Here is a 90,364-nt window from a genome sequence, read left to right on the forward strand (position 1 = left end):
TCTCGTCTGGTGCGGCGAGTTGGGGCAGTGGTGGTCAGCCGGCGTATGCGGCGGTGAATGCGTTCCTGGACGGGTTGGCGCAGTACCGGCGTGGTCAGGGCCTGCCTGCCACCTCCTTCGCCTGGGGTGCCTGGGGCGACGCGGGCATGGCCACGCAGGAGGAAGGCGCCGCGCAGTTGCGCCGCCGCGGAGTGTTCCCCATGGAGCCGGAGTTGGCGTTGTGGGTGCTGGGCCAGGCGGTCGCCGAGGACCGGACGCTGCTGACGGTGACGAACACGGACTGGGAGCTGTTCGCGCCGAGTTTCACGGCGGAGCGTCCCAGCGCGTTGCTCTCGGAGATCCCCCAGGTCCAGCGCGCTCTGGCCGAACCGGACACCGACCCCGACGGTGGTGCGGGCGACGGCGGCGGCGAGTCGGGGCTGAAGGCGCGCCTGGCGGGGTTGCCGGAGGCGGAGCGTTCCCGGGAGCTGCTGGAGCTGGTCCGTACCCACGCCGCAGCGGCCCTGGGTTACAGCGATGCCGAGGCGCTGCCGGCCAATCGTGCTTTCCGCGATGTGGGTTTCGACTCCGTCATCGCCGTCGAGCTGCGCAACCGTCTCAAGCGCGCCACCGGCATCCCCCTGCCCGCCACCCTCGTCTTCGACCACCCCACACCCAACGCCCTCGCCAAGTACGTCCGCACGCAGCTGCTTCCGGACGTGCCCGCCGCCGAGCGGTCCGAGGACGATCCGGAGGCACAGGTGAAGGAGACCCTCGCGTCCATCCCCGTCAGCCGCCTCCGCAAGGCCGGTCTCCTCGACCTGGTCCTGCAACTCGCGGACGAGGACGGAGAGGCGGCGGAGGAACCGGCGTCCACGGAAGCGACCGCGACCTCGATCGAGGACATGGACGCCGAGAGCCTGCTGCGACTCGCCAGCGAGCACACGAACCCCCCGAACTGACGGCGATCTAAGGGAACCTGATGACCTCCTCCGATAACCAGTACGTCGAGGCTCTGCGGTCGTCCTTGAAGGAGATCGACCGGCTGCGCAAGCAGAATCAGCAGCTGATCGCGGCCGCCGTCGAACCGATCGCCGTCGTCGGCATGGGCTGCCGCTACCCCGGCGGCGTGAGCACCCCGGAGGAGCTGTGGCAGCTCGTCGCGGAAGGCCGCGAAGGGATCTCCGGCTTCCCCACTGACCGCGGATGGGACCTCGACGCCATCCAGAGCGCCGCCCGTGAAGGCGGGTTCCTGACCGACCCCGCCTCGTTCGACGCCGAGTTCTTCGGGATCTCGCCCCGCGAAGCCGTGGTGATGGACCCGCAGCAGCGGCTGCTGCTGGAGACGAGCTGGGAGGCGTTCGAGCGCGCCGGCATCGGCCAGGAGGCGCTGCGGGGCAGCCAGACGGGCGTCTTCATGGGCACCACCGCCCAGGACTACGCCGACCTCCTCGCCGGCTCCGCCGAGGACGTGGGCCTCTACGCCACCACCGCCTTCGCCGCGAGCGTCCTCTCCGGCCGCATCTCCTACCTGCTGGGGCTCGAAGGTCCGGCGGTGACGGTGGACACCGCGTGCTCGTCGTCGCTGGTGGCCATGCACCTGGCCTCGCAGGCCCTGCGGCAGGGCGAGTGCGATCTGGCACTGGCCGGCGGAGTGGCCGTCATGTCCACCCCCAGCGGCTTCGCCGCCTTCACCTCGCAGGGCGGCCTCGCACCCGACGGGCGCTGCAAGGCGTTCTCCGACGCCGCCGACGGCACCGGCTGGTCCGAGGGCGCGGGTGTCGTCCTGCTGGAGCGGCTCTCCGACGCCAAGCGCAAGAACCACGACATCCTCGCCGTACTGCGTGGTTCGGCCATCAACCAGGACGGCGCGTCGAACGGGCTGACCGCGCCCAACGGCCCGTCCCAACAGCGCGTCATCCGGCAGGCGTTGGCCAACGCGGGTCTCTCGCCGTCCGATGTGCACGCCGTCGAGGCGCACGGCACCGGCACCTCCCTCGGCGACCCCATCGAGGCACAGGCCCTGCTCGCGACGTACGGGCAGGAGCGTGAACACCCGCTGCTGCTCGGCTCCATCAAGTCCAACATCGGCCACCCGCAAGGAGCGGCGGGCGTGGCGGGCGTCATCAAGATGGTGATGTCCCTGAGGGAGGGCCTTCTTCCCAGGACGCTCCACGTGGACGAGCCGTCCGGCAACGTCGACTGGGACGCGGGCGCGGTCCGGCTCCTCACGGAGGCGGCCGACTGGCCCGAGGCGGACGGTCCACGCCGTGCCGGCGTTTCGGCCTTCGGCGTCAGCGGCACCAACGCGCACGTGATCCTGGAGCAGGCGCCCGAGGCCGAGACGACCTCCGAGGAGGACGAGGCAGCGGCAGCGGCGGGAAGCCGGGAGCTGGCCGTACCGTCCGTACTGCCGTGGGTGGTGTCGGGCCGGTCGGAGCGTGCGCTACAGGCCCAACTGGACTCGCTGGCCTCCTTCGTGGAGGGCCACCCCGAGTATTCCCGGGCCGACGTGGGCTTCTCGCTGGCGGCGTCCCGGTCGGTGTTCGAGCATCGTGCGGTGCTGCTGGCGTCGCAGGACGGTCGCACCGAGGTGGCGCGGGGCGCGGTCCCCGACGACGCAGGCGCCCTGCTGGCGGTGGTCTTCTCCGGTCAGGGGAGCCAACGCCTCGGTATGGGGCGGGAGTTGTATGGCCGGTTCCCGGTCTTCGCCGAGGCTTTCGATGCGGTGTTGTCGTATCTGGATCCGGGTCTGCGGGATGTGGTCTGGGGCGATGACGACGAGGACGAACAGGCGCTGAATCGTACGGGGTGGGCGCAGCCTGCCCTGTTCGCCCTTGAAGTGGCGCTGTTCCGCCTGGCGGAGTCCTGGGGCGTCCAGCCCGACTACCTCGCCGGGCACTCCATCGGTGAGATCACGGCCGCCCATGTTGCCGGGGTGTTCTCGCTTGAGGACGCGTGCACGCTGGTGTCGGCACGGGCCCGGTTGATGGAGGCGCTGCCCGAGGGCGGCGCGATGGCCGCCATCGAAACCACCGAAGAGGAAGTCACCCCGCTCCTCACTGAAGACGTGTCGCTGGGGGCGGTCAACGGCCCGTCCTCGGTGGTGGTTTCGGGCGAGGAGAGCGCGGTCACCGCCCTGGTTGAGCGGTTTGAGGAGCGGGGGGTGCGGACGCGGCGGTTGCGGGTTTCGCACGCGTTCCATTCGCCGTTGATGGACCCGATGCTGGACGACTTCCGTACGGCTGTGGCCGGTCTGTCGTTCAGCGAGCCCGAGATCCCGGTGGTCTCGAACCTCACGGGCCGGGTGGCCGACGCCGCGGAGATCGCCTCGCCGGACTATTGGGTGCGGCACGTCCGCGAGCCGGTGCGTTTCGGCGACAGCGTCGAGTGGCTGGCCGGGCAGGACGTCACCGGGTTCCTGGAGTTGGGCCCGGACGGTGTGCTCTCGGCGATGACCGCCCAACTCGCCCCCGAGACCACGGCCGTTCCCGTACTGCGCAAGGACCGTGGCGAAGAGATTGCCGCCCTGACGTCGATCGCTCAACTCCACGTCAACGGGCACGCAGTGGACTTCGCCCGGCTCTTCGAAGGCACCGGCGCCCGGCACGTCGACCTACCGACGTACGCCTTCCAGCACCAGCGCTTCTGGCCCACGGCGGCGGCTCGCACCGGTGACGCCTCGGGTCTGGGACTCAGCGCGGTGGAGCACCCGCTGCTGGGCGCGTCCGTCGAACTGGCAGGCGCCGAAGGGACGTTGTTCACCAGCCGCCTGTCGCTGACCACGCACCCGTGGCTGGCGGACCATGTCGTGCAGGGGAGGGTGCTCTTCCCCGGCACCGGGTTCGTCGAGCTGGCGGTGCGTGCCGGTGACGAGGTCGGCTGCGACCGTGTCGATGAACTGACCCTCGCGGCGCCGCTGGTGATCCCCGAGCAGGGGGCGGTCCAGCTCCAGGTCTCGGTCGGCGTCCCCGACGAGGCCGGGCGCCGCGGCGTCACGGTGCACGCCAGGCCCGACGGCAGCGAGGACGCGGCGTGGGTGGAGCACGCGGTCGGCGTCCTGTCCGTCGACGGCGCGACCGCCGGATTCGACGCCTCGGCCTGGCCGCCCGCGCACGCCGTACCGATGACGGTCGAGGGCTGCTACGAGCGCTTCCCCGAGCTCGGCTTCGACTACGGCCCCGTCTTCCAAGGCCTCCAGGCCGCCTGGCGGGGCGAGGACGGCGACCTCTTCGCCGAGGTCGCCCTGCCCGAGGACACCCCGATCGAGGGCTTCGGACTGCACCCCGCCCTCCTCGACGCCGGCATACACGCCGCAGGCCTCCCGGACGCCGGTGCCGTCGGCCAGGAGGGTCTGCCCTTCTCCTGGCAGGGCGTCTCGCTGCACGCAACCGGCGCCCGCTCGGTCCGCGTGCGGCTCTCCAGGGCGGCCGGGGACGCCATGAGCATCGAGGTGGCCGACGCCGCCGGTGCGCCCGTCGCCACCGTCGAGTCCCTGGTGACGCGTCCGGTTCCGGCGGCCGGTCAGCTGGAGGCGCACGGTCCGCGCGAGGCCCTGTACGTCCTGGACTGGGCACCCGTCACAGCCCCCGTCACCCCCGCATCGCCGACGGACCCGCCGGGACTCGCCGTCGTCGGTCCCGACACGCTGGGCATCGGCGAAAGCCTCGGCGTGGAAGGCACCCCTTGGGCTGACCTCGGCTCCACCGTGACCGTCGATGCCGCGGCATCCCCCAGGACCGTCCTCGTACCCGTGGCGGGCGAATCCGGCGCCGATGCGGCGGAATCCGCTCACGCGGCGGCGGCCCGCGCCCTCGAACTGCTCCAACAGCGGGCGGCGGGCGAGCAGTTCGCGGACAGCCGGCTGGTGTTCGTCACGCGTGGCGCGGTGACGGGTGAGGATCCGGCGGCCGCCGCGGTGTGGGGCCTGGTGCGCTCCGCGCAGTCCGAGCACCCGGGCCGGTTCGGCCTGCTCGACCTCGACGGCACCGACGCGTCCATCGGCGCACTGTCGCAGGCGCTCGACACCGGAGAGCCCCAACTCAGGCTCCACGACGGCCAGATGACGGCCCCACGCCTGGCCAAGGCCGCTGACCGGCAGGAGCCGCGGAGCCCCTGGGACGTCGAAGGCACGGTCGGCACGGTCCTGGTGACGGGCGGCACGGGCGGTCTGGGCGCGGTCGTCGCGCGGCATCTGGTCTCCGAGCACGGTGTACGTGACCTGCTGCTGGTCTCGCGTCGTGGCCAGGAGGCCGACGGGGCGGGGGAGTTGGTCGCCGAGCTGGACGAGCTTGGTGCGCGGGCGGAGGTCGCCGCGTGCGATGTGAGCGATCGCGAGGCGCTGTCGGCGTTGCTGGCCGAGCACCCGGTCGGTGCGGTGGTGCACGCGGCGGGTGTGCTGGACGACGGTGTCATCGAGTCGCTGACGCCCGAGCGCGTGGACTCCGTGTTCCGTCCGAAGGTGGACGCGGCGTGGAACCTGCACGAACTCACCCGCGACCTCGACCTGTCGGCCTTCGTGCTGTTCTCCTCGGCCGCCGGAGTTTTCGGAGGCGCGGGCCAGGGCAACTACGCGGCCGCGAACGCCTTCCTCGACGCGCTCGCCGCCCACCGCCGCCAACTCGGCCTGACCGCCGTCTCGTTGGCCTGGGGCGCCTGGGCACAGACCGCCGGAATGACCGGCGACCTCACCGAGAGCGACATGCGGCGCATCGCCCGCACGGGCATGGCCCCCCTGACCGTCGAGCAAGGGGTGGAACTCTTCGACGCCGCTCTCGCAGGCGGCGACGCGGCAGTGCTGCCGCTGCGGCTCGACCTGAAGGCGGCCCGAGCACAGGGCGAGACACCGCCGCTGCTACGTGGCCTGATACGGACACCGGCGCGAGCCCGCCGGACCGTGGCCGCCGAGACCGGCACGCAGAGCGGACTCATCGCGCACCTCGCCGGGCTCGGCCACTCCGAACGCACCGAGAAACTCACCGACTTGGTACGCGGCGAAGTCGCAGCGGTACTCGGACACGCCGACGCCGCATCGGTCGACGTCACCCGTCCCTTCCAGGGCCTCGGCTTCGACTCCCTCACCGCAGTCGAACTCCGCAACCGGCTGACGGCCTCCACCGGACTGCGGCTCCCGGCGACGCTCGTCTTCGACCACCCGACGGTGACGGTTCTCGCCGAACGCGTACGGGACGAACTCTTCGGCGCCGACGGCGAATCGGGCCTCCCGGCACTCGTCTCACGCGCCGCCGGTGCACTGCCGCCCGTCGCGGACGACCCGGTCGTGATCGTCGGAATGGCGTGCCGCTACCCCGGCGGCGTCGCCTCACCGGAGGACCTGTGGCGGCTCGTACGCGGAGGCGGCGACGCCATCTCCGGCTTCCCCACCAACCGGAACTGGGACCTGGAGAACCTGTACGACCCCGACCCGGACGAACCCGGGAAGACACACGTCGTCCGGGGTGGATTCCTGCACGACGCCGACGAGTTCGACCCCGGCTTCTTCGGAATGTCCCCGCGTGAAGCCCTCGCGACGGACGTCCAGCAGCGGCTCCTGCTGGAGACCTCCTGGCACGCGTTCGAACGCGCCGGCATCGACCCGGTGACGCTCCGCGGCAGTGGCACCGGCGTCTTCGCCGGCGTCATGTCCAACGACTACAGCACGCTGATCAGCGACGACAGCTTCGAGGGCTACCAGGGCACCGGCACCGCACAGAGCGTGCTCTCCGGACGCGTCGCCTACGCACTCGGACTCGAAGGCCCCGCGGTGACGGTGGACACCGCGTGCTCGTCCTCGCTCGTCTCCATGCATCTCGCCGCCCAGGCCCTCCGCGGCGGCGAATGCGAGCTGGCGCTCGCGGGCGGTGTGACGGTCATGTCCACACCGGGCTCCTTCGTCGCCTTCTCGCGGCAGCGGGGGCTGTCGGCGGACGGACGCTGCAAGTCCTTCGCGGATTCCGCCGATGGTGTGGGCTGGTCCGAGGGCGTCGGGCTGGTGGTGCTGGAGCGGCTGTCGGATGCGCGGCGTAACGGGCACCGGGTGCTGGCGGTGCTTCGCGGTTCGGCGGTGAATCAGGATGGTGCGTCGAATGGTTTGACGGCGCCGAACGGTCCGTCCCAACAGCGGGTGATCCGGCAGGCGTTGGCGAGCGCGGGGCTGTCGACCGGTGACGTGGACGTCGTCGAGGCGCATGGCACCGGTACGACGCTGGGCGATCCGATCGAGGCGCAGGCGCTCCTGGCGACATACGGCCGTGATCGTGATCATCCGCTGCTGCTGGGGTCGGTGAAGTCCAACATCGGTCACACGCAGGCGGCTGCGGGTGTCGCTGGTGTGATCAAGATGGTGAAGGCGATGCGGCACGGCAGTCTGCCGCGCACGCTCCACGCGGAGACCCCCTCCTCGCATGTCGACTGGGAAGCCGGTGCTGTCGAGCTGCTGGCGGAGGAGGCGGCGTGGCCGCAGGACGAGCGAGTGCGTCGCGCTGCGGTGTCGTCGTTCGGTGTCAGCGGGACCAACGCCCACCTGATTCTGGAGCAGCCCGCCGAGGTCGTTGAACCGGAGAAGCCGACTTCGGTGTCGGTCTCGCCTGGTGTGGTGCCGGTGTTGGCGTCGGCGAAGTCTGCGGGTGCGCTGGACGGGCAGGTGGAGCGGCTGCGGGAGCGGGTTGCTCAGGGGCCGCGGCTGGATGTGGGTTTCTCGTCGGTGGTGTCGCGGTCGGTGTTCGAGCATCGTGCGGTGCTGCTGGCCGATGAGGAGGGTCTGACCGAGGCGGCTCGCGGTGTGGCGGCTCAGGACCCGGGTCCGCTGGCTGTGGTCTTCTCGGGTCAGGGCAGTCAACGCCTCGGTATGGGGCGGGAGTTGTACGGCCGCTTCCCGGTCTTCGCCGAAGCCTTCGATGCCGTCTTGGCGCACTTGGATCCGGGTCTGCGGGATGTGGTCTGGGGCGAGGACGCGGAAGCGCTGAACCGTACGGGGTGGGCGCAGCCTGCTTTGTTCGGGTTGGAGGTGGCGCTGTTCCGCCTGGCTGAATCGTGGGGCGTCCAGCCGGACTATCTCGCGGGGCACTCCATTGGTGAGATCGCGGCCGCTCATGTTGCCGGGGTGTTCTCGCTTGAGGACGCGTGTGCGTTGGTGTCGGCGCGTGCGCGGTTGATGGAGGCGCTGCCCGAGGGCGGTGCGATGGCCGCCATCGAGACATCCGAGGAAGAGGTCACCCCGTTCCTGACTGAAGGCGTGTCGTTGGGGGCGGTCAACGGTCCGTCATCGGTGGTGGTTTCCGGTGAGGAGGGCGCGGTCACCGAACTCGTCTCGCACTTTGAGGAACAGGGGGTGCGGACGCGGCGGTTGCGGGTTTCGCATGCGTTCCATTCGCCGTTGATGGACCCGATGCTGGAGGACTTCCGCACCGCCATCGAGAACCTGTCCTTCGAGGCCCCGCAGGTGCCGGTGGCGGCATGGGGCGATGTGTCGAGCCCGGAGTACTGGGTGCGGCACGTCCGCGAGGCCGTACGCTTCGGCGACAGCATCGAATGGCTCGCCGAGCAGGACGTCACCACGTTCCTGGAGCTCGGCCCCGACGGCGTGCTCTCCGCGATGGCCGCGGCAATCGCCCCCGAAACCACGGCCGTTCCCGTACTGCGCAAGGACCGTGGCGAAGAAGCAGCCGCCCTGGCGGCGATCGCTCAACTCCACGTCACCGGCCACGAGATGGACTGGGCCCGGATCTTCGAAGGCACCGGCGCACAGCGGATCGACCTGCCCACCTACGCCTTCCAGCACCAGCGCTTCTGGCCCGCCGTGTCCACCCGTACCGGCGACGCATCCGGACTCGGACTCACCGCCGTCGAGCACCCGTTGCTGGGCGCGGCCGTGGAGGTGGCGGGGGCGGACACCCTTCTCTTCACCAGTCGCCTGTCGCTGGCCTCGCACCCGTGGCTGGCCGATCACGCCGTCTACGGACGGGTGTTGTTCCCGGGCACCGGGTTCGTGGAGCTGGCGCTGCGGGCCGGTGACGAGGTCGGCTGCGACCGCGTCGAGGAACTCACCCTCGCGGCACCGCTGGTGATCCCCGAGCAGGGCGCCGTACAGATACAGGTCTCCGTCGCAGCCCCCGACGAGGCCGGCCGCCGCCGACTCGCCGTCTATTCACGGCCCGAGACCGCAGAAGACCTTCCATGGGTGGAGCACGCCGTCGGCGTACTGGCCGAAGAGCAGCCGTCGACGGCCGAGTTCGACGCTTCCGTATGGCCGCCGGCTGGCGCGGCACCGATGGAAGTCGAGGGCTGCTACGAGCGGTTCGCCGACGTCGGCTTCGACTACGGCCCCGTCTTCCAAGGCCTCCAGGCCGCCTGGCGTGGCGAGGACGGCGAATTCTTCGCCGAGGTCACTCTGCCCGAGGACACCCCGATCGAGGGCTTCGGACTGCACCCCGCGCTCCTCGACGCAAGCCTGCACACCGGTGCCGTCGACGCTTCACAGGCGGGCAGCGGTGAAGTGCCCTTCTCCTGGCAGGGGTTGTCGCTGCACGCATCAGGCGCGAGGACGGTACGGGTGCGCCTGAAGTCGGCAGGTGACGGAGCCATGGCGCTCACAGCCGCGTCGCCGTCGGGCGAACTGGTCGCGTCCGTCGAGGCGTTGGTCACGCGCACGCTGTCGACCGACCAGCTTCGGGACGAGCGCCGCGCGCAAGACGCACTGTTCGGCGTGTCCTGGACGCCGGTCTCGGTGCAGGACGTCGCCCGGACTGCCGCCGTCGTCGGGCCGGATCCGCTGGGGCTTGCGCAAAGCCTCGCCGAGGCGGATGCCCATGCGGATCTGAGCGCTGTCGCTCCGGCGGTGGCGGACGTGGTTCTGGCGCCGGTCGTCGGCGCGACGGACGACGATGCGGCCGCTTCCGCGCACGCGACCTCCGCTCATGTCCTGGAGCTGATCCAGGAATGGCTGAGCGACCAGCGGTTCGCGGGTTCGCGGCTCGTCTTCGTCACCCGTGATGCGGTGTCGGGTGAGGATCCGGCGGCTGCGGTGGTGTGGGGTCTGGTGCGGTCGGCGCAGTCCGAGCACCCGGGCCGTTTCGGGCTGCTGGACGTCGACGACACGGAGGCGTCGCTGGACGTCCTGGCACACGCGCTGGGTGCGGACGAGCCGCAGCTGTCGGTGCGGGAGGGAGAGGTGCGGGCGGCGCGTCTGTCCCGCGCCACGTCCTCCGGTGAGGCTGTGGCGTGGGACGCTGCGGGCACGGTCCTGGTGACGGGCGGCACGGGTGGTCTGGGTGCGGTCGTGGCGCGGCATCTGGTCTCCGAGCACGGTGTACGCGATCTGCTGCTGGTGTCGCGTCGTGGCCAGGAGGCCGACGGCGCGGGGGAGTTGACCGCCGAGCTGGACGAGCTTGGTGCGCGAGTTGAGGTCGCTGCGTGTGACGTCGGCGATCGCGAGGCGCTGTCGGCGCTGCTGGCGGAGCACACGATCGGTGCCGTGGTCCACGCGGCCGGCGTGCTCGATGACGGTGTGATCGAGTCCCTGACACCGGAGCGTGTGGACTCCGTGCTACGTCCGAAGGTGGACGCGGCGTGGCATCTGCACGAGTTGACCCGTGACCGGGATCTGTCGGCGTTCGTACTGTTCTCCTCCGCCGCCGGCGTGCTGGGAAGCGCGGGCCAGGGCAACTACGCCGCAGGGAACGCCTTCTTGGACGCGCTCGCTGCCCACCGTCGTCAACTGGGCCTTCCCGCGGTGTCGTTGGCGTGGGGCGCGTGGGCCGAGACGGGCATGCTCGCCGAGACCGACGTGGAACGGATGGCGCGCGCCGGTATGCCGCCGCTGAGCACGGCCGAGGGGCTGGAGCTGTTCGATGCGGCCCTTGGCGCCGACGAGGCGGCGCTCGTACCCGTCAGGCTCGACCTGCCGGTACTGCGTGCGCGCGGCGAAGTTCTCCCACTCCTACGAGGACTGATCCGTGTCCGGTCTCGACGCTCCGTCGCCGGCTCGGAGACGGCGGCCTCGCTGGTGCAGCGGTTGGGTGGTCTGGAGGAGAGTGAGCGGTACGACGCGCTGCTGGATCTGGTGCGCGGCGAGGTCGCCGGGGTGCTGGGTCACGCTGACGCGGCAGCCGTGGAGGCGTCCCGTGCGTTCCAGGATCTGGGCTTCGATTCGCTGACGGCGGTGGAGCTGCGTAACCGTCTGACTTCCGTCACGGGCCTGCGGCTGCCGGCGACGCTCGTCTTCGACTATCCGACTGCTGCTGCTCTCGCGGCGCATCTGCGGGAGGAGCTGTTCGGTGCGGAGCTGGGCGAACTCGTCGTGCCTTCGCGGGTGTTGCCGTCGTTGGCGGATGATCCGGTTGTGATTGTGGGGATGTCGTGCCGTTATCCGGGCGGCGTTGCCTCGCCTGAGGATTTGTGGCGGCTGGTGTCGGAGGGCGCGGACGCGATCAGCGACTTCCCGGCCGACCGCGGCTGGGATCTGGAGTCGCTCTTCGACTCTGATCCGGATCACCCCGGTACCTCCTACACCCGCCGTGGTGGGTTCCTTCGCGACGCGGCGGAGTTCGACCCGGAGTTCTTCGGGATGTCGCCGCGTGAGGCGTTGGCGACGGATGCGCAGCAGCGGTTGTTGCTGGAGGCGACGTGGGAGGCGCTGGAGCGTACCGGCGCCGATCCGGCCGATCTGCGTGGCAGCCAGACGGGCGTCTTCGCGGGCGTGATGTACAACGACTACGCCTCGCTCCTGGACGGCGGAGAACTGGAAGGCCAACAAGGACAGGGCAGCTCCGGAAGCATCGCTTCGGGCCGAATCGCGTACACCTTCGGTTTCGAGGGTCCGGCGGTGACGGTGGACACGGCGTGCTCGTCGTCGCTGGTGGCGATGCACTGGGCGGCGCAGGCCCTGCGGTCGGGTGAGTGCGACCTGGCGCTGGCCGGTGGTGTGACGGTGATGTCGACGCCCAACCCCTTCGTGGAGTTCTCGCGGCAGCGGGGTCTGTCTGAGGACGGGCGCTGCAAGGCGTATGGGGATTCTGCTGATGGTGTGGGCTGGTCCGAGGGTGTCGGGCTTGTGGTGCTGGAGCGGTTGTCGGATGCGCGGCGTAACGGGCACCGGGTGCTGGCGGTGCTGCGCGGGAGCGCGGTGAATCAGGATGGTGCGTCGAATGGTTTGACGGCGCCGAACGGTCCGTCGCAGCAGCGGGTGATTCGGCAGGCGTTGGCGAGCGCCGGGTTGTCGACGTCTGATGTGGATGCCGTGGAGGGTCACGGGACGGGGACGTCGTTGGGTGACCCGATCGAGGCGCAGGCTTTGATGGCGACTTACGGGCAGGAGCGGGATGCCGAGCGGCCGCTGTTGTTGGGGTCGATCAAGTCCAATATCGGGCATACGCAGGCGGCTGCGGGTGTCGCGGGTGTGATCAAGATGGTGGAGGCGATGCGGCACGGCAACCTGCCGCGCACTCTCCACGCGGAGACCCCGTCTTCGCATGTGGATTGGGAGGCCGGTGCTGTCGAGCTGTTGGCCGAGGAGGCGGCGTGGCCGCAGGACGAGCGGGTGCGCCGTGCCGCGGTCTCGTCGTTCGGTGTCAGCGGGACCAACGCCCATCTGATTCTGGAGCAGCCCGCCGAGGTCGTTGAACCGGAGAAGCCGACTTCGGTGTCGGTCTCGCCTGGTGTGGTGCCGGTGTTGGCGTCGGCGAAGTCGGTGGTGGCGTTGGATGGGCAGGTGGAGGCGTTGGGTGCCTGTGCCCGGGAGCGTTCGCGGTTGGATGTGGGTTTCTCGTCGGTGGTCTCCCGGTCGGTGTTCGAGCATCGTGCGGTGCTGCTGGCCGACGAGGACGGGCTGGCGGAGGCTGCTCGCGGTGTGAGCATGTCCGATCCGGGTCCGTTGGCTGTGGTCTTCTCGGGTCAGGGGAGTCAACGGCTTGGTATGGGGCGGGAGTTGTATGGGCGGTTCCCGGTCTTCGCCGAGGCCTTCGATGCCGTCCTGGCGCACCTGGACCCGGGCTTGCGGGATGTGGTCTGGGGCGAGGACGAGGAGGCGCTGAATCGTACGGGGTGGGCTCAGCCTGCGCTCTTCGCCCTGGAAGTGGCCCTGTTCCGCCTGGCGGAGTCCTGGGGCGTCCAGCCGGACTATCTCGCCGGGCACTCCATTGGTGAGATCGCGGCCGCTCATGTCGCGGGGGTGTTGTCCCTTCCTGATGCGTGTGGGTTGGTGTCGGCGCGTGCGCGGTTGATGGAGGCGCTGCCCGAGGGCGGCGCGATGGCCGCCATCGAGACATCCGAGGAAGAGATCACCCCGTTCCTCACCGAAGACGTGTCGCTGGGGGCGGTCAACGGTCCGTCCTCGGTGGTGGTCTCCGGTGAGGAGAGCGCGGTCACCGCCCTGGTGGAGCGCTTTGACGAACAGGGGGTCCGCACCCGGCGGTTGCGGGTCTCGCATGCGTTCCATTCGCCGTTGATGGACCCGATGTTGGACGACTTCCGTACCGCCATCGAAGGCCTGGCCTTCGAGGCCCCGCAGGTGCCGGTTGCGGCGTGGGGTGATGTGTCGAGCCCGGAGTATTGGGTGCGGCACGTCCGGGAGGCCGTTCGCTTCGGCGACAGCGTCGAGTGGCTGGCCGAGCAGGACGTCACCACATTCCTGGAACTGGGCCCCGACGGCGTACTTTCCGCGATGGCCGCGGTAATCGTCCCCGAGACAGTGGCCGTTCCTGTACTGCGCAAGGACCGTGGCGAAGAGATTGCCGCCCTGGCGTCGATCGCTCAACTCCACGTCAACGGGCACGCAGTGGACTTCGCCCGGCTCTTCGACGGTACCGGCGCACAGCGGATCGACCTGCCCACCTACTCCTTCCAGCACCAGCGCTTCTGGCCCACGGCCACTCACCGCCGCGGTGATGTGCGGGCCGCGGGCATGGAGTCGGTGGACCATCCGCTGCTGGGCGCGTCCGTCGAACTGGCGGGTGCCGAAGGGACGTTGTTCACCAGTCGCCTGTCGCTGGCCACGCACCCGTGGCTGGCCGACCATGCTGTGTTCGGGCGGGTGTTGTTCCCGGGCACCGGGTTCGTGGAGCTGGCGCTGCGGGCCGGTGACGAGGTCGGCTGCGACCGCGTTGAGGAACTCACCCTCGCGGCACCGCTGGTGATCCCCGAGCAAGGGGCGATCCAGGTACAGGTCTCCGTCGGCGCCCCCGACGAGTCCGCCCGCCGGAGCGTCACGGTGCACGCCAGGCCGGACGGTGGCGAGGACGTTCCGTGGGTGGAGCACGCGGTCGGCGTACTGGCCGAAGAGCAGCCGGCGACGGCCGGGTTCGACGCTTCCGTGTGGCCGCCGGCGGGCGCCGCAGCTGTGGACGTCGAGGGCTGCTACGAGCGGTTCGCCGACGCGGGCTTCGACTACGGCCCCGTCTTCCAAGGCCTCCAGGCCGCCTGGCGGGGCGAGGACGGCGACCTCTTCGCCGAGGTCGCCCTGCCCGAGGACACCAGGACCAATGGCTTCGGCCTCCATCCCGCACTGCTCGATGCAGCGCTCCACGCCTCCGGTGCAAGCGACGGATCAGGGGCGGGAGTTGGGCTTCCGTTCGCCTGGGAAGGCGTGTCGCTGCACGCGACCGGGGCTTCGAGGATTCGTGTGCGCCTCACCCGCGACGGCGAAGGGGCGACTTCACTCGACGTGGCGGACACGTCGGGCCGCCCCGTAGCCTCCGTGGGGTCGCTGGTCACCCGGCCCGTCTCGGCGGATCAGCTCGGTGACGCCGGAGCCGCGCGGGACGGGCTCCTGGCCGTCCAGTGGACGCCCGTATCCGCCCAGCCCGTGCCGGACGGCCGGACACTCGCCTCCGTCGGCGAGGACGTCGCCGGAGCGGTCAGCGCACTGCGCAGCGCAGGTTTCGCCATCGAGGCGGTGGAGGACCTCGCGGAGTTCGACGGCCCCACGGCACCGGATGTGGTTCTGGTGCCGGTCAGCGGCGGGACGGGCGCGGAAGCCGATGTCGCGGACACCGCCCGTACCCTCACCTGCCGGGCTCTGGAACAGACGCAACTGTGGCTGCGTGAGGAGCAGTTCGCACGCTCGCGGCTGGTGTTCGTGACGCGTGGTGCGGTGTCGGGTGAGGATCCGGCGGCTGCGGTGGTGTGGGGTCTGGTGCGGTCGGCGCAGTCGGAGCATCCGGGCCGGTTCGGGCTGCTGGATGTGGATGGCGCGGAGGCGTCGCTGGACGTGCTGGCGCAGGCGCTGGGCGTGGACGAGCCGCAGGTGGCGGTTTGTGAAGGCCGGGTTCTGGCTGCGCGTTTGGGTCGGGTTGCTTCTTCTGGTGAGGCTGTGGCGTGGGGTTCTGCGGGACCGGTGTTGGTCACTGGTGGTACGGGTGGTCTGGGTGCGGTCGTGGCGCGGCATCTGGTGTCCGAGCACGGTGTATGTGATCTGCTGCTGGTGTCGCGTCGTGGCCAGGAGGCCGACGGTGCGGGGGAGTTGACCGCTGAACTGGCCGGGCAGGGCGCCCGAGTTGAGGTCGCTGCGTGTGACGTCGGCGATCGCGAGGCGCTGTCGGCGCTGCTGGCCGAGCACACGATCGGTGCGGTGGTCCATGCGGCCGGCGTGCTGGATGACGGTGTGATCGAGTCCCTGACGCCTGAGCGGGTGGACTCCGTGTTCCGTCCGAAGGTGGATGCCGCCTGGAACCTGCACGAACTCACCCGCGACCGGGACCTGTCGGCGTTCGTGCTGTTCTCCTCGGCCGCCGGGGTGTTCGGCAACGCGGGTCAGGGCAACTACGCCGCGGCCAATGCGTTCCTGGACGCGCTGGCCGCCCATCGTCGTGAACTCGGTCTGCCCGCGGTGTCGTTGGCGTGGGGTGCGTGGGCCGGGGAGGGCATGCTCGCCGAGGCGGACGCCGAGCGGATGTCCCGGGCCGGTATGCCGCCGTTGGGTACGGCCGAGGGTCTGGAGCTGTTCGATGCAGCCCTTGGCGCCGACGAGGCGGCGCTCGTTCCGGTGCGCCTCGACCTGCCGGTACTGAGGTCCCGGGGTGAAGTGGCGCCGCTGCTGCGCGGGTTGATACGTACGCGTGCACGTCGGGCCGTCGCCGGATCGGAGACGGCGGCCTCGCTGGTGCGGCGGCTGAACGGCCTCGGCGACAGCGAGCGGTTCGACGCGCTGCTGACGATGGTCCGTGCGGAGGTCGCGGGCGTACTGGGGCATGCCGGCGCGGCAGCGGTGGAAGCGACCCGGGCGTTCCAGGACCTGGGCTTCGACTCGCTGACGGCGGTGGAGCTGCGCAACCGTCTGACGACAACGACCGGTCTGCGACTGCCGGCCACACTCGTCTTCGACTACCCGACCGCGACGGGTCTCGCGCAGCACCTCGTCGACGAACTGTTCAACGCGGACACGCGCGCCGTCTCCGAAATGCCCACCCTCGCGACGACCGCGGATGACCCCGTCGTCATCGTGGGGATGTCGTGCCGCTATCCGGGCGGGGTCGGTTCTCCTGAGGATTTGTGGCGGCTCGTGTCGGAGGGCGCGGACGCGATCAGCGACTTCCCGGCCGACCGCGGCTGGGACTTGGAGCGGTTGTTCCATCCGGATCCGGACCACCCGGGCACCTCGTATACGCGTCGTGGTGGGTTCTTGGGTGAGGCGGCGCAGTTCGATCCGCAGTTCTTCGGGATGTCTCCGCGTGAGGCGTTGGCGACGGATGCGCAACAGCGGTTGTTGCTGGAGGCGACGTGGGAGGCGCTGGAGCGTACCGGCGCCGACCCGGTCGCGCTGCGGGGAAGCCGTACGGGCGTGTTCGCGGGCGTGATGTACAACGACTACGCCCAACTTCTCGACGCCGAAAGCGAAGGACACCAGGGATTCGGAAGCTCTCCGAGTGTGGTGTCGGGTCGGGTGTCGTACACCTTCGGTTTCGAGGGTCCGGCGGTGACGGTGGACACGGCGTGCTCGTCGTCGCTGGTGGCCATGCATCTCGCCGCCCAGGCCCTCCGCGGCGGCGAATGCGAGCTGGCGCTCGCGGGCGGTGTGACGGTGATGTCGACCCCCGCTGCGTTTGTGGGCTTCTCGCGGCAGCGGGGTCTGTCTGAGGACGGGCGCTGCAAGGCGTATGGGGATTCTGCTGATGGTGTGGGCTGGTCCGAGGGTGTCGGGCTTGTGGTGCTGGAGCGGTTGTCGGATGCGCGGCGTAACGGGCACCGGGTGCTGGCGGTGCTGCGCGGGAGCGCGGTGAATCAGGATGGTGCGTCGAATGGTTTGACGGCGCCGAACGGTCCGTCGCAGCAGCGGGTGATTCGGCAGGCGTTGGCCAGCGCCGGGTTGTCGACGTCTGATGTGGATGCCGTGGAGGGTCACGGGACGGGGACGTCGTTGGGTGACCCGATCGAGGCGCAGGCGTTGATGGCGACTTACGGGCAGGAGCGGGATGCTGAGCGGCCGCTGCTGTTGGGGTCGATCAAGTCCAATCTGGGTCATACGCAGGCGGCTGCGGGCGTTGCTGGTGTGATCAAGATGGTGGAGGCGATGCGGCACGGCAGCCTGCCGCGCACTCTCCACGCAGAAACTCCGTCTTCGCATGTCGACTGGGAAGCGGGAGCAGTTGAGCTGCTGGCCGAGGAGACGGAGTGGCCGCAGGACGAGCGGGTGCGCCGTGCCGCGGTGTCGTCGTTCGGGGTCAGCGGTACCAACGCCCACCTCATTCTCGAACAGCCCGACGAGCCCGCTGAGTTCACCCAGGGCGACGATCAAGAGAAGCGAGAAGCGGACCTCTCGCCTGGTGTGGTGCCGGTGTTGGCGTCGGCGAAGTCGGCGGGTGCGTTGGATGGGCAGGTGGAGGCGTTGGGTGCCTGTGCCCGGGAGCGTTCGCCGGTGGATGTGGGTTTCTCGTCGGTGGTGTCGCGGTCGGTGTTCGAGCATCGTGCGGTGCTGCTGGCCGACGAGGACGGACTGAGCGAGGCGGCTCGGGGTGTGGCGGCTCAGGGCCCGGGTCCGCTGGCAGTGGTCTTCTCGGGTCAGGGCAGTCAACGGCTTGGTATGGGGCGGGAGTTGTATGGCCGCTTCCCGGTCTTCGCCGAGGCTTTCGATGCCGTCCTGGCGCACCTGGACCCGGGTCTACGGGATGTGATCTGGGGCGAGGATGCGGAGGCGCTGAACCGGACCGGTTGGGCTCAGCCTGCGCTCTTCGCCCTGGAAGTGGCCCTCTTCCGCCTTGCCGAATCGTGGGGCGTCCAGCCCGACTACCTGGCCGGTCACTCCATCGGTGAGATCGCCGCCGCTCATGTCGCTGGCGTCCTCTCCCTACCTGACGCGTGTGCGTTGGTGTCGGCGCGTGCGCGGTTGATGGAGGCGCTGCCCGAGGGCGGTGCGATGGCCGCCATCGAAACCACCGAAGAGGAAGTCACCCCGTTCCTCACTGAAGACGTATCCCTGGGGGCGGTCAACGGTCCGTCCTCGGTGGTGGTCTCCGGTGAGGAGAGCGCGGTCACCGCCCTGATCGAGCGCTTTGAGGAGCAGGGGGTGCGCACCCGGCGGTTGCGGGTCTCGCACGCGTTCCATTCGCCGTTGATGGACCCGATGCTGGAGGACTTCCGTACCGCCATCGAAGGCCTGTCCTTCGAGGCGCCGCGGGTGCCGGTGGCGGCGTGGGGTGATGTGTCGAGCCCGGAGTATTGGGTGCGGCACGTCCGCGAGGCCGTACGCTTCGGCGACAGCATCGAATGGCTCGCCGAGCAAGACGTCACCACATTCCTGGAACTCGGCCCCGACGGCGTACTGTCCGCCATGACCGCGGCAATCGCCCCCGAAACCACGGCCGTTCCCGTCCTGCGCAAGGACCGCGGCGAAGAGGCCGCCGCACTCACCGCGTTGGGCCGTCTGCACGTCAACGGTGTGCCCGTCGAGTGGGCACGGCTCTTCGACCGTACCGGCGCCCGACGCATCGACCTGCCCACGTACGCCTTCCAGCACCAGCGCTTCTGGCCCACGGCCACCACTCGTCCCGGGGACGCATCCGGGTTCGGATTCGATGCCGCAGAGCACCCGTTGCTGGGCGCGGCGGTCGAACTGGCCGACGGCGACGGGGTGTTGTTCACCAGCCGCCTGTCGCTGGCCACGCACCCGTGGCTGGCCGATCACGTCGTCATGGGACAGATCCTGGTGCCCGGCGCGGCGCTGGTCGAACTGGCGCTGCGAGCCGGTGACGAGGTCGGCTGCGACCGCGTCGAAGACCTCACCATGGTCGCCCCCTTGGCGCTGGCCGAGCAGAGCGCGGTGCGGGTCCAGGTGTCCGTGGGCGCCCCGGACGGTGCCGAGCGCCGGCCGGTCGCCGTGTACTCCCGTCCCGAGGACGCAACCGACGTGCCGTGGACCCAGCACGCCGCCGGCACACTCGGAACGGGAGCACCGGGGATCGGCGCCTCGTGGCCGGACGCCCACGTCTGGCCGCCGGTCGACGCGGTACCGGCGGACGTCGAGGACTGCTACGAGCGGTTCGCCGACGCGGGCTTCGACTACGGCCCCGTCTTCCAAGGCCTCCAGGCCGCCTGGCGGGGCGAGGACGGCGACCTCTTCGCCGAGGTCGCCCTGCCCGAGGACACCAGGACCAGCGGCTTCGGCCTCCACCCCGCACTGCTCGACGCAGCGCTGCACGCGTCTTTGCTGGGCGGAGAGGACGAGAGCCAGGCCCAGCCTCCGGGGTTGCCCTTCTCCTGGGAGGGCATCACGCTGCATGCCACAGGGGCCTCGGCGGTCCGGGTGCGTCTGACGCGCGGCGCCGACCGTTCGATGGCCATCGCCGTTGCGGACCGGTCGGGCTCTCTGGTGGCGACCGTCGAGTCGCTGTCCATACGGGCGATCTCCAAGGAGCAGCTCGCGGATCTCCGTGGAGCACCCGATGCGCTGTTCGGCGTCGAGTGGACTGCCGTACCGGCAGGCGAGGCGCCCACGGATCAGGTGGCGCTCGTGGGCTCGGACACCCTGGGACTGGCCGACGTGCTCGATGCGGCCCGCGTTCCCGTCGACGTCCAGCCGGACCTGATGTCCATGGGCGGGCTGGTGCCGGACCTGGTCCTGGCCCCACTGACGGGCGAGACCACCGGGCCCACGACTGCCGAATCCGCGCACATGGCGGCGGGGCAGGCGCTGGAGTCGATCCAGGAGTGGCTGATCGACCCGCGGTTCGCGGGTTCGCGGCTCGTCTTCGTCACCCGTGGTGCGGTGTCGGGTGAGGATCCGGCGGCTGCGGTGGTGTGGGGTCTGGTGCGTTCGGCGCAGTCGGAGCATCCGGGCCGTTTCGGGCTGCTGGATCTGGATGGCGCGGAGGCGTCGCTGGACGTGCTGGCGCAGGCGCTGGGTGCGGATGAGCCGCAGGTGGCGGTTCGTGAAGGCCGGGTTCTGGCTGCGCGTTTGGGTCGTGTTGCTTCTTCCGGTGAGGCTGTGGCGTGGGACGCTGCGGGCACGGTGTTGGTCACCGGTGGTACGGGTGGTCTGGGTGCGGTCGTGGCGCGGCATCTGGTCTCCGAGCACGGTGTACGGGATCTGCTGCTGGTGTCGCGTCGTGGCCAGGAGGCCGACGGCGCGGGGGAGTTGACCGCTGAACTGGCCGGGCAGGGCGCGCAGGTGGAGGTCGCTGCGTGTGACGTCGGCGATCGCGAGGCGCTGTCCGCGCTGCTGGCCGAGCACCCGGTCGGTGCGGTGGTGCACGCGGCGGGCGTCCTGGACGACGGCGTGATCGAGTCGCAGTCCCCGGAGCGTCTGGAGAGTGTCTTCCGTCCGAAGGTGGATGCCGCCTGGAACCTGCATGAACTGACCCGTGGCCTAGATCTGTCGGCGTTCGTGCTGTTCTCCTCGGCCGCCGGGGTGTTCGGTAATGCGGGTCAGGGCAATTACGCGGCCGCCAATGCGTTCTTGGACGCGCTGGCCGCCCATCGTCGTGAACTCGGTCTGCCTGCGGTGTCGTTGGCGTGGGGCGCCTGGAGTGAGGCGGGCATGCTCGCCGAGGCGGACGCCGAGCGGATGGCCCGTTCGGGCATGCCGCCTCTGGGTACGGCCGAGGGTCTGGAGCTGTTCGACACGGCTCTCGCGACTGGCGAGCCCGTCTTGGTGCCGGTGCGCCTGGACCTGCCGGTACTGAGGTCCCGGGGTGAAGTGCCGCCGCTGCTGCGCGGGTTGATACGTACGCGTACGCGTCGCACCGCCGATAGTTCTGACGCCGCTGTCTCGCTGGTGCAGCGGTTGGGTGGTCTGGAGGAGAGCGAGCGGTACGACGCGCTGCTGGATCTGGTACGCGGCGAGGTCGCCGGAGTGCTCGGTTTTGGGGGCGGTGCGGAGATCGACGCGTCCCGTGCGTTCCAGGACCTGGGCTTCGATTCGCTGACGGCGGTCGAGCTGCGTAACCGGCTGACTTCCGTCACGGGCCTGCGGCTGCCGGCGACGCTCGTCTTCGACTATCCGACTGCTGCTGCTCTCGCGACGCATCTGCGGGAGGAGTTGTTCGGTGCGGAGCCGGGCGAACTCGTCGTGCCTTCGCGGGTGTTGCCGTCGTTGGTGGATGATCCGGTTGTGATTGTGGGGATGTCGTGCCGTTATCCGGGTGGGGTCGCCTCTCCTGAGGATTTGTGGCGGCTGGTGTCGGAGGGCGCGGACGCGATCAGTGACTTCCCCACCGACCGTGGTTGGGATCTGGAGCGGTTGTTCCATCCGGATCCGGATCACCCGGGCACCTCGTATACGCGTCGTGGTGGGTTCCTGAGTGAGGCGGCGGAGTTCGATCCGCAGTTCTTCGGGATGTCTCCGCGTGAGGCGTTGGCGACGGATGCGCAGCAGCGGTTGTTGCTGGAGGCGACGTGGGAGGCGCTGGAGCGTACCGGTGTCGATCCGGCGGACCTGCGGGGAAGCCAGACGGGCGTGTTCGCGGGTGTGATGTACAACGATTACGCGCAGTTGCTGGAGGGTGCGGAGACGGAGGGGCATCAGGGCACGGGGACGTCGCCGAGTGTGGTGTCGGGTCGGGTGTCGTACACCTTCGGTTTCGAGGGTCCGGCGGTGACGGTGGACACGGCGTGCTCGTCGTCGTTGGTGGCGATGCACTGGGCGGCGCAGGCGTTGCGGTCGGGTGAGTGCTCGCTGGCGCTGGCTGGTGGTGTGACGGTGATGTCGACGCCGGGGCCGTTTGTGGGCTTCTCGCGGCAGCGGGGGTTGTCTGAGGACGGGCGTTGCAAGGCGTATGGGGATTCTGCTGATGGTGTGGGCTGGTCCGAGGGTGTCGGGCTGGTGGTGCTGGAGCGGTTGTCGGATGCGCGGCGTAATGGGCACCGGGTGCTGGCGGTGCTGCGCGGCAGCGCGGTGAATCAGGATGGTGCGTCGAATGGTTTGACGGCGCCGAACGGTCCGTCGCAGCAGCGGGTGATTCGGCAGGCGTTGGCCAGCGCCGGTCTGTCGACGTCGGATGTGGACGCGGTCGAGGGTCACGGCACCGGCACCACGCTGGGTGACCCGATCGAGGCGCAGGCGTTGATGGCGACTTACGGGCAGGAACGTGATGCCGAGCGGCCGCTGCTGTTGGGGTCGATCAAGTCCAACATCGGGCATACGCAGGCCGCCGCGGGCGTCGCGGGCGTGATCAAGATGGTGGAGGCGATGCGGCACGGCAGCCTGCCGCGGACCCTCCACGCGGAGACCCCCTCCTCGCATGTCGACTGGGAGGCCGGTGCTGTCGAGCTGCTGGCCGAGGAGACGGCGTGGCCGCAGGACAAGCGCGTCCGCCGGGCAGCCGTCTCGTCGTTCGGCGTCAGCGGCACCAACGCCCATCTGATTCTGGAGCAGTTGGACGAGAGCGAGGAGCTGGAATCGGCGTCGCCGCCTGACCAGACGTCGGAAGGTGCGCCCTCGGTCTCGCCTGGTGTGGTGCCGGTGTTGGCGTCGGCGAAGTCTGCGGTGGCGCTGGATGGGCAGGTGGAGCGGCTGCGGGAGCGGGCTGCCCAGGGGCCACGGCTGGATGTGGGTTTCTCGTCGGTGGTCTCCCGGTCGGTGTTCGAGCATCGTGCGGTGCTGCTGGCCGACGAGGACGGGGTGGCCGAGGCGGCTCGCGGTGTGAGCATGTCCGATCCGGGTCCGCTGGCGGTGGTCTTCTCGGGTCAGGGCAGTCAACGCCTCGGTATGGGGCGGGAGTTGTATGCCCGCTTCCCGGTCTTCGCCGAAGCTTTCGATGCCGTCTTGGCGCACCTGGATCCGGGTCTGCGGGATGTGGTCTGGGGCGAGGACGAGGAGGCGCTGAATCGTACGGGGTGGGCGCAGCCTGCGCTGTTCGCGTTGGAGGTGGCGCTGTTCCGCCTGGCCGAATCGTGGGGCGTCCAGCCCGACTACCTCGCCGGGCACTCCATTGGTGAGATCGCGGCCGCGCATGTCGCCGGGGTGTTGTCCCTTTCCGACGCGTGTGCGTTGGTGTCGGCGCGGGCGCGGTTGATGGAGGCGTTGCCGGAGGGCGGCGCCATGGCCGCCATCGAAACCACCGAAGAGGAAGTCACCCCGTTCCTCACCGAAGACGTATCCCTGGGGGCGGTCAACGGTCCGTCGTCGGTGGTGGTCTCCGGTGAGGAGAGCGCGGTCGCCGCTCTGGTCTCGCGGTTTGAGGAGCAGGGGGTGCGCACGCGGCGGTTGCGGGTCTCGCATGCGTTCCATTCGCCGTTGATGGACCCGATGCTGGAGGACTTCCGTACCGCCATCGAGGATCTGGTGTTTGAGGCGCCGCGGGTGCCGGTGGCGGCGTGGGGTGATGTGTCGAGCCCGGAGTATTGGGTGCGGCACGTCCGGGAAGCGGTGCGCTTCGGCGAGAGCGTGGAGTGGCTGGCCGAGCAGGACGTCACCACGTTCCTGGAGCTCGGCCCCGACGGCGTACTTTCCGCGATGGCCGCGGCAATCGCCCCCGAAACCACGGCCGTTCCCGTACTACGCAAGGACCGTGGCGAAGAAGCAGCCGCCCTGGCGTCGATCGCTCAACTCCACGTCACCGGCCATGAGATGGACTGGGCCCGGCTCTTCGACGGTACCGGCGCACAGCACGTCGACCTGCCCACGTACGCCTTCCAGCACCAGCGCTTCTGGCCCGCCGTGTCCACCCGCGGCGGCGACGCATCCGGGCTGGGACTGAGCGCCGCGGAGCACCCGTTGCTGGGTGCAGCGGTCGAACTCGCCGACGGCGATGGGGTGTTGTTCACGGGCCGTCTGTCGTTGCGGACGCATCCGTGGCTGGCGGACCACGTCGTCATGGGGCAGATCCTGGTGCCCGGCGCGGCGCTGGTCGAACTGGCGGTGCGGGCCGGAGACGAGGTCGGCTGCGACCGCGTCGAAGACCTCACCATGGCCGCCCCCCTCGTCGTCGCCGAGCACGGCGGCATACAGGTGCAGCTTCGCGTCGGCGCCGCCGACGGTGACGGGCGGCGGGCGATATCCGTGCACGGACGGGCCGCCGACACGGATGATCTCCCGTGGACGGAGTACGCCGCCGGCACGCTCGCCGTCGGCCGGACGACACCGGAGTTCGACACGACCGCCTGGCCCCCGACCGGTGCGGAACCGGTCGAACTGGACCACTGCTACGAGCGGTTCGCCGACGCGGGCTTCGACTACGGCCCCGTCTTCCAAGGCCTGACGGCGGCCTGGCGTGGCGAGGACGGTGATCTCTTCGCCGAGGTCGCTCTGCCCGAGGACACCGGGACCAGCGGCTTCGGCCTCCACCCCGCACTGCTCGACGGAGCCCTGCACCCCGCACTGCTCGACGACGGGGACGAAGCGGCCGTGCCGTTCTCCTGGGAAGGCGTGTCGCTGTATGCGACCGGGGCCTCGACGGTTCGTGTGCGCCTGACGCGAGGCGCCGGCGGGAGCATGGCGTTGGCGCTGACCGACACCCTGGGCGCGCCGGTCGCCGCAGTCGAATCGCTCGCCACCCGGCCGGTTCAGACCGAGCAGTCGGCCGACGCCGGCTCTGCCATACGGGACGCCCTGTTCGGGGTCTCGTGGACGCCGGTCTCGGTGGAGAACGTCAGCCGGACTGTCGCCGTCGTCGGTTCGGATTCGCTGGGTCTCGCGCGTGGGCTTGCTGACGCGGACGCCTACGCGGATTTGGACGCTGTCGGTGAGGTGGTGCCGGAAGTGGTTCTGGTGCCGCTGTCCGGCGGGACGGACGAGGACGCGGGTGCGGCGGGTGCGGCTCATTCGCTCAGCGCCGCTGCTTTGGCCCTGGTCCAACTGTGGCTGAACGAGGAGAGGTTCGCGGGTTCGCGGCTCGTGTTTGTCACCCGTGGTGCGGTCTCCGGTGAGGATCCGGCGGCTGCGGTGGTGTGGGGTCTGGTGCGTTCGGCGCAGTCGGAGCATCCGGGCCGGTTCGGGCTGCTGGACCTCGACACGTCCGAGGCTTCGCTCGCGGCGATCCGGTCTGCCCTGGGTGCGGATGAGCCGCAGGTGGCGATTCGTGAAGGCCGGGTTCTGGCTGCGCGTTTGGGTCGGGTTGCTTCTTCTGGTGAGGCTGTGGCGTGGGGTTCTGCGGGACCGGTTCTGGTCACTGGTGGTACGGGTGGTCTGGGTGCGGTCGTGGCGCGGCATCTGGTCTCCGAGCACGGTGTACGGGATCTGCTGCTGGTGTCGCGTCGTGGCCAGGAGGCCGACGGTGCGGGGGAGTTGACCGCTGAACTGGCCGGGCAGGGCGCGAATGTCGAGGTCGCCGCGTGCGACGTGAGCGACAGGGACGCCCTCACCGCACTGCTCGCCCAGCACACGATCGATGCTGTGGTCCACGCGGCCGGCGTCCTCGATGACGGTGTGATCGAGTCGCTGACGCCCGAGCGTGTCGACTCCGTGCTGCGCCCGAAGGTGGACGCGGCGTGGCATCTGCACGAGTTGACCCGTGGCCTCGATCTGTCGGCGTTCGTGCTGTTCTCCTCGGCCGCCGGGGTGTTCGGTAATGCGGGTCAGGGCAATTACGCGGCGGCCAATGCGTTCTTGGACGCGCTGGCTGCACATCGTCGTGAACTGGGCCTGCCTGCGGTGTCGTTGGCGTGGGGTGCGTGGGCCGAGGCGGGCATGCTCGCCGAGGCGGACGCCGAGCGGATGTCCCGTTCGGGCATGCCGCCGTTGGGCACGGCCGAGGGGCTGGAGCTGTTCGATGCGGCCCTCGGCGCCGACGAGGCGGCGCTCGTACCGGTGCGCCTGGACCTGCCGGTACTGAGGTCCCGGGGTGAAGTGCCGCCGCTGCTGCGCGGGTTGATACGTACGCGTGCACGTCGGGCCGTCGCCGGATCGGAGACGGCGGCCTCGCTGGTGCAGCGGCTGAACGGCCTCGGCGACAGCGAGCGGTTCGACGCGCTGCTGGATCTGGTGCGCGGCGAGGTCGCCGGGGTGCTGGGTCACGCAGACGCGGCAGCCGTGGAGGCAACCCGCGCGTTCCAGGACCTGGGCTTCGATTCGCTGACGGCCGTCGAGCTGCGCAACCGGCTGACGTCGGCCACGGGGCTGCGCTTGCCGGCGACGCTCGTCTTCGACTATCCGACGGCCCAGGCGCTGACCCGTCATCTTCTCGGAGAGCTGATCGGTGCAGATGCGCCGTCCGCGGCTTTGATGCCGTCGCGGGTGTTGCCGTCGTTGGCGGATGATCCGGTTGTGATTGTGGGGATGTCGTGCCGTTATCCGGGCGGGGTCGCCTCTCCTGAGGATTTGTGGCGGTTGGTGTCGGAGGGTGCGGACGCGATCAGTGACTTCCCCACTGACCGTGGGTGGGATCTGGAGCGGTTGTTCCATCCGGATCCGGATCACCCGGGCACCTCGTATACGCGTCGTGGTGGGTTCTTGGGTGGGGCGGCGGAGTTCGATCCGCAGTTCTTTGGGATGTCTCCGCGTGAGGCGTTGGCGACGGATGCGCAGCAGCGGTTGTTGCTGGAGGCGACGTGGGAGGCGCTGGAGCGTACCGGTGTCGACCCGGCGGACCTGCGGGGAAGCCAGACGGGCGTGTTCGCGGGTGTGATGTACAACGATTACGCGCAGCTGCTGGAGGGCGCGGAGACGGAGGGGCATCAGGGCACGGGGACCTCGCCGAGTGTGGTGTCGGGTCGGGTGTCGTACACCTTCGGCTTCGAGGGTCCGGCGGTCACGGTGGACACTGCCTGCTCGTCGTCGCTGGTCGCGATGCACTGGGCCGCGCAGGCGTTGCGCTCGGGCGAGTGCTCGCTGGCGCTCGCTGGTGGTGTGACGGTGATGTCGACGCCGGGGCCGTTTGTGGGCTTCTCGCGGCAGCGGGGGTTGTCGGAGGACGGGCGCTGCAAGGCGTATGGGGATTCTGCTGATGGTGTGGGCTGGTCCGAGGGCGTCGGCCTCGTCGTACTGGAGCGGCTCTCGGACGCCCGCCGCAACGGACACCGCGTGCTGGCGGTGCTGCGCGGCAGCGCGGTGAACCAGGACGGCGCCTCCAACGGTCTGACGGCGCCGAACGGTCCGTCGCAGCAGCGGGTGATCCGGCAGGCGTTGGCCAGCGCCGGTCTGTCGACGTCGGATGTGGACGCGGTCGAGGGTCACGGCACCGGCACCACGCTGGGTGACCCGATCGAGGCGCAGGCGTTGATGGCGACTTACGGGCAGGAGCGGGATGCTGAGCGGCCGCTGCTGTTGGGGTCGATCAAGTCCAATATCGGGCACACGCAGGCCGCTGCGGGTGTCGCGGGTGTGATCAAGATGGTGGAGGCGATGCGGCACGGCAGTCTGCCGCGCACGCTCCACGCGGAGACCCCCTCCTCGCATGTCGACTGGGAGGCCGGTGCCGTTGAGCTGCTGGCCGAGGAGACGGCGTGGCCGCAGGACGAGCGCGTCCGCCGGGCAGCCGTCTCGTCGTTCGGCGTCAGCGGCACCAACGCCCACGTGATCCTCGAACAGCCCGACGAGCCCGCCGAGTTCACCCAGGGCGACGAGACGGAGCAGGCGGCCGGTGATGTGTCACCGATGGTGCCGTGGGTGGTCTCCGCGAAGTCTCCTGCCGCCCTGGATGGGCAGATCGGACGGCTGAAGACGCTGCTGGGCGAGTCCCGTCCCGCCGACGTCGGGCTTTCCCTGGTGGCCTCCCGGTCGGTGTTCGAGCATCGTGCGGTGCTGCTGGCCGACGAGGACGGGCTGACCGAGGCCGCTCGCGGTGCTGCGGCTCAGGACCCGGGTCCGCTGGCGGTGGTCTTCTCCGGCCAGGGCAGTCAACGCCTCGGTATGGGGCGGGAGTTGTATGGCCGCTTCCCGGTCTTCGCCGAGACCTTCGATGCCGCCTTGGCGCACCTGGATCCGGGTCTGCGGGATGTGATCTGGGGCGACGACGACGAGGCGCTGAACCGGACCGGGTGGGCGCAGCCTGCGCTGTTCGCCCTGGAGGTGGCCCTGTTCCGCCTGGCGGAGTCCTGGGGCGTCCAGCCGGACTATCTCGCCGGGCACTCCATTGGTGAGATCGCGGCCGCGCATGTCGCCGGAGTCCTCTCCCTGCCCGACGCGTGCACGTTGGTGTCGGCGCGTGCCCGGTTGATGGAGGCGCTGCCCGAGGGCGGTGCGATGGCCGCCATCGAGACATCCGAGGAAGAGGTCACCCCGTTCCTCACCGAAGACGTGTCGTTGGGGGCGGTCAACGGGCCCACCTCGGTGGTCGTTTCGGGCGAGGAGAACGCGGTCACCGCCCTGATCGAGCGCTTTGAGGAGCAGGGGGTGCGCACCCGGCGGTTGCGGGTCTCGCATGCGTTCCATTCGCCGTTGATGGACCCGATGCTGGAGGACTTCCGTACCGCCATCGAAGGCCTGGCCTTCGAGGCGCCGCGGGTGCCGGTGGCGGCGTGGGGCGATGTGTCGAGCCCGGAGTATTGGGTGCGGCACGTCCGCGAGGCCGTACGCTTCGGCGACAGCATCGAATGGCTCGCCGAGCAAGACGTCACCACATTCCTGGAGCTCGGCCCCGACGGCGTGCTGTCCGCCATGGCCGCGGCAATCGCCCCCGAAACCACGGCCGTTCCCGTCCTGCGCAAGGACCGCGCCGAAGAAGCAGCCGCACTCACCGCGTTGAGCCGTTTGCACGTCAACGGTGTGCATGTCGAGTGGGCGCGGCTCTTCGACCGTACCGGCGCCCGACGCATCGACCTGCCCACCTACGCCTTCCAGCACCAGCGCTTCTGGCCCGCCGTGTCCACACGGGCAGGCGACGTACGCGCCGCCGGCCTCGGCTCGGTGGAGCATCCGCTGCTGGGCGCGTCCGTCGAACTGGCGGGCGCTGAAGGGACGTTGTTCACGAGCAGGTTGTCGTTGCGGACGCATCCGTGGCTGGCGGACCACGTCGTCATGGGGCAGATCCTGGTGCCCGGCGCGGCGTTGGTGGAGTTGGCGGTGCGGGCCGGTGACGAGGTCGGCTGCGACCGCGTCGAAGACCTCACGATGGCCGCCCCCCTCGTCGTCCCCGCACAGGGCGGTGTCCAGGTGCAGGTCTCGGTGGGCGCGCCGGACGAGGCGGGCCGCCGTCAACTCGTCGTCTACGGGCGTCCCGAGGCCGGGGACGGTGTGCCGTGGACCGAGCACGCCAGCGGCATGCTGGCCGAAGGGGAGCCGACGAGCGTCGACTTGGGAGGCGCCGTGTGGCCTCCGGCCGCCGCGGAGCCGGTCGAACTGTCCGGCTGCTACGAGCGGTTCGCCGACGTGGGCTTCGACTACGGCCCCGTCTTCCAGGGCCTCACAGCGGCCTGGCGCGGTAAGGACGGTGACCTGTTCGCCGAGGTCGCCCTGCCCGAGGACACCAGGACCGACGACTTCGGCCTCCACCCCGCTCTGCTGGACGCCGCACTGCATGTGGCGCTGCTCGGCGGAGACGAGAGCGGTGAGGGCGAAGACGGCGGTGACGGCGAAGAGAACGGCAAGGGTGACGGCCGGAACGGGGCGGCAGGGCTGCCGTTCGCCTGGGAAGGCGTCACGCTGCACGCATCGGGAGCGACCGCGCTGCGGGTGCGGCTGTCCCGCAGCGGCGACGCCATGACCATCGCGCTGGCGGACCCATCCGGCTCTCCGGTGGCGTCCGTGGAGTCCCTGGTCGTGCGTCCCGTCTCCGCGGATCAGCTGGGCACGCAGGCGAGCACCAGCCGTGACGCGCTGTTCTCCCTGGAGTGGACGCCGGTCATCGCGCCGGGCACGGCCCCGGACGAGACCGTGGCCGTCGTCGGGCCCGACAAGCTGGACGTGGTCGAGGCGCTGCACGATGCGCGCGTTGCCGTGGAGGAGCGGCCCGACCTCGCCGCCGTGGCCGAGGACACGGTGCCCGGCGTGGTGCTCGTTCCCGGCCTCGACGTCGACCGTGGCGCGGAGGGTTCGGCGGACGAGGCCGCTCATGCGGTGACCCTTTGGGCGCTGGAGATGCTCCAGCAGTGGCTGGAGGACGAGCGGTTCGCGGACTCCCGGCTCGTCTTCGTCACCCGTGGTGCCGTGACGGGGGAGGACCCGGCGGCCGCGGCGCTTTGGGGTCTGGTGCGGTCGGCGCAGGCGGAGCACCCGGAGCGCTTCACGCTGCTGGACGTCGACGCCTCCAGCCCGTCGTCGATCATGGTGCCGCTCGCGCTCGGCGTCGACGAGCCGCAGATGGTGATCATCGGTGGCGAGGTCATGGCCGGACGGCTCAGCCGGGTCACTCCGGCCGAGGGGCACGTGGAGTGGGACTCCGCGGGACCGGTTCTGGTCACGGGCGGTACGGGTGGTCTGGGTGCCGTCGTGGCGCGGCATCTGGTCTCCGGGCACGGTGTACGGGATCTGCTGCTGGTGTCGCGTCGTGGCCAGGAGGCCGACGGCGTACAGGAGTTGACGGCTGAACTGGCGGAGCAGGGCGCGCGGGTGGAGGTCGCCGCGTGCGATGTGAGCGACGGGGACGCCCTCACCGCACTGCTCGCCCAGCACCCCGTCGGTGCTGTGGTGCATGCGGCTGGCGTCCTCGATGACGGTGTGATCGAGTCGTTGACGCCCGAGCGTGTGGAGGCCGTGTTCCGTCCGAAGGTGGATGCCGCCTGGCATCTGCACGAGTTGACCCGTGGCCTCGATCTGTCGGCGTTCGTGCTGTTCTCCTCGGCCGCCGGTGTCTTCGGCAACGCGGGCCAGGGGAACTACGCGGCGGCCAACGCGTTCCTGGACGCGCTCGCCGTCCACCGCCGTCAACTGGGCCTGCCCGCCGTCTCGTTGGCCTGGGGCGCTTGGGCCGGGGAGGGCATGCTCGCCGAGGCGGACGCCGAGCGGATGGCCCGTTCGGGCATGCCGCCGCTGACCACGGCCGAAGGCCTGAAGCTGTTCGATGCCGCCGTGGCGGGCGAGCAGGCCGCCCTCGTACCGGTCCCGCTGGATCTGCCGGCCCTGCGTGCCCGCGGGGAGGTGCCGCCGCTGCTGCGCGGCCTGATCCGCACCCGTGCACGTCGCGCGGCGGCGGGCTCGGAGACGGTTGACTCGCTGATGCAGCGGCTGACGCCGCTGAGCGGCGGCGAGCGGCGTGAGGCGTTGACGCAGCTGGTCTGCGGTCAGGTCGCCGAAGTCCTCGGGTACGGCGGCGCCGGGGAGATCGAATCCGACCGGCAGTTCCAGGAGCTGGGCTTCGACTCGCTGACGGCCGTTGAGCTGCGCAACCGGCTGACGTCGGCCACCGGGCTGCGGCTGCCCGCGACGCTCGTCTTCGACTACCCGACACCGGCCGAACTCGTCGGCTTCCTCGGGGAGAAGCTCTTCCCCGGCGGGACGGAGGACCCCTCGGGGGCCGGCACCGTCCTCGGCGAACTGGACCGGCTGGAGCGGCTGTTGGCGGAACTCACCGTCGACGCACAGGTGCACAGGCAGGTCGCCGGGCGTTTGGAGGTGCTCAGGACCCGCTGGGCGTCGCTGCGTGAGAACGGCAAGGACGCCGCGAACAACGGCGACGTGGATCTCGAATCGGCGTCGGACGACGAGATGTTCGACCTGCTCGACCACGAACTCGGGCTGTCCTGACAGGGATCGCGGAGCCCTCCCTCAGGCTCCGCGGCCGGTGCCGCCCGGCACTCCTCGGGTGTCCACCCGTCGGGTGCCGGGCGGCCCGTACCCGCCCGGACCCGCCCGTACCCGCGACGGGATATGGGCGCCCGGCGCCGCGCGCTGACACATACGACCCGGAAAGGCGCTCCAGCCCGGCCCCGCCGGGCCCTGCCGGGCCTCACTTCGGGTGAGTTCACTAGTGCCGCGTCCGTGACCATGTGCTCCACGAGGTCCTGTCAGCGTCGACAGGCGGAGAGGAGACAGCCGCATGGACGGTCGGACGCACAAGGACGCCCGGACGCCGGTCATCGGCGTGCTGGGACTGGGCTCGCTGGGGGAGGGGATCGTACGTGCCGTCCTCGCCGGCGGCTCCGGAACCGAAGTGGTAGCCGTCGACCAGGACGCCGGCGCAGTGGACCGGGTGCGCGGGAGCCTGCCGGCCTCCGGCCTCGGCCACGGTTCCGGGCTGAGTTTCGGCACCGAGCCTGCGGACCTCAAGCGGGCTGACCTCGTCATCGAGGCCGGCCCGGAGGAGCCCGCCGCCAAGGAGGCCGCGCTGCGCGCCGTCGACGCGGTGTGCCCGCCTGCGACCGTCGTCGTAACGGCCGCTGCCACCCTGCCCGTTGGAGAGCTCGCCGCGCTGTCCGGGCGGCCCGAGCGGATGCTGGCCGTGCGGTGCTGCGTGCCTCCTCCGTACGGCACGAAGGCCGAACTGACGGCGACCGCGGAGACCTCTCCGTACGCCCTGGAGCTGGCGCGCAGAGTCCTCGGCGAAGCCGGATGCCAGGTCGTGACCCTGGCGGACGGGACCGGGCGGGCCGCGGCCGAACTCGTCTACGGCTACCTCAACCGGGCCGTCGCCATGGTGGAGGACGGCTACGCCTCCGCCGAGGACGTCGACACCGCGATGCGTCTCGGCTGCGGACTGCCCTACGGACCGTTCCAGCTGCTCGACGCCATCGGCCTCGACACCGTCCGCGACACCCTGCGCACCCTTCAGGACCGCACCGGCGACAGCTCGTTCGCGCCCGCCTCCCTCCTGGAACGGCTCGTCGCACAGGGCAGCGTCGGACGAAGGACGGGTGCCGGCTTCCACCGATGGGACGCCGACGGCGAATCCGTGCCGAGTGCGCCGCGGCGGCCCGCGGCCCCGCACGGTGAAGCGCACGAGGGTCTTTCGGAGAGCGCGGATCCGCGGGAATACGGCAAGCCGCGGAAGAACGGCGCGCTGCCGCCGCGGCCCGCCCTCACCTCCGTCGGCATCGTCGGCTCCGGCACCATGGCCCGCGGCATCGCCGAGGCCGTCGCACGCGCCGGCCTGCCCGTCACGCTCGTGGCCCGCGACGAGGCCAGGGCGAGCGCGGCGTTCGACGCCGTCGACCGGTCCCTCGCCCGTGCCGAGCGGCGCGGCCGGATCAGCGAGTGCGAACGGCTCGCCTTCCTGAGCTGCGTCAGGGCGACCCACGACCACACCGAACTGACCGACGCCGACCTGCTGATCGAGGCCGTCGCCGAGGACACCCACGTCAAGCACGCCGTGCTGCGCGGCATGGACACCGTGGCGAAGCCCGGCGCGGTCCTCGCCACCGTCACCTCCAGCCTGTCCGTGACCGGATGCGCACACGCCACGAGCCGCCCCTCCCAGGTAGTGGGCCTGCACTTCTTCAACCCGGCGCCGGTGATGCGGCTGGTGGAGGTCGTACGCCACGACGACACCGACCCCGAAGTGCTCGCCGCGGTGCACGCCCTGACTCGCGAGCTGGACAAGAGCGCGGTGGAGTGCACCGACAGCGCGGGGTTCGTCGTCAACGCCCTGCTCTTCCCGTTCCTCAACCAGGCGATAACGACGCTGGAGCGCACCGGGCTGACCGCCGGTGGCCTCGACGAAGCCGTCACGACCGCCTTCGGCCACCCGATGGGCCCGTTCGCGCTGCTGGACACCGTGGGGCTCGACGTGTCGCTGGCGATCCTGCGAAGGCTCCACGAGTCCGCGCCGGAACCGTGGACCGCCCCGGCCGCCCGGCTGGAGGGACTCGTCGCGGACGGACACCTCGGCCGCAAGACCGGCAGCGGCTTCACCACGCAGGCAGCTCCCGCGAAGGCCGCCGTGTGAACGCGGCGCCGCCGCCCGCACCGGCCCGGCCCTCGCCCGCACCGGCCCGGCCGCCGCCCTGAGCGCCGCCCGTGGCGCAAGGCCGCCCCGGGCCGCACGCCCGCGGGCGGAAACCGGGCGACGAGGTCTAGGGACTTCATCAAGTGGGCCGTTGCTTCAATGAACCCGGCCGACCTGGAAAGGACACGCGACCCCATGGCCAAGACCACGACGGACACCCCCCACGGAGCCCCCTCGAGCGCCGCGCCCGCCGGAGGCGACGCCGCGACGGACACCGACACCGGACTGTGGCTCAGGCGATTCCGGCAGTCGGCCCCGGACGCGCCCCGCCTGGTGTGCTTCCCGCACGCCGGGGGCGCGGCGACCTGGTTCATGCCCGTGGCGGAGGCCATGGCACCGCGTGCGGACGTCCTCGCCGTCCAGTACCCGGGGCGGCAGGACCGCCGCTCCGAGCCGCCCGTCGACGACGTACTGGTGCTCGCCGCCCGCATCACCCGCGTACTGACGGAGCTGGAGGACCGGCCCACGCTGTTCTTCGGGCACAGCATGGGAGCCGTCGTCGCGTTCGAGGTGGCGCGCGCCCTCGCGGCCCGCGGAAAGCGCGGGCCGGAGCACCTGTACGCGTCGGGGCGGCGCGCCCCGCACAGCTACCGCGACGACCGGGTACACGAACGGGACGACGAGGGCGTGCTGGAGGAGGTGCGCTCGCTCGACGGCACCGACTCCCGGCTCCTGCACGACGACGAGGTGGTGCGGATGGTGCTCCCCGCCATCCGCGCCGACTACCGGGCGGTCGAGACCTACCGCTGCCCGCCCGGAGAGCCCCTGGAATGCCCCGTCACGGTGCTCACCGGCGACGACGATCCCAAGACCACCATCGAAGAGGCGGAGGCATGGCGGGAGTGGACCACCGGCGGGTTCCGCATGGAGGTCTTCCGCGGCGGCCACTTCTACCTCACGGAGCACCAGGCCGGCGTTCTGCGCATCGTCGGTGAGGGACTCGACGGCCTCGACAGGGCCTCGTGACCGTACGACGCGGGGCTGCGCCCCCGGGCCGTCCGCGGTGAAGAGAGGAAACAGGCAATGACCAGGCGCGCACTGATCACCGGAATCACCGGACAGGACGGCTCCTACCTCGCCGAGCACCTGCTCTCGCAGGGCTACCAGGTGTGGGGGCTCATCCGCGGCCAGGCCAACCCCCGCAAGTCGCGGGTGGCCAGGATGATGTCCGAGCTGTCCTTCGTGGACGGCGACCTGATGGACCAGGCGAGCCTGGTCTCCGCCGTGGAGACGGTGCAGCCCGACGAGGTCTACAACCTGGGCGCCATCTCCTTCGTCCCCATGTCCTGGCAGCAGGCCGAACTCGTCACCGAGATCAACGCGATGGGCGTACTGCGGACGCTGGAGGCGATACGCATCGTCAGCGGCCACAACGGCTCCCGCCACGCCGGCTCCAGCGGGCAGATCCGCTTCTACCAGGCGTCGTCCTCGGAGATGTTCGGCAAGGCCGCCGAGACCCCGCAGAACGAGAACACCACGTTCCACCCGCGAAGCCCCTACGGCGTCGCCAAGGCCTACGGGCACTTCATCACCCGCAACTACCGCGAGTCGTTCGGGATGTACGCCGTGTCCGGCATCCTCTTCAACCACGAATCGCCCCGCCGCGGCGCGGAGTTCGTCACCCGCAAGATCTCCCTCGGCGCCGCCCGCATCAAGCTCGGCGTGCAGGAGAAGCTGCACCTGGGAAACCTCGACGCCGTGCGCGACTGGGGCTTCGCCGGGGACTACGTGCGCGCCATGCACCTGATGCTCCAGCGTGAGGAGCCCGGCGACTACGTGGTGGGCACCGGGGCGATGCACTCCGTGCGCGACGCGGTGCGCATCGCCTTCGACCACGTGGGGCTGGACTGGCAGGACCACGTGGTCATCGACCCCGAGCTGGTGCGGCCGGCCGAGGTCGAGATCCTCTGCGCCGACTCCTCACGGACCCGTGCCGAACTGGGCTGGGAACCGACCATGGACTTCCCGGAGTTGATGCGGACGATGGCGGAGTCCGACCTCGAACACGTCGCCCGCGAGCAGCAGTACGCCGACCTGCTGCTCGCCGGTGTCTGGTGACGCCGCCGCGTTCCTGACGAACACGGCACCGGGGCTCCCGCTCCGTACCCGGGAGCGCCCGGCGCTCCACGCAGACCGGGCACCCACGCAGACCGGGCACAAAGGCGGATCAGCCGTAACCCGCAGGTCAGTTGTTGCCCGGCAGCCACACGGAGAAGTCCAGCTCGTCCAACTCGTCCAGGTCATCCGGCTGGTGCTGCCCGTCCGGCGCGGAGCGCGCCGCAGGGATCGCGGCCCGCCCCTCGGACCCGCCCCCGTCACCGGAGGGCGCCGGCAGCGTCCCTTCAGCGTCCGGCTCGGCGTCGTCCGCGCCCGCCTCCGCCTCCGTGCCGGCGTCGTCGGCCGTCCCGGTGCCGGAACCGGAGTCCGCGCCCGCGTACAGCTGCGCGTACCTGCCGCCGGCCGCCAGCAGTTCCGTGTGGTTGCCGCTCTCGACGACCTGCCCGGAGTCCATCACCACGATCAGATCGGCGTCGCGGATGGTGGAGAGACGGTGCGCGATGACGAAACTCGTCCGGTCGGCCCGCAGCGAGTTCATCGCCTGGTGGATCGCCGCCTCGGTGCGGGAGTCCACCGAGCTGGTGGCCTCGTCCAGCATCAGGATCGCCGGATCGGACAGGAACGCCCTCGCGAGGGTGATGAGTTGCTTCTCGCCCGCGCTGACGGCGGTCGCGTCGTCGTCGAGCACCGTCTCGTACCCGTCGGGCATGGCCCGCACGAACCGGTCCACGCACGTGGCGCGTGCGGCGGCCTCGACCTGCTCACGTGTGGCGTCCGGGCGTCCGTAGGCGATGTTCTCCGCGATGGTCCCGCCGAAGAGCCACGTGTCCTGCGGCACCAGGCCGATGCCGGCGCGCAGCTCCTCGCGGTGCATCGACATGATGTCCTGCCCGTCGAGGAGGATGCGGCCTCCGTCGATGTCGTAGAAGCGGGTCAGCAGATTGCCCAGGGTGGTCTTGCCGGCGCCCGTCTTCCCGACGACGGCGATCAGCTGCCCCGGTTCCGCCGTCAGCGACAGCTTCTCGATGAGCGGGGTGTCCGGAAGGTAGCGGAAGGAGACGTTCTCGAACTCCACGCGCCCTTCGACCTCCCGGGGCTCGGGTGAGCGTTCCGCGTCGGGCGGCTGCTCCTCCGTCTCCAGCAGGTCGAAGACCCGCTCCATGGACGCCAGCCCCGACTGGAGCTGCCCCGAGAAGCTCGCCATGTCGATCAGGGGCCTGCTGAACATGCCCGAGTACTGGATGAACGCCTGCACGTCGCCGATGGACACCGCGCCGGAGGCCACGCGCAGCGCCCCGACCATCGCCACCAGCACATAGTTGAGGTCGGTGATGAACCGCGTGGTGGGCCCGATCAGCCCGGACGTGGCCTGGGCGCGCGAAGCGGCCGTGTACAGCTCCTCGTTGTGCTCGTCGAAGACCTTCTCGGCCAGGTCGCGCCGGCCGAAGCCGGTGACGACCGCGTGGCCGGTGTACATCTCCTCGACGTGGCTGTTGAGGGTCTCCGTCACCTGCCACTGCTCGCCGAAGCGGGGCTGGGCGCGCCGCCCGATCCAGATCGCCAGGGCCACCGACACCGGCACGTTCACCAGGACGATCAGCGCCAGCTCCCAGGAGATGACGAGCATCATCACCACGACGCCCGCCACCGACAGCACCGAGTTGATCATTTGCCCGAGGACCTGCTGCAAGGTGAGCTGGAGGTTGTCCACGTCGTTGGTGACGCGGCTGAGGACCTCGCCCTTGGAGTGGCCGTCGAAGTAACTCACCGGCAGCCGCGTCAGTTTGCTCTCCACCTGCTCGCGCAGGTCGCGCACGGTCCGCTGGACGACGAGCGTCACCATCCGCCCCTGCACGAGCATGCACGCCGACCCCACCAGGTACAGGCCGAGGATCAGCAGCAGCACCAGGCCGAGCCGGTGGAAGTCGATGCCCTGACCGGGAACGACGTCGACGGTGCTCAGCACGTCCGCGAGGGTGTCCTTGTCCTGCTCCCTCAGCCGCTCGATGACGTCGTTCTTGTCGGCGTTCGCCGGGAGGTCCTTGCTGACGAGCCCGGCGAAGATCAGGTCCGTGGCGTAGCCGAGGAGCCCCGGGCCGAGCAGGTTCAGGAAGACGGAGCCGATGCCGAGCACCGCCATGATGACGAGGCTGCGCTTCTGCGGCCGCAGCCGCTCGGCCAGGCGCCGCACGAGGCCGTGCTCCTCGGGGCGTGCGGAGAGGCCGTACCGGTCGCGCCACTTCTCCTTGGGGCGCCGGTGCCTGCCCGTGCCCTCCCACTGGAAGACCGGCGACGAGAACCAGTCAAGCATCGGCGAGCGCACCGGTGACCTCCTGAACCGTCGACTGTGACGCCGCCATCTCCCGGTAGGCGCGGCTGTCGTGCAGAAGCTCCTCGTGGGTTCCGTCGCCGACGACGCGGCCACCGTCGAGCACCACGATGCGGTCGGCCCCCTGCACGGACCCGATGCGCTGGGTGACCAGCAGCACCGTCGCCGCCGCGGTCTCCTCCTCCAGGGCGGCCCGCAGGGCCGACTCGGTGCCCTGGTCGAGCGCGGAGAAGCAGTCGTCCAGGAGGTAGATCAGCGGGTGGCCCAGCACCGCGCGGGCGATGGCCAGCCGCTGCCGCTGACCCCCGGAGATGTTCGAACCGCCCTGCGAGATGCGCGAGTCGAGGCCGTTCTGCATGCGCTCCACGAACTCGGTGGCCTGCGCGACGTCCAGGGCGTGCCACAACTCCTCGTCGCCGGCCTCCGGATTGCCGTACCGCAGGTTGCTGGCGACGGTGCCGGCGAATAGGTACGGCCGCTGCGGTACGAACCCGACGCTGTCGGCGAGGATGTCGGGGTCCATGTCCCGTACGTCGACGCCGGAGACGAACACGGCGCCGTCCGTCACGTCGTTCAGCCGCAGCACCAGGCTCAGCAGTGTCGTCTTGCCGCTGCCTGTGCCGCCGAGCACCGCGATCGTCTCCCCGGGGCCGGCCTTGAGGCTCACGTCCTGGAGCACCGGCGCCTGCGCGCCCGGATAGCCGAACGTGGCGCGGCGCACGTCGAGATGGCCGGTCGTCACCCACGGGTCGACGGGCGTCTCGGGCACCGGCACGCTCGTCGGGGTGTTGAGGACCTCCTCGATGCGGACGGCCGAGGCCCGGGCTCGGGGCGCCTCCGTGAAGACGAACGACACCACGATGATCGCGACGATGATGAGGGTCAGGTAGCCCAGCACCGCGTTGAGCGCGCCGAGGCGGAGAGCGCCGTCGTTGATGCGCAGACCGGCGAACCACACCAGCGCCACCGTAAGGACGTTCATGAACACCATGAGCGTCACCGGGATCGTCGCCATGATGCGGCCCACGCGCAGCGATACGCCGAAGAGTTCGTCGTTGGCCTTGCCGAACCGTTCGCGTTCGTGTCCGTCGCGTACGAACGCGCGGATCACCCGCACTCCGCTGATCTGCTCGCGCAGCAGCCGCGCCATGGTGTCCACGCACCGCTGCATCAGCGCGTACGGGGGGCCCAGGCGGCGCAGCAGCACGGACAGGCAGATCCCGATCACCGCCACCAGGCCGATCAGCAGCAGCCCCAGACCCGTGTCCTGGTAGAGGCCCAGCAGCAGGCCGCCCGCGCACATGATGACCGCCGAGACCGCGACGTCCATCAGCGTCAGCGTCAGGCGCTGGATCTGCACCACGTCGTTGACGGTCCGTGTGCTGAGGGACGACGTGCCGAATCTGGTCGTCTCACCCGAGGACAGCCGCATCACGTGGCGGAAGACTCTGGAGCGCAGATCGCGGCCCAGCGCCGCCGTGATGCGCGAGGACAGCACGGCCGCGATGCCCGCGGTGACGATCTGAGTGACCGCCAGCGCCAGCATGACGATGCCGGTGTCGACGATGTAGTCCGCGTCGCCCTTCACCACGCCGTCGTCGATCACGGCCGCGTTGAGGGTGGGGAGCATCAACGTGGCGACGGTCTGGACGAGTTGCAGCACCAGCAGGAGCACGGTCCTCCAGCGGTACGGCCGCAGGCAGGCACACAGCAGTCTGATCAGCACTCGGCACTCCGGTCACGACGGCGGCACTCCACTCACAGTCGACCGCGTCGCGAACTCCAAGAATCCCTAGACTTCTGCGTTTTCCGAGCCGCGTGCACCGCCGACCGGCGTTCCGCCCGCCCGAAGTCTCGAAGATTCCCTAGTACCCCCACACCTACGGTGAGACCGCTACGGACGGTTACCCGGTCGGCCGGTGCCAGGAGGTTCCTCGATGACTGTTCAGGAGATCGTCGACGCCGTCGGCTCCGGTGAGGCGGATGCCCGCGACTTCGAGGCCCTTCCCCTGCCGGAGAGCTACCGGGCCGTCGTCGTCCGCGAGGAGGACGCCGGGATGTTCGACGGCGTCGACGGGCGCGACCGCGACCCCACCAAGTCGCTGCACGTGCAGCAGGTGCCGACGCCCGAACTCGGCCCCGGCGAGGCCCTGGTGGCGGTGATGGCCAGCTCCATCAACTACAACACGGTCTGGTCCTCGATCTTCGAGCCGCTGCCGACGTTCGGCTTCCTCAAGCGCTACGCCCGCACCTCCCCCCTGGCGGCCCGGCACGACCTGCCCTACCACGTGCTGGGATCCGACCTGTCCGGCGTGGTGCTGCGCACCGGCCCCGGCGTCAACGCCTGGCGCCCCGGAGACGAAGTGGTGGCGCACTGCCTGTCGGTGGAACTGGAGTCTCCCGACGGGCACAGCGACACGATGCTCGACCCCGAGCAGCGCATCTGGGGCTTCGAGACGAACTTCGGGGGCCTCGCGGAGATCGCGCTCGTCAAGACCAACCAGCTCATGCCCAAGCCGGCCCATCTCAGCTGGGAGGAGGCCGCATGCCTCGGGCTGGTCAACTCCACCGCCTACCGGCAGCTCGTCTCCGTCAACGGCGCCGGCATGAAGCAGGGCGACACGGTGCTGATCTGGGGCGCCTCCGGCGGACTCGGCTCCTACGCCACCCAGCTCGCGCTCAACGGGGGAGCCGTGCCCGTGTGCGTGGTCTCCAGCCCCGCCAAGGCCGACATCTGCCGCCGCATGGGCGCCGAGCTGATCATCGACAGGTCCCAGGAGGACTACCGCTTCTGGTCCGGCGAACACACCCAGAACCACCGGGAGTTCAAACGCTTCGGCAAGCACATACGGGAGCTGACCGGCGGCGAGGACCCCGACATCGTCTTCGAGCACCCCGGCCGGGAGACCTTCGGCGCCAGCGTCTTCGTCGCCCGCAAGGGCGGCACCATCGTCACCTGCGCCTCCACCAGCGGATACCAGCACACCTACGACAACCGCTACCTGTGGATGAACCTGAAGCGCATCATCGGCTCCCACTTCGCCAACTACCGCGAAGCGTGGGAGGCCAACCGGCTCGTCGCCCGCGGCCGTATCCACCCGACGCTCTCCCGCGTCTACCCGCTCCAGGACGCGCCCCAGGCGGCACTGGACGTACACGGCAACTCCCACCAGGGAAAGCTCGGCGTGCTCGCCCTCGCACCCGGCGAAGGCCACGGCGTGCGCGACGAAGCGAAACGCCAGCGGCACCTGGAGGCCATCAACCGCTTCCGAGGGTGACGAAGCCGGACGCGACCGAAGCGACATCGGAACGAGCGGCCGGCCGGAGGGCCGGCGGACCGCGACCACGTGGCGAACAGAGGTTGGGACGAGAAGCACATGCATGAAGGGCTCACAGCGACGCAGGAGTGCCCGTTCCCCATGCCGCGGGACCGCAAGCGGCCGCTGGACCTGCCGCCGGAGTACGCCGGGTTCCGCCGGGAACAGCCCGTACGCAAGGTCACCACGCCCAGCGGCGACGTGGCCTGGCTCGTCACCCGCTACGAGGACGTGCGGGCCGTGCTCTCCGACCCGCGCTTCAGCGCCGAGGTCGCCAACCCCGGATACCCGCGCTACCTCTTCCCCGTCGACCCGCAGCCCGGCGCCTTCGTCACCGTCGACCCGCCGGAGCACACCCGCTACCGGCGGATGATCATGAGCCACTTCACCAAGAAGCAGGCGGAGGCGATGCGCCCGCGCATCCAGGAACTGGTCGACGAGCGCGTCGACCGGCTCCTGGCCGGGCCCCGCCCCGTCGACCTGGTGACGACCTTCGCCCGCCCCGTGCCGCTGACCGTGGTGTGCGAACTGCTCGGCGTGCCCTACCGGGACCGGATCGCCTTCGGCCGCTGGATCAACACCCTCGTGGAGACCAGCACCACGCAGGCACGCCGCGACGCCGCCGCCGGAGCCCTCTTCCGCTACATGCACAAGCTCGTCTCCGACAAGGAACGCGAGCCCACCGACGACGTGCTGGGCCGCCTCACCGGCAACCAGCTCCGCAACGGCGAGGTCGGGCACGACGAGGTCGTCGTCACCGGCATGATGCTGCTGTCCGCCGGCTACGACACCACCGCCAGCTCCATCGCGCTGACCACGCTGGCGCTCCTGGAACACCCCGAGGAGTTCGCCCGGCTGCGGGAGAACACCGACGAGTTGATCGCCGGAGCCGTCGAGGAGCTGCTGCGCCACCAGAACGTCATGCAGTGCGGTGTGGGCCGTGTCGCCACCGAGGACGTGGAGATCTGCGGGCAGCACATAGCCGCCGGCGAAGGCCTGATCGTGCTGCTCTCCTCCGCCGACCGCGACGAGACGGTCTACCCCGAGGCCGACCGGCTCGACATCACCCGCGCCGGCAGCACCCCGCTGGCCTTCGGACACGGCATCCACAGCTGCATCGCCAAGTTCCTCTCCCGGGTGGAACTCCAGGTCGCACTGGGGACGCTGGCCCGCCGCATCCCCACGCTGAAGCTCGCAGGACGCGCGGAGGAGCTGAAGTTCCGCGACACCGCGATCGTCTACAGCCTCCGCGAGCTACCGGTGACCTGGTGACCGCCGCCGATGCCGCCCCCGCCTGTGCCGTACTCGCCGATGCCGCACCCGCCGCCCGGGACCCCCGCGCCCGCAGCTCCCGACCGACCGTCGAGATGGGTTAGTTGAGATGGACAACGAAGAGAAGCTTCGCGACTACCTCAAGCGAGCCGGTGCGGACCTCCGGCGGACCCGGCAGCGGCTCCAGGAGGTCGAGGCGGCCGCCCAGGAGCCGATCGCCGTCATCGGCATCGGCTGCCGCTACCCCGGCGGCATCTCCTCACCCGAGGACCTGTGGCGGATGGTCGCCGAAGGACGCCACGGCATCTCCGGCTTCCCCACCGACCGCAACTGGGACCCGGAACTCACCGGCCTCTCCGACACCTCCCTCGGCGGATTCCTCGACGGCGCCACCGACTTCGACGCCGGATTCTTCGGCGTCTCCCCGCGCGAAGCCGTCGGCATGGACCCGCAGCAGCGCATGCTGCTGGAGGTCACCTGGGAGGCCGTCGAACGCGCCGGCATGGACCCCACGTCCCTCAAGGGCAGCGAGACGGCCGTCTTCGTCGGCGCCATGGCGCAGGACTACCAGGTCGGCCCCGAGGACGCCGGCGACGGATTCCAGCTCCTCGGCAACTCCCACAGCGTCCTCTCCGGCCGCCTCTCCTACACCTTCGGACTGCTGGGCCCCGCCGTCACCGTCGACACCGCCTGCTCCTCCTCGCTGGTGACGATGCACCTGGCCGCCCGGTCGCTGCGCGCCGGCGAATGCTCCCTGGCCCTGGCGGGCGGCTGCACCGTCATGTCCAGCCCGGCCACGTTCGCGGAGTTCAGCCGCCAGGGCGGACTGTCCGGCGACGGGCGCTGCCGCTCCTTCGCCGACTCCGCAGACGGCACCGGATGGGCCGAAGGTGCCGGCGTACTGGTGCTGGAGCGCCTCTCCGACGCGCAGCGCAACGGCCACCGTGTGCTCGCCGTCCTGCGCGGCTCCGCCGTCAACCAGGACGGCGCCTCCAACGGGCTGACCGCGCCCAACGGGCCCTCACAGCAGCGCGTCATCCAGCAGGCGCTGATCGACGCCCGGCTGACCGCCGCACAGGTCGACGCCGTCGAGGCGCACGGCACCGGCACCACCCTCGGCGACCCCGTCGAGGCGCAGGCGCTGCTCGCCGTCTACGGGCAGCACCGGGAGGCGGACCGGCCGCTGCTCCTCGGCTCGGTCAAGTCCAACATCAGCCACACCCAGGCCGCCGCCGGCGTCGCAGGCGTCATCAAGATGATCATGGCGATGCGGCACGGGGAGCTTCCCCGCACGCTCCTCGTCGACGCCCCCTCCTCGCACGTCGACTGGTCGGCGGGCGCGGTACGGCTGCTCACCGATCACCAACCCTGGCCCGAGACCGGGGAGTTGAGGCGCGCCGCCGTCTCCTCGTTCGGCATCAGCGGCACCAACGCCCACACCATCGTCGAGCAGGCCCCCGAACCCGCCGACGACGAGGCCGCCCCGCAGCCCGGGACCGTCGCCGACGCGGGCGCCGTACCCGTGCCCGTCTCCGGCAGGTCCCGCGACGCCCTGCGCGCCCAGGCCGCCCGGCTGCTCACCCTCGTCGAGGACGACGCAGCGCCCCGCCTCCTCGATCTCGCCCACTCCGCCGCCACCACCCGCACCGCGTTCGAGCACCGGGCCGTCGCCGTGGCGGAGACCACCGCACAGCTGCGGGACGCCCTGCGGGCCCTGTCCGCCGGCGAGCAGACGGCGGGGCTGGTGCGCGGGCACGCCCAGAGCCGCGGCAAGGTGGCGTTCCTGTTCACCGGGCAGGGCGCCCAGACACTCGGCATGGGACGCGAACTCGCGGCCCGCTTCCCCGTGTTCGCCGACGCGCTCGACGAGGTGCTCGGACACCTGGACGGCGAGACGGAACGGCCGCTGCGCGAGGTGATGTGGGGCGAGGACGCCGGCGCCCTCGAACAGACCGCCTACGCGCAGCCCGCACTGTTCGCGCTGGAGGTCGCCCTCCACCGGCTGGCCGCCTCCTGGGGGCTGCGGCCCGACCACCTCGCCGGACACTCCGTCGGGGAGATCGCCGCCGCACACGCCGCCGGAGTGCTCTCCCTGCCGGACGCCTGCACGCTGGTGGCCGCCCGCGGCCGGCTCATGCAGGCCCTTCCCGCCGGCGGCGCCATGGTCTCCCTGGAGGCGAGCGAGGAGGAGGCCGCGCCGCTGATCGCCGCCCGCGAAGGGCGGGTCTCCCTCGCCGCCGTCAACGGACCGCGCTCCGTCGTCGTATCCGGCGACGCCGACGCCGTCACCGAGATCGCCGCCCACTTCGAGGCCGAAGGACGCAAGACCCGCCGCCTGGACGTCTCCCACGCGTTCCACTCCCCGCACATGGAACCGATGCTGGAGGACTTCCGCCGAGTCGTCGACGGCCTCACCCTCAACGAGCCCCTCACACCGCTGATCTCCGGCGTCACCGGCGAGCAGGCCCAGGTCGAGCAGCTCACCTCCTCCGGCTACTGGCTCGAACAGGCCCGCCGCGAGGTGCGCTTCGCCGACGCCGTCGCATGGCTCCGCGACCACGGCGTGACCGGCTTCGTGGAACTCGGCCCGGACGGCGTGCTGTCCGCCATGACACAGGAATGCCTGGACGACGGCGCCGACGACCGCCTCACGGCAGTTCCGCTGCTGCGCGCCGGACGCCCCGAGCCCGCCGCCGCCACCACCGCCCTCGCCCGCCTCCACGCCCACGGCCTCAGCGTCGACTGGCACGGCTACTTCGACGGCACCGGAGCCCGCCACGTCGACCTGCCCACATACGCCTTCCAGAGCAAGCGCTACTGGCCGCGCGGCGGCGGCTTCGGGCAGCCCGCCGACCTGCGCTCCGCCGGGCTCGGCGCGGCCCACTACCCGCTGCTGTCCGCCGCCGTCTCGCTCGCCGACACCGACGGCGCACTGCTCACCGGCAGGCTCTCCCTCCAGTCCCACCCCTGGCTGGCCGACCACCGGGTGCGCGGCACCGTCCTGCTGCCCGGAACCGCCTTTCTGGAGCTGGCCGTTCGGGCCGGCGACGAGGTCGGCTGCGACCACGTCGAGGAACTCACCCTGACCTCGCCGCTGGCCGTCCCCGACGACCAGGGCGTCCAGGTGCAGGTCTCCGTCGGCCGGAGCGACGCCGCGGGACGGCGCACCGTCACCGTCCACTCACGGCCCGACGATGACGACTCCCGGCCCTGGACGCCCAACGCCACCGGCGTCCTCACCACCGGCGCTCCCGCCCCCGGCTTCGACGCCTCCGTGTGGCCGCCGCAGGACGCCGAACAGCTCGACACCGACGGATGCTACGAACGCTTCGCCGAACTCGGCTTCGACTACGGGCCGTTGTTCCAGGGCTTGCGAACGGCCTGGCGCGGCGGCGACGGAGACCTATACGCCGAGGTCGCACTGCCCGAAGGCACCGAGAGCGGCGAAGGCTTCGGACTGCACCCCGCCCTGCTCGACTCCGCACTGCACGCGGCTCTGCTCGACGGCGGGAGCGACGGCGGGAGCGACGGCGGCCAACAGGGAGCGGCGGGGCTGCCGTTCGCGTGGGAAGGCGTCACGCTGCACGCCTCCGGCGCCACGGCGCTGCGCGTCCGGCTCGCACGCGGCGCCGGCGGAGCCATGACGATCGACGTGGCCGACACCGCCGGCGCACCCGTCGCCTCCGTGGACTCCCTTGTCCTCAGGGCCGTTTCGCAGGCGGAGACCGCCCCGGCCGAGGCCTCGCGCGACGCGCTCTTCGGCCTGGAGTGGGTCAAGGTCTCCGCCGCGGAGCCCTCCGGGGAGTCCGGGAAGTCCGTGGCCGTCGTCGGTCCGGATCCGCTGGGTCTCGCGCATGGGCTGGCTGACGCGGACGCCCATGCGGATGTGGGCGCTGTCGGTGAGGTGGTGCCGGACGTGGTTCTCGTGCCGCTGTCCGGTGGGACGGATGAGGAGGCGGGCGAGGACCCGGACGCGGAGGTGGATGCGGCGGGTGCGGCTCATTCGCTCACCACCGGCGCTCTGGACCTGGTCCGACTGTGGCTGAACGAGGAGCGGTTCGCGGGTTCACGGCTGGTGTTCGTGACCCGTGGTGCGGTCTCCGGTGAGGATCCGGCGGCCGCGGCGGTGTGGGGTCTGGTGCGTTCGGCGCAGTCCGAGCACCCGGGCCGGTTCGGCCTGCTGGACCTCGACGCGTCGGACGCGTCCGTCGAAGCACTCCCGCGGGCCATTGGCGCCGACGAGCCCCAACTGGCTCTCCGCGAGGGCGAGATACGGGCCCCGCGCCTCGCGCGCGTCGCCTCCGCGGAACCGTCCCCGGCCCCGTTGGGCGACGTGGACGGAGCCGTGCTGGTGACGGGCGGTACGGGTGGTCTGGGTGCGGTCGTGGCGCGGCATCTGGTCTCCGAGCATGGTGTACGGGATCTGCTGCTGGTGTCGCGCCGGGGCCAGGAGGCCGACGGCGTAGAGGAGTTGACCGCTGAACTGGCGGAGCAGGGCGCGCGGGCGGAGGTCGCTGCGTGTGACGTCGGCGATCGCGAGGCGCTGTCGGCGTTGCTGGCGGAGCACCCGGTCGGTGCGGTGGTCCATGCGGCTGGCGTGCTGGATGACGGTGTGATCGAGTCGTTGACGCCCGAGCGCGTGGAGGCCGTGTTCCGTCCGAAGGTGGACGCCGCCTGGAACCTGCATGAACTCACCCGTGACCGTGTCCTGTCGGCGTTCGTGCTGTTCTCCTCCGCCGCCGGAGTCTTCGGCAACGCCGGTCAGGGCAACTACGCGGCCGCGAACGCGTTCCTGGACGCGCTCGCCGTCCACCGCCGTCAACTCGGCCTGCCCTCCGTGTCGTTGGCGTGGGGCGCCTGGGCCGGGGAGGGCATGCTCGCCGAGGCGGACGCCGAGCGGATGTCCCGTTCGGGCATGCCGCCGCTGACCACGGACGAAGGCCTGAAGCTGTTCGACTCGGCCCTCGCCGCCGACCAGGCGGCGCTCGTACCCGTCAGGCTCGACCTGCCCGTGCTGAAGTCCCGGGGCGAAGTGCCGCCGCTGCTGCGCGGGTTGATCCGCACGCGCGTACGCCGGGCCCTGGCGGGTTCGGAGACCGCCGACTCCCTCGTGCGCCGCCTGGAGGGGATGAGCGGGGAGGAGCGTCAGGAGGCGCTGCTGAGGCTGGTGCGCGGCCATGCCGCCGCCGTACTCGGGCACGCCGACGGCGGCGAAGTCGAACCCGAGCGCCAGTTCCGCGAGTTGGGCTTCGACTCGCTCACGGCCGTCGAGCTGCGCAACCAGCTCACGGCCGCCACGGGTCTGCGACTGCCCGCCACCATGGTCTTCGACCACCCCACGCCCCGGCTGCTCGCCGGGCACCTGCTGGACGAACTCCTCGGCTCCGAGGCCGCCGTGGCGCCACGCACGCGGAAGACGCCCCGCAGCCCCCACACCGCCGACGACCCGATCGTCATCGTCGGCATGGGCTGCCGCTACCCGGGCGGCGTCACCTCACCCGACGAGCTGTGGCGCCTCGTCTCCGAAGGCGGCGACGCCGTCTCCGGGCTGCCCACCAACCGCGGCTGGGACGTGGAGCGGCTCTACCACCCCGACCCCGACCACCCCGGCACGACCTACAGCCGCTCCGGCGGATTCCTGCACGACGCGGGCGAGTTCGATGCGGCCTTCTTCGGCATGTCGCCCCGCGAGGCCCTGGCCACCGACTCCCAGCAGCGGCTGCTGCTGGAGACGACATGGGAGGCCTTCGAGCACGCCGGCATCGACCCCGCCTCGCTGCGCGGCAGCGACACCGGCGTCTTCGCGGGCGTCATGTACAACGACTACGGCGCCCGGCTGGCCGGCGGCGACTTCGAGGGCCACCAGGGCAGCGGCACCTCGCCGAGCATCGTCTCCGGGCGGGTCTCCTACACCCTCGGCCTGGAGGGTCCCGCCGTCACCGTCGACACCGCCTGCTCCTCGTCGCTGGTGGCGATGCACTGGGCGATGCAGGCGCTGCGCTCGGGGGAGTGCTCGCTCGCGCTGGCCGGCGGCGTGACCGTGATGTCCACCCCGACGGCGCTCATCGAGTTCTCCCGGCAGCGGGGCCTGGCGCCCGACGGCCGGTGCAAGGCGTTCTCCGACTCCGCGGACGGCGTGAGCTGGGCCGAGGGCGTCGGCCTCGTCGTACTGGAGAGGCTCTCCGACGCGCGGCGCAACGGGCACCGGGTGCTGGCCGTCGTACGCGGCTCCGCCGTCAACCAGGACGGCACGTCCAACGGACTCATGGCGCCCCACGGCCCGTCCCAGCAGCGCGTCATCCGGCAGGCGCTGGAGTCCGCCGGCCTCGCCACCACCGACGTGGACGCCGTGGAGGCACACGGCACCGGCACGTCCCTCGGCGACCCCATCGAGGCACAGGCGCTGCTCGCCACCTACGGGCAGGACCGCGAACAGCCGCTGCTGCTGGGGTCGGTGAAGTCCAACATCGGGCACACGCAGGCCGCCGCAGGTGCCGCCGGCATCATCAAGATGGTGATGGCGCTGGGCGCCTCCGAACTGCCCAGGACCCTCCACGTCAACTCGCCCTCCTCCCACGTGGACTGGGAAGAGGGCGCCGTCGAACTGCTGACGTCCGCCTCGCCCTGGCCGCAGACGGGCCGCCCGCGCAGGGCCGCCGTCTCCTCCTTCGGCATCAGCGGCACCAACGCGCACGTCATCCTCGAACAGCCCCCGGCCGTCTTCCCGGCTCCCGCGGCCGGGGGCCCCCTCCGTACCGGCACCGTGCCGCTCCCGCTCTCGGCCAAGTCCCGCCGTGCGCTGCGGGACCAGGCGGCGCGGCTGCGCCGGCACATGGAGACATACCCCGAGGTCCCCGTCCTCGACGTGGCCTACTCCCTGGCCGCGACCCGCACAGCGTTCGAGCGGCGCGCCGCCGTCGTGGCGGGGGAGCGGGACGAGGCGCTGCGGGCGCTGTCGGCGCTGGCCGCCGACTCCGCAGACGGCGCCGTCGTCGAGGACGAAGCCGAACCCGGGCGTCTCGCCCTGCTCTTCTCCGGGCAGGGCAGCCAACGGCCGGGCATGGGACGGGAGTTGTACGAGCGCTTCCCCGTCTTCGCCGAAGCGCTGGACGAAGTGGTCTCCCTGATCGGCAGCCACCTCGACGGGCATCTCCAACAGCCCCTGCGCGACGTCCTCTTCGCCGAGGAGGACACCGCCGAGGCGGCGCTGCTGCACGAGACCGGCTGGACGCAGCCCGCCCTGTTCGCCCTGGAGGTGGCGCTGCACCGGCTGCTGCTCTCCTGGGGAGTGCGGCCGCAGGCGGTGGCAGGGCACTCCGTCGGGGAGATCGCCGCCGCACACGCCGCCGGAGTGCTGTCCCTGGAGGACGCCTGCGCCCTGGTGGCCTCCCGTGCCCGGCTGATGCAGGCCCTGCCGCCGGGCGGTGCGATGACCGCGCTGGAGGCCGACGAGGAAGAGGTCGTCCCGCTGCTGACCGGGCGGATCTCCCTCGCCGCCGTCAACGGGCCCCGCGCCGTGGTCGTGTCGGGCGACGCCGGCGAAGTGGACCGCGTCGCCGCGCACTTCGACCGACTCGGCCGCCGCACCAAGGCGCTGACGGTCTCGCACGCCTTCCACTCGCCACTGACCGACCCCATGCTGGAGGACTTCCGGCAGGCCGTGGCGCAGCTCGACTTCGCCGCACCGGCCATCCCGCTCGTCTCCAACCTCACGGGCGACGTCGTCACCGCCGAGCAGGTCGCCTCCCCGGAGTACTGGGTGCGGCACGCGCGGGAGACCGTCCGCTTCGCCGACGGCGTCCGGGCGCTGCGCCGCGCAGGCGCCACCACGTTCGTCGAAGCCGGCCCCGACGGCGGGCTGCTCGCCATGGCGGAGAGCGTGCTCGCCGCGACGCCCCCGGAAGGCGAAGAGGAAGCCGGTGGCACGGCCGAGCAGGAAGCCACCGCGGAGGAAGGCGGCGACGCCACACGGCTGGTGCCGCTGCTGCGCGCCGACCGCTCCGAGACCGCCGCCCTCGACGCCGCACTCGCCCGGCTGCACGCCCGCGGCGTAGCCGTCGACTGGGACGCCTACTTCACAGGAAGCGGAGCCTGCCGCACCGGCCTGCCCACCTACGCCTTCCAGCACGACTTCTACTGGCCGCAGGCACCCGACGAGTCCGCACCCGGCGAGGCCGACCCGTCCAGCGACCTGCTGTGGGAGGCGATCGACCGCGGCGACGCGGGAGAGCTCGCCGCGCTGCTCTCCCTCGGCGAGGAACAACAGGCCTCCCTCGCCTCGCTGTTGCCCGCCCTCTCCTCCTGGCGCCAGGCCGGCCGGGAGAAGACGCTGCTCGACTCCTGGCGCTACCGCGTGCTGTGGGCGCCGCTGCGCCTGCCCGCGGCACCCGTTCTGCGGGGCACCTGGCTGCTCGTCACCGGCGACGACGACGCCCGGCACGAGCTGGCCTCCCGCATCCACGACACGCTCAGCGCACACGGCGCCCACGTGGAGCGCGTGACGCTCGACGAGGGCTGCGCCGACGAGGAGACCCTCGCCGCGCTGCTGCCCGGCGACGACGACATCCAGGGCGCGGTGTCGCTGCTCGCGCTCGACGAACGCCCGCACAGCGACGGGCAGTCGGTCCTCACCCGCGGCATGGCACTGACCGCGGCCGTGGTGCGTACGCTCGACGCCCCGCTGTGGACGCTGACGCGGGGCGCGGTCAGCACCGGCCCCGCCGACGACCCCGTCGCATCCGCCGCCCAGGCCGCCGTGTGGGGCTTCGGCCGCGTCGCCGCGCTGGAACACCCCGAACGCTGGGGCGGCCTGATCGACCTGCCCGCCGCGCCCGGTAACCCCTCCGCCTCCACGCATGGCGCCGAATCCGGGCACGACACCGCGTCCGCGCACGGCGCCGCGGAGACGGCCGACCCCGCCGTACAGCTCCTCGACCGGCTGCCCTCCCTGCTGACCACGTCCGACGGGGAGGACCAGCTCGCGATGCGGCCCTCCGGGGTCTTCGGACGGCGCCTCGCCCACCGCACCGTCGAATCGCTGCCCGCCGACGACGCGTTCACCGCGCGCGGCACCGTCCTGGTCACCGGCGGCACCGGCGGCCTCGGCGCGACCGTCGCCCGCTGGCTCGCCTCCCGCGGCGCACAGCACCTGGTGCTCACCAGCCGTCGCGGCCCCGACGCGCCCGGCGCCGCCGAACTCCGCGCCGAACTGGAGGAGTCGGGCGTCGGCGTCGACATCGCGGCCTGCGACGTGGCCGACCGGGACGACCTCGCACGGCTCCTCGACGGCCTCACCGCGCAGCCGCCCCTGACCGGGGTGGTGCACACCGCGGGAGTCGGCCAGTCCACGCCGCTGGAGGAGATGACCCCCGCCGAGTTCGCGGACGTGCTGTCCGCGAAGGTCGCCGGCGCCATCCACCTCGACGAGCTGCTCGGCGACCGCGACCTCGACCTGTTCGTGCTCTTCGGGTCCATCGCCGGCGTGTGGGGCGCCGGCAACCAGGCCGCGTACGCCGCCGCCAACGCCTTCCTCGACGCCCTCGCCGAGCAGCGCCACGCCCGCGGCCTCACCGCCACGTCGATCGCCTGGGGTCCCTGGGCCGAGACCGGCATGGCCACCCACGAGGTCATGTCCGACAACCTGGTGCGGCGCGGCCTGAGCATGCTGCCGCCGCAGCACGCCGTCACCGAACTCGGCCGCGCCGTGGTGCAGGACGACGTGACGGTCACCGTCGCCGACGTCGACTGGGAGAGCTACGCCCCCGTCTTCACCTCGGTGCGGCCCAGCCCCCTCCTCGCCCACCTGCCCGAGGTGCGGGCCCTGGCCGAGGAGGCCGAACGGGCAGCGGGGGAGACCTCCGAGTTCGCCGCACGGATGCGCGGCCTGAGCGACGCCGAGCAGCGGCGGCGGCTGCTGACGCTGGTACGCGAGGAGGCCGCCGCCGTCCTCGGGCACAGCTCCGCCGAGGACGTCGGCGAGCAACGCGCCTTCCGCGACATCGGGTTCGACTCGCTGACGGCGGTCGAACTGCGCAAGCGCCTGGTGCGCGCCACGGGCGTGCCGCTGCCCGCCACCCTCGTCTTCGACCACCCCAGCCCCCGGGAGCTCGCAGCCCACCTGCGGGACCGCATCGTCGGCGCCGACGACGAGCCGCAGGCGCGCCGCGCCGAGTCCGACGGCGGCGACGAGCCCCTGGCGATCGTCGGCATGAGCTGCCGCTTCCCCGGCGGTGCCGGCACGCCCGAGGAGTTCTGGTCCCTGCTCGCCTCCGGCACCGACGCCGTCACCGACTTCCCCGAGGACCGCGGCTTCGACATGGCCGCGCTCCACCACCCCGACCCCGACCACCCCGGCACCACCTACACCACGCAGGGCGGATACCTCCACGACGCCGCCGAGTTCGACGCGGGCTTCTTCGGCATCTCCCCGCGCGAGGCGCTCGGCATGGACCCCCAGCAGCGGCTGCTGCTGGAGACCACATGGGAGGCCGTCGAACGGGCCGGCATCGACCCCGCCGCGCTGCGCGGCAGCCGCACCGGCGCGTTCATCGGATCCAGCTACATCGAGTACGGGGAAGGCGGCGCGGGCGATGGCTCCGAGGGCTACCAGGTCACCGGCAGCTCACCGAGCGTGCTGTCCGGACGCGTCAGCTACGTCTACGGACTGGAAGGCCCGGCCGTCACCGTCGACACGGCCTGCTCCTCCTCGCTGGTCGCCCTGCACCTGGCCTGCCAGTCGCTGCGCAGCGGCGAGAGCACCCTCGCCCTGGCCGGCGGCGCCACCATCGTGCCCAATCCCAAGCCGCTCATCGCCTTCAGCAGGCAGCGGGCCCTCGCCAGGGACGGCCGCTGCAAGTCCTTCTCCGACGACGCCGACGGCATGACCCTCTCCGAGGGCATCGGCGTGCTCCTGGTGGAGAAGCTGTCCGACGCGCAGCGCAACGGGCACCCCGTACTGGCACTCGTACGCGGCTCCGCCGTCAACCAGGACGGCGCCTCCAACGGGCTCTCCGCGCCCAACGGTCCCTCCCAGCAGCGCGTCATCCTCCAGGCCCTCGCCAACGCCGGGCTCGACCCGTCCGAAGTCGACGCCGTCGACGCCCACGGCACCGGCACCACCCTCGGCGACCCCATCGAGGCGCAGGCGCTGCTGGCCACGTACGGCAAGGACCGCGACGCCGACCGTCCGCTGCTGCTCGGCTCCGTGAAGTCCAACATCGGCCACACCCAGTCCGCCGCGGGCGTCGCCAGCGTCATCAAGATGGTGCTGGCCATGCAGCACGGCACCCTGCCGCAGACGCTGCACCTGGGCGCGCCCTCCACGCACGTCGACTGGAGCTCCGGCGCGCTCGCGCCGCTGGCCGAACCCGTCGAATGGCCGCGGACGGGACGCCCCCGCCGCGCCGCCGTCTCCTCCTTCGGCATCAGCGGCACCAACGCGCACACGCTGCTGGAGGAAGCGCCCCGGCTCCCCGCGCCCACAGGGGCCGTCGTGCCCGGCACCGTCCTGCCCGAGCAGGACGGGACGGCCGCGCCGCCCGCGGGCCAGGAACCGCCCGGCACCCTGCCGTGGGTGCTCACCGCCCGTACGGAGACCGCGCTTCGCGACCAAGCCGACCGGATCGGCGCCGCCGTCGACGCCGAAGAGGACTGGCACGCGGCCGACATCGGACTCGCCCTCGCCTCCCGGGCCGTCTTCGAGCACCGGGCCGTGGCACTCGGCAGCGACCGCGGCGAGCTGCGCGCCGGACTGGACGCCCTGCTCGGCGAGGAGACCGCCGCCGACGTCGTCCGCGGCACCGTCGGCCAAGAGGGGCCGCTGACCTTCCTCTTCCCCGGGCAGGGCACCCAGTGGGCCGGCATGGGCGCCCAACTCCTCGACGAATCACCCGTGTTCGCCGCCCGCGTCGCCGAGTGCGCCGCCGCGCTCGCCCCCTACACCGACTGGTCGCTGACCGACGTGCTGCGCGACGCACCCGGCGCACCCTCCATCGACCGCGTCGACGTGGTGCAGCCCGCCACCTTCGCCGTCATGGTCTCCCTCGCCGAGGTGTGGCGCTCCTACGGCGTCGAACCGGACGCCGTCATCGGCCACTCCCAGGGCGAGATCGCCGCCGCCTGCGTCTCCGGCGCCCTCAGCCTGGAGGACGCCGCCCGCGTCGTCGCCCTGCGCAGCCAGGCCATCGCCCGCGAACTCGCCGGACGGGGCGGCATCGTCTCCGTCGCGCTGCCCGCCGGTGAACTCGGCCCCCGCCTGGAGCAGTGGGAGGGCAGGCTCTCCCTAGCCGCCGTCAACGGCCCGCGCTCGGCGGCGGTCTCCGGCGACCTGGGCGCCCTCGACGAGCTGTGCGGACAGCTCACCGACGAGGGCGTACGGGTGCGCCGCATCGAGGTCGACTACGCCTCCCACTCCGCCCATGTCGCCGACCTCCACGAGGAGTTGCTGCGGGAGCTGGCCCCGGTGCGGCCGCAGCGTCCCCGCATCCCGTTCCTGTCCACCGTCACCGGAGAGTGGATCGACGGCGAGCAGACCGACGCCGAATACTGGTACCGCAACCTGCGGCAGACCGTGCACCTGACCGAAGCCGTGGAGCAGCTGCTCGACGCAGGGCACCGCGCCTTCGTCGAGGTCAGCGCCCACCCCGTGCTGGCACCCGGCGTCGAGGACACCGTCGCCGACGCCTCGGCCCGCGCCGTGGTCGTCGGCACGCTGCGCCGCGACGCAGGCGGCATGCACCGCGTCCTCACCTCCGTCGCCGAGGCCTTCGTACGGGGCGTGCACGTCGACTGGCGGGGACGCTTCGCCGGACGCGACGCCCGGCGCGTGCAACTGCCCACCTACGCCTTCCAGCACGAGCGGTACTGGATCGGCGGCCCCGGCCCCCACGCCCAGCGCCCCGGGCAGGCCGACCCCGCCGACGAGGAGTTCTGGTCCGCCGTCGAGAGCGCCGACTACGCACGGCTCACCCGGAGCCTGCACGTCGACGAGGAGTCCCTGGCCGCCGTGCTGCCCGCACTCTCCTCCTGGCGGCAGCAGCACCGTGAACGCTCGACCGCCGACTCATGGCGCTACCGCGTGCGCTGGAAGCCGCTCACCGGCACCCGCCCCGCCTCCCTCGGCGGCGAGTGGCTCCTCGTCAGCAGCGAACGCACCGAGCAGAGCCGGCCCGGGCACGTGCAGCAGGTCGCCGACGCCCTCACCCGGCACGGCGCCCGCGTGCGGCACGCCGTGCTCGATGAGACCTGCACCGACCGCGGCGTGCTCGCCGCCCGCCTCGCGGGCGCCGAAGAGGCCTCCGGCGTGGTGTCGCTGCTCGCCGCCGACGAGGAACCCTGCGCGCTCCGGCCCGAGTTGACCACCGGACTCGCACTGACCGTCACCCTCGTCCAGGCCCTGGGCGACACCGGGACGGACGCGCCGCTGTGGGTCCTGACCCGCGGCGCCGTGAGCACCGGCCGCTCCGACCGCCTCACCAGCCCGCTCCAGGCCCAGGTGATGGGCGTCGGCTGGACGGCCGCACTGGAGCACCCGCGCCGCGTCGGCGGCACCGTCGACCTGCCCGAGACCCTCGACGAGCGCGCCGCACAGCGTCTGGCCACGGTCCTGTCCGGCACCACCGGCGAGGACCAGCTCGCCGTGCGCGCCTCCGGCGTCCTCGCCCGCCGCCTGGCGCCCGCACCCGTGCGCGGCGGCGCCGACGACGGCTTCACACCGCGCGGCACCACCCTCGTCACCGGCGGCACCGGCACCCTCGGCCCGCACATCGCCCGCTGGCTCGCCCACCGGGGAGCCCGGCACCTCGTACTGACCAGCCGCAGCGGCCCCGACGCGCCCGGAGCGGACCAACTCGTTTCAGACCTCGCCGAGTTGGGCGCCACCGCCACCGTCGTCGCCTGCGACATCACCGACCGCGACGCGCTCGCCGCCATGCTCCAAGACCTGCACGACGCGGGCCACACCGTCCGCAACGTCGTGCACACCGCCGCCGTCATCGGCACGCACACCCTGGAGGACGCCACCCACGAGGCGTTCGCCGAGATCACCCACGCCAAGGCCGCCGGAGCCGCCAACCTCGACGCGCTGCTGGGCGACGACCTCGACACGTTCGTGCTGTTCTCCTCCATTTCCGGCATGTGGGGCAGCGGCCGGCACTCCGCGTACGTCGCCGCCAACGCCTACCTCAACGCGCTCGCCGCCGAACGCCGCGGCCGCGGCCTGCCCGCCACCGCCCTCTCCTGGGGCATCTGGTCCGACGACATCGGCCTCGGCCGCGTCGACTCCGACGAAATCCGCGGCAGCGGACTGGAGTTCATGAACGCCCGGCTCGCCCTGGCCGGACTGGAACGCGCCCTCGTGGACGGCGAGGGCGAACTCGCCGTCGCCGCCGTCGACTGGGGCCGCTACCACCCCGTCTTCACCTCCTCGCGCCCCACCACGCTCTTCGACGAGGTGCCCGAGGTACGGCAGCTGACCGACGCCGCCGAACAGGGCGCCGCCTCCCCGGAGGTGGGGGAGTTCGGTGCCCGGCTGCGCGGACTGCCGCCCGCCGAGGCCGAACGCACCCTGCTCGACCTCGTGCGCTCCGAAGCCGCCGCCGTACTCGGCCACACCTCCGCCGACGCGCTGCCCGAGCACCGCGCCTTCCGCGAGGCGGGCTTCGACTCCATCACCGCCGTCGACCTGCGCAACCGGCTGGCCGCCGCCACCGGACTGTCCCTGCCGACCACCATGGTCTTCGACCGGCCCAACCCGGTGGTGCTCGCCGACTTCCTGCTCTCGCAGATCATGGGCGTGCAGGGACGGCCCACCGCGCCGGCCGCCGCCGCGCCCGCCGCCACCGACGAGCCCATCGCCGTGATCGGCATGGGCTGCCGCTACCCCGGCGGCGTCACCTCGCCCGAGGAACTGTGGGATCTGGTGCTCGGCGGCGCCGACGCCGTCTCCGGCTTCCCCACCGACCGCGGCTGGGACTCCGCCGCCCTCTTCGACGAGGACCCCGACAGGCCCGGCAGCAGCTACTCCGTGCAGGGCGGATTCCTGCACGACGCGGCCGACTTCGACCCCGGCTTCTTCGGCATCTCACCGCGCGAGGCCCTGGCGATGGACCCGCAGCAGCGGCTTCTGCTGGAGACCGCCTGGGAGACCTTCGAACGCTGCGGCATCGATCCGGCGACGCTGCGCGGCAGCCGCACCGGCACCTTCATCGGCGCCGGATACCAGGACTACACGAGCGGTGTGCCCGGCGGAGCCGACGGCTCCGAAGGCCACATGATCACCGGCACGCTCTCCAGCGTCCTGTCGGGACGCATGGCCTACCTCTTCGGGCTGGAAGGCCCGGCCGTCACCCTCGACACGGCCTGCTCCTCGTCGCTGGTCGCCCTGCACATGGCCTGCCAGTCGCTGCGCGAGGGCGAGAGCTCCCTCGCCCTGGCGGGCGGCGTCAGCGTCATGGCCACTCCCGGCGCGTTCGTCGGCTTCAGCCGCCAGCGCGCCCTCGCCCCCGACGGCCGCTGCAAGGCCTACTCCGACGCCGCCGACGGCATGACCCTCGCCGAAGGCACCGGCCTCGTGATGCTGGAGAGGCTCTCCGACGCCCGGCGCAACGGGCACCCGGTGCTCGCCGTCGTACGCGGCTCCGCCATGAACCAGGACGGCGCCTCCAACGGGCTGACCGCGCCCAACGGGCCCTCGCAGCAGCGCGTCATCGAACAGGCCCTCGCCAACGCACGCCTCAGCCCCGGCGAAGTCGACGCCGTCGAGGGGCACGGCACCGGCACGGCCCTCGGCGACCCCATCGAGGCGCAGGCGCTGCTGGCGACCTACGGGCAGGACCGCGACGCCGAACGGCCCCTGCTGCTGGGCTCGGTGAAGTCCAACATCGGCCACACCCAGATGGCTTCGGGCGTCGCCGGAGTCATCAAGATGGTCATGGCCCTCCGGGAGGGGCGGCTGCCCAGGACCCTGCACGTGGACCGTCCCTCGACCAAGGTCGACTGGTCCACGGGCGCCATCGAGCTGCTGACCGAGGAAGCGGACTGGCCCGGCACCGGACGGGCCCGCCGCGCCGGAGTCTCCTCCTTCGGGCTCAGCGGCACCAACGTCCACACCATCCTCGAAGAGGCCCCGGCGGAGACCGCGCCGTCGGCCGCGGAACGCGACGGCGACGCGGAGACGACCCCCGACGCGGAGACGACCCCCGACGCGGAGACGGCCGCCGACGCGCCCGAGGAGGGCGAGGAGAGCGAGGAGGGCGCGCCCCGCCTCCCGCATCCGGAGATCTCCACCTGGCCGGTGCTCGTCTCCGCCCGCACGGACGACGCGTTGCGCGACCAGGCCGGCGCCCTGCTGGGGCTACTGGAGCGGCAACCGGAGACGGACACCCCGGACCTGGCATGGAGCCTCGCCACCGGACGTTCCGCCTTCGAACGCCGGGCCGCCGTCCTCGCCGCCGACCGCGACACCCTCGTCCGCGGCCTGACCGCGCTGCGCGACGAACGGCCCGACGCCGCACTCGTCCAGGGCACCGCCTCCCGGGGCCGCACCGCGGTGGTCTTCTCGGGGCAGGGGAGTCAGCGTCTCGGTATGGGGCGGGAGTTGTACGGGCGTTTTCCGGTGTTCGCGGAGGCGTTCGATGCGGTGGCGGCGTTTGTGGATGTGGAGTTGGAGCGTCCGCTGCGTGAGGTGGTGTGGGGTGATGACGAGGAGGCGCTGAACCGTACGGGGTGGGCGCAGCCCGCTCTGTTCGCGTTGGAGGTGGCTCTTTTCCGGCTCGTGGAGTGGCTGGGGGTGAGTCCGGATCATCTTGCGGGTCATTCGATCGGTGAGATCGCGGCGGCGCATGTGGCGGGTGTTCTGTCGTTGGAGGATGCGTGTGCGTTGGTGTGTGCGCGTGCGCGGTTGATGGAGGCGCTGCCTGAGGGTGGTGCGATGGTCGCGGTGGAGGCGGCGGAGGCGGATGTGGTGCCGCTGCTGGGCGAGGGTGTGTCGCTGGCGGCGGTGAACGGGCCGTCCTCGGTGGTCGTGGCCGGTGATGAGGCGGCTGTGCTTCAGATTGCCGAGCGGTTCGAGGCGCAGGGTGTGCGTACGCGGCGGTTGCGGGTCTCGCATGCGTTCCATTCGCCGTTGATGGAGCCGGTGTTGGAGGAGTTCCGTGCGGTGGTGTCGGGGTTGTCGTTCGAGCGGCCGCGGATTCCGGTGGCGGTCTCGGGCGATGTGTGTGATCCGGAGCACTGGGTGCGGCACGTCCGCGACACCGTCCGCTTCGACGACGCCGTCCGCACCCTCCACGAGGACGGTGTGACGACCGTCCTCGAACTCGGCCCCGACTCCGTGCTGTGCGGCATGGCACACGAGCGCGCCACGGAAGCCGGCGCGCACCTGCTCCCCGCACTCCGCAAGGACCGCGAGGAGGAGCCCGGACTGCTCGCCGCCGTCGCCGGCCTGCACACACGGGGCACCGCCGTCGACTGGAACGCCCTCTTCGACGGCGCCGGCACCGACTGGGTCGACCTGCCCACCTACCCCTTCCAGCACCGGCGTTACTGGCCCGAGGCCGAGACCGCGCCGCCCGGTCCCAAGACCGCCGACCCGGCCGACGCCGAACTGTGGTCCGCCGTCGAACGCGAGGACCCGGCCCTCGTCGCCTCCGTACTCGACCTCGACGAGACCACCGCCGGTGCCGTCGTCCCGGCCCTCTCCTCCTGGCGCCGCCGCAGGCAGCAGCAGTCCACCCTCGACGGCTGGCGCTACGGCGTGCACTGGCGGCCCGTCACCGTCTCCGGCACCCTCACCGGCGAATGGCTCGTCCTCACGCCCGAGGGACACGACGGGGGCGAACTGACCGGTGCGCTCGGCGCCCGCGCCACCGTGCTGGAGACCACCGCGGACAGCCGGGAGGCACTGGCGGCACGGCTGAGTGAACTCGTCGCCGACGGGCCGCGGTTCGCAGGCGTCCTCTCCCTGCTCGCAGCGGGGGAGAGCGAAGGCGGGGTTCCCGGCCACGGGGTGCCCGCCTGCCTCACCCGTACCGTCACCGCCGTGCAGGCGCTCAGCGACGCCGGCTACGAGGCGCCTCTGTGGTGCGTCACCCGGGGCGCCGTATCGGTCGGCCGGTCCGAGGACCTCCGCAGCCCCGAACAGGCCGCCCTGTGGGGCCTGGGCCGTGTCGTCGCACTCGAACACCCCCTGCGCTGGGGCGGGTTGATCGACCTGCCGCAGCAGCCCGATCAGCACACCCTGCGCCGGATCGCCGGCGTCCTGGCCTCCGGCGACGGCGAGGACCAGGTCGCCGTACGGGCCTCCGGCGTCTACGCACGCCGCCTCGCGCACAGCCCGGCGCCCTCCCTGCGCGGCGACGAGCGGCGCCGGCTGCGGCCCGACGGCACCGTGCTGATCACCGGCGGCACCGGAGCGCTCGGCGCACATGTCGCACGCGCACTGGCCGCCGCGGACACCGGCTCGCTGCTGCTGCTCAGCAGGCGGGGATCCGAGGCCCCCGGCGCGGCGGAACTGGCCGCCGAACTGACCGGCCTGGGCGCCGAAGTGACCATCGCCGCCTGCGACGCCGCCGACCGGGACGCGCTCGCCGCCGTCCTCGGCGAGCACACCGTCACCGCCGTCGTCCACACCGCCGGCGTCGTCGAGGACTCCCTCGTCGAGGACCTGACGCCCGCGGACTTCGCCACCGTGCTGAGCGCCAAGGCCGACGCCGTGCGCAACCTGCACGAACTGACGGGAGAACTCGACGCGTTCGTGCTGTTCTCCTCCACCGCGGCCGTCCTCGGCGCCGCCGGACAGGGCAGCTACGCCGCCGCCAACGCCTACCTCGACGCGTTCGCCGAGCACCGCCGCGCCCAGGGCCTGCCCGCCACCTCCATCGCCTGGGGCCCGTGGGCCGGCGGCGGCATGGCAGGCGACAACGAAGGCGTCGAGGCCCGGCTGCGGCGCGGCGGATTCACGCCGCTGCCGCCCGAGCAGGCCCTCGCCGCCCTGTGGCAGGCCGTCGACGGCGGCGAGAGCGCGGTCACCGTCGCCGACATCGACTGGAACCGGTTCCTGCCCGCGATCGCCGGACTGCGCTCCGCGCCCCTGGTCGAGGAGCTGCCCGAGGTCAAGCGCATGAGGGCCTCCGGACGCGGCTCCGAGCCGGCGGACGAACCGCGGCTGCGGCAGGAACTGACCGGGCTGTCCGACGCCGACCGCAAGCGTGCCGTGCTGGACCTGGTACGCGGCCAGATCGCCGCCGTACTCGGCCACGCCGACACCCGCGACATCGAACCCGACCGCGCCTTCCGCGACTTGGGCTTCGACTCGCTGACCACCCTGGAGCTGCGCAACCGCCTCGCCGCCGCGTCGGGCCTGAGCCTGGCGGCCTCCGTCGTCTACGACTACCCCAGCCCGCTGGAGCTCGCCGGCTTCCTCCTCGCCGAACTCGCCCACGTCACAGGCGAGTCCGCACCCGCCGCCCCCGCGCTCGCGCCCGTGGCGGCCGTATCGGGCGCCGTCGGGGACGATCCCGTCGCCGTCGTCGGCATCGGCTGCCGCTTCCCGGGAGGCGTCACCGGCCCCGAGGAGATGTGGGACCTGCTGGCCTCGGGCCGCGACGGCGTCAGCCCCTTCCCCGCCGACCGCGGCTGGGACCTGGCCGCACTGGCCGGCGGGGCGTCCGCCACCCGCGAAGCCGGATTCCTCAGCGGCATCGCCGACTTCGACGCCTCCTTCTTCGGCATCTCACCGCGCGAGGCCCTGGCGATGGACCCCCAGCAGCGGCTGCTGCTGGAGACCTCGTGGGAGGCGATCGAGCGCGCCGGAATCGACCCGGGCACGCTGCGCGGCTCCCGCACCGGCGTCTTCGTCGGCACCAACGGCCAGGACTACGAGTCCGTGCTGCGCCGCAGCGTCGACGAGGACATGCGCGGCTACCTCGCCACCGGCACCACCGCCAGCATCATGTCCGGGCGGCTCGCCTACGTACTGGGCCTGGAGGGCCCGGCCGTCACCGTCGACACCGCCTGCTCCTCGTCGCTGGTGGCGCTCCACTGGGCGCTGCGCGCCCTGCGCACCGGCGAATGCGAACTCGCCCTCGCCGGCGGCGTGTCGGTGATGTCCGGACCCGACTCGTTCATCGAGTTCACCAGCCAGGGCGGCCTCGCCCCCGACGGCCGCTGCAAGGCGTTCGCCGACGGCGCCGACGGCACCGCCTGGTCCGAGGGCGTCGGCGTCCTCGTACTGGAGCCGCTGTCGGCAGCGCTGCGCAACGGGCACGACGTGTGGGGCGTCGTACGCGGCTCCGCCGTCAACTCCGACGGCGCCTCCAACGGGCTGACCGCGCCCAACGGGCCCTCGCAGCAGCGCGTCATCGGCAACGCACTCGCCGACGCCGCCCTCACACCCGGCGACATCGACGCACTGGAGGCCCACGGCACCGGCACCGAACTCGGCGACCCCATCGAGGCGCAGGCGCTGCTGGCGACCTACGGGCAGGACCGCGACGCCGAACGGCCCCTGCTGCTGGGCTCGGTGAAGTCCAACATCGGGCACGCCCAGGCCGCCGCGGGCGCGGCCGGCGTCATCAAGATGCTGCTGGCGATGCGCCACGGGCAGCTGCCCAAGACCCTCCACGTGGACGCACCCACCTCGCACGTCGACTGGTCCTCCGGCGCCCTGTCCCTGCTGCACGAGACCGCGGAGTGGCCGCAGACCGGACACCCGCGCCGCGCCGGCGTCTCCGCCTTCGGGCTCAGCGGCACCAACGCGCACGTCGTCGTCGAGCAGGCCCCCGACGCGGCGCCCGCCACGGACACCCCCGTGGAACCCGTCGCCACGCCGGCCGCCGTGCCCTGGATCGTCTACGGGCGCACCGCGGAAGCACTCGAGGAGCAACTGGCCGCTCTCGAGGGCCACATGGCGCGCAACCCGCAGCTGACGGCCCTGGACGTCGGCTACTCCCTGGCCACCGGCCGCACGCCGTTCCCGCACCGGGCCGTGCTGCTCGCCGAAGGCGACGGCGGCACGCGCGCCGTCACCGAAGCCGCCCGCACCGTGCGCAAGGGCGCACGCGGCAAGACCGCGGTGGTCTTCTCGGGTCAGGGGAGTCAGCGTCTTGGTATGGGGCGGGAGTTGTACGGGCGTTTTCCGGTGTTCGCGGAGGCGTTCGATGCGGTGGCGGCGTTTGTGGATGTGGAGTTGGAGCGTCCGCTGCGTGAGGTGGTGTGGGGTGATGAAGAGGAGGCGCTGAACCGTACGGGGTGGGCGCAGCCTGCTCTGTTCGCGCTGGAGGTCGCCCTCTTCCGCCTGATCGAATCGTGGGGCATCGAACCCGACCACCTTGCGGGTCATTCGATCGGTGAGATCGCGGCGGCGCATGTGGCGGGTGTTCTGTCGTTGGAGGATGCGTGTGCGTTGGTGTGTGCGCGTGCGCGGTTGATGGAGGCGCTGCCCGAGGGTGGTGCGATGGTCGCGGTGGAGGCGGCGGAGGCGGATGTGGTGCCGCTTCTGTCGGAGGGTGTGTCGCTGGCGGCGGTGAACGGGCCGTCCTCGGTGGTCGTGGCCGGTGATGAGGCGGCTGTGCTTCAGATTGCCGAGCGGTTTGAGGCGCAGGGTGTGCGTACGCGGCGGTTGCGGGTCTCGCATGCGTTCCATTCGCCGTTGATGGAGCCGGTGTTGGGGGATTTCCGTGCCGTGGTGTCGGGGTTGTCGTTCGAGCGGCCGCGGATTCCGGTGGCGGTCTCGGGCGATGTGTGTGATCCGGAGCACTGGGTGCGGCACGTCCGCGACACCGTCCGCTTCGCCGACGCCGTCCGCACCCTCCACGAGGACGGCGTGACGACCGTCCTCGAACTCGGCCCCGACGGCACCCTGTCGGCGCTCGCCGCCGCCCTGCTGCCCGAGGACAGCCTCACCACGCCCCTGCTGCGCAAGGACCGCGGTGAGGAGGCCGCCCTCGCCACCGCGCTCGGGCTCGTGCACGCGCCCGGCCGCACCGGAAGCACCGTCGACTGGCAGGCCTACTTCGCCGGGACCGGCGCCCGCCGCGTCGACCTGCCCACCTACGCCTTCCAGCGCGAGCGGTACTGGCCCACCACGTCCGACGGCGCCGTACCCGCCCCCGACACCGCCGACGCGGAACTGTGGGCCGCCGTCGAACGCGGCGACCCCGGCGCACTGGCCTCCGTACTCGACGTGGACGAGACGACCGCCGGTACCCTCGCCCCCGCCCTCTCCTCCTGGCGGCGCCGCAGCCGAGCCCGCTCCGCGGCCGGAAGCTGGCGGTACGAGGTGACATGGGAGCGGCTCGCGCAGCCGCAGGCAGCCGAACCGGCTCCGGGCACAAGGACGTTGATGCTCGTGCCGTCCGCCGCCGACGGCGACGAGTGGGCCCGCGATACGGCGTCCGCGCTCGGCGCGGAGATCGTGCTCGTCCCCGAACACCCCACGTCCGACGGCTCGTTCGTGCGGGAGCTGAGCGAAACCGCCGCCGCGGGCGAGGAGTTCGGCGCGGTCGTCGCCCTGACGCCCTCGGAGCACGGCGCGCCTCTTCCCGTCACGGCCCGTCCGTCGGTGCTCCTGGAGACCCTGGCGGACTCCGGCATCACCGCACCCCTGTGGTGCGTCACCCGCGGCGCCGCCGCCGTCGGCGCCGAGGAGGCCGCCGACCCCGCCCAGGCCGCCGTCTGGGGCGAAGGGCTCGTCGCCGCGCTCGAACACCCCGACCGCTGGGGCGGGTTGATCGACCTGCCCGCCGGACCCGGCACCGCCACAAGCCCCGCCGCGGGCACCGCCGTCGCCGCCGCGCTGTCGCGTCCCGACGGCGAGGACCAGCTCGCCGTCCGCGACAACGCCACATACGGCAGGCGGCTCACCCGCGCCACCACAGCTGCCGACGCGGCCGCCTGGACCCCGTCCGGCACGGTGCTCGTCGCCGGCGGCACCGGACCGCTCGGCGGACACGTCGCGCGCTGGCTCGCCCGCGAAGGCGCCGGACATCTCGTGCTCACCGGCCCGGACGCCGTCACCGGCCCCGAAAACGAGGCGCTCGCAGGGGAGTTGGAGTCCCTCGGCGCAGCCGTCACGCTCGCGCCCTGCGACCTGCGCGACAGCGAAGCGACGACCGCCGTGCTGGAGGGCATCGGTGACGAGACGCCGCTGACCGCGGTCGTATACGCCGGCGAGGAGGCCGCCCCCGACACCGGTGACTCCGCGGAGACCTCCTGGCCGGCGGGCGCCGCCACCCTGGACGCCCTGCTGGCCGGCCGAGAGCTGGAGGCGTTCGTCCTGCTCGGCTCCGTAGCCGGAGTGTGGGGCCTGCGGGGCCAGTACGCGCAGGCCGCCCACGCGGCGTCCCTGGAGGCGCTGGCCCGTACGCGGCGTGCCCGCGGCCGGGCCGCGCTGTCCGTCGCCTGGGGCCCGTGGGCGCAGACCACCGACGCGTCCACCGCGAACCATCTGCGGCTGAGCGGACTTCCCGTGATGGACGCCGAGCCCGCCATGGCGGCCCTCGGCCGCGCCGTGGCCTGCGACGGTCCCGCCGTCGCCGTCGCCGACGTGCGCTGGGAGACCTTCGCGCCCGCCTTCGCCGGGGACCGCGGCCACGCCCTGTTCACCGGCGTCCCCGAGGCGCGCCGTGCCCTGGAGGAGGCGCGTGGCGCCCGCCGGGAGGCCGCCGGGGCCGCCGCCTCGCTGCGCACGCGGCTGTCGGCGCTGCCGGAGGGCGAACGCAGCGGCGAACTCCTCGCTCTCGTACGGGAGAAGGCCGCCCAGGTGCTGGGGCACAGTGGACCGGAGGCCATCGAACCCGACGTGCCCTTCCGTGACCTGGGCTTCGACTCCCTGGCCGGAGTGGACCTGCGCGACCGGCTCGCCGCGGGCACCGGCCTGCCGCTTCCCGCGACCCTCGTCTTCGACCAGCCGACCGCACGGGAACTGGCCGGGCATCTGGTGGCGCAGCTGCTCGGCGAGAGCGCGGCCGCACCGCAGGCCGCCCTCGTGCCCGCGGCCCAGGGCGCGGCCGACGACCCGATCGCGATCGTCGGCATGGCCTGCCGCTACCCCGGAGGCGTCCGCTCCCCGGAGGACCTGTGGCGACTGCTGGCCGAGGAGACCGACGCCGTCGGCGAGATGCCCGCCGACCGCGGCTGGGACCTCGACGCGCTCTTCGACGGCGGGCAGAGCGTCACCCGCCACGGCGGATTCCTGGACGACGCCGCCGAGTTCGACCCCGGCCTGTTCTCCGTCTCGCCGCGCGAGGCCCTGGTGATGGACCCGCAGCAGCGGCTGGTGCTGGAGTCCGCGTGGGAGGCGCTGGAGCGGGCCGGGATACCGCCGTCCGCGCTGCGCGGCAGCCAGACCGGCGTGTTCGTCGGCGGCGGCACCGGCGAGTACCGGGCGCCCGCCGAACTCGTCGGCCAGGAGTGGCAGACCGCCCAGTCGGCGAGCCTGCTCTCCGGACGCCTCGCCTACACCTTCGGCCTCAACGGGCCCACCGTGTCCGTCGACACGGCCTGCTCCTCGTCGCTGGTCGCGCTCCACCTGGCCGCCCAGGCGCTGCGCTCCGGCGAGTGCTCCATGGCGCTCGCCGGCGGCGTGACGGTCATGTCCACACCGGTCGGCTTCATCGAGTTCAGCGCCCAGGGCGCCCTCTCGCCCGACGGCCGGTGCAAGGCCTTCTCCGACGACGCCGACGGCACCGGCTGGTCCGAGGGCGTCGGCATGCTCGTCGTCGAACGCCTCTCCGACGCGCAGCGCAACGGGCACCGGGTGCTCGCCGTCGTACGGGGCAGCGCCATCAACTCCGACGGCGGCTCCAACGGCCTGACGGCGCCCAGCGGTTCGGCGCAGCAGAAGGTCATACGCCAGGCGCTGGCCAACGCGGGCCTCGCACCGTCGCAGGTGGACGCCGTCGAGGCGCACGGCACGGGCACCACGCTCGGCGACCCCATCGAGGCGCAGGCGCTCATGGCCACCTACGGCACCGGCCGGGAGACCCGACGGCCGCTGCTGCTGGGCACCGTGAAGTCCAACATCGGCCACACCCAGGCCGCTTCGGGTGTCGCGGGCGTCATCAAGATGGTCATGGCGATGCGCCACGGCGAACTGCCCCGCACCCTGCACGTGGAGACGCCCACCACGCACGTGGACTGGAGCGGCGGAGCCGTCGAGGTGCTCACCGGCCGCACCCCGTGGCCCGAGCGGCCCGAACTCGACGTACCGCGGCGCAGCGGCATCTCCTCCTTCGGCGCCAGCGGCACCAACGCCCACCTCGTCCTGGAGGAGGCGCCGCACGCCGAAGAGCCGGCGCCCGCGGTCGACCGCGTCCCCGAGGTGCTGCCGCTGCTGGTCTCCGCCCGCACACCCGCCGCACTGCGGGACCAGGCGGCCGCGTTGCTCTCCCGGCTGGAGACGGACGGCTCGACGGCGTCCGGCGGCGACGTGGCGGGCACCGGGGTCCGGCCCGTCCTCACGGACCTGGCGTTCTCCGCCGCCACGACCCGTGGCGCCTTCGAATACCGGGCGGCCGTCGTCGCGGGAGGCCACGAGAGCCTCGCCGAGGGGCTCGCCGCCGTCGCCGCCGGCGGCAGCGCGCCGCACGTGCTGCACGGCGAGGCCCTGCGCACCGGCCGCACCGCCTTCGTGTTCTCCGGGCAGGGCAGCCAGCGCCTCGGCATGGGGCAGGAGTTGTACGGGCGCTTCCCCGTCTTCGCGGACGCCCTGGACGCCGTGCTGGAGCACCTCGACCCGGGCGTGCGGGAGGTGATGTGGGGCGCCGAGCAGGAGCAGCTCAACCGCACCGGCTGGGCCCAACTCGCCCTGTTTGCCCTGGAGGTGGCGCTCTACCGCCTCCTGGAGTCCTGGGAGGTCCGCCCCGACTTCGTCGCTGGGCACTCCATCGGCGAGATCGCAGCCGCCCACGTGGCGGGCGTCCTCTCCCTGGCGGACGCCTGCACCCTGGTCTCGGCACGCGCCCGGCTGATGGAGGCGCTTCCGGCCCGGGGCGTGATGACGGCCGTCCGCGCCTGCGAGGAGGACGTGCGCGCCCGGCTCGTCGACGGGGTGTCCCTCGCCGCCGTCAACGGACCGCGCTCGGTGGTGATCGCCGGGGACGAGAAGGCCGTCGAGGAGGTCGCAGGGCACTGGGAGGCCACGCGCCTGCCCGTCTCGCACGCGTTCCACTCCGCGCACATGGACCCGATGCTGGAGGACTTCGCGGCCGTCGTGCGCGGTCTGACGTTCCACGAGCCGCGCGTCCCGCTCGTCGCCGCCGGAGCGCACGGCACCGGCGAGAAGGAGATCACCTCGCCCGGGTACTGGGTGCGGCACGTGCGGGAGACGGTCCGCTTCGCGGACGCCGTCCGCACCCTCGCGGAGCGCGGAGCCACCGCCTTCGTCGAGGTCGGCCCGGACGGCTCCCTGTGCGCGCCGGCCGCGGAGTCCGCTCCGGACGGGGCGCTGACCGTACCCGTGCTGCGCAAGGAGCGGGGCGAGGAGACGACGCTCGTCACGGCCCTGGCGCGGCTGCACACCCGCGGCGTGAGCGTCGGCTGGGAGGCCTTCTTCGAAGGGACCGGCGCCCGCGCCGTGGACCTGCCCACCTATCCCTTCCAGCACCAGCGGTTCTGGCCCGAGCACATGCCGCATCCCGGCGCCGCCACGTCCGCGCCACGGCCGGGCGCAGGCGGCAGCCACCTCGAATCCACCGACGACGCCTTCTGGGAGGCCGTCGGCAGCGAGGACTTCGGCTCCCTGGAGTCCACGCTCCAAGTCGACGGCGACTCGCTCGCGCAGGTCCTGCCCGCACTGCTGGAATGGCGCCGCCACCAGCACGACCAGGCCGTCGTCGACAGCTGGCGCCACCGCATCCACTGGAAGCCGCTACAGCAGCCGACCGGCACACCCGGCGGCCGCTGGCTCGCCGTCGTACCGCACGGCACAGGCGACGGGCGAAGCGGCGACCAGGAGTGGATCTCCGCCGCGCTCGCCGCGGCCGGCGCCGGCGGCACCAGCGTCCAGACCGTCGAAGTCCCGGCCGCCGGACGGGAGGAGCTGGCCGGAACGCTGCGCGCCGCCGCCCGCCTCCCGGGCGCCGAGACCGGCAACGGCGCCAACGGGAACGGCGCCAACGGCCACGGCGGCGCGGGGCACCGCGGCACCGTCGCGTACGACGGCGTGCTCTCCCTGCTGGCCCTGGCCCCCGGAGACGCGGACGACGCTGACGACGCTGACGACGCGGCGCCCGAGGGCACCGTGCGCACCACCGTGCTCCTCCAGGCGCTCGGCGACGCCGGCATCACCGCGCCCCTGTGGTGCGTGACCCGCGGCGCGGTGTCCGTGGCGCGGTCCGAGACCGTCGCCGCTCCCCAACAGGCCGCCGTATGGGGCCTGGGACGCGTCGCCGCGCTGGAGTACCCGGACCGCTGGGGCGGCCTGGTCGACCTGCCCGCGACTCTCGACGAGAGGAGCGCCGCCCGGCTGGCTCCCGTGCTGCGCGGAGCCGACGGCGAGAACCAGGTCGCCGTCCGCGCCGGTGCCGTCTACGGAAGGCGCCTGACCCCCGAACCCGCACCCGACCCGGAACGCATGTGGCAGCCGCACGGCACCGTGCTCATCACCGGCGGCACCGGCGCACTCGGCGGCCACGTGGCCCGCACCCTCGCCCGCGAGGGAGCCGCGCACCTGGTCCTCGCCAGCAGGCGCGGCACGGCCGCGCCCGGCGCGGAGGAGCTGCGCGACGAACTCTTGCGCGCCGGCGCCGGGGTGAGCATCGTCGCCTGCGACGTCGCCGACCGCGAGGCGCTGCGGGAAGCCCTGGCGTCCGTGCCCGCGGAGCATCCGCTCACCGGCGTCGTGCACACCGCGGGCGTCCTCGACGACGGCGTGCTGGACCGGCTCACCCCCGAGCGCTTCCAGGAGGTCTTCCGCAGCAAGGTCCGATCCGCCCTGCTGCTGGACGAGTTGACCCGCGAGGAGGACCTGTCGGCGTTCGTGCTCTTCTCCTCCGCGTCGTCCGCCGTGGGCAACCCCGGACAGGGCAACTACGCGGCGGCGAACGCCGTCCTCGACGCCCTGGCCGAGGACCGCAGGGCCAGGGGCCTGCCCGCGACGTCCATCGCGTGGGGCGCCTGGGGCGGAGGCGGCATGGCGGACGGCGCCGACGCCGCCCGCCAGGCCCGGCACGCCGGAGTCGTCACCATGGACCCCGAGTTGGCGTGCACCGCTCTGCGCCAGCTCGCCGCCGAGAGCGCGCCGACCGCGATGGTCGCCGCCGTCGACACCGCCCGCATGGCCAACGGCTCCGGGCCCGGCTCCCTGCTGCGGGACCTGCCCGGACTGCCCGGTCCGGCGCAGGCAGGGCCCGGCGGGGCGCCCGCCGAAGGCGCCCTGCGCGAGCGGGTGCTGAAGCTGCCGCCCGAGCGCCGCCAGGACGCCGTGCTCGACGTGGTCCGCTCACTGGCCGCGGAGGTCCTCGGGCAGCAGGACCTCGAAGCGGTGCGCGGCGAACGTCCCTTCCGCGACCTCGGGTTCGACTCCCTCGCCGTCGTCGAGCTGCGCAACCGGCTGGGTGCCGCCACCGGCCTGAGCCTGGCCTCGACGCTCGTCTACGACCACCCCACACCCGCCGACCTGGCCGCCCATGTCCTCGCTCAGCTCGCCCCCGGGGACGACGGGGGCGGCCAGGACGGCGGCACCGACGAGGAGGAGACACGCGTCCGTGAACTGCTGGCCGCGGTGCCGCTCGCGCGGCTGCGGGAGATCGGCGTACTGGAGCCCCTGCTCCAACTCGCCGGCGGCAACGGCGCATCCGGCACCGCCGCACAGGAGGACGGCAGCAGCTCGATCGATTCGATGGCCGTGGACGACCTGGTGCAGGCCGCACTCGAAGGTCCCCACACGTCGCAGGACTGACGGAGCAAAGCGATGAACACCCCCAGCGAAAAGGTCGTCGAGGCCCTCCGAGCCGCCCTGAAGGAGACCGAGCGCCTGCGGACGCAGAACCGGCGGCTGGTCTCCGCGGCCACCGAACCCATCGCCATCGTCGGCATGAGCTGCCGCTACCCCGGCGACGTGCTCTCCCCGGAGGACCTGTGGGAGCTGGTGGCCTCCGGCTCCGACGGAATCACCGAACTGCCCACCGACCGCGGCTGGGACGTCGACGCCCTCTACGGCAGCGGAGTCGACGAACGCGGCACCAGCCTCAGCCTCCGCGGCGGATTCCTGCGCGGCGTAGCCGACTTCGACCCGGGCCTGTTCGGCATCTCACCCCGTGAGGCGCTGACCATGGACCCGCAGCAGCGGCTGCTGCTGGAGTCCTCCTGGGAGGTCGTCGAACGCGCCGGGATCGACGCGGCGACGCTGCGCGGGTCCCGCACCGGCGTGTTCGTCGGCACCAACGGCCAGGACTACGCGCACCTGCTGATCCGCTCCGTCTCCGACGCCACCGGCGACATCGGAACCGGCATCGCCGCCAGCGCCGAATCCGGCCGCGTCGCCTACGAGTTGGGCCTGGAAGGGCCGTCCGTGACCGTCGACACGGCCTGCTCCTCGTCGCTGGTGGCGCTGCACCTCGCCGCGCAGGCGCTGCGCGGCGGCGAGTGCACCCTCGCCCTCGCCGGCGGCGTCAACGTCATGGCGACACCCGGTTCGCTGGTGGAGTTCAGCCGCCAGGGCGGCCTGGCCCGCGACGGCCGCTGCAAGGCGTTCGCCGACGGCGCCGACGGCACCGGGTGGTCCGAGGGCGTGGGCATGCTGCTGCTGGAGCGGCTCTCCGACGCGCGCCGCAACGGGCACCGGGTGCTGGCCGTCGTGCGGGGCAGCGCCGTCAACTCCGACGGCGCCTCCAACGGATTCACCGCGCCCAACGGCCGCGCACAGCAGCGCGTCATCCGGCAGGCGCTGGAGCGCGCGGGCCTCACTCCCGGCGACGTGGACGTGGTCGAGGCGCACGGCACCGGCACGCCCCTGGGCGACCCGATCGAGGCGCACAGCCTGCTGGCCGCCTACGGCGAGGACCGTGAACACCCCCTCTATCTCGGCTCGGTGAAGTCCAACATCGGGCACACGCAGGCCGCCGCGGGCGTCGCGGGCGTCATCAAGATGGTCATGGCGATGCGGCACGGCGTGCTGCCCCGCACGCTGCACGTCGACGCCCCCTCCTCACACGTCGACTGGTCCTCCGGCGCCCTGGAGCTGCTGACCGAGCAGACCGGCTGGCCCGGAACGGGAAGGGCGCGCCGGGCCGCCGTCTCCTCCTTCGGCGTCAGCGGCACCAACGCCCACGTCATCGTCGAGCAGCCGGACACCGAGCAGGCCGAGAAGGAACAGGCCCCCGCGGCGGGGGAGCAGGGCGCGGAGACCACGGGCGCGGAGACCGTACGGGCGCAGGACGCGGAGACCTCCGGCGACCCGGCGCAGGGCGGCGAGTTGGCCCCTCCGGGCGAGCAGGCCCCTCCGGGCGAGCAGGCACCGCAGCCTCCAGCGATCCTGCCGTGGGTGCTCTCCGGCAGGAGCGAGGCGGCGCTGCGCGACCAGGCCGCCGCCCTGGAGACCTGGCTGACCGACCACCCCGGTCAGCGCCCCGCCGACGTGGCGTTCTCGCTGGCCACGGCACGGACCCGCTTCGAACACCGGCTGGCCGTCGTCGCACCGGCCGCGGCCACACCTCGCGACGCACTCGCCGACTGGCTCGCCGGCGGCACCGCACCCGGCGTGCACACGGGCAGCGCGGAGTCACGCGTGCGGCCCGGCGTGCTCTTCTCCGGGCAGGGCAGCCAACGCCTCGGCATGGGACGGGAGTTGTACGGGCGCTTCCCCGTCTTCGCCGACGCCCTGGACGCCGTGCTGGAGCACCTCGATCCGGGCGTGCGGGAGGTGATGTGGGGCGCGGAGCAGGAGCGGCTCGACCGCACCGGCACCGCCCAACAGGCCCTGTTCGCCCTGGAGTTGGCCCTCTTCCGCCTCGTCGAGTCCTGGGGCGTGACCCCCGGCCACGTCGCCGGGCACTCCATCGGCGAGGTCGCCGCCGCCCACGTGGCGGGCGTCTTCTCCCTGGCGGACGCCTGCACCCTCGTCTCCGCGCGGGCCCGGCTGATGGAGGCCCTGCCGGACGGCGGCGCCATGGCCGCCGTCCAGGCCACCGAGGAGGAGGTGATGCCGCTGCTGACCGGCGCGGTGTCCCTCGCCGCCGTCAACGGGCCCTCGTCGGTGGTGGTCTCGGGCCGGGAAGAGGACGTGGAGGAGGTGCGCGTCCACTTCGCGGAACGCGGCCGGCGCACCTCACGGCTCCGCGTCTCGCACGCCTTCCACTCGCCCCTGATGGACCCGATGCTGGCGGACTTCCGGTCCGCCGTCGAAGGCATCGCCTTCACCGAGCCGTCCCTCGACGTGGTCTCGGACGTCACCGGACGCACCGCCACCGGCGCCGAACTGTGCTCGCCCGACTACTGGGTGCGCCACGTGCGGGAGCCCGTCCGCTTCGCGGACGTGCTGCGCACTCTGGGCGAGGAGGGTACGGGCGCCCTCCTGGAACTCGGGCCCGACGGCTCGCTGTCGGCGATGGCAGCCGAGTCGCTGCCGCGCGCCACCGCCGTTCCGGCGCTGCACAAGGACCGCGGCGAGGAGACGGCGCTGCTGACGGCCCTGGCCCGGCTGCACGCCGTCGGCGTCCCCGTCGACTGGACACCCGCGTTCACCGGCACCGGAGCCCGCCGTGTCGAGGTGCCCACCTACGCCTTCCAGCACCAGCGCTTCTGGCCTTCGGGCACCGTCGGCGCCGCCCCCGGCCCCGACGGCGACGGTCACCCGCTGCTGACGGCCGGCACGCCTGTCGCCGGTTCCGACGAGCTGATCCTCACCGGCAGGCTCTCCCTGGCCACCCATCCCTGGCTCGCGGAGCTGAGGGCGGGCGGCGCGGCGCGCTTCCCCGACGCCGGATTCGTGGAGCTGGTGCTGCGCGCGGCCGACGGCATCGGCTGCGACCGCATCCGTGAACTCACCGTCACCGCACCGCTGTTGCTGCCCGAAGCCGGCACCGTCGAGACACAGCTGCGGGTGGGCGAGCCCGCCGGGGACGGGCACCGCGACGTACGAGTGTTCTCCCGCCCCGCGGGAGAGCCGGAGGCCGAGTGGACCCTGCACGCCACCGGCAGCCTCACCGAGACGGACGCCGAGACCGAGACGGAGACCGACGGCGAGACCGGCACCGACGGTGTGACCGGTACCGGCACCGAGACCGGGGCCGGTACCGGCGGCGGAGCCGGGGCTTCAACCGAGCCCGCCGACGGCGGCTTCGACACCGCCGTCTGGCCGCCCAAGGGCGCGACCGTCGTCGAACTCGACGGCTTCTACGACGACTTGGGCACCGGCGGTCTCACGCGCGGACCCGTCTTCCAGGGCGTACGGGCCGCCTGGCAGCGCGGCCGGGAGGTCTTCGCCGAGGTGGCGCTGCCCGAAGAGGTGGAGGACGGCGCCGCGTTCGGCGTCCATCCGGCGCTGCTCGACTCCGCCCTGCACGCGGCGTCCCTCCTTCCCGGCGGCGGCGTCACGCCCGGCGACGAGACCGGCCTCCCCCTCACGCCCGCGGAGTGGGGAGAAGTGCGTCTCCACGCCTCCGGCGCGTCCGTGCTGCGCATCCGGCTGCGCACGGGGGAGGAGACGGCGGAGGAGCCGGGGGAGGAGTCCGTCTGCCTCGACGCGGCGGACGTCGAAGGCGTCCCCGTGCTCTCCGCCCGCTCCGTCGCGCTGCGGCCCCTCAACGTCCCCGCGCAGGACACCACCGGCACCCGGCCCGACTCCCTCTTCCACATCCGGTGGGCCGACCACGCCGCCGAGGCGGCGACCACCGCCGACCTGTCCGGCGGCACGGACGACTGGGAACTCCTCGGCGAGGACACCCTCGGCCTCGGCATACCCTCCGCGGACCCCGCGGCACAGGGCCCCGCACCCCGCGTCGCCGTCGCAGCCGTCAGCGCGGGAGTCAGCGCCGGGGGAGCGGCGGCCGAAGGCACCGGCGGCGTCGCCGACTCCGCACACCGCCTCACCGCCGACGTGCTCGAACTCCTCCAGGACCGGCTGACCGACCCCCGATACGCCCGCTCCCGGCTGCTGTTCGTCACCCGCGGCGCCGTCGCCGCCGACGGCGAGCCGGTGACCGACCCGGCCGCCGCCGCGGTATGGGGACTCGTGCGCTCCGCCCAGTCGGAGAACCCCGGGCGCTTCCTCCTCGCCGACCTCGACGACACCCCCGAGTCCGCCGCCGTCCTGCCCGGCCTCCCGGCTCTGCTGGACGAAGGGGAGACTCAGGCGGTCGTACGCGAGGGACGCGTACGCGTCGCCCGGCTCGCACCCGCCCCCCGCCCCCCGGCGGACGAGGGTCCCGCCGCGCCACCGCTGTGGCGCGACGCCGGAACCGTGCTCGTGACAGGCGGTACGGGCGGCCTGGGCACCCTGGTGGCACGCCACCTGGCGTCCGAACACGACGTCCGGGACCTGCTGCTGGTCTCGCGCCGCGGCCAGGAGGCCGCGGGCGCCGCGCAGTTGGCGGCCGAACTGACGGAGCTGGGAGCGCACGTCGAGGTCGCCGCCTGCGACGTGGGCGACAGGGACGACCTCGCCGCACTGCTCGCCCGGCACACGGTCGGTGCCGTGGTGCATGCGGCGGGTGTGCTGGATGACGGTGTGATCGGGTCGTTGACGCCGGAGCGTGTGGGTGCGGTGCTGCGTCCGAAGGTGGACGGTGCGTGGAACCTGCATGAACTGACCCGTGATCAGGGCCTGTCGGCGTTCGTGGTGTTCTCGTCGGTCTCGGGTGTCGTGGGGGCGGCGGGTCAGGGTGGTTATGCGGCGGGGAACGCGTTCCTGGACGCGTTGGCTGCGTATCGCCGTGATGCGGGGCTGGCGGGGCTGTCGCTGGCCTGGGGCGCGTGGGCGCCGGACGCCTCGGGCATGACCAGCGCCCTCGACGAGGCGAGCCTGCGCCGCATGACCTCCGCCGGCGCCCCGCTGCTCACCGCCGAACAGGGCCTCGCGCTCTTCGACGCCGCCACCTCACGCTCCGGCGAGCCGCACCTCGTGCCGCTCGCCCCGGGCGCCGGAGCACCCGGTGCCGCAGCCCCGGGTGCCGCCGCCGCGCCCGAGGACGTCCCCGCGATCTTCCGCGGCCTGATCCGGCCCGGCCGCCGACGGGCCGCGAGCGGCCGCGGCGCCACGGCCACGGGCACCGCCGCACGGCTTTCCGATCTGCCCGAGAGCGACCGGCTGCGCCACCTCCTCGACGTGGTGCGCGGCGAAGCCGCCCGCGTCCTCGGCCACGACTCGCCCGAACCGATAGGCACCGAAAGGGAGTTCCGCCAGCTCGGCTTCGACTCGCTGACGGCCGTCGAACTGCGCAACCAGCTGGAGAAGGCCACCGGCCTCAGCCTGTCCGCCACGCTCGTCTTCGACTACCCGACGCCGCACGTACTGGCCGCACACCTCCTCGCCGAACTGCTCGGCACCGGCGAGGAGGAGAACGCGCCCGCACAAGCCGCCCCGGTGACCGAGGAGCCCCTCGCGATCGTCGGCATGTCCTGCCGCTTCCCCGGCGGCGTCACCTCACCCGAGGAACTGTGGCGGCTGCTGGCCGACGGCGGCGACGCCATCTCGCCCTTCCCCACCGACCGCGGCTGGCAGGAGAGCGCCCTGGTGGGCGACGGCACCGCCGAGGGCGGATTCCTGCGCGGCGCCGCCCAGTTCGACCCCGGCTTCTTCGGCATCTCACCGCGCGAGGCCCTGGCGATGGACCCGCAGCAGCGGCACCTGCTGGAGGTCTCCTGGGAGGCCGTCGAACGTGCGGGCCTGAGCGCCGACCGGCTGCGCGGCTCCCGCACCGGCGTGTTCGTCGGCACCAACGGCCAGGACTACACGCACCTCGTGCTGCGTTCCGGCGGCGACATCGAGGGCCACGCAAGCACCGGCCTCGCCGCAGCCGTGATCTCCGGACGCCTCTCCTACACCTTCGGCTTCGAAGGCCCGGCACTGACCGTCGACACCGCCTGCTCCTCGTCGCTGGTGGCCCTGCACCTGGCCGGGCAGTCCCTGAACCGCGGCGAGTGCTCCCTCGCCCTCGTCGGCGGCGTCACCGTGATGTCCACGCCGATGAACTTCGCCGGCTTCAACGCCCAGGGCGGCCTGGCACCCGACGGGCGCTGCCGCGCCTTCTCCGACGACGCCGACGGCACCGGCTGGTCCGAGGGCGTCGGCGTGCTCGTCGTAGAACGCCTCTCGGACGCCCGCCGCAACGGCCACCGGGTGCTCGCGGTCGTACGGGGCAGCGCCGTCAACCAGGACGGCGCCTCCAACGGCCTGACCGCGCCCAACGGACCCTCCCAGCAGCGCGTCATCCGAGCCGCCCTGGCCGACGCCGAGCTGCGGCCCGCCGACGTGGACGCCGTCGAGGCCCATGGCACGGGCACGACTCTCGGCGACCCCATCGAGGCACAGGCCCTGCTGGCCACCTACGGCAAGGACCGCGAACACCCCCTGCTCGTCGGCACCGTCAAGTCGAACCTCGGCCACACCCAGGCCGCCGCCGGCATCGCCGGCGTCATCAAGACCGTCCTCGCACTCGCCCACCCCGAACTCCCCAAGACCCTGCACGTGACCGCGCCCTCCTCGCACGTCGACTGGTCGCCGGGCACCGTCGAACTGCTCACCGAAGCGGCACCCTGGCCCGACGCCGGACGACCCCGGCGCGCCGGGGTCTCCTCCTTCGGCCTCAGCGGCACCAACGCCCACGTGATCCTCGAACAGGCCCCGGAGCCGGACCCGGTGAGCGATCCCGAGGAGACCCGGGCCGTCCGCCCCACCGTGGTGCCGTGGCCCGTCTCCGCCAAGTCCGACGCCGCCCTCGACGCCCAGGTGGCACGCCTGCACGTCCACACCGAGGGCGAAGACGCCCCCGCGCCCGCGCACATCGGGCACTCGCTGGCCGCCTCCCGCGCCCTCTTCGACCACCGTGCGGTGCTGCTGGCGGGGGAGGACGGTCTCACCGAGGCGGCCCGCGGCGTGGCGTCCGAGCGCTCGCTGGGGGTGCTCTTCTCGGGTCAGGGCAGTCAACGGCTTGGTATGGGGCGGGAGTTGTACGGCCGGTTCCCGGTCTTCGCCGAAGCCTTCGATGCCGCCTTGGCGCACCTGGATCCGGGTCTGCGGGATGTGGTCTGGGGCGAGGATGCGGAGGCGCTGAACCGTACGGGGTGGGCGCAGCCTGCGCTGTTCGCGCTGGAGGTGGCGCTGTTCCGGCTGGCGGAGTCCTGGGGCCTTCGGCCCGACTACCTTGTCGGGCACTCCATCGGCGAGATCACGGCCGCCCATGTCGCCGGGGTGTTGTCCCTTCCCGATGCGTGCACGCTGGTCTCGGCCCGTGCCCGGCTGATGGAGGCGCTGCCCGAGGGCGGCGCGATGGTGGCGGTGCAGGCCTCCGAGGACGAGGTGGCGCCGCTGCTGGAGGACGGGGTGGCGGTCGCCGCGGTCAACGGACCCGCGTCCGTCGTCCTGTCCGGCGCGGCGGAGGACGTGGAGAGTGTCGCGGCCCGTCTGCGGGCCGAGGGGCGCAGGACGTCCCGGCTGGATGTCTCGCATGCCTTCCACTCCGCGCTGATGGACCCCATGCTCGCTGAATTCGGCGCCACCGTCGGCGAGTTGACCTTCCACCCCGCCTCGCTGCCTCTCGTCTCCAACCTCACCGGGGACCTCGCGGGCGAGGAGATCAGCACACCCGGCTACTGGGTGCGGCACGTGCGGGAGACCGTCCGCTTCGCCGACGGAGTCACCGCGCTCGGCGAACGCGGCGTGAACGCCTTCCTCGAACTCGGCCCGGACGGCGTGCTCTGCGCCGCCGCACAGGAGTCGCTGCCCGAGCGCACCCCCGTCGTTCCGGTACTGCGCAGGGACCGCGGCGAGGAGACGGCACTGCTGACGGCCCTGGCCCGGCTGCACGTCGCCGGTGTGCCCGTCGACTGGACGCCCGCGTTCGCCGGCACCGGCGCCCGCGTCGTCGACCTGCCCACCTACCCCTTCCAGCACCAGCGGTACTGGCCGGAGACGCACGCCTCCCAGGCCCCCTCCCAGGACCCGGTGGACGCCGCCTTCTGGCAGGCCGTCGAACGTGAGGACCTCGAATCCCTCGCCGCCACACTGGAGTTGGACGACGAGACGGTCTCGACCGTGGCGCCCGCCCTCTCCGCCTGGCGCGACCGCAGCCGTACGCAGGCCACCGTCGGCTCCCTGCTCTACCGCGAGACATGGCAGCCCCTGACCGGCAACAACCCCCCGCCCCAGGCCCCCGGACGCTGGCTGGCGGTGCTGCCCGTCGGACTCGACGGCGACGAGTGGGTCTCCGAAGTGCTCACCGCCCTCGGCCCGGACGTGACGCGGATCGAAGTCATGGGCGACCGCGACCGCATGGCCGCCCAGCTCGACGCCGTCGCCGACGCCGGGTTCACCGGCGTGCTCTCCCTGCTGGGACTGGTCGAAGCCCCCGATCCGCTGGCCGCACCCGCCCCCGCCGGACTCGCCTGGACCCTCGGCCTCGTACAGGCCCTCGGCGACACCGGCATCACCGCCCCGCTGTGGGCCGTCACCCGCGGCGCCGTCTCCACCGGACGCGGCGACCCGGTGGAAAGCCCCTGGCAGGCCGGCGTCTGGGGACTCGGCCGCGTGGCCGCGCTGGAACACCCCGAACGCTGGGGCGGCCTGGTCGACCTGCCCGAGGTGCTGGACGAGCGCGTGACCCGGCGCCTGACGTCCGCGCTCACCGACCGCTCCGGCGAGGACCAGATCGCCGTACGGGCCTCCGGCCTCTTCGGCCGGCGCCTCACGCCCGCACCCCGCGGCACGGCCCCCGCCGAACGGCCCCTGACCGGAACCGTGCTGATCACCGGCGGCACCGGTGCGCTCGGCGCCCACGTCGCCCGCGACCTCGCACGCAACGGAGCCGAACGGCTGCTGCTCCTCAGCCGCCGCGGCCCCGACGCACCCGGAGCCGCCGAACTCCAGGAGGAACTCGCCCGGTTCGGCACCGACGTCAGCATCCAGGCCTGCGATGTCGCCGACCGCGACAGCCTCACCGACGTCCTCACCGCCGTCCCCGACGACCAGCCCGTGACCGGCGTGGTGCACACCGCCGGCGTGCTCGACGACGGCGTGCTCGACGGGCTCTCCCCGGAGCAGTTCACCGAGGTGTTCCAGTCGAAGGTCGTCTCGGCCATGCTCCTCGACGAACTGACGCGCAAGAAGGACCTGTCCTTCTTCGTGCTGTTCTCCTCCGTGGCCGGTTCCGTCGGCAACCCCGGGCAGGCCAACTACGCCGCCGCGAACGCCGTTCTCGACGCCGTCGCCCACACCCGCCGCGCCCAGGGCCTGCCCGCGACATCCATCGCGTGGGGCGCCTGGTCCGGCGCCGGCATGGCGGGCGACTCCCGCGCCGGCGACGCCATCCGGCGCAGCGGCGCCACGACGCTCGACCCCGAACTGGCCGTCTCCGCCCTGTGGCAGCTGACCGCCGAGGCCGCCGCCACCGCCGTCGCGGCCGACCTGCGGCAGCCCGCCATGCTCAACGCCCTGCTCAGCCTGCGTCCCGCCCCGCTGCTGTCCGCACTGCCCGAAGCCCGCAGGGTCATCGACGAGGTGGAGACCGCCCGCAGGGAAGCCGAGTCCGCCGCCTCGGACTTCCACCGGACCCTGCGCGCCCTCCCCGAGGACGCCCGCTTCGAACCCGTACTGGACCTGGTACGCACCCAGGCCGCCGCCGTGCTCGGCCACACCGGCAAGGAAGCCGTCAGCCCCGACAAGGCCTTCCGCGACCTGGGAGTCGACTCGCTCACCGCGATGGAGCTGCGCAACCAACTCGCCGCCGTCACCGGGCTCCTCCTGCCCGCCGGCCTCGTCTTCGACTACCCCACCTCGACAGCCCTCGCCGAACACCTCCTCTCCGAACTCGTCGGCACCACCGGCGAGTCCGCGCCGCAGGACTCCACCGCCCCCGCGGCCTGGACCGGCGACGACGCCATCGCCGTCGTGGCCACCGCCTGCCGCTTCCCCGGCGGCGTCACCTCGCCGGAGGACCTGTGGCGGCTGCTGCTCGAAGAGCGCGACGCCATCGGGGAGTTCCCCACCGACCGCGGCTGGGAAATGGACCAGCTCGACAGCGACACCGTGCGCGGCGGCTTCCTGGAGGACGTGGCCGACTTCGACGCCGGGTTCTTCGGGATCTCGCCGCGTGAGGCGCTGGCGATGGACCCGCAGCAGCGGCTGCTGCTGGAGACGTCCTGGGAGGCGATCGAACGGGCCGGCATCGACCCGGTGTCGCTGCGCGGCTCGCGCACCGGCGCCTTCGTCGGCACCAACGGACAGGACTACCAGCACGTCGTCATGGCCGCGCGCGACGACCTGGAGGGCCACGCCGGAACAGGGCTCGCCGCGAGCGTCATCTCCGGCCGCCTCTCCTACACCCTCGGCCTCGAAGGTCCCGCGGCCACGGTGGACACCGCCTGCTCGTCCGCACTGGTCGCGCTGCACTGGGCGGCGCAGGCCCTCCGTCAGGGCGAGTGCGACATGGCGCTCGCCGGAGGCGCAACCGTGATGTCCACCCCCACCAGCTTCTCCGGCTTCTCCCGGCAGGGCGGTCTTGCGGCGGACGGCCGGTGCAAGGCGTTCGCGGACGGTGCGGACGGTACGGCCTGGTCCGAGGGCGTGGGCATGCTGGTGCTGGAGCGGCTCTCGGACGCGGAGCGTCTCGGCCACCCGGTGCTGGCGGTGGTACGGGGCAGTGCCGTCAACCAGGACGGCGCGTCCAACGGGCTGACCGCCCCCAACGGTCCGTCCCAACAGCGGGTCATCCGGCAGGCGTTGGCGAGTGCGGGGTTGTCGGCGTCGGATGTGGATGCGGTGGAGGCCCATGGCACCGGCACGACGCTGGGCGATCCGATCGAGGCGCAGGCGCTGCTGTCGACGTACGGGCAGGATCGGGATGCCGAACGGCCGTTGTTGTTGGGGTCGGTGAAGTCGAATCTGGGTCATACGCAGGCCGCTGCGGGCGCCGCGGGTCTGATCAAGATGGTCGAGGCGCTGCGCCACGGCGAGTTGCCCCGCACGTTGCACGTCGACTCCCCGTCCTCGCACGTCCATTGGGACGCCGGCGCGGTCGAACTGCTCACGGAGCGGATGCCGTGGCCGGAGGTGGAGCGTGCACGGCGTGCGGCCGTCTCCTCATTCGGGATCAGCGGCACCAACGCCCACGTGATCCTGGAGCAGCCCTCCGAGGTCGCCGAACCGGAGAAGCCGGCATCGGTGTCGGTCACGCCCGCCGTGGTGCCGGTGCTGGCATCGGCGAAGTCGGCGGATGCACTTGACGAGCAGGTCGAGCGGCTGCGGGAACGGGCTGCCCAGGAGCCGCGGCTGGACGTGGGCTTCTCGTCGGTGGTCTCCCGGTCGGTGTTCGAGCATCGTGCGGTGCTCCTGGCCGACGAGGACGGGGTGGCCGAGGCGGCTCGCGGTGTGAGCATGTCCGATCCGGGTCCGCTGGCAGTGGTCTTCTCCGGTCAGGGCAGTCAACGCCTCGGTATGGGGCGGGAGTTGTACGGCCGGTTCCCCGTCTTCGCCGAGGCCTTCGACGCCGTCCTGGCGCACCTGGATCCGGGTCTGCGGGATGTGGTCTGGGGTGAGGATGCGGAGGCGCTGAATCGGACCGGTTGGGCGCAGCCTGCCCTGTTCGCCCTGGAGGTGGCGCTGTTCCGCCTGGCCGAATCCTGGGGCATCCAGCCCGACTACCTCGCCGGGCACTCCATCGGCGAGGTCACGGCCGCACATGTCGCCGGGGTCCTCTCCCTCCCCGACGCGTGCACGCTGGTCTCGGCCCGCGCCCGGTTGATGGAGGCCCTGCCGCCCGGTGGCGCGATGGCCGCGTTGCGGGCGTCGGAGGACGAGGTCACGCCGTTCCTCGACGAGGAGGTGTCGCTGGCGGCGGTCAACGGGCCGTCCTCGGTGGTGGTTTCAGGTGAGGAGCGGGCCGTCGCACGGGTGGCGGAGCAGTTCGGGAAGGCGACGTGGCTGCACGTCTCGCACGCGTTCCATTCGCCGTTGATGGACCCGATGCTGGAGGACTTCCGTACCACCGTCGAGGGCCTGGACTTCGACGAGCCGCGCATCCCCGTGGTCTCGAACCTCACGGGCCGTGTGGCCACGGGCGATGAGCTGCGCTCGCCGGAGTGCTGGGTGCGGCACGTGCGGGAGACCGTGCGTTTCGCCGACGGCGTCCGCACCCTCGAAGCCGAAGGCGCCACCGGGCTCCTGGAGTTGGGCCCCGACGGAGTGCTCGCCGCGATGGCCGCCGAGTCCCTCACCGGCGCCGTGCCCACGGTCGCGGCCCTGCGCAAGGACCGCCCGGAGGAGATCGCCGCCGCGCAGGCACTCGCCCGCCTGCACGTGGCCGGTCACCGGGTGGAGTGGCGTGAGTGGTTCGCCGGGACCGGCGCCCGCCGCACCTCGCTGCCCACCTACGCCTTCGACCGCGAGCGCTACTGGCCCGCGGTGCGCGGCAAGGGACGCAGCGGCGACGTGCCCGGGCTGGGGCTGTCGCCCGCCGAACACCCGCTGTTGGGCGCCGCGTTGAAGACCGCCGGCTCCGACGAGGCGATGCTGACCGGACGGCTGTCCCTCTCGACCCACCCCTGGCTCGCGGACCACGTCGTCGGGGGCACGGTCCTCTTCCCCGGCACCGCCTTCCTCGAACTGGCCGTCCGTGCGGGCGACTTCACGGGATGCGACCGGGTGGAGAGCCTCACCCTCACCGCGCCGCTCGTCCTCGCCGAACGGGAAGCCGTCGACATTCAGGTCCGCGTCGGCGCCCCCGGCGAGCAGGACCGCCGCTCCGTAAGCGTCCACTCCCGTCCCGCTGGCACGCCGGAGGGGGAGTGGACGGCACATGCCGAAGGCACCCTGAGCAACGGCACCCGGCCGGCCGGGGAACCCTGCGCGCAGTGGCCGCCGGACGGCGCCGAGCAGGTCGAACTGGACGGCTACTACGCCCGGCTGGCGGAGAACGGCGGGCTCGCCTACGGCCCCCTCTTCCAGGGCCTGCACGCTGCGTGGCGCCGGGACGGCGACGTCTTCGTGGAAGCGTCACTGCCCGAAGAGGCCGAGGACGCCGCCGAGTTCGGCTTGCACCCCGCGCTGCTCGACGCCGCCCTGCACGCCATCGGGCTCGTCGACGACGCGGGCGAGGGCCTGCCCTTCGAGTGGAGCGGCGTGTCCCTGCACGCCGCCGGGGCGTCGCTGCTGCGCGCCAGGCTGACGCGCACCGGTACCGGAACCGTCGGCGTCACCGGCTACGACGCCGAAGGGCGCCCGGTCGTCTCCGTGGAGTCGCTGGCGGTGCGCAAGCCCGCCGCCGCCCAAGTGGCCCCGTCCGCCGCCGACTTCACCCGCGACTCGCTCTTCCGCATCGCCTGGCTGCCCGCGACCCAGGAGGCCGCCCCGACCGAGGGCGCCGCAACCGAGGGCGCCGGCCCGTCCCTGGCAATCCTCACGACGGACACCCTCGCCGCGCTGGCCGAAGACGGCACCGCACCGCCCGAGGCCGTCGTCGTCCCCGTAGGCGGCGGCGACAACGGGCCCGAGGCGGTGCACACCGAGACATCCCGCGTGCTGAAACTCCTCCAGGAAGCCCTGGACGACGCCCGACTGGCCCGCACCCGGCTGGTGTTCACCACCCGCGGCGCCGTCGCCACCGGCGGCGAGCCCATCACGGACCTGGCGGCCGCTGCCGTGTGGGGACTCCTGCGCACAGCGCAGGCCGAGAACCCCGGCCGCTTCCTGCTGGTGGACCTGGACGCCGAAGCGGAGGTCACCCCCGAACTGCTCGCCACCGACGAGCAGCAACTCGCCGTGCGCGACGGCGCCGTGTACGCGGCCCGGCTCACCCGTCTCTCCTCCGGGCCCTCCCTCGTGCCGCCGGCCGGCGTCCCCTGGCGGCTGGACACCGCGGGCAAGGGCAGCCTCGACGACCTGACCCTGGCACCTTGCCCGGAGGTCCTCGAACCGCTCACCGGCCGCCAGGTCCGCGTCGACGTGCACGCCGCCGGCCTCAACTTCCGTGACGTACTGAACGCGTTGGGCATGTACCCGGGCGAAGCCGGGCTGTTCGGCGCCGAAGCCGCCGGCGTCGTCACCGAGACCGGTCCCGAGGCGACCGCGCTGCGCCCCGGCGACCGCGTCACCGGCATGCTCTTCGGCGGCATGGGCCCCGTCGGCGTCGTCGACGAACGCCATCTCGTGCGCATACCCGGCGACTGGTCGTGGGAGGACGCGGCCTCCGTACCGCTGGTCTTCCTCACCGCCCACTACGCGCTGGTGGACCTCGCCTCGGTACGACCCGGCGAGAAGGTCCTCATCCACGCCGCGAGCGGCGGCGTCGGCATGGCCGCCGTCCAGCTCGCCCGCCACCTCGGCGCGGAGGTCTTCGCCACCGCGAGCGAGAGCAAGTGGCAGACCGTGCGCGACCTGGGCGTCCCCGAGGACCACATCGCCTCCTCCCGCACCACCGGCTTCGAGGAAGCCTTCCGCGACGTAGCGGGAGAAGGCGGCATCGACGTCGTACTCAACGCGCTGACCGGCGAGTTCGTCGACGCGTCCCTGCGCCTGCTGCGCCCGGGCGGCCGCTTCCTCGAAATGGGCAAGACCGACGTGCGCGACCCCGGCGACCTGCCCGACGTGCACTACCGCGCCTTCGACCTGGGCACGGTCGGCCCCGACGACATCCAGCGGATGCTCGGCCAGGTCCTCGGCCTCATCGACGAGGGAGCCCTGCGGCTGCTGCCCGTCACCGCCTGGGACGTACGGCGCGCCCGCGAGGCGTTCCAGCACATGAGCCGCGCCCAGCACGTCGGCAAGATCGTCCTCACCACGCCGCGATCGCTCGACGGCGACGGAACCGTGCTCGTGACAGGCGGCACGGGCGGACTTGGCGCACTGATGGCGCGGCACCTGGTCACGTCGCGTGGTGTGCGCCGCCTGCTGCTGACGTCACGTACCGGACTGTCGGCCCCGGGCGCCGAGGAACTGCGGGACGAACTGCTGTCGTCGGGCGCCGTCGACGTGTCCGTGGTCGCCTGCGACGTGGCGGACCGCGAATCGCTGGCGGACCTGCTGGCGGACGTGCCGGAGGAACATCCGCTGTCCGCCGTGGTACATGCGGCGGGTGTGCTGGATGACGGTGTGATCGGGTCGTTGACGCCGGAGCGTGTGGGTGCGGTGCTGCGTCCGAAGGTGGACGGTGCGTGGAACCTGCATGAACTGACCCGTGATCAGGGTCTGTCGGCGTTCGTGGTGTTCTCGTCGGTCTCGGGTGTCGTGGGCGCGGCGGGTCAGGGTGGTTATGCGGCGGGGAACGCGTTCCTGGATGCGTTGGCTGCGTATCGCCGTGATGCGGGGCTGGCGGGGCTGTCGCTGGCCTGGGGTGCCTGGGCGCCGGACGCCTCGGGCATGACCAGCACCCTCGACGGCGCCGCGCTGCAACGCCTCGAACGCTCCAACATGCCGCCCCTCGACGTCGAACAGGGCCTCGCGCTCTTCGACGCCGCCACCGGCGTGGACGAACCCCTGGTGGTGCCCGCCCGCATCCGCACCGGCACCATGACCGGCCCGGCGGCGGGCTTCGTGCCCCCGATACTGCGCTCCCTGCTGCGGCCCGGCCGCCGCAGCGCAGCAGGCGGACCCCGACCGGACGTCGGCGACCTCCGTTCGGCACGCCCGGCGGAACGCGAACGGCACCTGCTGGAACTGGTCCGCGGCGAAGTCGCCAAGGTACTCGGCCACACGGGGCCCGAATCGGTCGACGCCGAACGGGAGTTCCGCCAGCTCGGCTTCGACTCCCTGACCGCCGTCGAACTGCGCAACCGTGTCGGCTCGGCGACCGGACTGATGCTTCCGGCCACGCTCGTCTTCGACTACCCGACGCCGCGGCTCCTCTCCCGGCACCTGGTCGGCGAACTCTTCGGCGAGGAGAGCCCCGAGGACACCGCGGACGCCGCCGCACTCCCGGACTCACGCGTCACCGACGACCCGGTGGCCGTCGTCGGCATGTCCTGCCGGTTCCCCGGCGGCATCGCCACGCCGGAGGACCTGTGGCGGCTGCTGCTCGAAGAGCGCGACGCCATCGGGGAGTTCCCCACCGACCGCGGCTGGGATCTGGAGAGCCTGCTCGGAGACGGACCCGCCAACAGCATCACCGCGGAAGGCGGCTTCCTGAAGGACGTGGCCGATTTCGACGCGGGCTTCTTCGGGATCTCCCCGCGTGAAGCGGTGGCGATGGACCCGCAGCAGCGGCTGCTGCTGGAGACGTCCTGGGAGGCGATCGAACGGGCCGGAATCGACCCGGTGTCGCTGCGCGGCTCGCGCACCGGCGCCTTCGTCGGCGCCAGCGGACAGGACTACGCGCACCTCGTCCTCGCCTCCCAGCAGAGCATGGAGGGCTACTCGGGAACCGGCACCTCCGCGAGCGTCATCTCCGGTCGCCTCTCCTACACCCTCGGCCTCGAAGGCCCGGCCATGACGGTCGACTCGGCGTGCTCCTCCGCGCTCGTCTCAATGCACCTGGCGGCGCAGGCACTTCGCGAGGGCGAATGCTCCCTGGCCCTCGCGGGCGGCGTCCAACTCATGGCCACACCGGGCGCGTTCATGGAATTCACCCGGCAGGGCGGTCTTGCGGCGGACGGCCGGTGCAAGGCGTTCGCGGACGGTGCGGACGGTACGGCCTGGTCCGAGGGCGTGGGCGTGCTGGTGCTGGAGCGGCTCTCGGACGCGGAGCGTCTCGGCCACCCGGTGCTGGCGGTGGTACGGGGCAGTGCCGTCAACCAGGACGGTGCGTCCAACGGGCTGACCGCCCCCAACGGTCCGTCCCAACAGCGGGTGATCCGGCAGGCGTTGGCGAGTGCGGGGTTGTCGGCGTCGGATGTGGATGCGGTGGAGGCCCATGGCACGGGTACGACGCTGGGCGATCCGATCGAGGCGCAGGCGCTGCTGTCGACGTACGGGCAGGATCGGGATGCCGAACGGCCGTTGTTGTTGGGGTCGGTGAAGTCGAATCTGGGTCATACGCAGGCCGCTGCGGGTGCCGCAGGTGTGATCAAGATGGTCGAGGCCCTGCGTCACGGCGAGCTTCCGCGGACGTTGCACGTCGACGCTCCGTCCTCGCATGTGGAGTGGGATGCGGGCGCGGTGGAGCTGCTGACGCGGCACACAGCGTGGCCGGAGGTGGGGCGTGCACGTCGTGCCGGTGTCTCCTCGTTCGGGATCAGCGGCACCAACGCCCACGTGATCCTGGAGCAGCCCGCTGAGGTCGCTGAACCGGAGAAGCCGGAATCGGTGTCGGTCTCGCCTGGTGTGGTGCCGGTGTTGGTGTCGGCGAAGTCGGCGGGTGCGCTGGATGGGCAGGTAGAGGCGTTGAGCGCCTGCGCCCGGGAGCGTTCGCCGTTGGATGTGGGTTTCTCGTCGGTGGTCTCCCGGTCGGTGTTCGAGCATCGTGCGGTGCTGCTGGCCGACGAGGACGGGCTGACCGAGGCCGCTCGCGGCGCTGCGGCTCAGGACCCGGGTCCGCTGGCGGTCGTCTTCTCGGGTCAGGGGAGTCAACGGCTCGGTATGGGGCGAGAGTTGTACGGTCGCTTCCCGGTCTTCGCCGAAGCCTTCGATGCCGCCTTGGCGCACTTGGATCCGGGTCTGCGGGATGTGGTCTGGGGCGAGGACGAAGGAGCGCTGAACCGAACCGGGTGGGCTCAGCCTGCGCTGTTCGCCCTGGAAGTGGCGCTGTTCCGCCTGGCCGAGTCCTGGGGCCTTCGGCCCGACTACCTGGCCGGGCACTCCATTGGTGAGATCGCGGCCGCTCATGTTGCCGGGGTGTTCTCGCTTGAGGACGCGTGTGCGTTGGTGTCGGCGCGGGCGCGGTTGATGGAGGCGTTGCCGGAGGGCGGTGCGATGGCCGCCATCGAGACATCCGAGGAAGAGGTCACCCCGTTCCTGACTGAAGAGGTATCCCTGGGTGCGGTCAATGGGCCGTCGTCGGTGGTGGTCTCCGGTGTGGAGAGTGCGGTGGGGGCTGTGGTGGAGCGGTTTGTGGGGGAGGGGCGGAAGACTAGGCGTTTGCTGGTCAGCCATGCCTTTCACTCGTCGTTGATGGATCCGATGCTGGAGGACTTCCGCGAGGCTGTGGCCGGTC

11 protein-coding genes are annotated in these 90,364 nt (G+C 72.3%); 9 read left to right on the forward strand and 2 right to left on the reverse strand.

Annotated features, from left to right (window positions below):
• The 5 genes from HCC61_RS28725 to HCC61_RS28745 all read left to right on the forward strand — a co-directional run.
• Window positions 1-941 (forward strand): acyl carrier protein (locus tag HCC61_RS28725; RefSeq protein ID WP_169140528.1); only part of this gene is annotated, 941 nt, incomplete at its 5' end.
• Between the two features lie 20 nt (window positions 942-961).
• Window positions 962-31,960 (forward strand): type I polyketide synthase, encoded by a 30,999-nt coding sequence (locus tag HCC61_RS28730; RefSeq protein WP_169140537.1) that lies wholly within the window; start codon window positions 962-964, stop codon window positions 31,958-31,960.
• A gap of 292 nt (window positions 31,961-32,252) precedes the next feature.
• Window positions 32,253-34,097: a 3-hydroxyacyl-CoA dehydrogenase family protein gene (locus HCC61_RS28735; RefSeq protein WP_169140538.1), complete on the forward strand. Its 1,845-nt coding sequence runs from the start codon at window positions 32,253-32,255 to the stop codon at window positions 34,095-34,097.
• Between the two features lie 195 nt (window positions 34,098-34,292).
• The gene (locus HCC61_RS28740; RefSeq protein WP_169140539.1) at window positions 34,293-35,123 is read left to right on the forward strand and encodes an alpha/beta fold hydrolase; all 831 of its coding nucleotides are present in this window, start codon (window positions 34,293-34,295) and stop codon (window positions 35,121-35,123) included.
• 57 nt (window positions 35,124-35,180) lie between these two features.
• Window positions 35,181-36,215 carry a GDP-mannose 4,6-dehydratase gene (locus HCC61_RS28745; RefSeq protein ID WP_169140541.1) on the forward strand — a complete coding sequence of 345 codons (1,035 nt, stop codon included), beginning with the start codon at window positions 35,181-35,183 and terminating at the stop codon, window positions 36,213-36,215.
• Between the two features lie 127 nt (window positions 36,216-36,342).
• Here the strand turns inward: HCC61_RS28745 and HCC61_RS28750 are convergent, their stop codons facing one another.
• Window positions 36,343-38,538 carry an ABC transporter ATP-binding protein gene (locus HCC61_RS28750; RefSeq protein WP_346777430.1) on the reverse strand — a complete coding sequence of 732 codons (2,196 nt, stop codon included), beginning with the start codon at window positions 38,536-38,538 and terminating at the stop codon, window positions 36,343-36,345.
• Window positions 38,519-40,270, reverse strand: a complete 1,752-nt coding sequence (locus HCC61_RS28755; protein WP_169140543.1) for an ABC transporter ATP-binding protein — start codon at window positions 40,268-40,270, stop codon at window positions 38,519-38,521. The genes HCC61_RS28750 and HCC61_RS28755 overlap by 20 nt, the downstream gene beginning before the upstream one ends.
• Before the next feature lie 211 nt (window positions 40,271-40,481).
• Between HCC61_RS28755 and ccrA the strand changes: the two genes are divergently transcribed.
• The 4 genes from ccrA to HCC61_RS28775 all read left to right on the forward strand — a co-directional run.
• Window positions 40,482-41,822, forward strand: coding sequence for a crotonyl-CoA carboxylase/reductase (gene ccrA / locus HCC61_RS28760; protein ID WP_169140545.1), 1,341 nt, complete (start codon window positions 40,482-40,484; stop codon window positions 41,820-41,822).
• A 69-nt stretch (window positions 41,823-41,891) separates the two neighbouring features.
• On the forward strand, window positions 41,892-43,133 hold the full coding sequence (locus HCC61_RS28765; protein ID WP_346777431.1) for a cytochrome P450: 1,242 nt from the start codon (window positions 41,892-41,894) through the stop codon (window positions 43,131-43,133).
• A 109-nt stretch (window positions 43,134-43,242) separates the two neighbouring features.
• Window positions 43,243-72,030, forward strand: coding sequence for a type I polyketide synthase (locus HCC61_RS28770; RefSeq protein ID WP_169140556.1), 28,788 nt, complete (start codon window positions 43,243-43,245; stop codon window positions 72,028-72,030).
• A gap of 12 nt (window positions 72,031-72,042) precedes the next feature.
• Window positions 72,043-90,364 (forward strand): type I polyketide synthase (locus HCC61_RS28775; protein ID WP_169140566.1); only part of this gene is annotated, 18,322 nt, incomplete at its 3' end.

The organism is Streptomyces sp. HNM0575, from assembly GCF_012726265.1.
Lineage (GTDB): Bacteria > Actinomycetota > Actinomycetes > Streptomycetales > Streptomycetaceae > Streptomyces.

Excerpts from the sequence above, each read along its gene's own strand:
- HCC61_RS28730 (WP_169140537.1), top strand. The coding sequence starts at position 962 with ATGACCTCCTCCGATAACCAGTACGTCGAGGCTCTGCGGTCGTCCTTG.
- HCC61_RS28735 (WP_169140538.1), top strand. The coding sequence starts at position 32,253 with ATGGACGGTCGGACGCACAAGGACGCCCGGACGCCGGTCATCGGCGTG.
- HCC61_RS28740 (WP_169140539.1), top strand. The coding sequence starts at position 34,293 with ATGGCCAAGACCACGACGGACACCCCCCACGGAGCCCCCTCGAGCGCC.
- HCC61_RS28745 (WP_169140541.1), top strand. The coding sequence starts at position 35,181 with ATGACCAGGCGCGCACTGATCACCGGAATCACCGGACAGGACGGCTCC.
- ccrA (WP_169140545.1), top strand. The coding sequence starts at position 40,482 with ATGACTGTTCAGGAGATCGTCGACGCCGTCGGCTCCGGTGAGGCGGAT.
- HCC61_RS28770 (WP_169140556.1), top strand. The coding sequence starts at position 43,243 with ATGGACAACGAAGAGAAGCTTCGCGACTACCTCAAGCGAGCCGGTGCG.